Genomic DNA, 90,593 nt, shown 5'->3' on the forward strand with positions numbered 1-90,593 from the left:
GTCGGAAATAGCCAGCAGAAGGCAGAAGGCACTGGGTTAGGATTAGCGATCGCACAGAAAATTGTTCAAATGATGGGAGGGGAAATAAAAGTCGAAAGTATTCTCGGTCAAGGCAGCATTTTTTATCTCGATTTAGAGTTGACTGAATCATCTGAATATATTGAACAAACTTCGATTAATGATTCTATCCATTTAAAAGGCTTCAAAGGAAATAAAAATAAAATTCTTTTAGTAGATGATCGATTTGAAAATCGAGGTTTTCTGATAAATCTTTTAGAACCACTAGGTTTTCAAATCATGGAAGCTTGTAATGGAATAGAGGGTTTAGCTAAAGCTGCTGAGTTTTACCCCGATCTGATTATCACCGATTTAGTGATGCCAGTAATGGATGGATTTGAAATGTCGCGGCGCTTGCGACAATTACCAGAATTTAAAGATGTCATATTGATAGCATCCAGCGCCAGCGTATTTAACTTCGATCGGCAAAATAGCCACGAAGCAGGTTGTAACGAGTTCCTGTCAAAGCCTATCGAAGTAGACGAATTGCTGGAAGTATTAAAGAATTACTTGCAACTCGAATGGATTTACGACCAACCTGCTGATTTAGAGAACGAACAGCGGGAAGGTTTCACTAATTTGTTAAATGTTCCGAGTAGTGAGGTTGTGATACCACCATCAACAGAGCTGGTAGCGCTGTTTAATGCGGCTCGGATCGGCGATATTGAAGTTGTTGAACAGGAAGCCAATAGACTCAAGCAGGTAGACGGCAACTATCTACCTTTTGCGAATAAAATATTGCAATTTGCGAAAAACTTTGAAGAAAAAGAACTACTAGCTTTTGTAAAAAGACATTTAGGGGAATAAAATGATTAAACAAAACGATAATGTAATTTTAATTGTTGACGATAACCCGAATAACCTCAAACTTCTGTTCGATTTTTTGAAGGAGTCAGGATTCAAGGTTTTAGTTGCTAAGGATGGGGAAAGTGCTATTGAGAAGTTACAAGAAGTTTCGCCAAATATCATATTGTTAGATGTGATGATGCCGGGGATAGATGGGTTTGAAACCTGCTACCGCTTAAAAGCATCGGTGGCAACGAAAGATATCCCTGTGATTTTTATGACAGCTCTTACCGATCGCGTGGATAAGGTTAAAGGTCTGTCAATAGGGGCAGTAGATTATATCACCAAACCATTTCAGCAAGAGGAAGTCCTAGCCCGCGTGCAACTACACCTGAGACTGCGAAATTTGACCAAGACGCTGGAAGAGCAAAATGTGCTTCTCAAAGAGGAAATTGAAGCGCGAAAAGAGGCGGAAGCGGCCTTGCAGAAACTTACTTCGGAGTTAGAGGAACGGGTGGCTTCTCAAACGGCTGAACTTAGACAAGCCTACAACGAGCTTCAACAGGCTCAAGTTCAGTTGTTGGAAAGGGAAGAAAAATTAGGACATGATGCTTTTCACGACGCGCTAACGGGTTTGCCTAACCGCGCTTGGTTTATGAATCGGCTGCAACAGGCGATCGACTTGTCATACAGACGTGAAGATTATCTATATGCGGTGCTATTTATTGACCTAGATCGCTTTAAAGTAGTGAATGATAGCCTCGGACATTTGGTTGGGGATGAATTACTAAAAAGCATTGCTCGTCAACTGCAAGTTTGTTTACGCCATACAGATGCAGTTGCGCGGTTTGGAGGAGATGAATTTGTGATATTGCTGGAAGATATTAAAGATATTGATGAACCAAACAGGGTGGCTGAACGTATTCAAAATCAATTAAGGCAGCCATTTACTTTGAATGATTATGAAGTATTTACCGAGATCAGCATTGGAATTATCGTTAGCACAATGGGTTACGATCGCCCAGAAGACGTGCTCAGAGATGCCGATATCGCAATGTATTATGCTAAAGCTCAAGGCAGAGGGCGTTACGAAGTTTTTGATCCAGCGATGCAAACTGTTGCGATGACGCGCTTGCAGTTGGAAAACGACTTGAGAAGGGCGATCGCGCTACAAGAATTTTGCCTTCACTACCAGCCCATTGTCTCCCTTTCTACGGGGCAACTGAGTGGCTTTGAAGCTTTGGTGCGCTGGCATCACCCATCTGGCATCATCTACCCGCCTGCCGAGTTTATCCCTGTGGCTGAAGAAACTGGTTTGATCAATGAACTGGGGTGGTGGGTTTTGCAAGAAGCTTGTCACCAGATTAGTATTTGGCAGCAACAGTTTCCCCAAACACCTCCCTTGGCGATTAATGTCAATCTTTCCCCCGTGCAGCTAAAGCAAGTCAACCTACTCAATCGAATTGAGGAGATTTTGCAGCAGACTGGCTTTCCCAGCTACTGTCTAAAACTAGAGATTACTGAAAGCTGCATTTTAGAAACAGTATCCAGGGAAGAAAAGATGTTGAAGCAGCTAAAAGCTCTAGGCATTATGTTGTGTATCGATGACTTTGGCACGGGCTACTCTTCTTTAAGCCGCTTACACGAGTTTCCCATTGATACATTAAAGATTGACCGCTCTTTTGTGAGTCGCATTGGGGCAGACAACAGTGGCGTAGAAATTATCCAGACAATTGTGACGCTGGCTCGCAGCCGAGGTATGGATGTCGTGGCAGAAGGCATAGAAACGCCTACACAACTACAGAAACTGCGAGAGTTGGGGTGTGAGTTGGGTCAAGGATATTTATTTTCTAAGCCTGTAGACAGCTTCAAGGCAACCGAACTATTAGGCTTAAAAGTAGGGGTAGTAAGCTGGCCTCACATCTAGTTTTGTCGCAATAAATTTTATGAGTCTCTTGTGGGAAAAGCCCAAAAGCCTACTATCCTTATACCAATTTCCTAAAAGACTGCTACAGTTAGTAGGTGTACCTTTTGGTGACAGTTCAGGGTGCGGAATGTGGGTTTAAAGACCTGCGGAATGTGAGTTTGAGTCCCAGTTCAAACCTCGGTTTCTGGATATGATGGAATTCTCTCAAACGGCTAGATTCAAATCTGGATAATAACGAGACAAATCCATAACTCTTATAGACTTAATTACCGAACATTAATTTGTCGATCGACCTTTTTGATTTTTGCTGTACGATTGTCAAATCGCTCTCTGTGCAAATTCCGTGTAGCGGTTTGTCCCAAGAGTCAACGGGTAGTTGGGCCAGCAAGGCAAATTCAAAGATTGTGCCGATCGTAACTTTTGATTCCCACTCAGCTAAACTGAGCATTCTGTCGTAATAGCCACCGCCGTAGCCCAAGCGATAGCCGCGAACATCGCAGCCTACAGCGGGTACGAGGATTAAATCTACTTCTGAGTAATCTATTTTAGGAGCATCCGGCAGGGGTTCTAGTATCCCATAAGCTCCAGTATGTAAAGCATCTCCGGGCTCCCAGATGTGCCAGGATAGCTCTTTGCCGACACAGCGGGGAAATCCCCATTTGCGGGGAGTTACAAATACGGGACTTAAATCTGGTTCTTGGCGACAACTGAAGTAGGCGAGGATGGTTTTTGCTTCGGTGAATAGGGGCGAGTTTTGTAAGTGATTGCAGATGCTCGCGCTCTTTTGTCTCCATTCTTGTGCTGATAGGGATTTGCGAGTGTTGAGGAGCAATTTTCTTAATTCGGTTTTAGTTAATGAAGGTTCAGCAGTAGTCATATTTGCGATCGGATCTCTCGTTTGACTTCCAGTCCGACAGGGGTTGAAAACCTCTGTCTCACAGCGAAAGTCCTCTAAAAGAGGACTACAATTAATTGCATTTTCGTCACATTCTGTAGTCGGTTTTAACTGAGATCTTGCACCATTGTCAATTACTTGTTTAGGAACAGGCAAGATGCCTGTTCCACAAGAAAACTCACTCTTTGTGGAACAGGCATCTTGCCTGTTCTTGAGAATGGTGCAAGATGTGAGTTTTAACCGACTTTAGCTTTGAGGCAGGGGTTGAAACCCCTGCCGGAATGTCGGACTGTCGGAAAGCATCAACCAACGGGATTTGAGAGTACATCTTGTCTTACCACAGGACAAACGCTGAATAGCATTTCATTCTCCTGTTCTTCTATTTCAATTAACGATCGCCTCCCCAAAGATTGCAGCTCGTTGAATAACTCGGAGGGCGATAAATCGGCATTTTGTAGCAATTGCTCTATTGAAACTGGGCATTGCTTAATCAGGGTATGAAAAAAATAAGTTGAAAATCCCCAAGCTTTGTCAATACTGGTTTCTATGACTGACATATTTAGCCTTTCATACCCTAAACAGCAACCCCTCTTATTCCTACTGACTACTGACTAATGACTAATGACTTCTTTTACTGTACTTGAGAGCCGTGGGCGCGGGGGTCGGAGCTACTTGTTTTCACAGGCCCTGTGGGGGGAGTAAAATTAGAAACTTGACCGCCTGCTTGGACGTGTGGCAGAGGTTTTCCTGCAATTAAAGCTTCTAAGTTAGCTTCCATAATACTGCGCGGCATTTCGCCCATTGTTTCCGCAACGGGGCTGCCTTTATCGTTCAAATAGACAAAGTGCGGAATTCCGTCTACTCGATATTTTGTGATTTCTGGCAGCCATTTGTCATTGTCTACATTCAGCATCACAAAATTCATCGGTTCGGCGTATTTCTGTTTGATTTCGCTCAGATCTTTAGCCATTGCCTGACAGCTACCGCACCAATTAGCATAAAATTCCATGAGTGTCGGTTTGCCATTTACCAAAGCTGTTTCTAATGGCGTTGAAGCTTTTGCCATGTCGGTGAGACTGCTTGACGGCGTTTGGGTTTGCAGCCCGAAGAAGATCGATATTGAAAGGGCGATCGCGGTTAACACGATCAATAAGTTTCTGAGGCGCGTGGCGACTTTTGTTTCGGGATTTTTGGCGGCGGGGGCAACAGTTGACTTGGGGGAATTCTGGGTCATAAAATATATTGCAGTTTTATTTCTAGGTTTGTATTTTAAATAATAAATTCAGATTATACCACATTTTGAGATAATCATACCAATCTCATAAAAATTTTTGAAGAGGCCAGAATTAGGCCAAGTGCGCTAAAACATAAGATAACAAAGATTGTTTATAAATTACCGAGGACTTGCAGGGTGAAAAAACGGGTAACACTGACGTTTCCCCAACGATCGATCCAAATGCCTGTCACCTATCGACTGGCAAAGGATTTTAATGTTGCCGCCAACATTATCCGTGCTCAGGTGGCTCCCAATCAAGTGGGCAAACTGGTGCTAGAGTTATCAGGGGACATCGACCAACTAGAAGCGGCGATCGACTGGATGCGATCGCAAAACATCGGCGTTTCCCTAGCTAGCCGGGAAATACTCATAGACGAAGATATCTGCGTTCACTGCGGTTTGTGTACGGGGGTTTGCCCGACAGAAGCCTTGACCCTTGACCCAGAAAGCTTTAAACTAAGTTTTGCTCGATCGCGGTGTATCGTTTGCGAGCAGTGCATCCCTACTTGTCCGGTGCAAGCTATTTCTACTAACCTCTAAGCCCTGTACAAACTCATCGGGAGCATCATCTTTTTTTTGCCTGGTTCTCCTAATTGTGCCATTGGATGAAAAAAAACTCTTGGGTTTCCCTAACTCTACTTTTTGTTACTTATTTCACTTTTGGCTGGAAATTATCTGAGTTTGATGTTCCCCCGCACCTGACTTGGTTTCTAGCCATAGCTTCAATTATAGTGTTGGCTGCCGCCTTGTCGTTCCCGCTGAAAAACACAAAAGCCTTAATTATGGGGTTGTTTTCGAGTGATCTGGGTGCTTTTATTTCTATAACTTTAGGAGCTTTTGTGGCAGTGGTAGTTATTGCTTGGTTACACCTTTTTGCTACTTGTTTAGTCTTGATTTCAGCCGGAGCTTTGGCAAGACTCGATATTCAAATATCGGGTTGGAAAAATTGGCGGGCTTTTGCGGTATTAGCTACCATTTCTTTAACAGGTGTGGGGTTGGGCGGAGCGATCGAGTTTTGGTCAAGGACAGGCAGGCTCGTATTCTCTTAATGAGGAACGGGAAATTGACCCAACCAAATTCTATAACTCGCAACAGATATTTAGCCGAAAACTATCAGATCGCCCATCAATAAATACAGCTTATTTTTTTTCCATCCCCCACCCCGGATTAATTCCCCGTTCCGCGCCCTAATCATAGCAGTTTTCCAGCCTCGTGAGGTAAAGCTTCTCAATTGCCGATTCCCCGTTGCGCGTCACTAATTCCCAATTACTAATTACCAATTACCAATTACCGGCGAACCTGGAGTGGAACTAAAAACCCCTAGGGCAGTATTGAACTGTAGCGACTGTTGCTCAAAATGTTATTGCCAAGATCCGGCAAGTCCGGCAGCCAAAAACTCTATCGCAATAAAAAAGCAGCTTTTGAGAGCTGCTCGTCAGAATGCATGAGGTATTGTTTTTAGAATAGGGCAGGTTGAATTCGATCGGTGCTGGGTTACATTTTTTGATACCGGAAAATTGATGAGTGAATGGACGATCGTAAAATCGTCACATAGGAGGATAGCATTGATGCTAAATTTCCCGACAATCAAGTTAGCGTTTAACTGTCCTTGCGCCCTACAGCCCTTCAGCGGTGGGGCCCTTTTATTTTTAGGGAGAACTCAATAGCCGACTTTAACGCATTAGATGAGTCTGCCATTAGTTTTTTTATAAAATCTCCACATCGCCACATCCTCATAGTTATAAAAGTTACGCTTCACATCCACTCAAACCCGGTGGATTTCAAAATATTGGGTGGTTAAACGGACACACTGAGACAAAAATCAGTATTTTTACCGAAGTCATACCATTTTAGATTTTAGATTTTGGGAATGACTGATGAATCTGGTTGTTTGGAGCTTGTGTAGGGTTGCATTATTTTTGGGAACTAATACCCAAAGTCCTCAGAAACCTGTTATTTTGTCAGCAACCCAATTTCTCAATGTATCAATTGAGATCAGGCCCGGTTTCTGATTTGATAACTTTTTGGATTTCCTCCATCGCCCTAGTCGCCACTGCTTCAGGCCTTTCCCCCACACCAGCATAGACTCGGACATCTGCTTGAGTGTAGAAACGCTCTCGCTCTTTCAAAAGGCTTTGCAGCTTAGATTTGATCTCGCCCTCCTGCAGTAGGGGTCGAGCTGTGTCCGAACGCAGTCGATCGTACAATTGATCTACAGGCACATCCAGCCAAACTACTACACCGTAGTGCAAGTAACCCCAATTCATCGATCGGGCCACAATGCCGCCGCCCGTAGCCACGACCGAATTTTGATAAGCAGACAATTCGCCGAGCACTTTAGTTTCTAGTTCCCGAAAAGCCTCTTCCCCCTCTTGAGCGAAAATCTCAGCAATTGACTGATTAGCAACTCGAACAATTAGTTCATCAGTATCAAAAAAACGGTATTTTAATTTTCTTGCCAAAATCCGCCCTACCGTTGTTTTTCCTGCACCCATCATCCCGACGAGATAAATATTTACTCCCCTCAACCCATCCACGGCCAAATCCTCCGATATTTTTCTATTTTTTTAGGTTAATCGAGCCGCCACTGGGGCTATCCTCGTCATCAAACTCATCACCCTCATCCAATCCCCAATCATCCTCTGCTTCTGCAAGAGGATTTATTGGTGCTTCATCAGCGGGTTTAGGAATCTCCCCTCCCGGAGGAACCAGCACTCTATACTCCGCATCGTATACAGCCTCAGTTTGCCCCACCCCAGACTGGCTCGGATCTCGATAGCCGTAAGAATATACTGAGCCAGCCCAAGATTTGCTTTTCGGTTCCTGCTGAGCTTCGTAAGCCCTCGGATTTGCCCCTGGAACATCATTTACCTGCGGTCGATCAGGAAAATCGCGATCGTCCCCCCAATCGTCATCACCCCCTTGAGACCCGGATTTTGAGCCATCTGAGACCCAATCATCCTCATCGTCTGCCGCTGCATAAGTCCCCGGTTGAGCGTAATCCTTCGCCCCATCCGGGTTGGGAGTTTCTTGCAGAAAAGTCCGGGAACTGTAACCGGCCGGCGTACCGTAGTCTGTTCGGTAGGAACCAGCAGTCTGAGTTTGGCTATTTTCCCTATCCATATCCGGGTCAATTCCCTCTTTTCTAGGAGGGGGAGGTGGCGTGTAAGGTGTTCTTCTGTCCTCTGGGAAAGTATCGGGACGGCTGCGACTGGATCGGCCGGTGCGGTCTCTCGTTAGAGATAGGTAATTTGAAAAAGCCAGCAAACCAGAAATCAATAAAGATGTGAGAGCTCCCACCACCATGCTGAGAAGAATCCAGATAGATAAGGGCAAAGCAGGCGATCGAACTCCCAAAAACACCAGGGATAATGCCGGCTCCACATTTTGCAGGGCAAAAATAGTCAGCCCCACCACAATTACTAGCAAAAATACAGGTCGCATATTAAAAATATTGGTAATTGGTAATTGGTAATTGGTAATTGCTAATTTAAACTAACAAATCATCAATAACAAATAACAAACTGTCAACTGTCAACTGTCAACTGTCAACTAACTCCTTTCTTCTTCCTTCCAGCGTTTGAGAGGAACGCAATCAATCCCCAACTGGTCTAAAGCGCGAGCCACCACAAAGTCTACCAAATCTTCAATAGTTTGCGGATTGTGATACCAAGCAGGAATCGCTGGTACAATTCTAGCTCCAGCTTCCGCCAAGGTAGTCAAATTCCGCAGGTGAATCAAGCTAAAAGGCGTTTCGCGAGGCACGAGTACCAATTTTCTCCCTTCCTTGAGCTGAACGTCGGCCGCTCTTTCGAGCAAATCCGAACTCAAGCCAGCCGCCAATTTGCCCAGCGTACTCATGCTACAGGGAATAATCATCATCCCTTGGGTACGAAAGGAGCCACTAGCAATATTAGCACCGACATCTTGCCAAGGATGGCACCGAAGTTTACCCATTGTGGCTACTCCTGCTTTTTCCCGCCAGAATTCCTCTTGAAGCGTCGGCTCTGCGGGCATTCGGGTGTTCTGTTCGCTTTGCCAAACCATGTAAGTAGACTTGGAAGCGACCAGTTCAATAGCGCGATCGGCTTCCAACAAATATTTCAATGTTCGCACGGCATAAATCAGTCCCGATGCTCCAGTAACTCCTACAATTAGGGGGTAGTTATTCGTCATTAGTTATTTGTTAGTTGACGGTTGACTGTTGTTAGTAATTAGTTGTTATATCAAATCTGTTAGCATCGGAATTATTCATATATCTCTTCTCGATCTCTGCGTTAATCTGCGTCAATCCCTTGTCATCTGCGGTTAAGAAATTATCTTTTTAAAACCGCCGATACAGGCAGATTAACACAGATTAACGCAGATAAATTATATAAATTCCGGTTGCACCGTCCGTGATTGTTGAGTTTTGACTGGATTTGACGCCCGACGATGATACCGGATTGGATATTAGTCATTAATTATTTTTTGATGATTGCTGAGTATAGTTGGCAGCCCACTTCTTAATACTTAGTTGCTAGACAATGACAACTAAGTATTGAGAAAAGTTAACCGTCAACTCTGAACTGTCAACTGTCAACTGTCAACTGTCAACTGATTATTCATCATCATCAAAAGCTTGACTGCCGCCGCCAACTGCAACTAAATCAATTTGCTGGCGGTAGTAGTCAACACTCTTGACTTGAACTTCTACCCGATCGCCCAAACGGTACTGATTGCGGTTTTTGCGACCCACCAGAGTTTGCTGGCGCGATCGATATTCGTACCAGTCATCCTTCAGCGAAGAAACGTGTACCAGTCCTTCAACTCGCAGGATGTCGCTCTCCGGCGGCCGCACCTCAATTTCCACAAAGAAACCGTAAGACTGCACGCCTGTAATCAAACCCTGAAAAGTTTGACCGGTGCGCTCTTTCATCAATCCGGTTTTCTTCAATCCCTGCAAATCGCTTTCAGCGTCTTCAGCAACTCTTTCGCGTTCGGTTAGGTGTACTACTACCGATGCAAACTCCGTCTCAAATTCGTGGTGCAAATCTGGGGGGAGAACATTCCAAGTAATTTGACCGTGACAGGAGGAATGGTGCAAGTCAACTTTTTCCTTAGCCCTGGTAGTGCGGCTGCTGCGGCCTTGCTCGAACACCGCTTGCAACACCCGCAGTACCAGCAAATCGGCGTAGCGGGAAAGCGGCGAAGTGCAGCGCGTGTAACCCTCTGACAGCCCCAAACCGAAGTGTGGCTTGGGAGTTGTGCTGTAAACAGCGGGCTTCATGGTGTCTTCTAGCAGGTAGGTGAGAACTCTTTCGGACTTAAGGCCGGCAAACTGCTGGGTAAATCGCTGAAAGTCCAAGGGCAGAACTTCTTCTTCGCTTTCGAGATACAGTTCGCCTCCGAGGTTGTTGGAGAGTTTGATGAACTCTTGAATGTCTGCCGGGTCTGGCATCGGTTGGACGCGGTAAATTGCTGGGACTCCCAAGGCTTGCAGGTGGGCGGCGACAGCTTGGTTGGCGAGTACGACTAACTCGGAGACAGCCGACTGAGCGGGGGGAGCTGTTGCAAAAGCTCCTAATTCGCCTTCGTCGTCGAAGTGAGAGTTAGCATCGGGCAAATTTAGTTCAAAAGCTCCTCGCTTGAGCCTTGTCTGTCTGGCAGCCTGTGAGGCGGCACCGAGTTGATCTAGGAAAGGACGGAGGGCGGAGGATAAAGGGTGCTCTTCGGCATCGCCTGGTTCGAGAATTGCTTGAGCTTGCTCGTAGGTGAGGTGGTAGTCAATTTGAATGACGCTGGTTTGAATTTCGTATTCTAGGAGTTCTCCTGATTCGTCTAGGGTCAGCAGTATGCTGAAGGCCAGCCGTTCGGTGTCTGGCAGTAGAGAGCAGCGCTCGTTGAGGATTTCTGGCAGTACGGCGATGATTTTTTCTCCCAGATGGGCGGCGGTGCCTCGCTTGCGGGCTTCGCGGTCGATCGGGGTTTCTGGCTGCACGTACTCGGCGGCGTCGCTGATGTGGATTCCTATTTGCCAGCGGCCGGGCTTCAGGGTTTCGATCGACAAAGCGCGTTCTACTGGCGGATCGGAGAGGAACGATGTCGGATCGAACTCGTTTTCGGCTCCTCCCTCGGAGAGATTTTCCTTCTGGGCTTGAGGAGCATTGTTTTCGCTGTTGGTTGTTCCCGGTTCGTTTTTGCTGAAGCTAACAGTCAGAATGTTACGCAAATCTAGCCGTTTTTTGATGTCGGTTTTTTTGACTTTGCTGGGCAAATTTTCCGCTGCTTTGATGACGGCGGCGGGGAACGATCGCGGCAAGTCGTGTTTGCAGCATACGATGTCGAGGTCGTCAGCGGCTTCGGCGTCGGAACCGAGTATCTGTACTACTTTGCCGACTGGCCGATGGGTGCCGAGGGGGTAGCGTTTGACTTCGACGTGTACTAGGTGGTCGATCGCCTCTTGGAGATTGGTGCCATTTGCGAGCAAGTCTAGTTCAAACAACAGGCGATCGTCTAGGGGGATTGCTCTGTAGCTGACGCGGCCGGTGGGGGTGGCGGTTTGCTTGACTCGCGCGAGTACCGAGGGGTTGGCGCGTTCGAGGATGAGCATGACTTCGCCTTCGGGCGATCGGCGGCGGCTACCTTCTTTGATGATTTTGACTAAGACTCGATCGCCATTCCAAGCTGTCGAGAGGTGACTTTCCCGCACGTAAACGTCTTCTGAGCCTTCGGCGTCTTGAATTGCAAAGCAAAATCCTTTGCTCGAACAGCGCAGCTTTGCTTCTACTACGTCGTCTTCAGCTACTCGGCGATAGCGGCCTTTGTCTTTGACTAATATGCCAATTTTCTCTAGAGCTTCTAATGCAATTTGAAGTTTGAGTTGACTGGTGGCGTCGTTGCAGTCGAGTTTTTTCTCCAATGCTTTAGGAGCCACTAATTTGTCTTCTGTAAAATTTGCCAGCAGTGCAGCGATAGAAAATTCCATGTAGCGATCGATCCTCTTGTTTCCAGCAATTAGTCTAAATTTTGGCGAAATCAGCCGCACCCCCTCGGGCCCTCGCTGTGCCTGCTTCCCAACAAATGCGCGGGTTAATAGGTGGAGACGCGAGCACAGCCACCTTGTTTGATCGCGAGGTTTTTTTGAGATTCTCTCCCGACACCGGCTTCGTGCTAATTGTCTGCTGTCTGTCTTTAACTGACTGCTGACGGTGCAGACAACTGTCCCGCACGCTATTCCCCAATACAATTTTTTAGCGTTGGTTTGTTTGCTTTTAGGTCAGCAGCGCCGAGCACTTCGCGAATTAGAAAGCCCCTGTCGGTTCTTAAAAGATGGCTCGATACTGAAAGCGACGGCTTGAGTCGAGGATGAGCCGATGGAGGGATGGAGAGGGATAAAATTTGCATTTCTTCCTTCTGCCTTGTTCCTTCTGCCTTGTTCCTTCTTCCTTTTGAAGTGCCTCTTGCTTCTTGCTTTAGCAAAGAATTTACCGGATCTTTAAGGCAAAATTGCTAGTAGCTCGCTGCTGCGATGCCCCTGTTTTTTTGCACGCGATCTGTCCTTGCGGACTGAGGTGCAACGAGCGGGTCGGGAGCAATCTGTGCTGTAGAAAGTGCAAGGTACACAAAACCGGAGACTTTTACTACTTTTGCTTAGTTGCTGTGTCATCTCCTATAGGTAGAAATGACGCCCGGTGCTTGTTAGCTTAAACTGCCGGATGTGGGATGGGGTTTAGTGGCGTGAAAGGTTGCGCGGATGACTCACCTTTAATTTATTGTATGTTGAATATGTGCTTTCAGAAAATTGTTTTCTCAGGGCTGTACTACACTTAAGTCATAAGCCCCCTCTGGTTTCGGGGTCAAAAAATTATGTTTGCTGAATTTCGCGCCCTTTATCCCGCTGGACAGTTAATTTGTGAGTTGGTGACTGTTCATCACGGTAAGTTTGTTGTTCGCTGTCTGGTTCAGGTTGACGGCAAAACTCTTGCTACGGCTATGTCGGCTGCTGAGTCTGTTGAGGATGCGGAAGACCGCGCCCGGTTGCGAGCGATCGCTGTTCTTGGATTTACTGCGCCCGATCGTGCGATCGCGAGTGTTGATCCGGCTCCGGTTGCTCCGGTTGCTCCGGTTGCTTCGGTTGCTGCTGTTCCCCCTCCTGCTGCTGCTGTTCCCCCTCCTGCTGCTGCTGTTCCCCCTCCCCCTCCTGCTGCTGTTCCGGTTCCTGTTGGGCCGACAAGTGTTCCTCTTCCGGTTCTAGAAATGCCTGTTGCTGATAAATTGCCTGAAACAGATCAAAGCAATTTTGTCAAGACTGAAGCGAAATTAAATGAAGAGCCGATCGCACCTGTACCGGAACCGCTGCCTCCAAAGGTTGATCGGGCGGAGGCTACTGGGTTTGTACCAAAGCAGTTAGACTCGGACGCTTGGCTTTCTTCTAGCTACGGCGAACCACTTGAGGAACTGGAGGTGCCGACTTCTAGCCAAAGTGAAGTGTTACAGGGTGCGGCCGAAGTCAGGGGATTGCAACCGATCGCAGTGGGAATTCCCAGCGATGCGATCGAGGATAATTCTGATACGATCGCCGAAATAGACGCCATCCTCAAACGCCTGCAATGGAAGAAAAAACAGGAAAGCGACTGTCTGGAACAAAATTACGGCAAGTCGTCGCAGAGAGAGCTTTCTAGCGAACAGTTGGTAGATTTCCTAGAATATCTGGAAATCTACAGCAGAACTACTGAGGAAATCAAGCGGTTGGGCTGGACAGCCAACCAAGGAAAAGATTATCTCAAACAAGGTTATGGCAAAGAAGCGCGCCACTTCTTAAATCAAGTAGAATTGCTCGACTTTCTGCAATATCTCGAATCTTTGCCCTAGTAATTATGTAGGGTTTCTAGGTGTGATATCCTTTCCGGTTACACCGGAATGATGTTGACTGTTGACGGTTGACTGTTCACTGTCAACCGTCAACAGTCAACAGTTAACTCGAATTTACTATTCCGATGCTAACGGATTTGATATGACTGTTAAAAATTAAAAATCAAAAATGAAGAATATTTCCTCATTTTTGATTTTTAACTTTTTATTTAGACGACAGCGGCGATCGGGCGGCTGGCGGAAGGACGGCGATCGATCACTTGATCGACTAATCCGTAGTCCTTTGCTTCTTCAGCGGACATGAAGAAATCCCGTTCGGTATCTTCTTCAATGCGGGAAAGCGGCTGACCGGTATGGTTGGCAAGATGTTCGTTCAGGCGGCGTTTGTGGTACAAAATTTCTTTGGCCTGAATTTCAATATCGGTTGCTTGTCCTTGAGCTCCGCCTAGAGGTTGGTGGATCATAATCCGGGAGTGAGGCAAACTCATCCGCTTGCCTTTAGCGCCGGCACTCAATAGGAAAGCGCCCATGCTGGCGGCCAAACCGAGACAAATAGTGCAAATGTCGGGGCGGATGTGGTTCATCGTGTCAAAAATGCCCATACCTGCTGTTACCGAACCCCCTGGGGAGTTGATATAGAGGTAAATATCTTTCTCCGGGTCTTCGGCGTCTAAAAATAGCAATTGGGCAACGATCAGGTTAGCCAAGTCTGAGTCAACCTGTTGGCCCAAGAAGACGATGCGATCGCGCAGGAGTCGCGAGTAAATGTCAAAGGCGCGTTCGCCGCGACCGGATTGTTCTATAACTGTTGGGATCATTGACGCCTGCCTGCCTATTACGTATCTTTTTTTAATTTTAGCGATTAGGGCTCAGTTATAGTTAGCGATCGGTGGCGTGCGAACGAGAAATCGGCAAAATCCTTTAGCTGGGCGGGGTTGGGGCGGTAATTTGTGGAAGTTGTGGCGGGGGTGCGATCGGATTTCCGATCCAAGGGCGATCGATGTTGAGGAAGCGGACATCAATAAACGTTAAATGTTGTTATGTGGCGATCGTCTCATTGCGATAACTGAAATCGCTCGATCGCGGCTGACACTAGGAAAATAGTCTAGAAACTCATTTAGCCAATCACCAGCTTCGAGACAATCAAGCAGAGTTTTCATCGGGACGCGAGTGCCGATTAAGACAGGAGTTCCCCCTAGAATGTCGGGGTCGCTATAAATGATAGGTAGTGTAGAGGTTATATAAAAATCTTCGGGAGTCATGAATCTGATGACGGTGGGCGATCGTCCAATTCTACTAAAGCTACTTTTACACAGGCGCGAACAGCACTCCAATCACGTTCGGATAAATGCCCAATCAAAATCAGGTTGGCAGAAGGCGGTAAAGTAAGAATGAAACTGCGGAAAACAGATACAATTCTCAAACCTGCGGATGCCCAATCTTGCAGAGTATAGTCAGTAGAGCCAAGATTTGTTGTCTGGGTAGTGATTAACCCAACTATGAAATCAGGGCGGTTTCTATGATAAGTAGTAGAGGACAAAACCACAACAGGGCGACGTTTAACACCTGTGACACCAGGAAAATCTGCTGTTACTACATCACCAGGATTGAATTTCACTAATCCATCTCCTCACTCTCCGGGAAAAGTGTAGCTGCGTATTGCAAAGAAAAGGTTGTTACATCGAAACAATCTTCCTCACTCCAGGTATCACTTTGTTCGACGACAGCGACATTATGCTGTGATAACTCGTTGAGGATCAGAGTTGCCAAGCGTAACCGTTCCGTTGGTGACAAAGTGTGGACAACTTGAATATAGATTTCTTGAGCAGTAGTCGGCATAAAAAATCCTCCTGCCTTCAATTGTAACCTAAACAGGCGTCCCGATCGGAAGATAGCCCTTTTCTCATATCATTAGAAGAGGTATATCCACTACAGACGAAACTACTCAAATTTTAATCTGCCAACCTCGGCGGTACATTCCATACAAAATTAACCACCAAAATAATACCGCAGTCACGGCAAATGCTAGAGAACCATTCAGCGGCCCCGCCCACGGCACAAACCAGTTTTCATAAATCCAACTGTAAGTTGTTGGAGCATTTTCACCAGTACCGATATGAGTTTTCAACAGGATTCTGGCGACAATACCGGAAGCAACAAACAGGAAAATTGCATTCACTCCCATGATTTCAAACGGCCGCCCCCATTTCCAATTCCGCACTTCTGTTGTTTCGTAGCAAAATGCTAGCAATAGCAACGCCCAACCAGCAGTAAAAACTACATAGGAACTTGTCCAAAGTTGTTTGTTGATCGGAAATAAAAATCCCCACAAGTGGCCGATTACCACGCAACAGAGGCCACAGATTGCTAAGTTGATACTGGTGCGGGTTTTGATTTGCTGCACGCGCAGCCACTCTCCTGTAAAGTAGCCGATCAGGACTGTGACAACTGCGGGTAAAGTGCTCAACAGTCCTTCTGGATCGAAGGGGCCGCCTTTGTACAGGTGTTGGCTACCGAGAATTAGCCGATCGACATATCCCCCTAAATTTCCTTCTGGCGTGAGTTCGCCGGCAGTGTACCCCCCTACAGCAAATACGGTTAGTGCGCCCCAATAGCCCAAAAGCACGGCAACAGCGAGCAGTTTTTGATTGCGGGGGGAAAGGTTGAGAATGGCGATCGCAGTGATGAAATAAGCTAAGCCGATGCGCTGCAATACTCCCATGATGCGGATTTTACCGAAGTTTTCCACGGGGGCGTTGTTGAGAAGTACGTCAAGGGCGATCGAAGATGTATTTAGCAGCAATCCTAATATAAATAGAATCGCGGCGCGACGCGCAATTCGCCAGTAAATATTTGAATAAGGAAGAAGGGATAAGGAAGAAGGAAGAGGATTTTTGGCGGATTCTGATTTTTGCTTTGTTTGTGTAATTATTGAGGTTTCTCTTCCGGTTTTTGGATAATTTTGAATATATTTAGACAGCGAGAAAGACATCGCGCAGCCAACGATGAACAAGAAAAACGGAAATATTAAGTCTGTCGGGGTGCAGCCGTGCCATTCTGCGTGTTCTAGCGGTGGATACACCTGTTCCCAACTACCGGGGTTGTTGACTAGAATCATGGAGGCGATCGCAATTCCGCGAAAAACATCAAGGGATTTGAAGCGCATAAATTAAGTTATTTGTTCACTGTTCACTGTTCGCTGTTCACTGTTCACTATCATAGCGGATGCCCATTTCCTAATTCTTTTCGGCCCAATTTCCAATGCCCAATGCCCAATGCCCAATGCCCAATTACCCATTAGCTAAATTTCAATACCTTCCAGAGTCATAATGACTGCATTTTTCATCAACATATCGCAGCGTTCTGCATAAAAAGATGCTGCCTTATCATACTTATTGATTTGCAAAACGCGCAGAAACATTTGCCTTGCTTGCGCGAATTGCTGCTGGTAGTGAAAAAAAATCCCCTGTTCAAAATAAGTTTGAGTTTGTGCTTTTAGTTCGATCATGGCCGCCGAGTCGCCATCGTAAATTTCAAATACAGCAACAGGTGTTTGTTTTCCTTTGACTTGAACGCGATCGAGAAACCGGCACTTGTAATGTTGAGGATCGTCTATCCGGCAAAGGGTTTGGACGCTAGCTACAATAGCCACCCCATAAAGCTTTGTCAATCCTTCCACGCGGGAAGCTAAATTAACGGCATCAGAAATCACCGTACTTTCCATTCGTTCCGCTTCGCCAATCGTACCTAACATTAAAGTCCCCGTATGCAAACCAATCCCTATCGAAATAGGTTGATAGCCACTGTTTTGCCTGTGTCTGTTATAAATTTTAACTTGCTGCTGCATCTCAATTGCTGCTTGCACAGCATCTTCAGCCCTGTTAGGAAACAAAGCCATAATCCCGTCACCAATATATTTATCTATAAAACCGTTGTACTCGCGGATAACTGGGCCAACTCGGCTTAAGTAAGAGTTAAGAAATTCAAAGTTTTCTCGGGGAGACATACTTTCTGACAGACTTGTAAATGAGCGAATGTCGGCAAACATAATCGTCATTTCTGCTTGTACAGAGTCTCCTAGTCTGGCATCAACGATGCTTTCTCTTTTGAGAAACTTCAAAAATTCACGGGGTACAAAACGGGCTGATGCGGCTGCAATTTTTTCTAGTTCGCTTTTGCTGGATTCGATTTGATTGAGCGATCTAAATGCTCTCAGTGCGGTGACTACTGTGGTAAATAATTTTTTGTTAGTAAGTTCTGTTTTGGTTTTGTAATCATTGATATCGTAGCTGACAATTACTACATCTTCTGGTACTTGTCCGGGCTGTCCAGTGCGTAAAATAATCCGCACTACTTGATTATTTAAAATATCGCGGATGTATTTAACTACTTCCAAGCCTGCTTCTTCTGTTTCCATAACTACATCGAGTAAAATCAATGCTATGTCGTAGTTATTTTGGATAATTTCTTTAGCTTCTTTTCCTGAGTAAGCGCTGATAAAGGTTATACTTTTTCCTTCAAATTTAAAATCGTTTAACGCTAGTTTAGTAATATTGTGAATTTCTATTTCATCATCTACAATTAATATTTTCCAACTTTCTTCTAGCGGTTTTTGTTCCGCCTCGTCTTCCTCGGCAAATATTAATTCATCGTCGCCCGCCGCGATTAATTCGTCATCGCCCGCAGCCAACAGGTTTTTACTAGCTTCTGACATATATCGTTCTCCTATATAAAACTTATATCCATGTTGGCGGTCTAATAACTAATTGCTCATTTTAGCGGGAAATTCAATCATAAATCTTGTGCCTTTATTTACTTGACTTGTGCAGCTAATTGTGCCTTTTAGTTTTTGAGTAACAAGGTTATAAATAATGTGCAATCCCAATCCCGTGCCTCCCTGACCTCTTTTGGTGGTAAAAAACGGTTCAAAAATTTTACTGAGATTTTCTGGGTCAATTCCTTTGCCGTTATCGGCATATTCAAATATTAGCCGATCGCCCTCTAGTCTGAAATCAAAAGCCAGAACTCCTTCGTCTTCTCCATCGTAGGCGTGAAGTAGGGAATTCAACACCAGATTTGTCACAATTTGACACACTACGCCGGGGTAACTGTCCACTACAATATTTTCATCACACTTAATCTGTATTTTGTGCTTAGTTCTTCTTAGTTTGGCTGTTAAGGATGTCAAAATTTCCTCTAGATAGTTTTTAACATTAAACGTGCGTTTTAACTCGCTTGACTGATCCACAGCTACTTCTTTAAAACTGTGAATCAAGTCGGCTGCCCGCGTGAGGTTAGATAAGATCATATTACTGCTTTGCACGGCGGTATCCAGAAACTTTTCTAACTCGGAACGTTTTATTTGGCCGTTACTGTAAACCTCAAAAAACTTTGTGGCTTTTTCAGCAAGCAGGGAGGCGGCGGTGATGCCGATGCCGATGGGAGTATTGATTTCGTGGGCCACACCTGCAACCAACCCTCCGAGGGCAGCCATTTTTTCCGATTCTACCAGTTTATTTTGAGCCGATTTTAAGTCTTCTAAAGTTTGGGAGAGCTCGGAGGTACGCTGCTGTACTAAATTTTCGAGATTGTGATTGAATTGGTGCAAGTTGGCGTAAAGTTGGGCGTTTTCGATGGAGATAGAAATTTGAGAAGACAGGAGTTTTAATATTTCTAACCTGTCTGGTGTAAAAGCGCCTGTAGTCAGATTGTTTTCTAAATATAGAATGCCCGTGAGTTGGCCTTGATTAATTAACGGAGTGCAAAGAATTGATTTAGGCTGAACGGCTATTATATAGGGTGTGCGAGTAAATTGTCCTTCGCGGTTGGCATCGTTTAAAACTATACTTTCCTGGGTGCGGGCGACGTAATTCACAACTGCAACTGCCAGCAAAGTTACTTCTCGATCGTCGGCTACAAAATCTATCGGAATTGATTGCATGACAGCAACGCGATCGCCATCTACAGATCCTGATGCTTCAATCACCCATTGACCCTCTTTTTCTAGTATTAAAAAGCCTGTTTGCGCCCCCGCATTTTCAATAACAATTTTCATCATTTTTGCCAGCAGTTTGTCTAGAACTATTTCGCCTGCTAAGGTTTGCGATGCTTTAACTGCTGTGGTCAAGTCTAGCACGCCTGCACTGTCGTTCGTAGTGGAAGCGCTGCTGGTAGATTTGTGAGTTTCAATATTAGTTGAAATCGAGCTTGAAGTTAGCAAGTGCGAGTATTTCGATTCTAAATGCGCTGCTTTGGCTGTTGCTCCCCAGCGCTGATAGCAATAACGCGCTTCTGTCAAGTAAGTTTTAGAATTTTTTTCTCGTCCTATGGATAGATAAAATGCTCCTGCCAATTCTGCTGCTAGTGCTTGTATTTGTATGTATCCGTTTTCTTGGGCTCCTTCAATTGCGCGATCGTAATATTCCATGGCTCTCTCAACATTGCCCAAAACACGCGCTTTTTCTGCCGTAAGTAAGTCGCATTTGTGCTGAAGATTCATGGGCGCCGAAAGCGCTTTTTGTTGCAGTTTTTTCCGGTTACTGACAGCGTAAAAAATATGCTCTTCTTGTTCCTCATTTGTCGCAGATGGATAGGCTGCTAGGCGGGCTAGAGAATCGTAGAACTGGTATTCAGAAACATTAATAAAGCCTGCAACTCCGTCTAAATATACTTCGGCTTGCGCTGCATTTTCTAGCGCTGTAGCGGTATCTCCAAATAAATACGCTAGTATTAATTTTTGCAAATAAAAGTGCTGTAGTCCCACCCGATCGTTAGCTTTCAACAGCAGCGACAACAATTTTTCTTCGCTGTATGCTTCACCTAATACAAGATGTGAACTTTCCAATTGTCCCATCAATTTCAAAATAGTTTGCCGATATATTTGATTCCAAGTCAATACAGTTTCTTGCTTCAGTTGAAACAGCAAATGGTTGTAACTTACCATTTTCCGTTCCAGTTGTGGCAATTCTTGACCGATGAAATACAAAGACTGACAAATATTTACGGCTGCATATCCAACACATTCTAAATCCCCATTTTGTAGCGCGCTTTGATAGGCATCCTCTAATAGTGGCAAAGAGTCTTTAACGTGATGCTTGCCGTTCATCAAAATGAATGCTACTAAATTAAGCGTTTTGCTTTTGAATTCTAACGCATTTAATCTATCGCTCAAATTTAAAGCTAATTGACCGAAGCGATCGCCCGACTCAATATCTCTAACTATTCCTTTTAAAATTGCTCCGTAATTAGCATAACCGAAGGCAGAAAAAGTAGAGTTTCCGTAATTAATAGATAAATTAACTTGCTCGCACACAATCAGCGGCAGCAGCACAGGTTCAACTATAAATGTAGCTGACAACATACTGGAAAGCACGCGCATAGTTGCTAATTTGTGCGGATTTGTCATAATCGGCAAGTTAATTAAATCTTCTATTTTTTTGTCGGTTAAATAAGCTGCTGTTTTAGCCAGTGCTTGCTGAATGTGGAGGGGAATCGGCGATTCTGGAAAGTTGATTCCTAACATTTTTAGTGCTTCCCGACCAATTTTTACCGATTCTTGGAGTTGGGTTTGCATCGCACAAGCTATGATCCTGATTTCAAACACTTTGATTTTGTCTAGTTCATTTTTTGCGTGTTGCAGGACAATTCTCGCCCATTTTTCCATTGGTTCAAAGTCGGTATTGAGGTAAGCTGCTTCTGCTGCTGACTCGTAGAGTGCAAGAGTCAAGTCGTAGTCAGTTTGCCAACTTTCGGGGGGAAGCAGTTCAATACCTGCGGTTAAATATTTGAGGGCAAGTTCGTAAGCTGCACTTGCTTTTGCTTTGCGGCCTGCAATTAAATTTAATTGGCATAATTGAAATTGTTCTAATTGGCTGCTGATGATTCCTTTGGCAGAATTTAGTTGGTTGACGGTATCAAAAATATGCTCTTCTAATTGCTCTGGCGGTGCATTTTGTAGTAAAAAATTACCTATTTTTAGATGAATTTCTTGTTTTTGATAATCGGATATTAAAGCATAAGCTGCTTGCTGCACTCGCTCATGCAAAAATTTGTAAGTTGCGCTAGGGACATCAGCCACTGGTAGGGAAAATTTATCGGTAAAGTCTCTAGATATTGTGTCTGTTACTTCTGTGCTTGCTGCTAGTGCAATGGGAATTTTGTAGGCGTTATTCACGAGCAAAATCAGACCGGACTGAAGTGCCTCCCCGAGGTCTGTTGCTGCGGAAGCCAGAGGTTTTTCGGCGAGTGTCGAGAGAATTTTTAAATCAAATTTGTTCCCAATACAAGCGGCTAATTTAAGCAGTTCCTGGGTATTTTCTGAAAGTTTCTGAATGTTATCTATCATTAATTCTACAACATTGTCAGTTATTCCCATTTCTTGTATTTGTTCGATATCCCACTGCCACTCGCCTGTGATATGGCATTTTTTTACAATTTGCTCTGAGATGGGTTGCGCTAAGGCCGACAGGTTAGGTTCAGCTAGCTCGACCACATTACTCGAGGGTGAAAGTTTAAATTTAATTAAACTTTTTGAGTAAATAAATTTTATTAATTGAGTTAAAAAGAAGGGATTTCCAGCGGTTTTTCGCAACAGCAATTCTGCTAAACTTCGGGATTTTTCGGGGGCGCAGTTCAAAGTATCGGCAACAAATTGGTTGACGCTGCTTATATCTAAAGGCGAAAGGGCGATCGCCCTCACAGTACCGCCTGCTTTTTTAATTGCTTCGGCGGTCAGCATTAGGGGATGATTTGCATCTACTTCCTGCTCTCTATAAGCTCCAATTATTAATAAATATTGAGTTCCCAGGTCAGTGGCTAGCAGTTCTATTAACTTGAGAGATGCTGAATCGACCCACTGCAAGTCGTCCAAGAAAATTACTAGGGGGTGTTCTTTTTGAGCAAAGACGCGGATGAAGTTTTGAAATACTAAATTAAAGCGATTTTGAGACTCATTTGCTCCTAAATCTGGGACGGGGGGCTGCGGCCCGACAATCAGTTCTACTTCGGGAATAGCTTCAATAATTACTTGGCAGTTGCCGCCGAGTGCTTTTAAAATTTTTTCTTTCCAAAGATGGATTTCTGCGGCATTTTCTGTGAAAATTTGCCGCAACAAATCTTGAAAAGCTTGGAGCAAAAAAGCGTAGGGAATATCGCGCTTAAATTGCTCAAATTTGCTGTCAATAAAATACCCGTTTTCCCGCCGACTCGGCTTGTAAACTTCATATACTAACGACGATTTGCCCACACCTGCAGAACCAGAAATCAGCACGATTTCTGTATTACCCCGCCTCATCCGCTGGAAGATACTGAGAAGCATATTAACTTCTGCTTCTCGCCCGTAAAACTTTTGGGAAATTTGCAGGTGACTTGACTGATCTTGCTCGCCGAGGGTTATGTGGGAAATTTCGCCTGTAGTTTGCAGTTGAACGAGACAATTTTCCAAGTCGTACAAAAGTCCGAAAGCACTTTGATACCTGTCTTCGGCTGTTTTTGCTAAGAGTTTTATGACGATATCGGAAACGACTTGAGGAATCTCCTTGGTTCCTACTTGATTGATTCTGCCTTCGATGCTTCTGCTTCCTACTTTTTGCTTTCTGTTTTCACAAGGAGAAACTGGCGTTTTGGCAATATGGCAGTGTACTAATTCCATGGGATCGATCGCCTTAAAAGGCAATTCGCCACAAAGCATTTCATAAAAGGTGACGCCTAAAGAATAAAAATCGGTGCGGTAGTCGATCGCCCGATTCATGCGTCCCGTTTGTTCAGGAGACATATAGGCGAGAGTGCCTTCGAGTAAATGGGGATGGCTGGGGGCGGGGTTTTCGCCCGGTAGCAGGGAGGCGATCGCAAAATCAGCTATCTTGACATCTCCTGTCTCGATATTGACAATAATATTGCTGGGTTTAATATCCTTATGGATGATGTGGTGTTCGTGGAGTTGCCCAATAGTTTCTGCTAGTTTGATGCCAATATGCAGAAATTGTTGTAACTCTAGCTGGTTGTTGCTGAGAAACTCTTTTAGGGAAAGCCCACCAAAATCTTCTAAAACTAAAACAGGAAAGTGATTGTATGTTTCTATTTTGTAAAGCTTGACTATTCCGGGTAAATTCAAATTTTTAAGAATTTCGGATTCGTGCAGCAGTTGGGATATTTGCGCTGGGTTAGGGTATGGCGGCGTGAGAGTTTTGAGGATAACGGGTTTTTGTTCCTCAAGCTGCATCCCTCGATAAATAACTGTGTGAGGGTTTGTATAAAGTTCTTCATCAATGCGGTATCCAGGGATAAAAATCATGATATTTGGGGGTAATTTGAAATATCTGGTTATACAATTTTAAATGTTAGATTGGGAATGATTGATGACATAAGGTTTTGGATCAGACGTACAGTTGCATTCTTTTTTGCCACAAGTATTATTAAGTAAGTGGAAATACACATCGCGCTCTAGTGCGGTTTTTACGGCAGTAAACTGGCTACTATTATATAGCTGAGCTAAAACCATCCCTAAAGAGTTCTCCTCGATACTTTTTTTGTCGCTTATTTACTTATCTATATTTTAGTCTTCAAAAAATCAGAAGTCGCACTTTGCTATCCCGCCAGTGGCAAAATAAATGGGTGCTTGCAAATCAACAGCTAAAATCTAAAAAAATCATGCAGAATATAACTGCCTCAAATCCAGCTAATGCGACCGATCGCGCTTTTGGCACCGCAGACATTCAATTGCTGGTAGTGGATATAGACGGCACGATCGCAGGTTTGTCAAATACCATCCGAGAACCAGTCAAGCAGGCAATTTTGGCTGCCGAGTCGCGGGGAGTGAAAGTGGCCGTCGCTACGGGCAGGATGTACCGCTCAGCTTTGCGTTTTCACCGCGACATCGGCTCAACATTGCCACTGATTTGCTACCAGGGCGCGTGGATTCAAGATCACGCTACTCAAAAACGGCTGCGGCACTTGCCGCTGTCGAAACAAACTGCTCTGCAACTGTTAGATTATTTTGAAGAACCGCATTTGCGACCGCTGCTTTCGATCCATTTCTACATTGACGACCAACTTTACGTGCCGGAAATTACCGCAGCTACCCGAATTTATGCCGAAAGATCGGGCATTGAACCAATGGTGATTAAAGATTTGCGGCGAGATCTTCCGGGGGAACCGACGAAAGTTTTGGCATTGTGCGAGAATCCGGGGATACTCGACGGCTTGCTCAGCAGTATGCGGCAGCGCTACACGCCTGCGGAGCTTTATTTGACTCGATCCGTTGCTACTTTTTTTGAAGCTACGCATCCTTTGGCGAATAAGGGAGATGCCGTGCAGTATGTAGCGGAGGAACTTTTGGGTTTGCAGGCGGCGAACGTGATGGCGATCGGCGACAATTTTAATGATGTAGAAATGATTGCCTACGCGGGTGTGGGCGTGGCGATGGGCAATGCTCCTGATGGCGTGAAGGCTGCTGCTGATTGGGTGGCGCCGGATGTGGAGGAAGATGGGGTGGCGGCTGCGATCGAACAATTTGTTTTGGGCGATCGTTGATATTTGTAGCACCAATACCGCAGGGGCGAGTTTGCCAACATCTGGAAAAAATCTAGAGCGACCCGCCCCGACCCAGCGACAATTTATTATTATATAACTGTCTAGTTTTGACTTCTATGCAATCAAATTTTGACGATCTAAAAAGATCCACATTTTCGGATTTTTCCCGATCGAGTGGAGTCAATTACTTTTTTTGCAAGATCAGAATATTTATTTAACGAACCGCGAAGACGCTAAGAACGCGAATGAAGAATGGAAGAAAGCGGGGCGGGCTTACCGAGCTTCTGGATGTGAATTATAGATAATTTAAAACTCTTAAAAATGCCTTGCAACAGAAAAAGCACCGACGACTGGCCGTGTTTCGTCTCGGTGCTTCTTCTGGTTCGCTCCTCACACGTCCATCAATATAGCTGACTCACTAAATTGTGTCAATACTTTTTCCAAAAATTGTTTTTTGAGTCGGCGGCTTCCGGGGTGTCGGTGCGGTGGAGCGAGGCAAAACTTTTGCACTGCAAGGGTTTGACTCGATCGCCCAAGGGTGGCCTCGATCCGAAAAATTTTACTTCACTTCCTGCAGCCAGTCCAAAATCAGAGCGTTGACTTCACTGGGCCGCTCGTCGTGGGGACAGTGGCCTGTGTTGGGAATTGAAACAAATTTCACTGGTTTATCGTTAGCGGCCAATTGTTGATAAATCTGGCTGCCGGCGATGGGCGTCCAGGGGTCGTCTGCGCCCCAAAGTACCAATAACGGACGATCGACTTTGGGCAGCAATTCTGAGGGTTGAGGGCCTGGAGGGGCTGTGAGAATCGAGGCAAACACTTGTTGAGCTCCGGGCTCGCAGGAGGGGGCGTGCAGGAGTTCTACGAGTTCGTCAGTGATGGCTTCGCGGTTCCCGTAGACTTGGCGCAGGGTGTTGCGGATGCGGTGTTTTTGGCGGATGTTGTTGAACATAAAGGGGCCGATCAGGGGCGATCGAACTAATTTAGTAAAAGTCCCCATCACTACTCGCAGCGGGAAATTTAGTTCGTCCGGCCGGTGGTTGAGCCCGCCGGCACAGTTGATTAAGACTGCACCTGCTGATATTTCTGGATGGTTGGCGACTACCATCAAACTCAGCAAAGCGCCGATCGAATTCCCGACAAATACCGCCGGTTCCTGTACCAGATCCGCCCAGAAATCAGTCAGCAATTCTTCCCACAATTCCAGAGTGTAATCTAGGGCTGGTTTGGCGGAAGCACCGAATCCCAGCAAGTCCAGAGCAAATACGCGATAGCCGCCGGCTGCGAGTACGGGGATATTTTGCCGCCAATGTCCGATCGAAGCCCCAAATCCGTGAATCAAGATCAGAGGGCGGCCGGTTCCTTGGACGGTATATTGGATTTTGTGACCTTTCCAAGTCCAAATTAATTTTTCAAAGCTGGTTGCAGATACTAATTGTTGTGCAGTCACGGCTATTATGTAAAGTTTCGTTAACTACTTTCATCATAGCAGAAGTCAGTAGTCAGTAGTCATGAATTATTGGTTATTGGTTATTGGTTATTGGTTATGTGTTATTAGTTATTGGTTATTGGTTATTTGTTGTAATACCCAATGCCCAATGCCCCATGCCCCATGCCCCATGCCCCATGCCCATTTTTACTTTTTTCGTAGCAACCAATAAGTCATCATATCCCCCTTACCTTTTACCGGAATCACGCCTCGCCTCTCAAACAAATACTTATCTTTCAAAAGCTCATAAGTAACATCAGTAACTTGAATGCTGCCTGCAAAACCCGTAGCTTCCATCCTCGCCGCTACATTCACCGTATCTCCCCACAAATCATACGTAAACTTGCTCACACCAATCACTCCCGCAACAACAGGCCCGGAATTGATGCCAACGCGAATTGCCAGTTTTTCCCCTGTCTCGGCGCACAACTTTGCTATTTTTGCCTGCATTCCCAGGGCCATTTGGGCGATCGCCTCGGCGTGATCCTGTCTCGGCGTAGGCAATCCTCCGACTACCATGTAAGCATCGCCAATAGTCTTAATTTTCTCCACACCGTACTTTTCAGCTAACTGGTCGAAGTGCGAAAAAATTACGTTCAAGCGCTTTACCAACTCCGTGGGAGACATTCTAGCAGACAACTCAGTAAAGCCAACAATATCAGCAAATAAAACACTTACTTGGGCAAAACTGTCGGCGATCGTGCTTTGCTCTGCCTTCAAGCGTTCTGCGATTGGTTTTGGTAAAATATTTAACAGCAACTTCTCGCTTTGTTCTTGTTGAACTTTTAGCGCTTCTTGCGCTAATTTGCGATCGGTAATGTCAGAAACAGTACCCTCATAGTAGAGCAGCTCACCTTTTGAATCTCGGACAGCCCGAACATTTTCTGACACCCAAATCCGGCGTCCGTCTTTGCGACATACCATAGATTCAAATCCCGAAACGGCATTTTCAGTATCCATAGCAGCCACAAATTCGAGGCGGCGTTCTGGGTCAACGTACAGTTGCTGAGCAATATTGTTAATCTCGGACATCAGTTCTTCTGGCGAGTCGTAACCGTACAATTTTGCTAAAGCTGGATTAGCGCTGATATAACCTCCTGAAGGCGTGCTTTGAAAAATGCCTTCCATCGCATTTTCTACAATGCTGTGATATTTTTCTTGGGCAATACGCAGCAATTCTTCTGCTTGTTTGCGCTGAATTAAAGAACCTAATTGAGTGCCGACAGCATTAAAAACGTCTATAAATCGTGCGTCTTTCCCACCAGACGAAATTTTAAAGAAAACTAGCACTGCCAATACTTCATCGCCTACCAAAATCGGCACGCCAAAACCCGCTTTGAATCCGAGTTCTAGTGCTATCTGACTTCTGAGAAAATGGGGGTAGCCCTTGGAAATATCTTCTACCCATTCCGGTTGCTTGGATGCCCAAACTCGTCCCGGCAGCCCTATATTCCGGGCAAATGTCAGTTGTTGACTTTGGGTGCGGAACGATTCCATGCTGGGGTTGCTGGCATACCAGCCCCGGGCAGATTGCAGCACAGTTCCTTCTGCATCGGGAATCCAAGCTTCTCCTACATCCCATCCGATTGTTTCGCCAACTTGGTGCAGAATTACTTCTAAAGCTGAGTGAAAGTCTACAGCTTCGCCGATCGCCCGCGTCGTTTCCAGCAAAAACCGGATTGATTCTTCAGCCCGCTGCCGTTCTGCGATTTCTTCCTGCAATCTAGAATTGCGATCGTGCAGTTCCCTAGCTTGCAGTTGCAGTTGGGATTGCAGCAAACGAAGGGAAAGTTGGTTTTGGACGCGGGCTAAAACTTCTTCTACTTGAAACGGTTTAGTAATATAATCTACTCCTCCTACTTGAAAAGCTTTAACTTTTTCCAGCACGTCATCTAGTGCACTAATAAAAATTACCGGAATATCTTTAGTTTGTTGGCTTAACTTTAACTTCTCACAAACTTCATACCCGTTCATTTGCGGCATATTAATATCTAGTAAAATTAGATCGGGAGGAGATATTTGTGCCCCTTGCAAAGCCAAGTGTCCGTTAATAGCCTTCCTGACATGATACCCGTGACATGTCAGCATAGTCGATAAAAGTCGCAAATTATCCGGCATATCGTCAACGATCAGAATGTCTTTAGGAGTCGCTGGTAATGGATGGTCGTTCATCATAATATAATTGAGTTAAATCGATAATGATATCTATCCGAAAATTATCGACTAAATCTGTTAAAGCGTTAGCGAGATTTGCCTCAGTTTCGGGAATTTCCTCGATCAGTTCGAGGATGCGCTGGTCATCTACACAAAGTGCTGCTCGGTGCAACTCGACCACCCAGTCTGTGGGCATTACACTCAAATCCTCGGTGGTCAAACTTTTAAGTAGCGTCGGTGTTGAAAAAGAAGTAGATAAGTTTTCTTTTTCATAAATATAACGCAGGTTGAGGTGATGCGCTATCTTTTCAAAGAGTACCTCTTCCCGAAACGGTTTACATATCAAATCGTTACAACCGGCAGACAAAATTATTTGTCGCTGCTCGTCAAAAGCACTGGCAGTCAAGGCAATAATTATTGGTTCTTTACCTTCTAGAGTTTTCTTAATCTGTCTTGTCGCTTCATACCCATCCATCACAGGCATCAGCATATCCATTAATATCAAGTGCGGCTTCCAAGTTGAATGCAAAACAATTGCTTCTTGACCGTTAGTTGCTTCCCGGACTTCAAATCCCAGCGGTACCAGGAGCTTAAGCAGCAGTTGGCGATTTTCCGCTACATCTTCAACTATTAATATCCGATAAGTTTCTTGTCCGGCTTCTAAAGCAATAACTTGTTTAATCGGCGGTTTTTCTTGTTCATCACTTTCTGTTACTATGTTAACCCAGATATTAAAGCTGAAAACTGTGCCTTGGTCGAGTTTACTTTCAACAGCAATATCACCTCCCATAATTCGGACAAACTGTTGGCTGATCGGCAAGCCCAGACCTGTTCCCTGCATCGATTTTCTACCCGTTTCGGTTTGTACAAATGGCTTGAATAATGTGGAAATTTCCGAGGGAGAAATGCCTGGACCCGTGTCGGCAATTTCAAAATACAATTGGGATATATTTTCTTCTATGGCGTCTTTTTCACCGTGCCTACTGACGCGCAAAGTAACGGTTCCGTGTTGAGTAAATTTAATTGCATTGCCGAGTAGGTTAATTAAAACTTGCCGCAATTTAGCTTCGTCTGTTTGAATGTACTGCGGCAAATCATCGGCATTTTCAAAGATTAGGTGCAAACCTTTTGAGTTTGCTTTTAGTTGCAGCATTTCTTTGAGACTGTTGAGAAGGTTGTAGAGATTGAAGCGGCTGGGATTGATGGTAATTTGACCGGCTTCAATTTTGGACATTGACAAAACATCATTGATGAGTTCCAGCAAATGTTCGCCGCTGCGGTTAATAATTTCTATGTATTCTTTTTGTTCTTCCGTGATAGAACTGTTGCGGGCCATGACTTGGGAAAAACCGAGAATGGCGTTGAGAGGCGTGCGGAGTTCGTGGCTCATGGAAGCTAGAAATTGGCTTTTGGCGCGGTTGGCAACTTCGGCATTTTCTTTGGATTTAATCAGTTCCATCGACTGCCTTTGAGTGCGGGCGAGCAATTCCGCTTGCTGTAATGCTACTCCTAGCTGAGTACCTACATCAACTACAACGTTGATTTCAGCTTCGCTCCACTGCCGGGGAGCTGAATTTTGATAGGATGCTAGTAATCCCCAGAGCGTTTTTCCGCAGAAAATTGGCACAATAATGTAGGATTTAGCTTGAAATTTTTCTAGCAAATTGATGTAACAAATATCGAATCCTTGCTTGTAAATGTTTGGGACACAAAGGTAAGTTGTACCTCGGCTGTAGGGCCCGCCTTGGGTTTCTTGCAAATAGGTATCGCGTACTTCTTGTGAGGGGCTATCTAATCCTTTGACGACGCAACGGTCGCTGTCTAAAGCGCCTTCAGTAAGGTGAGAATCGAGTTCCTGTGCTTGGATGAAAGAAACCCACTTCTGGTCACGGGATTCGGCTACAAATTCGCCGCTCCAGTCTGGATTGAAACGGTAAATGGCGACTCGATCGCACTTCAGGGTTTGGCGCAATTCTCGGGTTGTGGCGTGAAAAATTTCCCGAATATCTAAAGTTTGCCGCATTCTTTCAATGATGCGGGCGATCGCTCTTTGTCGTAAAGCACTTTCTTGCAGTTCGGTTTCTGCTTGCTTGCGTTCGGTAATATCTACAGCCATTAAAGCAATGCCGATCGCTGTACCGTTATCGTCAATTAGCTGAGTATTATACCACTCGCAGATGATAATTCTGCCGTCTTTAGTCAGATTTTCGGTAGTGCCGCTGGATTTGGCATTCAAGTCATGATTGAAAATCTCAGATAATTGCGGGTGGTAGCTTTCAGGTACGATCAAATCGGAGGCGACTCGACCAATCGCTTCTTGCTCACTGTAGCCAAAAATAGCAACGGCGGCGGGATTCCAAGTGATAATTTCTAAATTGAGGTTTAACTCGATAATTGCGATCGGGGTTTGCTGCAATAAAAACGAGATTCTTTGCTGCGATGCTAGCAGTTTCTCTTCGGCTAATTTGCGGTCTGTGATGTCATTAGCAGTGCCGAGAAATTGTTTGGGTTTACCATCTGCTGTTCTGAGAAATACTGTATCCCAACTGTGCAGCCACCGCCATTCACCGTTTTTATGTTTCATGCGGTATTGACATTCAATGACATCACCGTCTTTGGCTTGATCTACTTTGTGGAGGTTTTCAAAAAACTTTGGCAAATCGTCGGAGTGGAGCAGCGTTGGCATCATTGCTGTACCCATATCTTGTATTTCTTGGGCGGTGTATCCAAGTATCGTCGAAATTTGTCGGTTGGTATAAACATTCCGCTGTTCAATTACATCGTAAACGTACAATAGGTTCGGGTTGGAATCGGCGATCGCTTGAATGAAGTGCTGGCTCTCTCTGAGTGCGGATTCTGTTTGTTTGCGAACGCTAATATCTCTGGCTACGATAATTACTGAATCAGGAGTAAGCGGAGAAACTTTAGCGTCTAGGCAAACTTCGCGCTCTCCGATTTTAAAGCTATATTCAACATTGAGGGTTTGCTTCGTTTTTAGAGCTTGTTTGATGGCATTTAATACTAAATCTGCTATAGGTTGCGGCAAGACTTCATGAGCGGTTTTGTTAATCATTTCGCTGGGAGGTTTCACCAAATTTGTTGATGCTGTCGGGGCAATTTTGATGCAGCGCCCTTCTGCATTTCTCACTAAAACTGTGTCAGTCATGGCGGCAAAAATCGCCCGCAATTCTGTTTCAGATTCTTGCAAAGCTTGCTCGGCGCGGACACGGGTGCGAATTTCTGCTTGCAGCACTTTATTTTGCCGATCGAGCTGCTGAATTCGGTTTTTTTCTCGTTCGATCAGTTTAGCTTGAGCGATAGCGAGCCCTACTTGAGCCGCCACAGCTTCTAATAAGTCAATTTCTTCGGAAGTCCATTCCCGGTAACGATCGCACTGGTGCAAACAGATAGCGCCGTTTGCCATGCCTTGGTAGGAAGTGCGAATTGCCAGCATCGATTTTAACCCAACCTTCTGGCAAATCGGTTGAACAGCTTGCAACAGAGGGTCTGAATAAACATTGTTGGAGGCGATCGCCAGATCTTGTATCATCATTTGTATGACGTGAGGATTGCCCCAAATTGGAACAGGTACGTTCCGAATAGATTCGCACTCCGGTTCGAGATACTCTGCCGCCAGAGGAATATCCACTTGGGGAGTAGTAACGTAAGTATGAATCAAACAGCGATTGACGCTGAATGCCAGACCGATTTGAGTTGCAGCTATTTGAAATATTTGTTCTGGCTGCAAGCTTGAGCGAATTTCTTGAGTTATTTTGGCAATCAGCAATTCTCGCTGAACTCGCCGTTCTAGAGCAGCTTTAGCTCCAGCCATTTCTATTTCTGCGTGCTTGCGATCGCTGATATCAAAAAGTACGCCATACCAAACAATATCGCCATGATCGCGCATTTCTGGCCGAGCATTAGATTGCAGCCATTTGAGTTTACCCGACGGTGTAACAATCCGCCATTCACAGGCAAAAGGTTCTAAAGTTTGGGCGCTACTAACAATTTGTTTTACCAGATATTCGTGGTCATCTGGGTGATTTTGATCGAAGCACAAGTCTGGATTATTTAATATTTCCTCACTCTCTAATTCGTAAATATCCCTACAAGCATAACTAATATATTCAAATTTGAAACTTCCATCACCCTTCTTGGTAAATTGATAAAGAACTCCCGGTATATTTACCGCCAATTTCTGCAACCGCGCTTTACTTTCCCGCAGTGATTTTTCTGTTTGCTTGCGAAATTCTACCTCTTGTTGCAGTTGGAAATTCTGCTGTTTTAATTGTTTTGATAGCTGTTGTATAGTCAATTGACTTTCGATCCGCACTAAAACTTCTTCCACTTGAAAAGGCTTAGTAATGTAGTCAACACCGCCGGCTTCAAAAGCTTTGACTTTGTGAAAAATTTCATCAAAAACACTCAAGAAAATAACCGGAATTTCCTTCATTTTCTCGTTGGATTTCAGCCTGGCACAGACTTCATATCCGTTCATTTTAGGCATGGCAATATCTAGCAAAATTAAGTCGGGGAGAACGGTTAAATTAGCATTAACAGCCATTTCTCCCGAAATTGCCCGCTGAACTTTATACCCTTCTTTCGTCAATATGTTTGAGATAAAACGCAGGTTGTGGGGCTGATCATCAATAATTAAAATGTGAATATTTCCTTTATCAAATATCATTATTTTGTCTGATTATTGTGAAGTTTTTAGTGCTAGCAGCAGATTGATGATTTAATAAATTTAACGATTCCTTCTGATCCTAATTATTTATTAAACCTTTTCAAACTCAGCAAATAGAGGATTAATTTTAGATATTAGCCCATTAACTAACGCACCTTCTATTTTTTAAACTTATTGGTTGTTTGTCTTAAGGTTTACCCTCAAATTAACCGTATTCAACCATAGATTATTGCCGAAACAAATTTCCTTATTTGATGTCCAAATTAAGTTGACAGAAAAACAATCCTCGCTTAGGCACTCCAGACCAAAGCAACCGGGTTTTTTAACTTTGTTCAAGGACTGCGACAAAGTATTTTCGCACAACCCGTTTGATGCGCCCAAAACAGTTTTTTGCTTGACTTTAGCATTAAAAATTCCAGGAGAATAACGCAAGTTTCTGGATATTCTGTTGCCACATTCCAAGGGTTTTAGCAGAGATACACACCTGGACATACCGCGAGGCGAAGAAACCGTTTTTTTACTCTTGTCGCTGCAACAAAGTCTGGCTGTGAAAAACCTCGGTTTTGACGCACCCGCCCATCAGTCTTAAGATATTTATAGGTAACTAAGAGTATATAGCAATCCTCAATCATTTGTTAATTTCTTACTCCCGATCGAGCGGGTTCGGGGAGGGTTGGGGTAGGGTAAAAAATTTACGACTCCTGAAAGAATTGGTATAGATCAATCCACCCGCACCCAAAGCCTACCATATAAACTATTTCCTCGGTCTTTTCTATGCTAGCAATTCCTTAAGTTTAGCAATATTTTCATTGCTGAAGTAAATCTTAATTTCTAGTTCTTGGTCAGCCTCCCATAACAGCAGCATATTATCTTCACCCAAGGCGATTTCTGGATTGTTCAATTCAAGTGTTTGATATTTAACTTCGGGAATTCCTACGCGAATTACCAGTTCCGCTTCCAACTGAGGATAGATGTACAATTGCTGTTGCAAGTTGTCAAGTTCTAGTTTGTCAACAGTGTTGTTACGTTGGACAGGAGAACCGCGTTTGTACCAATAGAGAGTATCTTCACGGATTTCGGGATTGACTATCACAAATGTTTCGTCAAAACGCTGGGGGTGCCAGTGAATTTCGCTCAGACCGCCGATTTGCGGAATCAGTCGCTCTACCCAGCTAATTTCTTTGCCGTTGAGGTTGCCCCACCACTCACTGATATTATGGAGATTGTCAGCATTTTCGGGGTGGCTGCTGCCGGACTGCCAGACTGTTTTTAGTTGTTGCATATACAGGTTCTCCAGCGACTTTAAATTTGAGATTGCAGGCTTTCAATTGGAGATTCATTCGTTATACAATAATTTTAATGGACTTACCAATTATTTACCACGAAGATTACGTTGCACCTCTGCCACCGGATCACCGCTTCCCGATGGCAAAATTTCGGATGCTTTACCAGATGCTGCTCGCGGACGGGGTAGCAGATGAATCGCAATTTCACGCTCCCGAACTTCCCCCTCAAGAATGGATTGAATTAGTCCACGACCACTCTTATGTTCAAGCTTACTGCAACGGGACGCTCGATAACAAAGCTACTCGGCGAATTGGTCTGCCTTGGAGTCGCGCCCTTGCTAATCGCACTTGCACTGCGGTTGCAGGAACTGTACTAACTGCCAAGCTCGCTTTAGACTATGGTTTGGCTTGCAATACTGCGGGCGGAACTCATCACGCCTTCCCTGCTTTTGGGTCGGGTTTTTGTATTTTTAATGATTTGGCGATCGCCTCTCGCGTCTTACAAAAAAATGGTTTAGTTCGCAAAGTTTTAATTGTCGATTTAGATGTCCACCAAGGAGACGGAACCGCCGTAATATTCCAAGATGACAGCAGCGTGTTTACTTTCTCAATGCACTGCGAAGTAAATTTTCCCGGCACTAAACAAAAGGGCGATTTAGATGTACCTTTGCCTGTGGGTATGGAGGACGACGAATATTTACAAACATTGGATAAATTCTTACCTGATTTGCTTTCAAATGTCAAGCCAGATTTAGTTTTGTACGATGCTGGAGTAGACCCTCATCACGGTGACAAACTGGGAAAGTTAGCTTTAACTGATACGGGCTTATTTCGCCGGGAAATGCAAGTTTTGATGGCGTGTTTGGCTGGCGGCTATCCCGTTGCCTGCGTGATTGGCGGGGGCTATTCCGATGACGCTAAGGGGTTAGTTTACCGGCATTCGCTGCTGCACCGAGCCGCCAGTCAAGCCTACAGGCAGTATCGACTTTGATCCAGAGCGGCGATACTTCCGAAATATGGCCGAAAAAACTGTCTCCCTCACCCAAACAACTAAAAATACTATTAGCGATCGCTCCTGCTTGCCAGATGGGTACAACTTGAGCTAAAAAGTTGTTAAACAAACAACGGTACTTATGTCCAAGGCCAGCGAGTCCAATCACCCCTATCCACTGCTGGTTGTCATTGTTAACTACCGAACCTCTAGTTTGACAATTGACTGCTTGCGCTCTCTAGCTAGTGAAGTGCAATCGCTGCCCGGTATGCGGGTCGCAGTTGCCGACAATGCTTCAGGCGATCGCTCAGTCGAAGAAATTGCCAGCGCGATCGCCTCAGAAGGCTGGAGCGAATGGGCATCCTTCGTTCCCCTAGACCGCAACGGCGGATTTGCCTTCGGCAACAACGCCCTGATCCGTCCCGCCCTCCAATCCACCAATCCCCCCCCTTACTTCCTGCTACTCAACCCAGACACCATTGTTCGCCCCGGTGCCTTAAAAGCCCTCGTCGATTTCATGGACTCCCACCCCGAAGCCGGCATCGCCGGCAGCCGCTTGGAAGACCCTGACGGCACGCCCCAGGAGTCAGCTTTTCGGTTTCACAACCTCTTGACTGAACTCGATTTTGGTTGGCGCACAGGCTTTATATCCAAGTTATTAGCCAACTGGGCCGCAGCGCCTCCCATTTCCCAAGAAACCTGTCAAACTGATTGGGTAGCTGGAGCCAGCATGATCGTCCGTCGCGAAGTATTTGAAAAGATTGGCTTGATGGATGAAGCTTATTTCATGTACTGCGAAGAAATGGACTTTTGCCTGCAAGCGAACAAAGCTGGCTGGAGTTGCTGGTACGTCCCCGAAAGTCGCGTTGTCCACTTAGTCGGCCAAAGCTCAGGCGTCACTGACACCAAAAAGCCCGCCAAGAGGCTGCCTACCTATTGGTTTGATTCCCGGCGTAGGTACTTTATCAAAAACTACGGCTTGGTTTACACAGCATTAACTGATGTATCCTGGGCTTCGGGTTTTGCAGCCTGGAGGGTGCGCCGCGTACTTCAAGGCAAACCCGATCGCGATCCACCACAATTACTGAAGGATTTTGTATTAAATAGTGTATTTTTTAAGGGTGGTAAGATTGAAAAATCCAAAAACTTTTAACGGGAGTTGGTAAATCCGTCAAAGCCAAATCAACCAGGTAAACCTAGGCAAGCAAAATATTTTATGATGCAGCCGACAAATTAGTATTCTTGATCGAGAAAACCGGATTGCTGCTTCCTCAAAAACCTGATTGATCCATTAATATCATCGGCATCTAGCAATAGAGTAAACAAAAAATAGTGTGAATTAGAGCTTATGGTCACTGAGCAAAACTTAATCACCAGTGAAAATCAAGTAGAAGACCCCGCCCTGGGACTGTGGCAGCAAATTAAAGAAGACTGGATTGCTCATGGTCGAGATTGGACAAAACCGGGATTTCGCGCCGTAGCAGTGCAGCGTTTTGGCGTCTGGAGAATGCAAATAGAACCGAAATTACTGCGAGCGCCTTTGAGCATTATTTATCGATCGCTCTACCGAAAAGTCCGCAATAGTTACGGGATAGACTTGCCTTACACTGTGAAACTTGGGCGGCGCGTGGTGATTGAACATCAAAACGCTATTATTATTCACGGATATTGTAAAATCGGCGACGACTGCATTATCCGCCAAGGTGTAACGTTGGGAAACCGCTATTTGGACAAGCCGCTAGAATCCCCTCAATTGGGCGATCGGGTTAACGTCGGTGCTGGTGCAAAAATCCTCGGAAAAGTAAACTTGGGAGACGACGTAAATATCGGTGCCAATGCTGTAGTTTTATCAGATATTCCCGCAGGCAAAACTGCTGTTGGTATTCCTGCCAAGATTCTTCAATCTACCAAAAACCAGGAAAATGCTTAGATCGACATTGCAAAAAATTATCCGCCATCTTGCCATGCGTTACGGCAAGTTCCCTGGTCTTTACGTCCAATTCTGTAACCCGGATTGCAAAGAATACACAGAATTTATCCGCCGCCACGGCAACTTGTACGCGCTCGGTGAAAATTGCAGCATCTGGCCAAATACCGTCTTTGGAGATCCAGCCTACATCCGCATCGGCAACAATGTTCACTTCTCATCTTGTACCCTGCTCGGCCACGACGGCTCGATCGCCATGCTTGACCGGGCTTACAACGTTAAACTAGAGGCCGTAGGCAAGATAGATATCCGGGACAACGTATTTATCGGCTTTAATGCGATCGTCCTTCGCAACGTCACTATTGGCCCAAATGCGATCGTCGCCGCCGGTGCCGTCGTCACCAAAGATGTCGCCGAGGGCGATATAGTGGCCGGTGTCCCCGCCAGACCGATCGGCCGCGTCGAAGACTTAGTGAAAAAATTGCAAGCCGAAACTCAAAGCCTGCCCTGGGCTGATTTGATTAACAGCCGGGAGGGCAGCTTCGACCCCGAAATTGAACCAGAGCTCGTAAAATTACGAGTGTCGCACTTCTACGGCAACACATCCACTCCAACTGCAGCGCAATTCCAGCAATCTCCCTTGTCAAGTTAGAGATTCTTCTTAAGATAAATTGCACAAATAGGCCGAATTGTCTACATCATCAAAACACTGCACAAACAATGGTTGAGTCAATCCCTAAGTCAATCATTTCTGCTACAGAAGCAGACTGGAGCCGCGAAAAATCTAGCAAGTGGTGGGAACCCAGTCGCCAACTGCTCAAATCTATCCGCAACTATCAAAAGTGGCAGAAACAGGGTGGAATTGCAGGATATATTTTATGCCGTTGGAACGTGATCCAGCATCGATTTTGGAGCGTCGTAACTGCAACAGACATCCCTTTAAACTGCCAAATACAAGGAGGATTGGTGCTGCCTCATCCTAATGGCATTGTCATTCATCCCAGTGCTTCCATTGGCCCTAACTGTCTGATTCTTCAACAGGTGACAATTGTTGCTGATGTCAAAATCGGCGGTCACGTCGATATCGGTGCAGGAGCGAAAATTATTCGCTCCGTAACGATCGGCGATCATGCTTTGATTGGTGCTAATGCTGTGGTGATTTGTGACGTGCCACCGGGTGCAACCGCAGTCGGAATTCCCGCAAAAATCATCGAAAAAAAGACCCCGAAAGTCTGAGAAAAATTATAGAAGTCGCAGAAAAATTATGAAATTAGCTGGAGTTTTATTAACATATAAAACGAACTACTCAGTAGTCGAATTTAAGAGGTAAAATTTGAAACAAATTGGATTAGTAGCGATCGGAAGAAATGAAGGGCAGCGCCTCCGCCAGTGCCTAGTCTCGGCCACAGACAAAGTTGCCCGCGTCGTCTATGTCGATTCCGGCTCAAGAGACGGTAGCCTAGAGTTAGCCCGATCGGAGCAGATACAGTAGAACTAGATTTATCTATACTCTTTACCGCAGCACGCGCCAGAAACGAAGGCTTTGCCCGCTTGCTGGAACTAGCACCAGCCATCGAATTTGTCCAATTTGTCGATGGCGACTGCGAAGTAGATAACTCGCAGCCCAACCAGAATTAGCAGCAGTCGGCTGCCGCACGAGACATTCCCCGCAGCCACAGCTTGCAGGATCAATTTTGATCGATAAACACTACTCAAACTAAAACAATAATTCAATGGATACACTCAAAAAGCCAGCGCACATTGCTATTTATCTGCATTGCCTGTTCAATGGGGGTATAGAGCGGGTAATGTTGAACTTAACCCGCAACTTTGTAGCTCGCGGTGTCAAGGTAGATTTGGTAATTAACTTTCCCGGTACTCTTTTCCTGTGGGACTTCCCCCCGTCGGTTAGGATTATCAACCTGGAAGCTGAAAAGATATTAACAAGAGTTCCTAAATTAGTGCGTTACCTGCGACAGGAACAACCGACAGCTTTAATGTCAGCAAATCATTTTGCTAACGAAGTAGCACTATTGAGTAAGCATTTTTCTGGCTTACCGACACGGGTGGTGGTATCAGAACACACGCATCTTTCCCAGGAAGTGGGAAATTCCTCTCCGTTAACCTTTAAGCATTGGTCGCCTCTGACAGCGCGACTTTTCTACCCCTGGGCCGACGGCATAGTAGCAGTTTCTCAAGGAGTAGCTGAAGACATAGCGACTATAACTGGCTTAGCTGCCGAGCGAATTCAGGTAATTAACAACCCCATAGAGACTGATGAAATCATAGAAAAAGGTAAAGAACCTTTAGACCACCCCTGGTTTAATTCCCCAGAATTGCCTGTAATTCTGGGAGTGGGGAGATTAGAAAAGCAAAAAAATTTTCCTAACTTAATTAATGCTTTTGCTAAAGTACGACAGGTGCGCTCGGCTCGGCTGATGATTTTAGGCGAGGGGTCAGAGCGGGAGCGACTGGAATATCTAATCCGCGAATTGGGCTTGGAAAATGACGTGGCAATGCCCGGTTTTGTAAGAAATCCTTTTGCATACATGGCACGCTCTACAGTATTTGTCTTGTCTTCATCTTGGGAAGGCCTGTCACTGGTACTGGGAGAAGTAATGGCTTTGGGAACCCCAATTGTTTCTACAAATTGCAAAAGCGGCCCGTATGAACTTTTAGACGGAGGCAAGTACGGCGAGCTAGTTCCAGTAGACGACACTGAAGCGCTAGCACAAGGTATTTTAAAAGTATTGTCCGGTCAAACAAAGCCTGCCGATCCAGCTTGGCTTGCCCAATTCAACCTGGAGGGTACTGCTCAAAAATATCTGGATATTCTGGGCATCACTGATTGCGGATTCCCCTCAGCATTTCCGGTAAAGTAACTACAATACTCCGAGGGCGGGTTTCACCAAAAATTTACAATTCAGACTAGCAATCTACATCAAACCGCCCCCAAAGAAATGGACAGAATTTGATTATGGGCAATTTCACTGGTGGCAGAAAGACAAAAATGTATGGCTGGCTCACCGATGGAGAGAGTAAATTGCGAAGAAATAACTTAAATTTAGTAGTTGTGACCGAGCCCCACTCAGAAGTATTGGTGTGGTTTAATGCACAATAAGCTACCAGTAGTTGAACACCGAAGACAGGAACTCGTTAGGATTTATTTTATAAAGATATTGTGAAGTTAGCCTGACAGTTACTAAAATATTAAAATAACAGCTCGCGAGTCGAATTTAAGAGGTAAGAGTTGAAACAAGTTGGATTAGTGGCTATCGGACGAAATGAAGGGCAGCGCCTCCGCCAATGCCTAGTCTCGGCCACCAATAAAGTTGCCCGCGTCGTGTATGTCGATTCCGGCTCAACAGACGGTAGCCTAGAGTTAGCCCGATCGATCGGAGCAGATACAGTAGAACTAGACTTATCTATACCGTTTACCGCAGCACGCGCCAGAAACGAAGGCTTTGCCCGCTTGCTGGAACTAGCGCCAGACCTCGAATTTGTCCAATTTGTGGACGGTGACTGCGAAGTAGTTGATGGATGGATCGATCGGGCTTACAGCGAACTCGCAGCCAAACCAGACGTAGCAGCAGTATGCGGGCGCAGGCGCGAACGATACCCCGAAGCAAGCATCTACAACCAATTGTGCGACATCGAGTGGGATACCCCCATCGGCGAAACCAAAGCCTGCGGTGGCGATTCCATGATGCGCGTCTCAGCATTTCACCAAGTCGAGGGTTTCAATCCCGCACTAATAGCGGGCGAAGAACCCGAACTGTGCTTGCGGCTGCGCCAAAAAGGTTGGAAAATCCTTCGATTAGATGCAGAAATGACCCTGCACGACGCGCAAATGACCAGTTTCGCTCAGTGGTGGAAACGCGCTCAAAGAGCGGGTCACGCCTACGCCGAGGGTTCCTGGATGCACGGAAGCGAACCAGAGCGCCATTGGGTCAAAGAAACCCGCAGCACCTGGTTTTGGGGCTTAGTCTTGCCAGCCTTAGCCTTGGCAATGACATTGCCGACAAAAGGCTGGAGCTTGTTACTATTGAGTGGCTACCCCTTAGCAACCTCTCGCACCTATAACTATTATATAAAGCATCGGGAGCTCACAACTAAAGAGGCAGCCATCTACGCTTTGTCATGTGTATTAGCCAAATTTCCCCAGCTACAAGGTCAAATCCAGTTTCACCAGCGCCGATTGCTGGGGCAGCAGAGCAAGCTAATCGAATACAAAACCACTAACTCTATTAATTCAGCCAGCTAGAATGACAGCTAACGTCCCAGAAAGTACACCCCTAAGTAGCCAACAAATGAGTAATAAAAGATTAAAAGTTTTACTAATTGTAGAACAGTGCAACCCTGACTGGGCATCAGTACCGTTGGTGGGCTACAATTTTTTTCAACAAATAAACAATTTAGTTGATGCAACCCTGGTTACCCATATTAGAAATAAACCAGCCATTGAAAAACACCCAGAATATGAAAAAACCATCTACCTTGAAGAAGGAAAGTTAGCCAAGCAATATTATAAAATAGTCGAAAAGCTTACCGCAACCGGGCGAATAAATTGGCCAATGTATCATGCCTTGAATTACCCCCTTTATGAACAATTCAATCAGCAAGTATATCAAAAATTCAAAGGAAAAATCCTCAACGGCGATTATGACATAGTTCATGCAATTACCCCCATGATGCCCCGCTATCCTTTTAAGGTAGTCAGTGTATGCCAGCAGACTCCTTTTATTCTAGGGCCGGTGAATGGAGGCATTCCCTTTCCTCCAGGTTTTCAAAAAACGGCCAGACAAGAATTTGTTCAGTTCAACTTTTTGAGAGCAGTTGGTAGAGCATTAATTCCAGGTTATGCAGAAACTTACCAAAAAGCCCACAAAATTTTAGCAGGTTCACAATATACTTTAAATATGCTAAAAGATTTGTTTGCAATCCCTGACCAAAGAATTGATTTGTTTTACGAAAATGGGATTTCGGAGGAATTTTTAAATCAGAAAAATATCCTTAATAAAGATGTTAGCACGATCAATCTGCTTTTTGTGGGTCGATTAGTTCCTTACAAATGCGCGGATATTGTCATTGAGTCTATTGGCCAATTAGACCCGGAAATTCAAAGTAAAATCCGCTTAAGCATAGTAGGAGACGGCTCAGAAAGAAACAACTTGGAAAACAGAGTGAAGGAGCTTAATTTAGGCGAAATAGTCAGCTTTGCCGGATGGGTTAATCAACAAGAAACTCTGGATTATTACAGAAAAGCAGATATTTTTTGTTTCCCTTCGATCCGAGAGTTTGGCGGCGCAGTAGTAATGGAAGCTATGGCTTGCGGTCTCCCCTGCATAGTGGCTAATAACGGCGGTATTGGTGAATACGTGAATGAAGAAACTGGTTTTAAGATCGAGCCGATTTCTAGAGAGTATCTCACCCAAGAATTGACAAGTAAAATTAAGCTGTTAGTCGAAGACGATCGGCTGCGGGAAAGTATGTCAGCTAAGGCTATCGAACAAGCCAGAGAATTTGCGTGGGAAAACAAAGCCATAAAAATAGTCGAGATTTACGAAAAAATGCTATATGAAAAAAGTGTTAGTGCATCGACATACTAGAGCGATATTGTTGAGTTAAAAATGAGAAAGCAGGTAAGAAATGAAGGCAAAAATTGGATACTTTATTCCAAAATTTCCCGGACAAACACACATCTTTTTGTAGCGGGAGCGACAATTTTTGGCAGAACTTGGAATTGAAACAGATTTAGTATCAACTCAACCGCCCCCCAGAGCGATCGCTTCTCACGTATGGGCAGAAGAAGCTCAAAAAAATACTGTTTATCTATTTCCCTTTGCTGCGAAAGATTTTATTAACTCATTCCTAGAGGTGCTCAAAGCTGGTCCGGCTGCATGGTGGCAGTGCCTCGCAGTTATTGCCAAAGCGAGTGACACATCCTTATCTCAAAAGGTTCGGCTATTGGCATTGGTTTTTGTTGCTGGCAAACTAGCAGGGTTAGCAAGAACAAAAGGTTGGTCGCACATCCACGTTCATTCCTGTGCCAATGCCGCCAGTATAGCGATGTTCGCCTCATTACTCTCAAAAGTATCGTATAGCCTGACGCTGCACGGCCCGCTAACTGACTACGGCCCTAACCAAGAACAGAAATGGCACTTTTCTGCCTTTGCAATACTCATTACTAAAAAGCTTTATGACGAAGTGAACAAATGCCTTGCGGGTCATCTTCCTCAAAAGGTTGAAATAGCTCCTATGGGGTTGCCCTCTCGGGTGTCCAAAGAAAAACACCATACTCCGCATGGAATGGAAGTGATGCTTGGCACATTTTTAGTTGCGGACGTCTCCACAGATGTAAAGGTCATGCGGATTTGATTGCTGCGATAGATATACTTAGAAAACGAGGATTTAATGTTGAGCTGCAAATTGCTGGAGAAGACAAACAGGGTGGCAGTGGCTACCGCCTGGAGTTAGAAAAGCTGATCGAACAGCTTGGCTTGAAAAGTTGTGTTAGCCTTCTCGTGGCGGTGTCTGAAAATACCGTCAATGAGTCCCTAGAAAAAGCACAGGTATTTGTCCTTGCCCGTTGGCACGAACCTCTAGGTGTCGCCATCATGGAAGCGATGGCAATGGAGATGCCTGTAGTAGTTACAGGATCAGGAGGAGTAAAGGAGCTTATAGATGACGGGATTGATGGGCTACTTGTAGAACCTGAAGCCCCCGAGCAATTAGCAGACGCGATCGCCAATATACTCCAAAATCCAGAACTTGCTTTGAGCATCAGTCAGGAATCCCGGAAAAAAATCATGGCCAAATTTAGCCACGGCCGCCGTGCAGAAACTTTAGCTCAGTGCTTGGAAAAACTTGGAATAACTAACCCGTCTTAGTTATTCCAAAGAATAAATTTCATCTCAGAGTGCATAAATCCAGTGGAACCCAAAACAAGTTATGCGAATTTTAATTGTTGCTCAGAATGCCTCAACTAAATTCGGCGGCGAGTCATTGCTGCCGATCAACTACTTCCGGATACTTCGAGGGCGCCAAATAGAGACATGGTTAGTGGCGCACGCCCGCACCCAGGCAGAACTCACAGCACTGTTTCCAGAAGAGTGTGATCGAATGCACTTTGTACCCGACACTTGGCTGCACCGGCTGCTTAACAATTGCGGGGGATTTATCTCTGCAAGAGTGAATGAATTTACTTTTGGGCTGCTCACTCACCTGTACACCCAAGTGCTACAGCGTCGTATTGTCCGCCGGCTCGTGAGCGAACACCAGATTGATGTTGTACACGAACCGACACCAGTCTCGGCAACAATTCCTTCGTTGATGTTCGGATTGGGGGTGCCGGTAGTTATCGGGCCGATGAACACGTCGGTTAAATTTCCTCTGGCTTTTGGCTCGCGCCAAAATCCTACCATTGATATTTTAATCGCGATCGGTCACCAGTGCGTCGATTTTTTCAATCGTCTTTTTCCAGGTAAAATCAAAGCCGAGACGCTGTTAGTGGCAAACGATCGCACGAAGCAGGCACTTGCATCTGGGGTGCAGGGTAAAATTATGGAACTTGTGGAAAACGGCGTGGATTTCTCGGTGTGGCGAGCGGACTCTAGCTTATCAAGAGCAGCGACCGGGCCGGTTCATTTTATTTTTTTAGGCCGACTGATCGACTGGAAAGCTGTAGACTTGCTGCTAGAAGCCTTCGCGCCCGTCGCTGCTCAAACCGATGCAGTCTTGGAAATCATCGGTGATGGGCAAATCCGAGGGGAACTCGAAGCTCAAACAGCTCGTTTAGGCATCGACAGCAGCGTTGTATTTAGTGGCTGGCTGTCTCAGGAGGAGTGTGCTCTCAAAATGCAACAAGCTGATGCAATGGTTTTCCCCAGTTTGCGGGAACCAGGGGGGGCAGTGGTGATGGAGGCAATGGCAGTGGGCTTGCCCGTCATAGCAACGAACTGGGGCGGCCCTGCAGATTATCTGAATTCCACTTGCGGTATTTTAGTAGAACCGACTTCTAAAGAAGGATTTGTCAAGGGACTGACAGATGCGATGCTCAAGCTCGCTCATTCACCAGAATTGCGGCAGAGTATGGGTTCTGCGGGACGGGAACGAGTCCGGCAGCATTTTGATTGGGAACGCAAAGTCGATCGAATACTTGAAATTTATCAACAAACGATCGACCATTGCCCCAAGCATTAGGTAGCCGACCATTAAAGCATAAAGCAGCAGCTTTCAAGTTGAAAGCTGCTGCTTGGGGGTGCTAAAAAAGTATGTGGCGGCCCAAAGACCCCCCTCTACATCCTAGCGATCTAAAAACGGGTTAACCCGTTTGTTTGGTTAACCCGCGAGCTTGGAAACATGCAGTTCAATTAGTTTTGCACTACCAGCTTAACGTTGGCATTTTGCAAACCGCGCTGCTTGACTGCTGCCAAGGTCTTGTTAACTGCGTACTTCTGGTTGATGGAGTTGATTAACTCAGTTTGATTGTGCTTTTTGGCGACGCCCCAGAGGTCGGCAATCAGGTCAAAAGAACCATCGCTATTGCGAGACCAACCCAGGTCATATTCGCCTTCGAGAATCGCTACGATGTCGGAGCGAACGCGCTGACCATTATAGCCACGAACATCAGCTTCTGACTTGACTGAAATGCCCAAGTCGCGCAGGGAAGCTTTCAGGATTTCGGCATCGGTGATTTTGGTACGCAGTGTGCTAAAGTGAGACATTGGATTTCCTCCTAATACAACTGAGAGAGAAACAACAACGGTCTGGATTTAACGGTGCCGCTTGGCGGCTCTTGAATCGAACTGCTAGCTGTTGCTAGCCTTTGCTCCTGTTTGGACCAGGAGAAAGCTTTTAGAATTCCATTCGCTGGTATTCAGCGACGGAAGACGCAGCGGGCCGTGCACGCTGTCTAGCCCAATCTCGCAGGGCGGTGACCTGTTCGGTCATTGTTTTAGACAGTGGCATTGTGGATTTAATGGCCGCGATGATGTCTAGCTGCGTAAACTCTCGATCTTGAGCGAAGGCTTCGTACATTGCGGCTACTAGCGCTTGCTCAATCTCTGCACCTGAAAAGCCCTCGGAAACATTGGAAAGTTGCTCTAAATCGAAGCGAGTAATTTCCCGACGGCGCTTTGACAGGTGAATCTTAAATATATCTTGGCGTTCTTCTTTGGTAGGCAGATCAACAAAGAAGAGTTCGTCGAATCGGCCTTTCCTCAAGAATTCTCCCGGCAACCGCTCGATTCGGTTGGCTGTTGCCATTACGAAGACTGGGGAAGTCTTTTCTTGCATCCAAGTGAGGAAGGAACCGAAAATCCGGCTGGAGGTGCCTCCGTCTGAGTCTGCCGAACCAGTGCCTCCTGCAAAGGCTTTGTCTAGTTCGTCGATGAACAGGAGGGCTGGAGAGATGGATTCTGCGGTTTTGAGGGCATTGCGGAGGTTTGCTTCCGATCGACCCACCATCGAACCGTCGTAGACTCTACCCATATCTAGCCTCAGCAGGGGCAGTCCCCAGAGGCGGGAGGTTGTCTTAGCAATCAGCGATTTTCCGCATCCCGGTACGCCGAGAATTAACATCCCTTTTGGTTGGGGCAGACCGTATTCTCTCGCCCTTTCGGTAAAGGCGTTGGAACGCTGTCTCAGCCACCGCTTCAGCTCTTCTAAACCGCCTACTGCATCCAGGGTTTCGTCTTCTTCAATGAACTCTAGAATGCCGTTGCGCCGAATTAATTGCTTTTTCTCCGAAAGAACTATATCTACTTCTTCTTCTGTGAGGCGCCCAGTCGAAACTTGAGCTTTGCGATAAACTTTTTCAGCTTCGTCCTTGGTCAATCCCAAGGCTGCTTTTAAAAGTTTTTCTCGCCCTTCTGTGGTAATGCGTCGCGATTTCGTTTGCTCCAACTGACCAGACAATACTTGGTTTAGTTCCTTCATGTCTGGCAACGCGAAGTCTAATACCACTACTTCCTTTTCTAGCTCTATCGGAATTTGCTGCAAAGGAGACATCAGTATAATTGTCTTTTGCGTTCCTTTGAAGTTGGCGATCGCATCGCGCAACCACCTCGTTACCGGAGGAGAATCTATAAAAGGATGCAAATCTTTGAAAATGTAGATGCTAGCGTTAGTGTTGGGTTCTCGCTGCCTGATCACCCATTCAATTGCTGCCTCTGGCGAGACGGTGTTGTGTTGGGTGGTGGTGCGGGGTTGACCATACTCCACAATGCCGTGAGTTACAGTCCAGATAAATACTCGTCGCTGTGGTTTCGCTTGAGCTATTGTCGAAATTGCTTGCTCACACCGCTCTTCCTCGGATGTCACGAGGTAGATCAGAGGATATTGAGCTTGGATTAGAATACTGATCTCTTCTTGCATAGTCCTCGACCCACTAGAGACGGTGCTATCTTTGCTGAATCTCAATGCTGCCCTTCGCCCTCTTACTGAAAATTTCAGTTTTAGCTTTTTGGGGAAGCAAGGCATTCTTAGCAGGGAACCAATTCTTCCTCTCCCGGTTTGGCCGTGCTGGCACTGACGCCCGACACCTGCTTTAGTGGAAGATCCTGTTCAGCCAATACACTCGGCTGACTTGTTACGGATGCCAGTTCTCCATCTCGCATTACTACTGAACTCGTGCATTCTGGACAGTTGTATACCCGATGGGTTTGTCCGTAGGAGGCTTCTACTTCGTCAACCAGTTCGGGATTTCCTAGGTAGAAGACAATTGCCCTTTCTGCAATTGATGACATCGGTTCAGTTTCGACTGCGGCTCGGATTTTGAGCTGGCGATGCAGTTCTGGTGGAAGATACAATGTAACTTTTTGCTTTTCTTGCATATGACAGTGAATTGACTTACCCGGGTATGTATATCAGATTAGCCGCTTAATTCTTTGCTGTCAAGCCTCTATGCAGCTTTAGCGTCATCTTGTAATATTTCGTTACATTTTAGGTAAATCTGGGCCTTTTAACAACGAAAAAGTTAGGGGTGTAGCTGATGAGGCAGAGGTGCAGCGGCAGGTAGGGGTAGCGTCAAGGACGATCAACCCACTATAAATATGAACAATAGATATATAGGAGTAAGGCCAACAAATCCTTTGAGTGGCCATCTGGGGTAAGGTGCGCCATCAGCACTCAGCCCGCTCATGAGTGGTGAAGAATACCCCTAAAGGCTTGAAATGTCATAGGGGGCGATCGGTAATATATACTTGGATGCGGACCTGCTAACCTGAAATTTTTAATTTTAGATATCAAAGAACTGACTGATGGATTTAGACCAACAGATTCAAGCATTGATCGAAAAAGCTCCGCCCGACGGTTCGACGCCACAAATCTTAAAGGCGATCGCCCCGGCCCTGGTGTTAATTGCCCAACAGCTACAGCACCTCGAATACTCGATCCTGCAAACGGTAGACCAAAGTTGGGCGATCGTGGTTTTGAGCAATCTCAAGCAACCGGGACGGGAGAAGAGGGTGATTTATGCTTGGAATAGTCTTAAAGATGCGTCGCAGGCTGCGGCGGCTGGGGGCGATCGCCTCAGACCGGTGCTTTTGCCTGTCACTCACATTTTATTTCAGATGATAGCTCTGGAAGGTCTTGACAGCATTGTTTTTTTTGAAAGTCCCGGCAATCAGGAAGTCGGGACGGAAATCCCTCGCGAGCAAGTACAGAGTTTAATTAACGTTTACTTGCAACAGTATCGATCGGCTCCACCGCCCGATATTGCCTAAACCATTCAAGTTTCTATTAATTGGTAACAGGGCATTAGGCATTGGGAATTACCCATTACCAATTCCCCATTACCAATAAAGTGTAACTTTTTAACCTCTAATAAAGTCTACTCAAAACGTATTCAGCCAAATCAATCAAAGCTTGACGGGACTCTGAATGGGGCAGCGCAGCTAAGTATTCGACGGCTTTCTGCGCGTGATTTGTGGCTAGTTGTCGCGATCGCTCTATGCCTTTAGAATCTTCTACCAGTGCCAGGGCCTGCTCTAGATCTCCTTCTTGGGCAAATTCGCGTTCTATGAGAACTTCCAAGTAAGGCTTTTCTTCTAGGGCAAATAGTGCTGGTGCTGTCAGATTACCGCTTCTGAGATCCGAGCCTGCAGGTTTCCCCAAAGTTTCCGTTGAAGCGGTGAAATCTAATATATCATCTACTATTTGGAATGCCAAACCAATGTTCCGACCGTAGTTGTACAAATCGTCTGCTATTTCCGCTGAAACCTCGCTCAAACAGCCCGCTGCTTTGGAACTGTTGGCAATTAAAGACGCTGTTTTGTAATAACTTTTTTCGAGGTACGCTTCGATCGACAAGCTAGTGTCAAATCCATTGAGTCCCTGTTGAATTTCCCCCTCAGCTAAATCCATAATCACTTCTGAAAGCAGTTTGACTACTGGCAGGTTGTCGAGATTGGCCAAATGCCAGGAAGATTGAGCAAACAGAAAATCTCCCGCCAATACTGCCACTCGGTTGTTAAACCGACTGTGAACCGTCGGCACTCCCCGCCGCAGATCCGACTCGTCCACCACATCGTCGTGCACGAGACTAGCTGTGTGGATCATTTCCGTGATTTCAGCGAGGCGGCGGTGTTTTTCCGTGATTTCCCGATCGGGCATAGTCGCCTTGGCCATCAACAGAACGATTGCGGGTCTCACTCGTTTTCCCTTTGTGCCGAATAAGTATTCTGCAGCCGCGTACAAGATGGGATGACGGGCACCCACTAACTGTTTTAAGTTTTCTGTCAACAGTCGCAGGTCTTCTTCAACCGAGGAAAATAGGAGAGTGCTAGAGATCATGGATACGCCGACTCAAGCCGTAAAGTAACAAAATTTTACATATCATATCTTTATTTTAAGGTAATTCTCTGCAATAGAAAAGAAAAATCTAGGTGATCGGCAGTTATTTGTCATCTACCACCCGATGGTAGTCACCCGTCTGCCAGAGGCGAGTCGCCGGCTGTCAGAGGGGTTGCCCCTATTGTATCGAATTGTTAAGGACACTGCCAAAAAATCTCTAAATCCCAGAAACCCTGTGTTATTATGGGTATTAAGGATTTAAACAATTCTATACATTAAGTACAGCCAGACTGGCAGGTAGCTTTTAGGTGCCTGTAAAAGTTTCGTAGAGCCAGCCTTGTTAGTCGATCGCAGCCAAAATTTCTGGTACAGATTTTTAGTTCCTCGCGGCTAAAAGTTATCAGAAGTTAAGATTAGCGCATCTTATGTGCACGGTAGCTCAAAGCAGCTAAAGTGGATGGTTTTAGGCTGTTTAAGCATCTGTAAAGCAGTAAATCATTATTGATGACCGGGAACGCCTAAATGTTCCCGCAGGCTTGATATGGAAAAACAGCCTTCAGAACCAAGGCATGGTCTTGCGTGCTGACTTAATGTAGTAGGTCTTGAACTTGTCCTGCTCCTCCTCGTCCTTGACTTTTGGTTCTAATTATGATTTATCGCGATATTCCTCTAATTATTCCCATTCTGGCCGCCGGCTATGTAATGACTATTTATGTACTGCTGATGTTGGCCCAACGCAGCGCTAAAATCACTCGATTGGGCGAGTAGTGCACTGCTGGGCAGCCGAAGTCGGCAGCAGCGCCGTCGCTTCACCCTTGAGAATTCGGAATACTCAATAATAACCCTGCCTTGAATGCTTGCGCGCAAAGGCAGGGTTATTATTTACAATTGCGGACACCATGATTTTCTTGGCTGCTAGTTACTGCAACACGTAGCTACAGTTATCGATGTTCAATGCCCACAGCCTCTGAGCCAGGATATTATATTTAGTAGCAGCTTGTATCGCTCACAGCAAGTTTCATCTCAGGGAAACCCGGCCAATGTTCCGAGAAAGCTATTAAAGTGCTCTCAAAAATGCTGAGCTGGAAGTTGTCGGTTATTGTGCCAAAAATCGCAATATTCCTATTTTTTAGGGCAAGAACTTACAGAAATAAAACGCGAATTTTCTGAATCTAGTAACCTGCTTGCTCAACAGAAGGAATCCATAAACTTGCACTGCAACCCAATATTTCATCAAAGGGTGCTTAAATGGCTGATTCAGGCAGATAGTCTCTGGCATTTATTCACAGCTTCCCAAGAAGAGAATTTGCTAGAGAGAGCCACAAAAATAATTTTTAATTTTCAAGAAACTTCTCGCTCTAACTGTAGACAAAAAATAATTGCTTATATTAATGGTCGATTAAAACTCTATGAATTTTTGATTAAAATAGCTAAATTACAGAGTATAATTTGTCAGAAATTCTCAATCTCCACAGCCTAAATTGTTGTCTGAGCCAGACGAACTCAAACAAGTTCCTATAAATATGATGCACAATGGTTGACAAGCGATAAAGAATTGCCGAGTTTTAAAAGTAGAGGTGAGAGCAGAAAATCAGAGCCAGTTCGTCAGTGGCAACTGAATTACCTGGGAATTTTACCACGAATATTTGATCGGTTCTTTACCACAAAACCCGCCGACGAAGGCAGCGGGTGGGGACGGGAGATTTTTTTAAAAAAGTGTGGAAAAACATTCGGGTAAAATAGAAGTAACATCAGTTATCGCTCAAAGGACGTGTATGGTGTTAATTCCGATCGCCCTTTAGCGCGAGCGCACTAAAAATCATACCAATGCGCGACTAAAAATGCAACTTTAGACCGATGTCAAACCTGGATTGCGGTTAGCGTACCGCGACTGTAAAATCTGAAATCTAAAATGGTATTAAGTGCCGGTTCCGCCTGCATCTATCCCCCTTGATTTGCCCATGTCAACAACAGTTTCTGATACCCAAAGATTGCTAGAACAGGCGATCGACCCCAAACCGCCGGTGCTACCTCCAGACACACCCTTGAAAGTCGCAATTGCTGCCATGACTGAGGCGAGTGCCAGTTGTATTTTAATCGCGTTTGAGCAGCAATTGCTCGGAATTTTTACAGAGCGCGATGTTGTGAAAATAACGGCTAGCGAAATACCGCTAGCAGGGGTAGCAATTTCTGAGGTGATGACTGAAAACCCGCTCGCCATTTCCCTCGATCAAGCGGGGAATATCTTCAAGGTATTGAGCATATTGCGATCGAAAAGAATCCGTCATTTACCCCTCCTAGACGAAGGTGGCAACTTGCTAGGCGCTATCACCTGCGAAAGCATCCGTCAAATCCTCAAACCGGCAGACTTGCTGAAAATGTGGCGCGCCGAAGAAATTATGACTACACAATTAATAGTTACCTCAAGCAGCGCCTCAGTTTTAGAAGTCGCAAAACAGATGAGAACCCAGCGGAAAAGCTGCATAGTCATTTGCACTGACAGCGATAACAAAAATCAGAAACCTGTGGGCATAATTACAGAACGCGACATTGTTAAATTCCAAGCTTCTGGACTAGATTTCGCACGTACTCCCGTCACCGCCGCCATGAGTTTCCCGCTGATACAGTTGCAGGTAAAAGCCACCTTGTGGCAGGCTCACCAGTTAATGCAGCAGCACGGCATCCGGCGCTTGGTGGTGGTGGACGAAGAAGGATATTTAGCCGGAATTGTGACTGAAATTAGCCTGCTGCAGGCCTTAGATCCGGTAGAAATGCACGCAAATGTCGAGCTTTTGCAGGAAACAGTTGCCGACAAAATTCAGGAGTTGAACAAAATGAACGAAGAATTGCAAAAAGAAGCATTGCGGAGAACAGAAGTCGAGGAAAGATTGCGAATTTTAAATGATAATTTGGAAGAACAAATCAAACAGCGAACTTTAGAATTAATTAATGCCAACAGTCAGTTAAAAAAGGAAATACAAGACCGCACCACCGCTGAAGCTGAAGTTCGCCGCCTCAACACCGAACTCGAACAGCGAGTTCTAGACCGCACGGTTCAACTAGCAGCCAGTAACGAAGAATTGCAGCAACAAATTAGCAGTAGAAAATTGCTAGAAGAAAAATTGCACTTTTCTGAAAGGAAAGTCCGCGCCGTTTTTGAAGCGATGACCGACATCGTTCTCGTGCTAGACAGTCAGCGGAACATAGAAGTTTTGCCAACGAATGTGGCAGCGGCTTCTGAGCCTGATTGTGATATAGTCAGCTTGACTATAGAACATTTTTTTGAGGATAACAACCCGGATGATTGGTGGCTGTTAGTTCAGCAAGTGTTAGAAACACAACAAACTCTCAATTTTGACTACAGCTTAACAGTTTGTGCTCGCGAAATTTGGTTTTCCGCTTGCATTTCTCTGTTCTCAAAAGATGCAGTCATTTGGGTAGCCCGCAACATCAACGCCCGCAAAATAGCCGAGTCAGCGCTGTGCCAAAAAAATGCAGAATTATCTCATGCTTTAGAAGAACTGAAGCGGACTCAAAAAGAACTCATTCAATCAGAAAAAATGGCAGCCCTCGGACAGTTAATTGCCGGAGTTGCTCATGAAATCAATTCTCCTTTAGGGGCGATTCGCTCTTCTGTGCAGAACATTGCCGACTTCTGGACCGAACAATTGCAGCAGTTGCCGATATTTTTTCAACAACTATCCCCGGAACGGCGACAGGATTTCTTTGCTTTGCTACACAAGTCCAGTCAAGAAACAGATACATTATCTAGTAAAGAAAAACGTCAGTTAAAGAAACTTTTGCAGGGGCAATTAGAATCAGAAAACATTGACGACGCCGCCAGTCTTGCCTGTACTTTATTAGATATCGGCATCGGCAATAATGTAGAACCTTTTTTACCTTTGTTGAAAGACAGCCAAAGTCGAAATATTGTACAAACTGCCTACCAATTTGCTACGGTACAAAAAAGCACTAAAAATATTGCTACTGCTACAGATAGGGCAGCAAAAATCGTTTTTGCTTTGAAAAGCTACTCTCGTTACGACCAGTCAGGTTCCAAAGTAATCGCTAATATTACCGAGGGTATTGATACTGTTTTAACGCTTTACCACTACCAAATCAAACACGGTGTGGAAGTAGTCAGAAACTATGGTACTAATTTGCCTCCTGTGCTATGCTATCCTGATGAACTCAATCAAGTTTGGACAAATTTGGTTCACAATGCTTTACAAGCGATGGGCAACAAAGGAGTGTTAAAAATTGATGTCAAACACCAAGCGGACGTAATATCAGTCAGTATTACCGACAGTGGCCCCGGCATTCCCCCAGAAATTATGCCGAGAATTTTTGAGCCGTTTTTCACAACTAAACCTCCAGGGGAAGGCAGTGGTTTGGGATTAGATATAGTTCAAAAAATTCTCGAAAAACACCAAGGTGAACTGCAAGTAGAAAGCGTGCCTGGTCAAACAAAATTTACTATATCCTTGCCTCTAGAAATTCCTTGATAGCAATTTAAGAAAGAGGGGAAAGCCCAAGTTTTAAAAATTAATAGAAGTAAAGTTTTATGCCTAAACCAGTAATTCTGTGCGTTGACGATGAAGTTGTGGTATTAAATAGTTTAAAAATTCAACTTAAAAAAGAATTTGGGGATGCTTACCTCTATGAAGTAGCAGAAAATGCAGATGAAGCTCTGGAAATTATGGATGAAATTCAAGAAGAAGAGGAAAGTGATATTTTGGTCATAGTATCTGACTGGTTAATGCCAGGGATTAAAGGAGATGAATTTTTAATTCGGGTTCACCAAAAATATCCTAAAATTGTGAAAGTCATGCTGACCGGACAAGCCGACGAAGTAGCAATAGCACGGGTGAAAGAGCAAGCAAACTTGCACCGCTGTTTGTACAAGCCGTGGGATCGTAAAGAATTAGTAGAAACTATAAAATCGGGTTTGGCAAAAAATGAACAATAAACCTGTGATTATTTGTGTGGATGATGAACCGATAATTCTTGAAAGTTTGAAAATTGAGTTAAAAAAAACCCTGGGGGAAGAACACTTATTAGAAACCGCTGAAGGCGGCGAAGATGCTTTAGAGTTAATTGAGGAATTGCTGGCAGAGGGCTGCGAAATCGTAGCAGTGATTTCCGACTATCTGATGCCGAATATCAAAGGGGACGAATTGCTGAAGCAGATTCACAGAATGTCGCCAAAAACTATCAAAATTATGCTGACGGGACAAGCAGACCTAGAAGCAGTGGCGAATACTATTAAATATGCTAAATTGTACCGCTACATATCGAAGCCTTGGCAGTCCGAAGATTTGAAGTTGACGGTAAAAGAAGCGATCAACAGTTATTTTAGGGAGAAGCAATTAGCGGAAAAAAATGCTCAACTCCAAAAGCTGAATCAAGAATTGGAAACTTTAGTTGAGAAGCGGACTGCACAACTGCGCTTGTCTGAGGAAAAGTTTGCTAAAGCTTTTCGTTCTTCTCCCAACGCGATTGCTATTACTAGACTTAATGACGGTCGTTATTTAGAAATTAATGAGGCTTTTTGCCAGACAATCGGTTATTCAGCCGCAGAAATCCTCGATCGCACGGCGCTTGATTTGAATCTTTGGGAAAATATACAAGCCCGCACCGAGTTGTTTAAAATGTTAGATGAAAAACAAATTATTCTCAACTACGAATTTGATTTTCGCACTAAAACCGGGGAACTCAGAACCGGGCTGCTGTCAGCAGAAATCATTGACATTCATGGCGAAACTTGCGTGATTTCTGTGATTCAAGATATTAGCGATCGCAAATTAGCCGAAGAAAAACTCCGAGCTGTAGCGGCTTCTTTAGCAGCAGCCCAAAGAATCGCCCGTGTCGGTAATTGGGAATGCGATTTCTCTGCCAACACAACTACTTGGTCGGAAGAGTTATCTCGGATTTTTGGGCTCGATCCAACCCAACCTGCGCCAACACTAACTGAGTTTTCGCAATACGTGCATCCGGACGATCGACAAAAGTGGCAAACAACGATCGACACTGCTATTGCTAGCGGGCAATCTTACAGTTTGGAATATCGAATTCTGCGACCGGAAGCGAAAATTGCTGCCGATAATTCCCCGTCCCAAATAAGTGAAGCAGGCTTCATCCGCTACATCGAAGCCAGAGGAGAAGTAGTTGTCAACCAACAAGGTAAAGTGACAAAACTATTTACAACTTTGATGGACATTACTCCACGCAAGCTGGCAGAAATAGGCCTTGCAGAGAACGAAGAAAAATACCGTCATTTAGTTGAAACTTCCCAAGATATTATCTGGTCTTGCAATGCTGAAGGACACATTACTTTTGTGAACCAAGCAGTTAAACAAATCTACGGTTATGAGCCTGAAGAAATGCTAGGATGTACTTTTAGCGATTTCTTGGCCCCAGGAGAAATAGACTGGAAATGGGAACTTCAGCAGCGCTTGCTGACGGGAAAAACTGTGTTTCAGTACGAAAATATAGTATTAGGAAAAGACGGCAGGAAGATTGATGTAAATACCAAGGCGATCGCGCGCATGGACGCTGAAGGAAACATCATCGGCACCACAGGCACTGCTAGCGATATTACCGAACGCAAACAAGCTGAAATAGTCCTGCAAAAAGCCAAAGAAGAAGCCGACAGAGCGAACAGGGCAAAAAGCGAATTTCTCTCGAATATGAGCCACGAATTGCGAACTCCCCTCAACGCAATTCTCGGTTTCAGCCAACTGCTAGCCCGCGACCCAGACCTCGGTGCCGACCAACAGCAATACTTAGGAATTATTACCCAGAGCGGAGAACATTTACTCGTTCTGATCAACAATATTCTGCAAATGTCAAAAATTGAAGTCGGGCTGGTGACACTTAATAACAGCACCTTCGACTTGCACAAAATGCTAAAAAATACTGAAAATATGCTGAAACTGCAAGCCGAAAAAAAAGGGTTGCAGTTAATTTTTGATTGCCCCCCCGATCTACCTCAATATATAGAAAGTGACGAAAGCAAGTTGCGACAAGTATTGATAAATGTCGTCGGCAATGCTATTAAATTTACTGCGGAAGGGGGTGTTAATTTGAGACTCAAACATGAGCTGATAAAAAATAAAAATAACCCTGAGATTTCGCCAAGTTATAATTGCTATTTGCTATTTGAAGTGGAAGACACAGGATTAGGAATTTCTGCGGAAGAAATGGAGGATTTGTTTAAACCTTTCGCGCAAACAGAAAGCGGGAAAAAAGCTCAAGAAGGAACCGGTTTAGGCTTGCCCATCAGCAAGCAGTTCGTTCAGTTAATGGGAGGGAAGATGACGGTAACAAGCACCCTCGGCCGCGGCAGTATTTTTAGATTTGATGTTAAAGTTTCGCTCCCTAATGCAGTGGAAATTCAGGTAGCTCAAACAGCTCGCCGAGTGGTGGGTCTCGAACCCGGACAGCCAGAATACCGGATTTTAGCTGTTGACGATCGCCTCGAAAGCCGCTTGCTGTTGGTCAGAATGCTGACATCCCTTGGCTTTGCGGTGCGGGACGCTGAAAATGGCGTTCAAGCTGTGGAAATGTGGTCGAGTTGGGAACCTCATTTGATTTGGATGGATATGCGGATGCCGGTGATGGACGGTTACGAAGCTACTAAACAGATTAAAGCGCATTTGAAAGGTCAAGCAACGGTGATTATTGCTCTGACTGCAAGTGCTTTTGATGAGGAGCGATCGCTGATTTTGTCTGCTGGTTGCGATGATTTTGTAGCGAAGCCTTTTCGGGAGCAAGTGATTCTGGAAAAGATGGCTAAGTATCTGGGAGTTCGCTATGTTTATGATCGAGAAGCTTCGCTAAGTTCTGATGCTGCGGTGTCCGCCGAGGTTTCCACGGCAACTGAAACGGCTGATTTGGCTTTTACGCTCAATACTTCATTTTTGGAAGGTATGCCTGCTGAATGGGTTGATAAATTGTATTCTGCGGCGGATGCGGTTGATAACGAGGAGATTTTTCGGCTGTTGTCGATTCCTCCTATTAATGCGAGTTTCCGCAGCGCGATCGCCGATTTGGCGAATAACTTCCGATGTGATCGGATTATTGATTTGATTGAGGAGTTTAGAAATTGTTGAAGGATGAAAAAAGAAAGGATAGGGGCAGGTTCAGGATTATGGATGATGTAGGTCGCTCGCCTATTTGTAAACTCGCCTGCGGGCGATCGGCTAATTTACTTGTAGCCAAGCTCCACACCCTGGTAATCATCAGTCATTTTCAATTATTTAATCTCAAATCTCATATCTCAAATTTTCACTAGGATAAGTTCTGTAAATATAAAAGGAGTTCATTGAGGAGAAAGTGCTATAATTAGCATTTAACCAGTTTTCATAATTTCAACAATTCTTAAATTAACAAAAAATAGCGATCAATGACCCAAAATCAAATAGAAGAAAATAAAGGCAACATATTAATTGTTGACGATACTCCAGAAAATTTGCAAGTTTTATCAGCAACGCTGGCCGATCGGGGCTACAAAGTCCGCGGCGTAATTAACGGAAAAATGGCAATCAGAGCCGCGCGCTCTGGTTCTCCCGATTTAATTTTGCTCGACATCAAAATGCCGGAAATGGACGGCTACGAAGTCTGCACACAGCTCAAGGAAGATCCTAAGACATCAGAAATTCCCGTTATTTTTATCAGCGCTTTAGATGAAGTATTGGACAAAGTAACCGCCTTTCAAGTTGGAGGAGTAGATTATGTCACAAAACCGTTTCATGTAGCAGAAGTTTTAGCGCGAATCGAGCACCAACTGACTATCCAGAGACTGAAAAAACAATTGCTCAATCGCAATAAAGAACTGCAAGAAGAAATAATAGAACGCAAAAAAGCCGAAGAAGCAGCGGCCGCTGCATCGCTCGCAAAAAGTCAATTCGTTGCCAACATGAGCCACGAATTGCGGACTCCCCTGAACGCCATCCTGGGTTTTACCCAAGTCATGAGTCGCGACTCTTTGCTCAGCCACGAAAATCTCGAAAATCTCCGAATTATTAACCGCAGCGGTCAACATTTGCTGGAACTAATTAACGATGTTTTAGACTTGTCGAAAATAGAAGCAGGAATAATTGGCTTAGATGAACGCAGCTTTGACCTTTATCAACTCCTCGACACTCTCGAAGAAATGTTTCAAATTAAAGCTGAAACAAAAAAAATGCAACTGAGATTTTTCGTCCAGGCAAATGTTCCCCAATATATAAAAACTGACGAAAATAAGCTGCGCGTCTGCTTAATTAACCTGCTGGGAAATGCCATGAAATTTACTCCCGACGGGGGCCGTATTTGGCTGCGCGTGAGCGTGGAAAGCAACCAGCCACCACCTGCAGAATCGGCAAGTCATCCTAACTCTACCTCAGTCGAACCGTTGTTAATTTTGTTTGAAGTTGAAGACACGGGAATTGGCATAGCAACAGCAGAAATTGATACTTTATTTGATGCTTTCGTGCAAACACAAGCGGGGAGAAAAGCGGCTGATGGTACGGGCTTGGGTTTGACAATTACTAAAAAATACGTGCAAATAATGGGTGGGGATATTTGGGTAAAAAGTGTTTTAGGTGAGGGAACCAGTTTTAAATTTAATATCAGAGTATTTGCCGCTATTTCGTCTGAAATAACAGTGGCGACATTGCAGCGGGTGATCGGACTAGAAGCAGATCAACCGGTTTATCGGATTTTAGCAGTTGACGATAATCAAGAAAATCGGCTGCTGCTGGTTAAAATGTTGCAACCAATTGGTTTTGAAGTCCGAGAAGCGGAAAATGGCTACCAAGCGGTTGAACTTTGGGAAAGTTGGCAGCCTCATTTAATTTGGCTGGATACGCGAATGCCAGTAATGGACGGTTTTGAAGCTGTCCGACAAATTAGAGCTAAAGAGAAACAAACTCAGTGGCGAACTGTAATTATTGCTCTGACTGCTAGCACTTTTGAGGAAAAAAAAGGCGAAATTATCACCGCAGGTTGCGACGATTTTGTGCGGAAACCTTTTCAAGAACAAATGCTCTTTGATAAGATGGCTTGCTACTTGGGAGTCCGCTATCTTTATCAAGAGTTGCCCCGGCTCCCAGTCGGGGCTTTACGGCGTTATTGTGTGAACGAAAAACCCGATTCATTTTTCGGAGCGCTACTGGCTCAGATGCCTCAAAGCTGGGTGCGGGAACTCTACGACGCAGCTAATGATGTTAATGAAGAGCTGGCGATTCAACTTGTCGATCGCATCTGGGAAAGTCATCCAACTTTAGCTGAGGCTTTAAAAGATTTGCTTGCCGATTACCGACTCGACAAGATAATGGATTTAACTCAATCGAGTTTAAAATAAATGGATAATAGCGAAATTAAAGTATTGGTTGTTGATGACCAACCAAGCAATCTGCGGTTCTTATCCAAACTGCTAACATCCCAGGGGTATCAAGTTTACCGAGCTATTTGCGGTCAACTGGCGTTGAATGTTGCGCTCAGCCATTGCCCGGATTTAATTTTACTCGACATTAGAATGCCGGAAATGAACGGTTATGAAGTTTGTCGGAGACTGAAAGCGACACCTGAAACCGAACAAATTCCGGTGATATTTTTAAGCGTATTAGATGAAATGAACGATAAGTTACAAGCTTTTAGAGTAGGAGGCGCTGACTATATTACTAAACCATTTCAAGTAGAAGAAGTTTTAGCGCGCATCGACAAGCAAGTCCGCTTGCAAAAACTTCAACAGCAATTAAAAGAACAAAATTATCAACTGCAACAGTCACAGTCGCTGCTTTCTAGCATATTAAATAGTTCATTAGACTGTGTGGTGGCTTATTCTGCTGTCCGCAACAGTGAGGGAAATATTGTAGATTTCCAGTGGCTCTTGATCAACCCTGCCGCTGAAAAATTTTATGGTCTGCTATTAAATGACATAGTTGGCAAGAATTTGTTAGCCAAAGTTTCCAAAGTTAGCAATAACGGGTTATTTGATTTGTATGTTTCTGTAGTAGAAACAGGAGAAACTGTAGACCAAGAATTTTATTACGAACAGGAGCGAGATACTATTGTTTGGCTGCACATTGTGGCTGTGAAATTAAACGATGGTCTGGCAGTAACATTTCGTAACATTACCGAGCGCAAACGAGCAGAAATTGCCCTACGAGACAGCGAAGAACGCTTCCGCGCGATATTCGAGCAAGCGGCAGTCGGCATAGCTAAAACCGCGCTTTGCGGTAAATTTATACGGGTAAATCCCGGCTTTTGTCAAATTGTCCGCTATGCACAATCCGAATTATTACAGCAAAATTGGGAGGCAATTACTCACCCAGATGACAGAGAAGCTGACAGAGAATACCTGCGCTCACTGTTATCCGGGAAGATTCAAACTTTTTCTGTGGAAAAGCGTTTGCTATGCAAAGATGAGGAAGTCCGCTGGGCAAATGTTACTGTTTCGGCAATGCGCGATGTCAAGGGGACGCTGCAGTATTTGATTTGTGCGATCGAGGATATTTCCGAACGCAAACTGGTACAAGAATTGCTGCAAGCGAGTTTAGACACTCAAACCCGCTACGCTCAAGAATTAACTCGTTCTAATGCCGAACTAGAACAGTTTGCTTACGTCGCTTCTCACGATTTGCAAGCGCCTTTGAGCACGATTGCCGGCTACGCTCAACTCTTAGAAAAACGCTTTCCCAACCAACTTGATGCCCAAGGGAATAAATTTATCCGCAATATTGTTAATTCTTGCGAGCGGATGCAGGCGCTAATTGATGACTTGCTGGAGTATTCGCGGGTCGGTCGCAGTCAGAAACCTTTTGAGATGATAGATTGCAATCGGGTTTTTGAGGATGCTTGTGCTAATTTGCATTTGGCCATCCGCGAGAATCAAGCTTCAGTTACTAGGGGGAACTTGCCAAGGGTAAAAGGTGACAGTTTTCAACTGCTGCAACTGTTTCAAAATTTAATTGGTAACGCCATTAAGTACCGCAGCAGTGAAGCGCCAGTGGTGCAGGTGGACGCTTTGCGTCAGGGGGATAGCTGGGTGTTTTCAGTGCAGGATAATGGTATTGGGATTGCCTCACAGTACCATCCGCGAATTTTTCAGATTTTTCAGCGCTTGCACACCCAAAAACAGTATTCGGGAACTGGTATCGGTTTAGCTATTTGTCAAAGAATTGTCGATCGGCACGGCGGCAGCATTTGGGTAGAATCAGAACCCAATCGAGGCTCGACTTTTTATTTTTCTATTCCTATATCAAAGTGAAGTCAGCAGTCCGCCTGAAGCATTCACCACTCCTTTACTTAAGCTTTTAATATCTTTATCTTTTCTTTACAAAAAGGCTGATAAAGTGTAGCATATTCACTGATGACATCGAGCTAAAAATCTATCAATATAAATCTATTAGCTCTATCCTTATACAACTTATACATCAGCGGTGCGCGCAAGACTTGTTAATTTTTTTCGACTGTATCCAGAGCATCTTGCTTTGGGATGCAATAGTTTCCCTAGTAGTTCGTGGAGAAGGATTTGTGATGTGTTTGCTGTTTGTCGGTTCTCGGACAGACTGCCAAGTGAAACAAGCATGATTCGCAAACCTTTGCAAATTGAGAAAAACGGTAAATTGCTGCAACACAATGTCAGTGTTCTTAGCCAGATTTACCGGATGATGGTAAGAGATGCTTTGCAGCTACTCCGACACGGCTCAAAGTCGCGCAACCTCACAAAAGACGTTCGTAGTGAGGCAAAGCGGTGAATTATAAAAAGAAAAAATTTACTCTTTTAATAGCAAACGATGACGAGGATACGCGCTTTTTGATGGAGGAAGCACTGCGAGAAGTTCGGTTAGCAATTACGAGCGAATTTGTGGAAAATGGAGAACAAGTGCTAGACTACTTGTACCGTCGTGGTCAATATCTTGGTAGCAGCAATTGGCACCAGCCAGACTTGATACTTTTGGATCTGAATATGCCGAGGCTGGACGGACGAGAAACATTAACTTTGATCAGAGCGGACCCCCATTTGCAACAAATTCCGGTTGTAATGCTCACAACTTCCCACCGCAGAGGAGATATCTTGCTTTGCTACCGCTTGGGAGCCAATTCTTTCATATCCAAACCAGTCACTTTTGAAGGATTGCTTGAAGTAATGAAGACTTTATGTGAGTATTGGTTTGAAATCGTTTCACTCCCGCCGGATATGTAAACTTTAATTGAGCGTTAAATCGATAGTTTGAGTGTATAGTGAATTTGATAAGCCGAAATATTTGCCGATCGCAAGCAAGTATCGCTCTCAAAACAAAAAAGTTGCCTTCGACCCGCTCCGAACGCTATAGTTGTGTTAACACGTAACCACTGTCTGAAAATTTTGTTGGTTGAGGATGACCTCGGAGATCCGACAATGATCGAAGACCTTCTAGGGTCATTCAGCGAGTCTCTATTTCTTCTCCAAACTGTTAAGTCTCTGGAGATAGGAGTTGGGCGTCTGGAAGTAGACAAGTTTGACGCCGTACTATTAGATTTGTCAGTGTCAGATAGCTTGAGGGGAAGCGAGGCGATCGCAGTTTTGAAAGGGCGATGGCCCACATTGCCAATTGTGGTGCTGACAGATATCAGCGATGAAAATATAGCCCGGTCGGTATTGCGCTGGGGCGCTCAAGATTGTTTGGTAAAGGGAAGATTTCACAGAACTCTGCTGGTGCGGGCAATCCATTACGCGATCGAACGCCAGCAAATCGAAGAACAATTGCGGCAGCAGGCTCTTCGAGAGCGGCTGTTGGGCAAAATGATAGAACATATTCGATCGTCAATAGATCCGGCAAGCATTCTCCAAAGTACCGTTGCAGAAGTGCGCCAATTTCTCCAAACAGACCGCGTTTTAATTTATCGCTGTCAGGATTGGGTGTCTCAATTGGACGGGGAAGAGCAAAAAGGTGCGATCGTCGCCGGTGACGGTTTGCCAGAAGGTTATATTGAAAACCAAAATATTAGTGCTGCTTTAGCGGTGTCATGCTTTGTTTTAGTCGAATCCCAGTCGGTACAAGCAATAGCAGATGTCAACACTGCCCCCTTGGCTGGCAGTTGCAAAGAATTGCTGGCAGATTGTGAAATTGCAGCAGTTATCAGCGTGCCAATTTGGCAATCAGGCGACTGGGAAACGGCCAAAGAAACACAAGAAGCCACTGTTTGGGAAGTCGAGAAAAATCAAGATGCAGCAGAAAATTATATCTGGCAGCAGGCGAGTGGCAACCCGCAGGCGCAGGATAAAAATTTGCCGGATTCGATCGCAGAAAATGGCAATAGTTTGTGGGGAATGCTGACAGCCTACAATTGCAGCGGTGTCAGGGAATGGCAGCAGTGGGAAATAGATTTTTTACAGCACTTGGCAAATCAAGTGGCGATCGCGATCGAACAATCTCAACTTTACCGCAAGCTAGCAATAGCCAATCAAAAATTGCAGCAACTGGCAACTACTGACGGACTGACTGGCATTGCCAATCGCCGCCAGTTTGATCGGGTTTTGAACTTAGAGTGGCGCAGATTGGCAAGAGAGAAACTGTCGCTGTCTTTAATTATGTTGGACATCGACTTTTTTAAACTTTACAACGAGTTTTATGGACACCTCGGCGGGGACGATTGTTTGCGCCAAGTTGCCGGGGCGATCGCCATCGCCACCAAGCGGGCTGGGGATTTGACTGCCCGCTACGGTGGCGAAGAATTTGCCCTCGTGCTGCCCAACACTAGCGCTGAAGGGGCAAACGCTGTCGCCCGGAAAATTTGCGACGGCATCGCCAGCTTGAAACTGCCCCACGCGCGATCGTCGATCGGCCCCTACGTTACCCTCAGTTGCGGCATTGCGACAGCGATTCCTTCTGCCCAGGAATCTCCCCACACCCTAATTCGCAGCGCTGACAGCGCCCTTTTTCAAGCCAAAACCGAAGGCAAAAATCGCATTTGTCACGCCAGCAGTAACTCGGAATCTTCTCCGATTTTTATGTAATAATTCAAGGTAATTAGTAAATTATAATTAGTAATATCGTGTTTAATTTTTTACTCATAATTCATAACTCATAACTCATATTGTTGACCTTTGCATTGGAATAATAATTTTCCGATGGCAGTGCGAGCGGGATGCGATCGAGTGACCCGGAGCTAAGATAATGCTCTCTTGCAGGGTATAATTCCGATGTTACGGTATTTGATCTTACTGAGATGTTGCACCCTTCTCAATTACTTTTTTAGGAACAGGCTTTTCGGCCTGTGAAGCGAGAAAATTCACTCTTTGTGGAACAGGCCGGAAAGCCTGTTATTGAGAATGGTGCAAGATGTGATATATTACCCATTTACGCTTCCCAATTTCCAACTACCAATTGCTAATTTATTGCCCCAAATTTGAATTTCTACCTGTTAAATTCGGCCGCACTGGAATTTCAATCACAAACTCTGCTCCCTCGCCCGGTGTCGAAATACAGCTCAATCTGCCGCCGTGGCGATCGACGATAATTGAGTGAGAAATCGACAATCCCAAACCCGTACCCTTGCCCACAGGTTTAGTCGTGAAAAACGGGTCAAACAGCCTCGATCGCACGGACTCCGGTATCCCTCGCCCGTTGTCCGCAATCGATACTGCTACGAAGCCCGCACCAGCCTGATAACTGCGAATAGCGATCGTGCTTGGATGTCGATCGCACTCCTCGATCGAACGCTGCTTGTCCCGTTCTTCCAAAGCATCGATCGCATTAATTAAAATATTCATAAATACCTGATTCAACTCGCCAGGAAAACATTCAATTTGTGGCAAGAGTTGGTAATCTTTAACTATCTGAATTTCTCCATAACTGCTGTGAGATTTTAACCGATTTTGCAAAATCATCAAAGTGCTATCAATTCCCTCGTGAATGTTAACCAACTTCCCAGCGGACTCGTCCAATCGGGAAAAGTTACGCAACGATTTCACGATCTCGACAATTCGCTCGGTTCCTACTTGCATCGAATTAAACAATTTCGGGAAATCCTCAGCAATATAATCCAAGTCTATGTGATTAATTTTATCCAAGACTTGGGCTGGAGGATTAGGACAGTAATGCTGGTAAACTTTAATCAATTCCAGCAAATCTAAAGTGTAATTGCGAGCCGGATTGAGATTGCCGTGAATAAAGCTAACAGGGTTATTAATTTCGTGAGCAACACCAGCAACTAACTGACCCAAGCTCACCATTTTTTCATTTTGAACGAGCTGAGCTTGAGTCGTTCGGAGTTTGTTAATAGCTGCTTCTAACTCTAACGCTTTTGAACGTTCTCGCGCTTCCGATTCCTGCAAAGCTGACTCGGCTTGTTTGCGATCGGCAATTTCACTTTGTGCTTGCTCAAACAGCATTGATTGCTGGATTGCGATCGCCAACTGCACGCTAATTTGTTTGAGACACTCGACCTCAATTTCCAGCCAGTGACGGGGGCCCGCGCACTCGTGAGCAATCAATAGCCCCCACAACTTCTCGCCTTGCAAAACTGGCACTACCAAATTAGCTCGCACCTGAAATTGACTTAATAAATTAATGTAACACTCGGAAAGATCAGCTTGGTAAATATCATCGACAGCTAGAGGGCGACCGTTTTCGTAAGCAGAAGCCGAGCTGTCTTCCAAGCATGGATCTTTAATAGTTATTCCCTGAATAGGTAGCCAATTTTCGCCTACAGACTCGACAGTTATAAAACCGCTCCAATCGGGATTAAACTGATAAATCACTGTCCGGTCTGTTTGTAAAAATTGCCGTACTTCAGCAACAGTTTTTGTCAAAATTTCTTCTAAATTGAGAGAAGAGCGAATGCGTTCCAGCATTCCTACCACCAGGCGTTCTCGCTTTAATTGCTGGCGCAATATAGCCTCGGCAAGTTTGCGAGTGCTAATATCTTCAATCACACCAATTACATAGCTAGGTTCCCCAAACCCCTCCCGCACTAAAGATACAGTCATATTAGTCCAAACAAATGAACCATCTTTGCGAATAAAGCGTTTTTCAAGGGAATAATTAAAAATTTCCCCAGCTAACAGTCTGTCGCGCGACTCGACATCGGCTGCTACATCTTCGGGGTGAGAAATATCCCCAACATTTCGTGATTTCAGCTCAAATTCTGAGTATCCGACAATATTGCAAAACCCTTGATTTGCATTCAAGAATTGACCGTCTGGCCACACTTTAACAATGCCAATTGCCGCTTGTTCAAATACAGCGCGAAATCGCTGTTCGCTTTCTTGTAAAGCAATTTCTGCTTTTTTGCGATGGCTAATGTCCATTGCCGTGCCAAACAGCCGCACCACCTGATCCAACTCATTTTTAATAGCTTGTCCTTTACAGTTGACGTGCCTGATTTCTCCTGATGAAAAATAGATGCGGTGGTCGATATCGTAAGCTGTTCCTTCAGTCACTGCGTTTTGTACAACTTGTGAAAACCTTTCTTTGTCATCGGGATGAATTTGCTCTAAAAGTTCTTCCATTGTGGGCGGCCGATTCAATTCTCGCCCGTAAACTCGAAACAGTTCTTCCGACCAAGTAATAATTCCTGCCTCCATATCGAATTCCCAATTGCCGATGCGGGCTATTTTTTGCGCTGCTTGCAACTGTTCGGCAAGTTGTTGCAAAGATGCGATCAACTGAGTTTTTTCGGCTTCGGCTGCAACGCGGGCACTGATATCTTTGTGAGTGCCTGTTATCCGCAACGGCGCACCCCATTCGTCGTACTCGACTACCTTGCCCATCGCCAAAATCCACTGCCAATTGCCCGCTTTGTTGAGCATCCGAAATTCAAATTCATAGATATCAGTCTCACCTTCCAAATAAGCATTTAAACATTCCATTACCTTCACTCGGTCTTCGGGATGCACCAAACTTTCCCAACCTTTGAGGTTATTTTCAATTTCGGTTTCTGCATAGCCTAGCATTGATTTCCAATAAAAGTCGAAATAAGTTTCGCCAGTAGCTATATTCCAATCCCACAGCCCCAAAGAGCTGCCTGAAACCGCCAACTGCAATCGCTCTTGACTGAGTTTTAATGCCGATTCGGTGCGTTTTATTTCTGTGAGGTCGGCAATTATGGCTATCATTCCTATCGGTTGACTAGCGCTATCTTTAATGCAGTTAGCTCGCAAGAAAGTTTCTATAATATTGCCATTTTTACTCTTAATTTCAATTTCACTTTCCCAAGAAAAACCTTTCCGCAGCACCCTAAATAACTTTCTCAAATCTTGAGATTTGGGGTACATTACTGCTGGACCACCGGCATTATTTAGTTCTTCAACTGTATAGCCGTAGCGCTGAATAAATGCTTGATTGTGATAAACGGAATAACCGTCCAAATCTGCGATCGCGATCGCATCACTAGCGCTGTCTACAGCTTGAGTTACCAGGCACAGAGTCATTTCGGCTTGTTTGCGATCGGTAATATCAAAAATCGCTCTGTCGAGCCACAAAACAAGCCCTTCTAGATTGTAAGTTGGCCTACCTCTTTCCGACATCCACCGCACCGTCCCGTCATCGCGAACAATCCGGTATTCTAGATTGTACGGCTGTTTCGACTCTACTGCTGCGCTGATTTGTCGATCGACCATTTCCTTGTCTGCCTCGTGGACAATGCTGGCAAAACTCAAGCCGTTGTTGCCAATAAAATCCCCAGCAGGATACCCGCTAATGACCTCAATTTCATCACTAATAAATACCATCGTCCACTCAGCATCATACAAGCTGCGGCAGATAGCGCCGGGGATATTCTCAACGAGCGATCGAAATCTAGCTTCACTCTCCCGCAAAGCTGCCTCTGCCTGTTTTAAATCAGTAATATCCAGCACCATGCCTTCCCAAACTATATCCCCTTCCTGCCCTATTTCTGTGGGACAATCAACTCGTTCCGGTCTCGACGCACCGCCTTGCATCCACTTAAGTTTTCCTGACGGTACAATGGTGCGCCATTCCTGCTGCCATGGCTGCATATTTGCCACAGAAACAGCAATAGATTCTTCAAATTTTTGACGGTCATCTGGATGAATAAAATCAAAAAGTAATTGAGCATTCTGCTGAATAGTTTCTGGTTCCAATTCATATAAATCGCGGCTGCCAGACGAAATATAAGGAAAACTTTTTTTGCCGTCGGTTGAGAGACGAAATTGATAAATTATTCCCGGTAAATTGGCAGCAAGTTGCCGCAGTCTAGCTTCGCTTTCTTGCTGCGCTAATTGTTTGCGCCTATCCTCAGTGATATCTCGAATTATCCCGACGAGAATTTTACTGCCATCAGTATTTTCAAAGACAGTTTTTTTAGTAGACAGAATGTGCTTTGTACCGTTGACATCCGTAAATATTTCCTCACTCTCGTTTTCTTTCCCCGTCCTAAACACTTGTTGGTCAGTATGCCAAAAAATCTCAGCTTCTTGTTTTGGGAAAAAGTCATAATCCGATTTGCCCAGCAGTTCCTCGCGCTGCTTCCCGATCAGCTTGCAAAAAGCATCATTTAACAGTATCCAGCGGTGCTGTTCATCCTTGACAAAAAGTGGGTCGGCAACTGCATCGATTGTATAATTCAAAAACTTTTTACTAGCTTCTAGTTCGGAAAGTGCCAAAATCTTATCTGTAATATCATTGATAGTTCCTGTAGTCCCCTGCGCCTCGCCGTTACCGCCAAAAATAAAAAATTCTTGCACTTCTACCCACCGAATTTTTCCATTTTTGGTAACATATCGACTTTGGTAACAACAGGATATTTGTTGATTTGGTCTCCGACCTCTAAACGAATTTAAATATTGGTGTTGATCCTCAGAATGAATGTAACTCAAACAGGAAGTTCCTAAGCTTTCATCAACGGTAAATCCGGTAATTTCCGTCCAAGCCGGATTGAGAAAAGTCCAATTGCCAGCCGTATTTGTTTCAAAAACGACTTCTTTGATATTGCCAACAACCTGCTGGTATTTTTCTTGACTTTTTTGCCATTCTGCTTGCCGTTTCTGGCGGGCGATCGCGCACCTAAGCGTCCGCACCAGCAGCCGGCTGTCTACCTGTCTTTTCACCAGATAATCTTGGGCGCCGGCGGCAATTAACTCGACAGCCAGTTCTTCGTCATCGGCCGCTGTCAGAATGACGATCGGAGTATTTATACCGCAATCTTGAAGTCGGAAAAAAGTATTAAATTTTAGGCTGTCAGGAAGTGAAAGATCTAATAAAATTACATCAAAAATTTTGTCGCTTAAAATTTCTATAGCTTCCCGGAGGCGGACTACATTTGTGACATCAATTGATTGTCCTAGTTGGGAGTCAGACAGCAGTTCTTGAATAAGTTCTGCATCTTCGGCACAATCTTCTACTAAAAGAATTTTTAAACCAGGCGTTAAAGTTGACTCAAACACAGATGTCATACCATTTTATATTTTATATTTGAGATTGGAGATTTGGAATGACTGATGACTATCGCAGTTTGCTTCTTGCGTAGACTGGCATTTTTTTTTACTGCTATCCTTTTGCTATTTTTTAGTAATTATAAAATCTCAGCAGCGGATGCAGCTACCTAGCTGATGATTGCGGAACTTGAACCACACGCTTGAGAGTGGGCTGTGTGCTTGCAGACCCCGCAGATTTATTTATAGAATTGAGTTGTTCGCTGCAAGCTTTCCGCCTCGCCCCAAACCTAGTGGGCCAAAACTATCATACTCTTACCAATATTGCAACTCAACTCTATTTTAATTTACAACCTTTGGCAGGGGAATAGCAAGAGGCAAGTCAAAAGAGCGCGGAGTAATCAGAATTTCCATTGCTGATAGCCTTTGAAACTTTAGATTTTAAATAGCGATTTAAAGCTTGCCTAAAGTGGCATTATTTTTTCAAAATGGTATTACTACTAAGCTACGAGAATTACCGTTGATTTACAAAATACGAGCTGAGATTGTGTTCGGTTAATGACCCGCAATTAGCCCCTATTTGTATTGAGAAATGCAAGTCATCTCTTGATGACGAAGCAAGACTTGCATTGCTTACTACAAACCTAATTACAACTTAATTACGGTTGTCTACCCGGACACAATTTAATTCAGTTGAGTCGAGCAATTTTTTTGCGGTTTGGGCAGCACAACTGTAAACACGCTGCCTTGACCGACATTGCTGCTAATAGCAATCTCACCGTTAAAAGGTTTTAAAAGTTCAATACAAGTATAAAGTCCTAGGCCAGTGCCTGTCGGTTCCCCTTCGGTTTTTTCCTCGCCTTTAGGCGGCTTGGATGTGTAAAAAGGGTCAAAAAGTTTTGGCAAATCTTCAGATGATATGCCGCATCCCGTATCTGCAATATCCATGTATATGTTCGAGTCGTCTTGCCGAGTCACGATAGTTATTTCTCTGCTTTTCTTTTCCCACATAGCATCCATTGCATTATTAATTAAATTATAAAATACTTGAGAAATATAGGAATAAATTAAGGGAATACTAGCAATTTCTTCGTCATAAAAGTATTTTTTTCTAATCTTATTTTTAAAATACAGGTTGCCTTCCAATAGCTGAATTTCTCGCTGCACTAAATCATTGATATTCACCGGGTGCAAATCTTGCTTTTGCTCGTTTCGGCTTTTCATCATCAGAGTATCCATGATCTGATTGATTTTTGTGACAGCTTGAAAAATATACTTAGTATAATTAAACAGAGAGTCTTCTTGAATTTGTGTGGCTTTTGTTTCAATCAAATCGACGCTAGTCTGGATCACTTGCAGGGGACTTTTGAGGTTGTGAACCATGCCCTGAGTCAAACGTCCGATGATGGCTGTTTTTTCCTGGTTTATTAATTGCTTGGTTTTTTGTTCAACAAGTCTTTCCAGGTTTTGGTTGAGGTGGGCAAGTTCGAGGTTTTTTTCTTCGAGTTTTTTTTGCAAGCTGCGGATTGTCAAGTGGGTTTGAATCCGGCTCAAAACTTCTTCGTGCTGGAAAGGCTTAGTGATGTAGTCAACTGCTCCTGTCTGAAAGCCTTTTACTTTATCAGGCGTATCGGAAAGGGCGCTCATGAAGATGATGGGAATATCTTGCGTTGAAGGGTCTGCTTTCAAACGTCGGCAAGTTTCAAAACCGTCAATTCCTGGCATCATGATATCCAAAAGAATCAAGTCTGGATGGATGTAGTCAATTTGCTCGATCGCACTTTCGCCGTCTAGAGCCACTAATACTTTAAACCCGTAATTCCTTAACAACTCGAAAAGTACGTCAAGATTTGTTTGGTTGTCATCGACAATTAGTATGATGCTTCTTTCGGAATTCTTATCGTTCATATTCAAGGGAAACATTCAAATTTTTGATTTTTGAGTTGTGGGTTGTGACGTTCAATCGGATTCAATGAATTTTCTGCGGCTCTAGAAACTCGGTTGATTCCTAGATGCTTCTATTTGCAATAACCCTTTGAGGAGCCGGCTGCGAGTCCGGGCCGCCCAAGCAAATTAAGTTGTCGCTTCGCGGGAAGCCAGAACACCTGATTGAGAATCGTACTCTGGGCGCGAGATTTAACAGATTTTGAGTTGTCTGTTAGCTACCGTCAATTTTAGGACAAATGTTGCTTCAAAAAATCTCGAATTTGCTTGAGCTGAAATCCTTTAGCAAGTTGGCGCAGGTGATGAACGAAAGGCACTAATGTCGGGTCAGAATGTTCGAGTTTAGCAGTTTCTTCCAGAATAGCTTCAATATCGCCCATTGCAGCCAATCTTAACAACGCCAAGACTGACTCTGAGGCAGGAGACACCATCGTTGAGTCAGCAGCAGCAATCTCAAAAGATGCTTTTGCAGTTTGATCTGTGCGCTTTTTGGTTTGTGATCCTTCTTCGTAAACCCATTCTAGTCTCAAATGCAGGCGCAATAATTCTAAAAGCTCGTTAGTTTGAATCGGCTTGGTGAGAAAATTATCGCAACCTGCTAGTATGCTCTCTTGCTTGGTAGTCTCGTAAACGTTAGCGGACAAAGCAAGGATAACCGTATCTTTTAATTCCGGCAACTGTCGCAGCCGCCTGGTAGCTTCCCAACCGTTCATTACGGGCATCAGCAAATCCATTAAAATTATATCCGGTAGAAATTCCTGTGCTTTGTGCAAGCAGTCTTCGCCGTCTGTAGCTTCTGCAATTTCAAAGCCTAAATGAAAAAGCAGCCTGTGCAACATGGCGCGATTTACTTCGTGATCGTCCACTATTAGCACTTTCCGCTGGGAGCCGATAAAACCTACAAGCCGCCTTTTTTGTTGCCGGGAGGGGAGTTCCGAACAGTGGGCGACTGCTGGCAAGTCTAGATCCAACCAAAATATGCTGCCTTTGCCGGAGGTACTTTGGACGCGAATTTGGCTGCCCATCATTTTGACTAATTTTTGGCTGATGGAAAGTCCCAGCCCAGTACCTTCGACGAAATTGTTATGATCGCCCACTTGATGAAAAGGCAAAAATATTTCTTCTAATTTATTCTGCCCGATGCCAATGCCGGTATCTTCGATTTGAAAGCGAATTTTAGGCGTAGGGGCACGGCCGATATTTTCTGCTGTTGTCACCTCGCGCGCTTCTGTTGTTCCTAGCGGCTGGCTCGACATTTGCTGGGCGTCTAAATTCGCGGTCACATTGAGCGTTTGAGTGGCAATCTCCGCTGTCAAACCAGCATTTTCGCAGTTCGTTTGAGGATAATTATCGGGGAAATTTTCTGCATAACCGACTTTGAATGTAACGCTGCCGCTGTTCGTAAACTTAACGGCATTGCTGAGCAAATTAATCAAAACTTGACGCAACCTTTTTTCGTCTGCCAAAATGCCGTCTGGAAGCGCTGAAACCTGCTCGTAATTAAAGGCAATTCCTTTTTGAGCAGAGCGCATCTTGAACAAATCAATAATACTTTTAACAAAACTGGAAAAATGCACGTTTGTCAGCGACAGCTCCATTTTACTAGCTTCGATTTTTGAGAGGTCTAAGACATCATTAATCAGCATCAGCAGGTGATTGCCGCACTGGTGAATGTTGTTAAGACTTTCCTGCTGATCTGCGGTAAAGTTTTTATCGACTTTGAGCAGTTGAATGTATCCCAAAATCCCGTTCAAAGGCGTCCGCAATTCGTGGCTCATGTTGGCGAGAAAGTCGCTTTTAGCGCGGTTGGCGGATTCGGCGGCTTCTTTAGCTAATTGCAGGGCGGCTTCTGCAAGTTTGCGATCGGCAATTTCGGTTTGTGCTTGTTCAAATAGCACCGATTGCTGAATGGCGATCGCCAACTGCACCCCCAATTGTTTTAGGCACTCTCCCTCCAATTGCTGCCAGGGACGCGGGCCCGTGCAGTGGTGAGCAATTAACAGCCCCCACAAGTTTTCGCCTTGCAAAATCGGCACTACCAGATTCGCTCTCACATCGAGCCGGGTCAACAAAGCCAAGTGGCAGTCTGCCAGGCCGGCATTGTGAACATCTTCTATGGATCTAACTCTACCGTCTTGGTAAAGAGGAACGTAGGCTGCCCCGAAACAGGGGTCATAAATTTCCATTCCTACAATTGGTAGGAAATTTTCGGCAACCGACTCGACAGCGATAAATCCGCTCCAATCTGGATTGAACTGGTAAATAATAGTGCGATCTACTTGCAAAAAGTGCCGCACTTCTTCGACACTTTTGGTAAGAATTTCTTCTAGATTTAGAGAAGATCTAATGCGTTCCAGCATGGCTACTGCCAACTGTTCGCGCTTTAACTTTTGGCGCAATATCAGCTCTGATTCTTTGCGTTTGGTGATGTCGGTAATTACTCCTATTAAGCCGATGTAATTTCCACTAACATCTTGAATAGTGTCGGCTCGCACCAGAGCAGTTACTGCTTCACCGCTCTTAGTTTGCAGCGCAACTTCACCACACCAAGAACGACCTTGGCGAAGGCTTTTATAGATTTGTTTGTAATTTTTATGCCGGACATAAAGCGCGGTCATATCGCCAATATCATTGAGTTCTTCCACCGTGTAGCCGTAGCGCTGAATGAAGGCTTGATTGTGGTAAATAGACCGCCCTTTCAAGTCGGCGATCACGATCGCGTCGCTGGTACTTTCCACGGCTTGAGTGACCTGCAGTAAAGCTAATTCTGCTGCTTTGCGATCGCTAATATCCGTCATCGAACCCACCATCCGCAGAGGGTTTCCGGCTTCGTCCCACACTGCTTGAGCGCGGGCGAGCACCCACTTATAGCTACCGTCTTTACACTGCAAGCGGTATTCGGCGGCGTAATTGGGGGTTTGGCGATCGAGATAACCTTGGATCGCTGCTTGCACTCGTGAACGATCGTCTGGATGGATGCGCTCGATCCATGCGCTGTTGGTGCTTTCGATTTCGCCGTCTGTGTAACCGATAATTTCTTGCCAGCGGGCCGATCGAAAAGCTTCATTTGTTTGAAGATTCAGATCCCAAATTCCGTCTTGATTGCCTTTGAGAACTAACTGCCAGCGTTCTTCACTTTTACGCAATTCTTCTTCGGCTTGTTTGCGCTGAATATGATCGCCCAACTGCGTCGCTACAGCCTTGACCAACTCTACTATACGCGGTTCCATAATCGAGCGGTCGCGCTTGCAGAATACTAAAACTGCCAGCACCTTTGAGCTAGCGTGAATTGGCACTCCGAAACAAGCTTTCAATCCGACTGATGCCGCCATCTGCGATCGGGCAAAAAGATGATTTTTAGCTAGAGAAATATCTTCAATCCATTCTACATTTCTGGTTGACCAAATCCGTCCAGGGACTGCCACTCCGGCGGCGAATCTAATTTTTCTACTTTCGCGGCCGAACGTATCTAAATCGCGATCGCTAGCGTACCAAGTTTCGCTGTGTTCCAAAAAAGTACCGTTAGCACTCGGTATCCAAGCTTCCGCAAAATTCCAGCCGATCGCATTGCACAGCAACCGCAGGATATCTGGAAGGGCGCTGTGAAAATCTGCCGACTGACTAATGGCTTGAGTTGCTGCCAGCAACAGCTTTATTTCATCTTCTGCTTGCTTGCTTTCTGTAATATCAGTTCCCGTGCCGAGAATTTGTTTTAACTTACCATCTGCTGTTTTTGCAAATACAGTATCTCGGCTGACAATCCAGCGCCAAAAACCATCCTTGTGCCTAATTCTGTATTCAATTTCAAAGATATCCCCTTCCGCACCAGTTTCGACTTGCTGTAAATAATCAGGTATTTTGATTGAATCTTCCGGGTGCATTAAAGTTGACATCATCCACGGCCCGATTGCCTGAATCTCCTCTACTGTATAGCCGAGAATGCGGTATATAGAAGCGTTTGCATAGATATTTTTTTGTTCTATTAAGTCATAAACATACAACATATTAGGACTTGCTTCAGCAATTTGTTGAGCGAACCGCTGGCTTTCTCGCAGTGCTGCTTCTGTTTTTTTTCTTTGGGAAATATCGCGAACAATGCAAATGATTTCCCCGTCGGGCAGCATTGTCAGCGAGACATCTATAGGGACTTCCGAGCGGTCGCGACGGCATCCTACTGCTTCGGTGCTGTAAGAACCTTTCTGCACTAAAGTCGGCAGGACTTCTTGCTCGAACCTTTGCAGTTCTGCACCTTGGTAGAATGTTTTCCAACTTTTACCTAAGATTTCTTCGAGAGAGTCGTAACCGTAGATTTTTACTCGGGCTGCGTTGCAATAAATCACCTCTTTGTCGGCACTGAATATGGCGATACCTTCGGAAGCTTGGGCCATGGCTGCTGCTTGCCTCTGGAGGACTGACTCGGAGCGTTTGCGTTGAGTGATATCGCGGACTATCGCGATAATTTCGTCCTCGGTGCAGAAGACAATTCTCGCTTCAAAATCGTACAGTTCACCATTAACTGGCATTTGATATTCTACGACTTGAATCTCGCCAGTGTCGATCGCTTGTTGATTGCCGGACAAGATTTTTTCAGCAAAAGCAGGCGGTAAAATGTCTTGTGCTTTTTTGCCAATTAGTGCTTTTTGTGGTAGGATATTCTCGAAATCTTTGGCAGGTTTGAAGTCTACAAAAGTGCCGTCTGCCAGACAGCGAAATATCATGTCTGGTATCGCATTTAAAAGAGCGCGGTTGGTGGCTTCGCTCTTACGCAATTCAGCTTCAGCTTGCTTGCTAAATGTAACGTCGCGAGCCACTGCATAAATCAAACCTTCTTCTGCAAACGGCGATGCTGTCCACGACAGCCATTTATAAGTACCATCTTGGCAAAGATAGCGGTTTTCTAAGCTAATAACGGGGTGGCTTTTTTTAAGTTTTTCTAATTCCGCTACAGTAATTTCTAGGTCTTCTGGATGGACGAATTCTATCAAAGGTTTGGCTAAGATTTCATCACTGCTATAACCTAATACATTTGACCAAGCGGGGTTTAAGCGTTTGAAATAGCCATCAAAACCTGCAATGCAAAGTAAATCCAGGGAGAGATTAAAAAATCGATCGCGGTCTTGCTGGGTTTGTTTTAATTCGGTAACATCCATCACCAAACCGTCCCAAACTATATCCCCGTTGGCTTGCTTTTCTGGCTTCGACGCGCCTTGCAGCCATTTCACTCGATCTCCCATAACTTGTCGCCACTGGTGTTGCCAAGCTTGCTGAGTCGCCGCTGAAGTTGCGATCGAGCGCTGCAAGTCGGAGATGTCGTCGGGGTGAACTGTTGCAAAAGCCAACGTGGCATTTTCTTCTATTTGTTCTGGTTTTAAATTGTAGAGCTGCCAACTGCCAGAAGAAACGTAAGTAAAAGATGTTTTACCATTTGCATAAAGCCGATATTGATAAATCATTCCCGGCACGTTGTCGGTCATTATTTGAAATCGAGCTTCGCTTTCCTGTAACGCAATTTGCTGGCGTTTGTAGTCAGTCACATCTCGCATTGTCCCGACCAACATTTTACGACCATCGCCGTTGTTAAAAACTGTTTTCTTGGTAGAAATAATGCGTTCTTTTCCGCCGCCATCGGTAAAATTTTCTTCTGTTTCCTGAGAAAGACTTCTTTGCAATACTTGCTCGTCTTGTTGCCAAAAAAAAGCGGCTTGTGCTGGCGGTAAAAAATCGTATCCTGACTTGCCAATCAGTTCGGATCGCCTTTTTCCTATCAAATTGCAAAAAGCATCGTTTAATACGATCCATCTGTGCTGCTCATCTTTAACAAAAATCGGGTCAGGAGTAGAATTAATCGTGTGATTTAAAAACTCTTCTGATGCTTTTAATTGAGCTTCGTAACGGTAGCGATCGCTCACATCCAAGACTACTTTAATCAGGTGGTCGATCGAGCCGTCTAGGGCGCGAATACAGCGCAGGGAAACTCTAGTATAAACTATTTTTCCGTCTTTTCTGCGCCACCTTTGGTCTAAAACATAGCCTTCACTCTCCCCTGCCAAAATTTTATTTAACTGCTCTAAACTTGCCTGCAAGTCTTCAGGAAAACCCCACATCTCCCAATTTTCGTGCAAAAAATCTTGGCGATCGTATCCCAGCAAATCGCACAAAGCATCGTTTACTTCTAACCACTCGTATTTTTCTGGTGCTGAGGGGAAACTTGGAGGAGCAAGAATGGCAATTCCGACGAGAGAATTCTCGACTACAGAGCGATATTTTTCTTCACTTTTTCGCAAAGCTTCTTGGTTGTGCTGTCGCTCGACTGCGTAACGAAGCGATCTAATTAACACTTCGCTGTCGATTTTTCGCTTGACTAGATAATCTTGAGCTCCGGCTTGGATTGACTGCACGGCAAGCTCTTCATCGTTGCGGGCAGTCAGTACGACAATCGGAGTATTTAGGCTATATTCTTGTATTTTGACAATTGTATTTAAGTCTTGGCTATCGGGCAGCGAAAGATCTAGTAAAATCACATCAAAATGTTCGCTGACCAAAAGTTGCTGCGCTTTGCTGAGACGGTCTGTACAACTTACTGAGAGCCTTTGGGGTTCGGCTCTACTGACATTTGTTTCTAATAATAATTCTTCGATCAGATCGGCTTCTGCTTGATTGTCTTCGACCAGAAGAACTTTAAAGCCGTTTCGCTTTGCGGGTGGGCTCAAAACTGATATCATATACCTTGTTTTTTGTCATAAGGCAGTCGAGCTAACTATTATAACATATAAATAATTCCCTCGCTCCAAATCCCGCCGCTCCAAGTTAAAAACTCTGTGGTTCAATAATTACAATCCACTCTATGCGACTGTTTTTTGGCTCTAAGTAGATCCACGCAATCAGATCCCAAAATTTTACGGTTTTTAGGCTCTCGGCTTCAGGAAAAAACTAAGCTGCTGGGTGTTGTGTTTTTTTGGGCTAGCACCCCTGTCACTCGATTTTAGATTTTAGATTTTAGATTTAGTCCACAGATGAATCGGGGAGGTTGAACCTTAGTCTAAAATTTTTGCCGACTCACGACTCCTGTCGGAAAGTAAGTATCCGTTTTTGGACGGGGTCAGCCGATCGCGCGATCGAACCCCAGCCTTTGTTGTCCTTCAATTTCGCTAGCAACAGCCTCCAAGCGATATCCCCGCACCAATGAGCGCTCAACGCCAAAAAAGCGGTGGGAACTATCCTCGCTATTCATATTTTTACCACTTCTTTTATAATACCTTACATAAACTCATTACTGCGATTTCTTTACTTTTTGCAATCAAATAAAAAATCTCCACAGGCCTTGCTATTTAGCCAAAAAGTGATAATCTTGAAATAGAGGCAATCGAAAACTCGGTTGATACAGCCTAGGAAAAAATTTGAGAAATTTTGTAACAAAATTACAATTTTCAATTAACTGTCTTTTGTTTACTGTCCTTTGACCGAAATGAGCAGAAGTTGAGAGGAAAAAAGCAATGCTCGACAATTTAGCAATTGAACAAAAACCCGGTTTAATCCCCAAAGAAAAAGCCTTAGTATTGTTGTTTGATGAAGTCGGCATCGCCGACATCCCATTAGTAGGCGGTAAAAATGCTTCTTTGGGCGAAATGATTCAACAGTTAACCGCCCAAGGAGTCAGAGTTCCCAGCGGATTTGCAACTACAGCACACGCTTATAGGTACTTCATCCAGTCAGCGGGTTTAGAAGCTAAATTGCGCGAAATTTTTGCCGATTTAGACGTAGAAGATCTGCAGAACCTGCGACAAAAAGGCAAGCAAGCGCGGGCACTGATTCTCGACACACCATTTCCGCGAGAACTCCAAGCCGCGATCGCGGATGCTTACGAAAAATTGTGCGATCGCTACGGCGACAGTACAGACGTAGCAGTCCGTTCCTCCGCCACCGCCGAAGACTTACCCGACGCCAGTTTCGCGGGACAGCAAGAAACCTACCTCAACGTCCAAGCTTGCGCTGGCGTGCTCGAATGCTGTCACAAATGCTTTGCTTCCATATTCACCGATCGCGCGATTTCCTACCGCCAACAGCGGGGTTTCGACCACTTTGAAGTCGCCCTATCAGTCGGTGTCCAAAAAATGGTGCGATCGGACTTAGCATCCTCCGGCGTCATGTTCAGCATCGACACCGAAACCGGATTCAAAAACGCCGTATTAGTCACCGCCGCCTACGGATTAGGCGAAAACGTCGTCCAAGGTACCGTCAACCCCGACGAATACTTCGTCTTTAAGCCTACATTAAAACAAGGTTTTCTGCCGATTTTAGACAAACGACTCGGCAGCAAAACACTCAAAATGGTGTACGATATCGGCGGTTCTAAATACACCAAAAACGTCTCCGTGATCGCAGCAGAAAAAAATAAATTTGCCATCCAAGATGATGAAATTCTGCAACTAGCAAAATGGGCCGTATTGATCGAAGAGCACTACTCTAAAGTGCGCGGAACTTATACCCCGATGGACATTGAGTGGGCAAAAGACGGCAATACGGGCGAATTGTTTATTGTGCAAGCGCGACCCGAAACAGTACAATCTCAAAAGTCGGCTAAAATTTTGCGAAACTACAAATTGCAAGGTAGCAGTGCAGTTTTAGCAAAAGGACGCGCCGTTGGCGAATCAATCGGACAAGGCAAAGCCCGCGTAATTTTAGATGTTCACAGAATCGCTGAATTTCAATCAGGAGAAGTTTTAGTTACCAACAAAACAGACCCGGATTGGGAACCGATTATGAAAAAAGCAAGTGCGATCGTCACCAATTCCGGTGGCCGCACTTGTCACGCCGCCATCATCGCCAGGGAAATGGGAATTCCCGCCATTGTCGGCACCGGCGACGCCACCCAAATCTTGAAAAACCATCAAGAAATCACTGTTTCTTGTTCGGAAGGAGACGAAGGCAAAGTTTATGCCGGTTTGCTTCCTTTTGAAATTCAAGAAACTGCGATCGAGAATTTACCCCGTACCCGCACTCAAATTTTAATGAATGTTGGGAATCCAGAAGAAGCCTTTGGTTTATCAGCAATTCCTTGCGACGGCGTAGGCTTAGCGCGGCTAGAATTCATCATTGCCAATCACATTAAAGCACACCCGCTAGCACTGATTCACTTTGACGAATTAGTGGATGAATCAGTCAAGGAAGAAATTGCCGAACTCACAGCACTTTACCAACACAAACCCGATTTCTTCACCGACAAACTAGCCCACGGAATTGCCACAATTGCCGCCGCATTTTATCCAAATCCAGTTATCGTGCGGATGAGCGACTTCAAGAGCAACGAATATGCTAATCTTTTGGGAGGGCGGCAGTTTGAACCCAAGGAAGAAAATCCGATGATCGGGTGGCGCGGCGCCTCTCGCTATTACGACCCAAATTACCGCGAAGCTTACGCTTTGGAATGCCAAGCATTAAAGCGAGTTCGCGACGAAATGGGCTTGACAAATGTGATTCCGATGATTCCATTTTGTCGCACCCCCGATGAAGGGCGAAAAGTGTTAGCTGAGATGGCAAAACACGGTTTAGTTAAGGGCGAGAACGGCTTGCAAGTGTATGTGATGTGCGAATTGCCCAGCAATGTCATATTTGCTGACGAATTTGCCCAAGTTTTTGACGGATTCTCGATCGGCTCTAACGATTTAACTCAGCTAACATTAGGATTAGACCGGGATTCTGCTTTAGTCGCGCACATTTTTGACGAACGGAATGAAGCTGTCAAGCGCATGGTAGCAATTGCCATTAAAGCCGCCAAGAAGTACGATCGCAAGATTGGGATTTGCGGTCAAGCGCCCAGCGATTATCCTGAGTTTGCTCGTTTCTTGGTTGAGTTGGGAATTGATTCGATTAGTTTGAATCCCGATTCGGTTTTGAAGACTTTGTTAGATGTTGCTAAGGTGGAAGGTGCGGGCTCGTTGATGGATTTAGCGGGGGATGTTGCTAAGGTTTAACCGTTTTGGTTTTTGAGAGCAGCCAGTTTCTCAAAAAGTTTGTGGGATGGGCGTCCCGCCCGTCCCACAATAACAATTAAAATTGTAAGTTATTTAATTCGCCTTCCTCAGCCGCCAGCTAACGGTTAACACACGGGCGGCCTAGTTTGAGACTTGAGCGGGAACTTTTCTTATTTAAAACCGTCTTGTCGGGGAGGATTTTTTGTTGCCGATCGCCTAAATTAAAACAAATATTCTCCACATAAGCTCTGAAAATGTGCTAACTGCTCTCCTGATTATTTTCATAGGTTTAGCTCCGTCACTGCTGTCTTTGTGGGTGATGCGCTCTGCCCAGAGCCAAGCCCGCGACAGAATTGCAGCGGCCAGACTTGCGGTAGCGAATAGAGCCATGCGAACTCAACTACCAACTGCCGATCGCACCTACATACAAAGCCTCGCTTATTCGATCGGCGATATCACTTGCGAGTATAACGCCCGCTCTAATTACATTCGCTGCGCTGTCAATCCTTCTGGGCCCTGTCAAGATTGTCGGTACTACCAAGCCAGAACTCTTGACGTACAGGAGCAAAAGATATAGCTTGTATTGGTGCTTGTATCTACGCCTATTTGCGGATGTAGTAATCAATGAGTTAATATGTACTTACGTGTAAGGATTATTGTTGAAGCTTGTTTTGGACGACCCACGCCCAAACTCAGCAATTAAAACCTAATCGAGCATTATTGCTTGGTTACAGTTGCCATAACACGCGAATTGCGATCGGCGTTTTTTTAGTTGAGGATTTACCATCAGAAACAAAGTTTAGATGATAAATTTTGGTTGGGCTGCGAGAAATCTAGAAATAAATTGGGTTTCTAGTCTCCTGCTCGTAACTCCTGCAGTTAAGAAAATTAGCCAACAAAAATCGTAAGTAGCTGAGGGGCCAATCTCCCAATCAGTTTCTCCAAAACATCATGAAAAATTCTGCACGCAACATTGTCCCGAGCATTTATCTTAAACAGAAACCCGCTCGAAGACTCGCTTGTTGATAGTTTGAGAAGTTGCTTGTGGGCGGCACTAATCTGTTTTTGCGATCCTAGCAAAACAGTCTCAAACCTAGATTGCTATCTCCAGACTGCAAGTCATGAATTTTTAAGACGCTTCGTCGATACAGGGTATGCCGATTTCAATTGAATCTCATATGTTGCACCATTTTCAAGAATAGGCTTTCTGGCCTGTTCCACAAAGAGTGAATTTTCTTATGGGCTGGGCAGGAGAACCCCCCCATAGAAGGATTATTGAGAATGGTAAAAGCTCTCAGTTGAATGACACTTCGGGCACGGCCGCCATAATTATGTGACGGCTATCACTCCCTAATTAATGTCTGGTTGCTATTGTGAACAGGGCTTGCACACCAAAAGCAAAGAAACCGAGTTTTTTACCGGGAGCGAGGGCTGCAAAGAAGTCTTTTCGTCCCTCAAACCAGGTTTATACGTCTAGAAATAGTGAATTTTCTCTGCAAATAAAGTGCATTAGACGATGTACAGAAAACCTCATTAAGTAAATTTTTGAGAACTGGTGTTATTATCTACTGCGCGATGTAAGAGATAAGCGTGTAACAGATACACTCGCTAACAGAAAAGAAAAAAGTCGAAGGCAAAATATCACCCGATAGAGAGATTATGGGGATTTAAACCCCAAATCCTCAGCGCTTCTGCCGGCGATATTGGCAATGCTATTAAATATCAAGATAGCAGGGCTTTGTGCTGAATAAAATTCGCTTTTTGCTCTCGCTCCAAGTCAAGCTGCACCGCCTCTTATTCTGCAATTAAACCTTTTCAAGAGGTGATAATGATCATCGGGAAATGGGTACATCATCTACAATTCGTGAGCCAATTTGACCATGCAAAGCATCTGCAACAAACCAATTTTTGTCACCCCCAAAATAGGTGACTCTACCGCAAGGATTGCGGGCGCAAAATCCAGAACAACCGCAACTTATAATCAGAAAAAAAACATAAAACAAGTAAAAACAGAGGAGTGTTTCCTGTCCCAGAAACTGCGTGGCGACAGGGGAATTGGGCATCCCCACAGAGAATTTTTGCGAGCCACCGAGTCTCTGGGCGTCCAGACTCTAAAAAATGTACTGTTCCTCGATGCCAGAGTAGAGAACTGCGACAGCTTGGCAAGAGGAGCAACAGCCGATACAGAGGTATTTGTATTGGACTCGACGCGGGATGGAGTCGAGCAAATTACTAGAATTTTGACCCATTACAGCGATTTAGACAGCCTTCAGATAGTTTCTCACGGTCGAGAAGCTCTGGTGCAGCTAGGGTCGATCGAACTCTGCAGCGACAACTTAGAAACTTACAGCCATTTGTTACAGCAGTGGGGAAAAGCCCTCAGCGAGAGAGGAGGTATTTTGTTATTCGGGTGCAGCGTCGCAGCGGGGGAAAGTGGCGAGGCCTTCGTGCGGCGGCTGAGCTTGATAGTCGGTGCAGATATTGCAGCTTCCGACAACTTGACGGGGAGTGCGACACTCGGCGGCGACTGGGAATTAAAATTTGCGACCGGGGAAATAAAAGCGAGAATCGCCATTGAAAAAGAAGTGCTCGCAGCCTACCCTTACGCCCTCGGCACATTAGTTAACGAAACTTTCAAAAACTCCACAGTTAGGGGGCCTTGGATTTACGGGGGAAACGACGGGGCACTGTTCGATCCCAGCAGCGGGGTTCCAGCAGCCGAGCAACTTATCCCCGGCATTACCGGAGGCACAGTATCCGGCGTACTTCCGGCTTTGGGCGGTTCGACTCCCGGCGATGGCGCTCTGCTATTAACTCCAGCAGTCAACCTTCGGGAAGCCTTCGTTATCTACAACAACCCCATTCCTTCAACCGACGGTCTCAGAGTCCAGTTTGATTTTTATTCTTACGGTTCAAGCCAGCAATTTGAGCCTCCGCAACCCTTTATTAGCCCTCAGCCAGGGGACGGTCTGGGTTTCTTCTTGATTGACGGCACTGTTAGCCCAACCAGGACTGGGGGTTATGGCGGTTCTCTGGCTTACGCTCCACGAACGGGTATACCCGGTATTGAGGGAGGTTATTTAGGCATTGGGCTTGACGAGTTTGGCAATTTTTCAACATCCACAGAAGGGCGCTCCGGCCCTGAGCCACCTCCGATTCCCGGCTCCTCTATTGGTTCTTTCAGACCTGATTCAGTAACTGTTAGAGGAAATCAAGCAGAAGGTTATAAGTTTTTAACAAATGCGATCGTTCCCTTCGGCATCGATAACATTCCTACGAGTATTGACTTTAGTGGCCCTGAACCAGGCAGCAGTTTTAACTTCAGCAATACGTTCACGAGCGATCGCAATTTAGCCAAAAGATCCGTTCAAATTACGCTGAATCCATCTAACGATCCGGTGAATCCGTCTCGCCTCACCGTTGCCTTCGATCAAAATTTCGACGACATCTACGAAACTACATTAATTGACATCCGCAACTTGGTCACCGAAAACGGCCCAGTACCGCCAATTTTCAAATTTGGTTTTGGCAGTTCCACAGGAGGCGCCAACAACATTCACGAACTTCAAAACGTGGTAGTTGAAACTATCAATCCTCCGAGTATCGCCGCTGAGGTTGCCACTATCAAGACCGGTCCGCAGTTCGTCAAATCCGAAGGCAGCATTACCTACACGATTACTACAGTAAACAAGGGGCCAGCGCCTGCCACAAATGTTCTGATTCAAGACGAAATACCTTTAGAACTGCTGCGTCCGGGCGGATTGCCGCCGATTCTCAGTGCCTCCAACAACGGCACTTACGTGAACCAAACCAAGGCAGTCACCTGGCCGTTAATTCCGGTTCTCAATGCCGGCGAGACTGTGACTTACACCCTGACAATTGATTTGCCGCCCGGTTTAACCAGCGGTAGCAGTTTTGCCAACGTTGCATTCAGCACTAGCTCGACTTTCGACCCCGACCTCAGCAACAACAGCGGTGTACTTGCGCCAGGGCAAATCGAGGGGCCTGGTGTAGTGTCTACCACAGTTGTCGATACAGTCGCGGATTTAGTTACTACCAAAAGTGGCCCTGTGACTACTTCGGCCGGGTCAAGCGTCGCCTACACATTGACTACCACTAACATAGGCCCAGACCCGGCTGCCGATGTGACCATCACTGACAGCATTATTCCGGGTTTAACAGGAGTCAGCGTATCGGACGGCGGGACTTACGACCCAGTTTCGGGCATTGTCACCTTTCCAGCACTGACGGCGCTGGCAAATTCGGCTACTGCGACCCGCACCATCAGTTTCATTGCCCCAGCCACCCGTACCGACATCAGCAACACTGCCCGGAGTAGCGCGGCGACTTTCGATCCGATCGCCACTAACAACAACGGCTCGACAACCAACAAAGACGGCACACCCACTAACTCTACGGTTACGACCAGTATTGCGCCCAACGCGGATCTGGCAACCACGAAAACCGGCTCTACGAGTGCTACGGCCAGTAGCTTGGTCAGCTATACGATCACCACAGTCAACTTAGGGCCGAGTCCTGCCGAAGCTGTAACCATCACGGACAGCATAGTTCCTGGGTTAACCGGAGTCACGGCATCTAACGGCGGCGTTTACGATCCAGTAACCGGCATTGTCACCTTCGCGCCCGTGGCAATTGCCAACGCGGAGACAGTCACCCGGACGATCGGCTTCACAGTACCGCCCAGCCTAACTTCCATAAGCAACACGGCAAGAAGTACCTCCATCACTCCCGACTCCACTCCGGCCAACAACAACGGTACAAACCCCACCGCCACCGTCATTACCTCGATCGATGCTGTGGCCGATGTTGTCACCCAAAAAACGGCTCCGGCCAGCATCAACGCGGGCGACACTCTCACTTATACAATTACTACTACCAACAACGGGCCGAGTCCTGCGGCCAACGTAGTCATCACCGACAGCTTGATTCCCGGCTTAACGGGAGTCACCGTGTCCGATGGCGGAACCTACAATCCTGCCACAGGGACGATCGAGTTCCCAGCGATCGCGACTTTAGCCAGCGGCACCAACCAGAGCCGCACCATCAGCTTTGTACCGCCGCCTACCCTGACAAGCATCACCAATATTGTATTGAGTCGATCGGATACTCCAGACCCGGACTTAACAAACAACAACGGCTCGACAGTCGCAGTGCCCGGTGAGGCGGGGGGGCAAGTCATTACCTCGATCGATGCTGTGGCCGATGTTGTCACCCAAAAAACGGCTCCGGCCAGCATCAAGGTGGGCGACACGCTACTTTATACAATTACTACTACCAACAACGGGCCGAGTCCTGCGACCAACGTAGTCATCACCGACAGCCTGATTCCCGGCTTAAGTAATGTCAACGTGTTCGATGGCGGAACCTACAACCCAACCACAGGGACGATCGAGTTCCCAGCGATCGCGACTTTAGCCAGCGGCAGCAGCGTCACCCGCCGCCTAATTTTTGTACCGCCGCCTACCCTGACGAGCATCACCAACATTGTATTAAGTCGATCGGACACTTTTGACCCGGACTTAACAAACAACAACGGCTCGACAGTCGCAGTGCCCGGTGAGGCGGGGGGTCAAGTCATTACCTCGATCGATCCTGTGGCAGACCTGGTTACGTCCAAGAGCGGTCTCACATCTGCTCCTGCTGGTAGTTCCGTGACTTATACTATAACTACCGCGAACAATGGGCCAAATGCTGCTGAAAACGTAGTGATTACAGACAGCATCATTCCCGGTTTAACAGGAGTTAGCGCATCCGATAACGGCACTTACGACCCCGTGACAGGGGTTGTCACCTTCCCAACAATTCCCAGTTTGACTAGCGGCAGCAACATCAACCGCGAGGTAACATTAGTCGTTCCAGCGACGGGTGCTATTAGCAATACTTCCCAGAGTCGATCGACCACTTTTGACCCCAAACCCAGCAATAACAACGGTTCGGAGTCCAGAGCCACTGTCACCACCGCTATTATTAGCGCGCAGCCCACACCCAACAAACTTCCATCAGCCTACAGCAGCAACGCTGCGCTAGCACCCAACAGCGTGGTCCAAATTAGCGGGCTCGGAGGCAGAGACTCAGACGGCACAGTGGTTACATTCAGCATCAGCACCCTGCCACCGACAAATCAAGGCGTCCTGTTCTTGGGCGACCCCGCAACGGAGGGAGTCGCCGTCACGGCTGGTCAAACCCTGACAGCCGAGCAAATGACGCAGTTATTCTTCCAGTCGGCCGGCAATTTCACAGGAGCTAATTTTACCTACAGCAGCAACGACAATCTCGGTGGCAGCAGTCCTGCCGCCACAGTTTCTCTGGTGTCGCTGGCGTTCAACTACCCGCCGGTACCCACAAACTTCAGCAAGACCCTGGCGCCAAACAGCACCGTCAACCTCACAGGGCTGACGGCAAAAGACCCCGACGACTCGATCGAATTCTTCACTATCAACACCCTGCCAGCGGCAAATCAAGGCGTTCTGTTCTTGGGCGACCCCAGCCAGGGAATCCGGGTCACGGCAGGCCAAAGACTGAGCACAACTCAAATCAGCCAGTTATTCTTCCAAGCAACCAGCGGATTTGCAGCCACCAACTTTACCTACAGCGCCACAGACCGCCGCGGCGCCATCAGTCCAGCCGCCGCTACAGCCTCCCTGCTAGCACTATTACCTCCCACCGACCAGCCACCGGTCGCCAACAACTCCAGCGTCGCTTTGTTGCTGGAAACAACAGTGAACATCCCCGGACTCGGAGGAACCGACCCAGACGGGACGGTGGTTTCCTTTACCGTAAACACCTTGCCACCCGCCAGTGAGGGCACGCTGTTCTTGGGTGATCCCAGCCAGGGAGTGCGGGTCACGGCTGGTCAAACCCTAACAACCGAGCAAATTACCCAGTTGTTCTTCCAGGCGTCCGGCAATTTCACAGGGGCAAACTTCACCTACAGCGCTACAGATAACCTCGGCGCCACCAGTGCGGCAGTCGCCACTGTCTCTCTCATTCCCCTTAAGGAATCGATACCGACGCCAACTCCAACACCCACAACACCGGCGCCAACTCCAACACCCACAACACCGGCGCCAACTCCAACACCCACAGCCGAACCAACTCCAACACCCACAGCCGAACCAACTCCAACACCCACAGCCGAACCAACTCCAACACCAACAACACCGACGCCAACTCCAACACCCACAGCGGAACCAGCCCCGACGCCCATACCCGCGCCCACACCCACACCAGCGCCCACACCCACACCAACACCGGCGCCAACTCCAACACCCACAGCGGAACCAGCCCCGACGCCCATACCCGCGCCCACACCCACACCAACACCACCAACACCAGCGCCAACACCAGCCCCGGAACCAGCGCCAGAACCAACCCCCATCTTCAACCCAGTACCCGAACCGGATACCAGTTGCGGTTGCGCCCCCCTGCAAGGGCCACCTCCGATCGCATTTACCCCCCCCCAACCTTCCCCCATACTCAACTTCGACTCCAACGCCGCACAACTCATCGACATCCAAAACACCAGCATCGGAACTTCCGGAAACGATTCCTTAACAGGAAACGAAACCAACCAACTGTTTCTCTCCTTTGGTGGCGACGACACAGTATTAGGTGAAGGCGGCAGCGATATCGTTTAC

General features: G+C 45.5%; 58 protein-coding genes (1 of these 58 only partly in view). 32 read left to right on the top strand and 26 right to left on the bottom strand.

Annotated features, from left to right (window positions below; genetic code table 11):
• Together NDI35_RS09765 and NDI35_RS09770 are read left to right on the top strand one after the other, a co-directional pair.
• On the top strand, nucleotides 1-864 hold the final stretch of the coding sequence (locus NDI35_RS09765) for a hybrid sensor histidine kinase/response regulator (RefSeq protein WP_445312561.1). It extends 1,935 nt beyond the left edge of the window; only the last 864 of its 2,799 coding nucleotides appear in the window; the start codon falls outside the window, past its left edge; the stop codon is at nucleotides 862-864.
• 1 nt (nucleotide 865) lies between these two features.
• Entirely contained in the window at nucleotides 866-2,770 is a 1,905-nt protein-coding gene (locus NDI35_RS09770; RefSeq protein WP_445312562.1) for a two-component system response regulator, read from the top strand.
• 262 nt (nucleotides 2,771-3,032) lie between these two features.
• Here the strand turns inward: NDI35_RS09770 and NDI35_RS09775 are convergent, their stop codons facing one another.
• From NDI35_RS09775 to NDI35_RS09785, 3 genes are all read right to left on the bottom strand, one after another.
• Nucleotides 3,033-3,647: a 5-formyltetrahydrofolate cyclo-ligase gene (locus NDI35_RS09775; RefSeq protein WP_445312563.1), complete on the bottom strand. Its 615-nt coding sequence runs from the start codon at nucleotides 3,645-3,647 to the stop codon at nucleotides 3,033-3,035.
• Nucleotides 3,648-3,967: 320 nt separating this feature from the next.
• Nucleotides 3,968-4,222, bottom strand: coding sequence for a hypothetical protein (locus tag NDI35_RS09780; RefSeq protein ID WP_445312564.1), 255 nt, complete (start codon nucleotides 4,220-4,222; stop codon nucleotides 3,968-3,970).
• 74 nt (nucleotides 4,223-4,296) lie between these two features.
• Complete coding sequence (locus NDI35_RS09785) at nucleotides 4,297-4,899, bottom strand: thioredoxin family protein (RefSeq protein ID WP_445312565.1); 603 nt, start codon at nucleotides 4,897-4,899, stop codon at nucleotides 4,297-4,299.
• 177 nt (nucleotides 4,900-5,076) lie between these two features.
• Here NDI35_RS09785 and NDI35_RS09790 point away from each other — a divergent pair, with 177 nt between their 5' ends.
• Both NDI35_RS09790 and NDI35_RS09795 read left to right on the top strand, forming a co-directional pair.
• Complete coding sequence (locus tag NDI35_RS09790) at nucleotides 5,077-5,481, top strand: NIL domain-containing protein (RefSeq protein WP_006635751.1); 405 nt, start codon at nucleotides 5,077-5,079, stop codon at nucleotides 5,479-5,481.
• A 65-nt stretch (nucleotides 5,482-5,546) separates the two neighbouring features.
• Entirely contained in the window at nucleotides 5,547-5,990 is a 444-nt protein-coding gene (locus NDI35_RS09795) for a hypothetical protein (protein WP_445312566.1), read from the top strand.
• A gap of 936 nt (nucleotides 5,991-6,926) precedes the next feature.
• Here NDI35_RS09795 and NDI35_RS09800 read toward each other — a convergent pair.
• From NDI35_RS09800 to NDI35_RS09815, 4 genes are all read right to left on the bottom strand, one after another.
• On the bottom strand, nucleotides 6,927-7,478 hold the full coding sequence (locus NDI35_RS09800) for a shikimate kinase (RefSeq protein ID WP_445312567.1): 552 nt from the start codon (nucleotides 7,476-7,478) through the stop codon (nucleotides 6,927-6,929).
• Between the two features lie 22 nt (nucleotides 7,479-7,500).
• Nucleotides 7,501-8,385 carry a LapA family protein gene (locus tag NDI35_RS09805; RefSeq protein WP_445312568.1) on the bottom strand — a complete coding sequence of 295 codons (885 nt, stop codon included), beginning with the start codon at nucleotides 8,383-8,385 and terminating at the stop codon, nucleotides 7,501-7,503.
• 108 nt (nucleotides 8,386-8,493) lie between these two features.
• Nucleotides 8,494-9,117 (bottom strand): flavin prenyltransferase UbiX, encoded by a 624-nt coding sequence (locus NDI35_RS09810; RefSeq protein ID WP_445312569.1) that lies wholly within the window; start codon nucleotides 9,115-9,117, stop codon nucleotides 8,494-8,496.
• Between the two features lie 424 nt (nucleotides 9,118-9,541).
• Entirely contained in the window at nucleotides 9,542-11,908 is a 2,367-nt protein-coding gene (locus NDI35_RS09815) for a ribonuclease R family protein (RefSeq protein ID WP_445312570.1), read from the bottom strand.
• An 881-nt stretch (nucleotides 11,909-12,789) separates the two neighbouring features.
• Here NDI35_RS09815 and NDI35_RS09820 point away from each other — a divergent pair.
• Entirely contained in the window at nucleotides 12,790-13,794 is a 1,005-nt protein-coding gene (locus NDI35_RS09820; RefSeq protein WP_445312571.1) for a slr1353 family protein, read from the top strand.
• 209 nt (nucleotides 13,795-14,003) lie between these two features.
• Here NDI35_RS09820 and clpP read toward each other — a convergent pair whose 3' ends face one another.
• The gene (gene clpP / locus NDI35_RS09825) at nucleotides 14,004-14,612 is read right to left on the bottom strand and encodes an ATP-dependent Clp endopeptidase proteolytic subunit ClpP (RefSeq protein ID WP_006635758.1); all 609 of its coding nucleotides are present in this window, start codon (nucleotides 14,610-14,612) and stop codon (nucleotides 14,004-14,006) included.
• A gap of 76 nt (nucleotides 14,613-14,688) precedes the next feature.
• Between clpP and NDI35_RS09830 the strand changes: the two genes are divergently transcribed.
• Nucleotides 14,689-14,826 carry a hypothetical protein gene (locus NDI35_RS09830; RefSeq protein WP_445312572.1) on the top strand — a complete coding sequence of 46 codons (138 nt, stop codon included), beginning with the start codon at nucleotides 14,689-14,691 and terminating at the stop codon, nucleotides 14,824-14,826.
• On the opposite strand, the gene NDI35_RS09835 is transcribed toward NDI35_RS09830, so the two are convergent.
• The 6 genes from NDI35_RS09835 to NDI35_RS09860 all read right to left on the bottom strand — a co-directional run bounded on the left by NDI35_RS09835 (nucleotide 14,823) and on the right by NDI35_RS09860 (nucleotide 24,085).
• Nucleotides 14,823-15,056 carry a DUF433 domain-containing protein gene (locus tag NDI35_RS09835; RefSeq protein ID WP_445312573.1) on the bottom strand — a complete coding sequence of 78 codons (234 nt, stop codon included), beginning with the start codon at nucleotides 15,054-15,056 and terminating at the stop codon, nucleotides 14,823-14,825. The genes NDI35_RS09830 and NDI35_RS09835 overlap by 4 nt on opposite strands.
• Nucleotides 15,053-15,412, bottom strand: coding sequence for a type II toxin-antitoxin system PemK/MazF family toxin (locus NDI35_RS09840; RefSeq protein WP_333288938.1), 360 nt, complete (start codon nucleotides 15,410-15,412; stop codon nucleotides 15,053-15,055). The genes NDI35_RS09835 and NDI35_RS09840 overlap by 4 nt, the downstream gene beginning before the upstream one ends.
• Nucleotides 15,412-15,633 (bottom strand): hypothetical protein, encoded by a 222-nt coding sequence (locus NDI35_RS09845; RefSeq protein WP_190741010.1) that lies wholly within the window; start codon nucleotides 15,631-15,633, stop codon nucleotides 15,412-15,414. The genes NDI35_RS09840 and NDI35_RS09845 overlap by 1 nt, the downstream gene beginning before the upstream one ends.
• 106 nt (nucleotides 15,634-15,739) lie before the next feature.
• Nucleotides 15,740-16,960 (bottom strand): acyltransferase family protein, encoded by a 1,221-nt coding sequence (locus NDI35_RS09850; RefSeq protein WP_445312574.1) that lies wholly within the window; start codon nucleotides 16,958-16,960, stop codon nucleotides 15,740-15,742.
• Nucleotides 16,961-17,095: 135 nt separating this feature from the next.
• Nucleotides 17,096-18,508, bottom strand: a complete 1,413-nt coding sequence (locus NDI35_RS09855; protein WP_445312575.1) for an adenylate/guanylate cyclase domain-containing protein — start codon at nucleotides 18,506-18,508, stop codon at nucleotides 17,096-17,098.
• 48 nt (nucleotides 18,509-18,556) lie between these two features.
• Nucleotides 18,557-24,085, bottom strand: a complete 5,529-nt coding sequence (locus NDI35_RS09860; RefSeq protein ID WP_445312576.1) for a trifunctional serine/threonine-protein kinase/ATP-binding protein/sensor histidine kinase — start codon at nucleotides 24,083-24,085, stop codon at nucleotides 18,557-18,559.
• Nucleotides 24,086-24,441: 356 nt separating this feature from the next.
• Here NDI35_RS09860 and NDI35_RS09865 point away from each other — a divergent pair, with 356 nt between their 5' ends.
• On the top strand, nucleotides 24,442-25,323 hold the full coding sequence (locus NDI35_RS09865) for a Cof-type HAD-IIB family hydrolase (RefSeq protein ID WP_445312577.1): 882 nt from the start codon (nucleotides 24,442-24,444) through the stop codon (nucleotides 25,321-25,323).
• Nucleotides 25,324-25,882: 559 nt separating this feature from the next.
• Here the strand turns inward: NDI35_RS09865 and NDI35_RS09870 are convergent.
• The 4 genes from NDI35_RS09870 to NDI35_RS09885 all read right to left on the bottom strand — a co-directional run bounded on the left by NDI35_RS09870 (nucleotide 25,883) and on the right by NDI35_RS09885 (nucleotide 34,935).
• Nucleotides 25,883-26,773 (bottom strand): alpha/beta fold hydrolase, encoded by an 891-nt coding sequence (locus tag NDI35_RS09870; protein WP_445312578.1) that lies wholly within the window; start codon nucleotides 26,771-26,773, stop codon nucleotides 25,883-25,885.
• Between the two features lie 186 nt (nucleotides 26,774-26,959).
• Nucleotides 26,960-28,987 carry an adenylate/guanylate cyclase domain-containing protein gene (locus NDI35_RS09875; RefSeq protein WP_445312579.1) on the bottom strand — a complete coding sequence of 676 codons (2,028 nt, stop codon included), beginning with the start codon at nucleotides 28,985-28,987 and terminating at the stop codon, nucleotides 26,960-26,962.
• Complete coding sequence (locus NDI35_RS09880; RefSeq protein ID WP_445312580.1) at nucleotides 28,953-33,653, bottom strand: response regulator; 4,701 nt, start codon at nucleotides 33,651-33,653, stop codon at nucleotides 28,953-28,955. Before NDI35_RS09880 ends, NDI35_RS09875 begins: the two co-directional genes overlap by 35 nt.
• A 772-nt stretch (nucleotides 33,654-34,425) precedes the next feature.
• A complete protein-coding gene (locus NDI35_RS09885) occupies nucleotides 34,426-34,935 on the bottom strand; it encodes a hypothetical protein (protein WP_445312581.1) in 510 nt (169 codons plus the stop codon).
• 77 nt (nucleotides 34,936-35,012) lie between these two features.
• Here NDI35_RS09885 and NDI35_RS09890 point away from each other — a divergent pair, with 77 nt between their 5' ends.
• The 12 genes from NDI35_RS09890 (at nucleotide 35,013) to NDI35_RS09945 (ending at nucleotide 46,059) form a co-directional block, all read left to right on the top strand.
• A complete protein-coding gene (locus NDI35_RS09890) occupies nucleotides 35,013-35,930 on the top strand; it encodes a histone deacetylase family protein (RefSeq protein ID WP_333174539.1) in 918 nt (305 codons plus the stop codon).
• 142 nt (nucleotides 35,931-36,072) lie between these two features.
• A complete protein-coding gene (locus tag NDI35_RS09895; protein ID WP_445312582.1) occupies nucleotides 36,073-37,083 on the top strand; it encodes a glycosyltransferase family 2 protein in 1,011 nt (336 codons plus the stop codon).
• 195 nt (nucleotides 37,084-37,278) lie between these two features.
• Nucleotides 37,279-37,860 carry a serine O-acetyltransferase gene (locus tag NDI35_RS09900; protein WP_445312583.1) on the top strand — a complete coding sequence of 194 codons (582 nt, stop codon included), beginning with the start codon at nucleotides 37,279-37,281 and terminating at the stop codon, nucleotides 37,858-37,860.
• Nucleotides 37,853-38,509 (top strand): acyltransferase, encoded by a 657-nt coding sequence (locus tag NDI35_RS09905; RefSeq protein ID WP_445312584.1) that lies wholly within the window; start codon nucleotides 37,853-37,855, stop codon nucleotides 38,507-38,509. Before NDI35_RS09900 ends, NDI35_RS09905 begins: the two co-directional genes overlap by 8 nt.
• Nucleotides 38,510-38,577: 68 nt before the next feature.
• Nucleotides 38,578-39,093, top strand: coding sequence for a serine O-acetyltransferase (locus NDI35_RS09910; RefSeq protein ID WP_445312585.1), 516 nt, complete (start codon nucleotides 38,578-38,580; stop codon nucleotides 39,091-39,093).
• A gap of 97 nt (nucleotides 39,094-39,190) precedes the next feature.
• Entirely contained in the window at nucleotides 39,191-39,349 is a 159-nt protein-coding gene (locus NDI35_RS09915; RefSeq protein WP_445312586.1) for a hypothetical protein, read from the top strand.
• A 241-nt stretch (nucleotides 39,350-39,590) separates the two neighbouring features.
• Nucleotides 39,591-40,739, top strand: a complete 1,149-nt coding sequence (locus tag NDI35_RS09920) for a glycosyltransferase (RefSeq protein WP_445312587.1) — start codon at nucleotides 39,591-39,593, stop codon at nucleotides 40,737-40,739.
• A 368-nt stretch (nucleotides 40,740-41,107) separates the two neighbouring features.
• On the top strand, nucleotides 41,108-42,121 hold the full coding sequence (locus NDI35_RS09925) for a glycosyltransferase family 2 protein (RefSeq protein ID WP_445312588.1): 1,014 nt from the start codon (nucleotides 41,108-41,110) through the stop codon (nucleotides 42,119-42,121).
• Nucleotides 42,122-42,167: 46 nt separating this feature from the next.
• Nucleotides 42,168-43,466, top strand: coding sequence for a glycosyltransferase family 4 protein (locus tag NDI35_RS09930; protein ID WP_445312589.1), 1,299 nt, complete (start codon nucleotides 42,168-42,170; stop codon nucleotides 43,464-43,466).
• A 118-nt stretch (nucleotides 43,467-43,584) separates the two neighbouring features.
• On the top strand, nucleotides 43,585-44,235 hold the full coding sequence (locus tag NDI35_RS09935) for a hypothetical protein (RefSeq protein ID WP_445312590.1): 651 nt from the start codon (nucleotides 43,585-43,587) through the stop codon (nucleotides 44,233-44,235).
• Nucleotides 44,187-44,747 (top strand): glycosyltransferase family 4 protein, encoded by a 561-nt coding sequence (locus tag NDI35_RS09940; RefSeq protein ID WP_445312615.1) that lies wholly within the window; start codon nucleotides 44,187-44,189, stop codon nucleotides 44,745-44,747. The genes NDI35_RS09935 and NDI35_RS09940 overlap by 49 nt, the downstream gene beginning before the upstream one ends.
• A 61-nt stretch (nucleotides 44,748-44,808) precedes the next feature.
• Entirely contained in the window at nucleotides 44,809-46,059 is a 1,251-nt protein-coding gene (locus NDI35_RS09945; protein ID WP_445312591.1) for a glycosyltransferase family 4 protein, read from the top strand.
• A 170-nt stretch (nucleotides 46,060-46,229) separates the two neighbouring features.
• Here the strand turns inward: NDI35_RS09945 and NDI35_RS09950 are convergent, their stop codons facing one another.
• From NDI35_RS09950 to NDI35_RS09960, 3 genes are all read right to left on the bottom strand, one after another.
• Entirely contained in the window at nucleotides 46,230-46,583 is a 354-nt protein-coding gene (locus NDI35_RS09950; protein ID WP_006635781.1) for a DUF1257 domain-containing protein, read from the bottom strand.
• A 130-nt stretch (nucleotides 46,584-46,713) separates the two neighbouring features.
• Nucleotides 46,714-48,234, bottom strand: a complete 1,521-nt coding sequence (gene ycf46, locus NDI35_RS09955; protein WP_445312592.1) for a stress-responsive protein Ycf46 — start codon at nucleotides 48,232-48,234, stop codon at nucleotides 46,714-46,716.
• A 107-nt stretch (nucleotides 48,235-48,341) separates the two neighbouring features.
• A complete protein-coding gene (locus NDI35_RS09960; RefSeq protein ID WP_445312593.1) occupies nucleotides 48,342-48,692 on the bottom strand; it encodes a slr0373 family blue light stress response protein in 351 nt (116 codons plus the stop codon).
• 426 nt (nucleotides 48,693-49,118) lie between these two features.
• Between NDI35_RS09960 and NDI35_RS09965 the strand changes: the two genes are divergently transcribed.
• Nucleotides 49,119-49,583 (top strand): hypothetical protein, encoded by a 465-nt coding sequence (locus tag NDI35_RS09965; RefSeq protein WP_445312594.1) that lies wholly within the window; start codon nucleotides 49,119-49,121, stop codon nucleotides 49,581-49,583.
• Between the two features lie 97 nt (nucleotides 49,584-49,680).
• Here NDI35_RS09965 and sds read toward each other — a convergent pair whose 3' ends face one another.
• Nucleotides 49,681-50,652, bottom strand: coding sequence for a solanesyl diphosphate synthase (sds, locus tag NDI35_RS09970; protein ID WP_445312595.1), 972 nt, complete (start codon nucleotides 50,650-50,652; stop codon nucleotides 49,681-49,683).
• A 1,961-nt stretch (nucleotides 50,653-52,613) separates the two neighbouring features.
• Here sds and NDI35_RS09975 point away from each other — a divergent pair.
• The 8 genes from NDI35_RS09975 (at nucleotide 52,614) to NDI35_RS10010 (ending at nucleotide 65,641) form a co-directional block, all read left to right on the top strand.
• On the top strand, nucleotides 52,614-55,157 hold the full coding sequence (locus tag NDI35_RS09975) for a CBS domain-containing protein (protein ID WP_445312596.1): 2,544 nt from the start codon (nucleotides 52,614-52,616) through the stop codon (nucleotides 55,155-55,157).
• 59 nt (nucleotides 55,158-55,216) lie between these two features.
• The gene (locus NDI35_RS09980) at nucleotides 55,217-55,621 is read left to right on the top strand and encodes a response regulator (protein WP_445312597.1); all 405 of its coding nucleotides are present in this window, start codon (nucleotides 55,217-55,219) and stop codon (nucleotides 55,619-55,621) included.
• Nucleotides 55,611-58,766 carry a PAS domain S-box protein gene (locus NDI35_RS09985; RefSeq protein WP_445312598.1) on the top strand — a complete coding sequence of 1,052 codons (3,156 nt, stop codon included), beginning with the start codon at nucleotides 55,611-55,613 and terminating at the stop codon, nucleotides 58,764-58,766. Before NDI35_RS09980 ends, NDI35_RS09985 begins: the two co-directional genes overlap by 11 nt.
• Before the next feature lie 293 nt (nucleotides 58,767-59,059).
• A complete protein-coding gene (locus NDI35_RS09990; protein ID WP_445312599.1) occupies nucleotides 59,060-61,000 on the top strand; it encodes a response regulator in 1,941 nt (646 codons plus the stop codon).
• Nucleotides 61,001-62,908, top strand: a complete 1,908-nt coding sequence (locus tag NDI35_RS09995) for a PAS domain S-box protein (RefSeq protein WP_445312600.1) — start codon at nucleotides 61,001-61,003, stop codon at nucleotides 62,906-62,908.
• Nucleotides 62,909-63,227: 319 nt separating this feature from the next.
• The gene (locus tag NDI35_RS10000) at nucleotides 63,228-63,398 is read left to right on the top strand and encodes a hypothetical protein (protein WP_445312601.1); all 171 of its coding nucleotides are present in this window, start codon (nucleotides 63,228-63,230) and stop codon (nucleotides 63,396-63,398) included.
• Nucleotides 63,395-63,847 (top strand): response regulator, encoded by a 453-nt coding sequence (locus tag NDI35_RS10005; protein WP_445312602.1) that lies wholly within the window; start codon nucleotides 63,395-63,397, stop codon nucleotides 63,845-63,847. The genes NDI35_RS10000 and NDI35_RS10005 overlap by 4 nt, the downstream gene beginning before the upstream one ends.
• 132 nt (nucleotides 63,848-63,979) lie before the next feature.
• The gene (locus NDI35_RS10010) at nucleotides 63,980-65,641 is read left to right on the top strand and encodes a diguanylate cyclase domain-containing protein (protein ID WP_445312603.1); all 1,662 of its coding nucleotides are present in this window, start codon (nucleotides 63,980-63,982) and stop codon (nucleotides 65,639-65,641) included.
• A 378-nt stretch (nucleotides 65,642-66,019) separates the two neighbouring features.
• On the opposite strand, the gene NDI35_RS10015 is transcribed toward NDI35_RS10010, so the two are convergent.
• On the bottom strand, nucleotides 66,020-71,041 hold the full coding sequence (locus NDI35_RS10015; protein ID WP_445312604.1) for a PAS domain S-box protein: 5,022 nt from the start codon (nucleotides 71,039-71,041) through the stop codon (nucleotides 66,020-66,022).
• 197 nt (nucleotides 71,042-71,238) lie between these two features.
• Between NDI35_RS10015 and NDI35_RS10020 the strand changes: the two genes are divergently transcribed.
• Complete coding sequence (locus tag NDI35_RS10020; RefSeq protein WP_445312605.1) at nucleotides 71,239-71,391, top strand: hypothetical protein; 153 nt, start codon at nucleotides 71,239-71,241, stop codon at nucleotides 71,389-71,391.
• Nucleotides 71,392-71,704: 313 nt separating this feature from the next.
• On the opposite strand, the gene NDI35_RS10025 is transcribed toward NDI35_RS10020, so the two are convergent.
• The 3 genes from NDI35_RS10025 to NDI35_RS10035 form a co-directional block, all read right to left on the bottom strand.
• A complete protein-coding gene (locus NDI35_RS10025) occupies nucleotides 71,705-72,943 on the bottom strand; it encodes a hybrid sensor histidine kinase/response regulator (protein ID WP_445312606.1) in 1,239 nt (412 codons plus the stop codon).
• Between the two features lie 251 nt (nucleotides 72,944-73,194).
• Nucleotides 73,195-79,686, bottom strand: coding sequence for a PAS domain S-box protein (locus NDI35_RS10030; protein WP_445312607.1), 6,492 nt, complete (start codon nucleotides 79,684-79,686; stop codon nucleotides 73,195-73,197).
• Nucleotides 79,687-80,063: 377 nt separating this feature from the next.
• On the bottom strand, nucleotides 80,064-80,195 hold the full coding sequence (locus NDI35_RS10035; RefSeq protein WP_445312608.1) for a hypothetical protein: 132 nt from the start codon (nucleotides 80,193-80,195) through the stop codon (nucleotides 80,064-80,066).
• Nucleotides 80,196-80,457: 262 nt separating this feature from the next.
• On the opposite strand from NDI35_RS10035, the gene ppsA reads away from it, so the two are divergent.
• The 3 genes from ppsA to NDI35_RS10050 form a co-directional block, all read left to right on the top strand.
• Nucleotides 80,458-82,935 carry a phosphoenolpyruvate synthase gene (gene ppsA, locus NDI35_RS10040; RefSeq protein WP_445312609.1) on the top strand — a complete coding sequence of 826 codons (2,478 nt, stop codon included), beginning with the start codon at nucleotides 80,458-80,460 and terminating at the stop codon, nucleotides 82,933-82,935.
• Nucleotides 82,936-83,191: 256 nt separating this feature from the next.
• The gene (locus NDI35_RS10045) at nucleotides 83,192-83,512 is read left to right on the top strand and encodes a DUF6464 family protein (protein ID WP_445312610.1); all 321 of its coding nucleotides are present in this window, start codon (nucleotides 83,192-83,194) and stop codon (nucleotides 83,510-83,512) included.
• 1,303 nt (nucleotides 83,513-84,815) lie between these two features.
• Nucleotides 84,816-90,593, top strand: a 5,778-nt coding sequence (locus NDI35_RS10050; RefSeq protein WP_445312611.1) for a DUF4347 domain-containing protein, incomplete at its 3' end; no start/stop codon positions are given.

This window comes from Microcoleus vaginatus FACHB-2002 (genome assembly GCF_040004035.1).
GTDB classification, from domain to species: domain Bacteria; phylum Cyanobacteriota; class Cyanobacteriia; order Cyanobacteriales; family Microcoleaceae; genus Microcoleus; species Microcoleus vaginatus_C.

What these genes read in the sequence shown, in the direction of transcription:
- NDI35_RS09930 (WP_445312589.1), top strand. Translation starts at nt 42,168, where the DNA reads ATGAGTAATAAAAGATTAAAAGTTTTACTAATTGTAGAACAGTGCAAC.
- NDI35_RS09815 (WP_445312570.1), bottom strand. Translation starts at nt 11,908, where the DNA reads ATGGAATTTTCTATCGCTGCACTGCTGGCAAATTTTACAGAAGACAAA.
- NDI35_RS09910 (WP_445312585.1), top strand. Translation starts at nt 38,578, where the DNA reads ATGGTTGAGTCAATCCCTAAGTCAATCATTTCTGCTACAGAAGCAGAC.
- NDI35_RS09810 (WP_445312569.1), bottom strand. Translation starts at nt 9,117, where the DNA reads ATGACGAATAACTACCCCCTAATTGTAGGAGTTACTGGAGCATCGGGA.
- NDI35_RS09960 (WP_445312593.1), bottom strand. Translation starts at nt 48,692, where the DNA reads ATGCAAGAAAAGCAAAAAGTTACATTGTATCTTCCACCAGAACTGCAT.
- NDI35_RS09885 (WP_445312581.1), bottom strand. Translation starts at nt 34,935, where the DNA reads ATGCAACAACTAAAAACAGTCTGGCAGTCCGGCAGCAGCCACCCCGAA.
- NDI35_RS09820 (WP_445312571.1), top strand. Translation starts at nt 12,790, where the DNA reads ATGTTTGCTGAATTTCGCGCCCTTTATCCCGCTGGACAGTTAATTTGT.
- NDI35_RS10015 (WP_445312604.1), bottom strand. Translation starts at nt 71,041, where the DNA reads ATGACATCTGTGTTTGAGTCAACTTTAACGCCTGGTTTAAAAATTCTT.
- ycf46 (WP_445312592.1), bottom strand. Translation starts at nt 48,234, where the DNA reads ATGCAAGAAGAGATCAGTATTCTAATCCAAGCTCAATATCCTCTGATC.
- clpP (WP_006635758.1), bottom strand. Translation starts at nt 14,612, where the DNA reads ATGATCCCAACAGTTATAGAACAATCCGGTCGCGGCGAACGCGCCTTT.
- NDI35_RS09895 (WP_445312582.1), top strand. Translation starts at nt 36,073, where the DNA reads ATGTCCAAGGCCAGCGAGTCCAATCACCCCTATCCACTGCTGGTTGTC.
- NDI35_RS09780 (WP_445312564.1), bottom strand. Translation starts at nt 4,222, where the DNA reads ATGTCAGTCATAGAAACCAGTATTGACAAAGCTTGGGGATTTTCAACT.
- NDI35_RS09965 (WP_445312594.1), top strand. Translation starts at nt 49,119, where the DNA reads ATGGATTTAGACCAACAGATTCAAGCATTGATCGAAAAAGCTCCGCCC.
- NDI35_RS09905 (WP_445312584.1), top strand. Translation starts at nt 37,853, where the DNA reads ATGCTTAGATCGACATTGCAAAAAATTATCCGCCATCTTGCCATGCGT.
- NDI35_RS09855 (WP_445312575.1), bottom strand. Translation starts at nt 18,508, where the DNA reads ATGTCAGAAGCTAGTAAAAACCTGTTGGCTGCGGGCGATGACGAATTA.
- NDI35_RS10025 (WP_445312606.1), bottom strand. Translation starts at nt 72,943, where the DNA reads ATGTTTCCCTTGAATATGAACGATAAGAATTCCGAAAGAAGCATCATA.
- NDI35_RS09990 (WP_445312599.1), top strand. Translation starts at nt 59,060, where the DNA reads ATGACCCAAAATCAAATAGAAGAAAATAAAGGCAACATATTAATTGTT.
- NDI35_RS09875 (WP_445312579.1), bottom strand. Translation starts at nt 28,987, where the DNA reads ATGATGAACGACCATCCATTACCAGCGACTCCTAAAGACATTCTGATC.
- NDI35_RS09890 (WP_333174539.1), top strand. Translation starts at nt 35,013, where the DNA reads ATGGACTTACCAATTATTTACCACGAAGATTACGTTGCACCTCTGCCA.
- NDI35_RS09945 (WP_445312591.1), top strand. Translation starts at nt 44,809, where the DNA reads ATGCGAATTTTAATTGTTGCTCAGAATGCCTCAACTAAATTCGGCGGC.
- NDI35_RS09900 (WP_445312583.1), top strand. Translation starts at nt 37,279, where the DNA reads ATGGTCACTGAGCAAAACTTAATCACCAGTGAAAATCAAGTAGAAGAC.
- NDI35_RS10035 (WP_445312608.1), bottom strand. Translation starts at nt 80,195, where the DNA reads ATGAATAGCGAGGATAGTTCCCACCGCTTTTTTGGCGTTGAGCGCTCA.
- NDI35_RS09795 (WP_445312566.1), top strand. Translation starts at nt 5,547, where the DNA reads ATGAAAAAAAACTCTTGGGTTTCCCTAACTCTACTTTTTGTTACTTAT.
- NDI35_RS09775 (WP_445312563.1), bottom strand. Translation starts at nt 3,647, where the DNA reads ATGACTACTGCTGAACCTTCATTAACTAAAACCGAATTAAGAAAATTG.
- NDI35_RS09980 (WP_445312597.1), top strand. Translation starts at nt 55,217, where the DNA reads ATGCCTAAACCAGTAATTCTGTGCGTTGACGATGAAGTTGTGGTATTA.
- NDI35_RS09785 (WP_445312565.1), bottom strand. Translation starts at nt 4,899, where the DNA reads ATGACCCAGAATTCCCCCAAGTCAACTGTTGCCCCCGCCGCCAAAAAT.
- sds (WP_445312595.1), bottom strand. Translation starts at nt 50,652, where the DNA reads ATGATCTCTAGCACTCTCCTATTTTCCTCGGTTGAAGAAGACCTGCGA.
- NDI35_RS09950 (WP_006635781.1), bottom strand. Translation starts at nt 46,583, where the DNA reads ATGTCTCACTTTAGCACACTGCGTACCAAAATCACCGATGCCGAAATC.
- NDI35_RS09835 (WP_445312573.1), bottom strand. Translation starts at nt 15,056, where the DNA reads ATGACTCCCGAAGATTTTTATATAACCTCTACACTACCTATCATTTAT.
- NDI35_RS09770 (WP_445312562.1), top strand. Translation starts at nt 866, where the DNA reads ATGATTAAACAAAACGATAATGTAATTTTAATTGTTGACGATAACCCG.
- NDI35_RS10000 (WP_445312601.1), top strand. Translation starts at nt 63,228, where the DNA reads ATGATTCGCAAACCTTTGCAAATTGAGAAAAACGGTAAATTGCTGCAA.
- NDI35_RS09850 (WP_445312574.1), bottom strand. Translation starts at nt 16,960, where the DNA reads ATGCGCTTCAAATCCCTTGATGTTTTTCGCGGAATTGCGATCGCCTCC.
- NDI35_RS09995 (WP_445312600.1), top strand. Translation starts at nt 61,001, where the DNA reads ATGGATAATAGCGAAATTAAAGTATTGGTTGTTGATGACCAACCAAGC.
- NDI35_RS09880 (WP_445312580.1), bottom strand. Translation starts at nt 33,653, where the DNA reads ATGATATTTGATAAAGGAAATATTCACATTTTAATTATTGATGATCAG.
- NDI35_RS09975 (WP_445312596.1), top strand. Translation starts at nt 52,614, where the DNA reads ATGTCAACAACAGTTTCTGATACCCAAAGATTGCTAGAACAGGCGATC.
- NDI35_RS09805 (WP_445312568.1), bottom strand. Translation starts at nt 8,385, where the DNA reads ATGCGACCTGTATTTTTGCTAGTAATTGTGGTGGGGCTGACTATTTTT.
- NDI35_RS09860 (WP_445312576.1), bottom strand. Translation starts at nt 24,085, where the DNA reads ATGATTTTTATCCCTGGATACCGCATTGATGAAGAACTTTATACAAAC.
- NDI35_RS09865 (WP_445312577.1), top strand. Translation starts at nt 24,442, where the DNA reads ATGCAGAATATAACTGCCTCAAATCCAGCTAATGCGACCGATCGCGCT.
- ppsA (WP_445312609.1), top strand. Translation starts at nt 80,458, where the DNA reads ATGCTCGACAATTTAGCAATTGAACAAAAACCCGGTTTAATCCCCAAA.
- NDI35_RS10030 (WP_445312607.1), bottom strand. Translation starts at nt 79,686, where the DNA reads ATGATATCAGTTTTGAGCCCACCCGCAAAGCGAAACGGCTTTAAAGTT.
- NDI35_RS09920 (WP_445312587.1), top strand. Translation starts at nt 39,591, where the DNA reads ATGGATACACTCAAAAAGCCAGCGCACATTGCTATTTATCTGCATTGC.
- NDI35_RS09845 (WP_190741010.1), bottom strand. Translation starts at nt 15,633, where the DNA reads ATGCCGACTACTGCTCAAGAAATCTATATTCAAGTTGTCCACACTTTG.
- NDI35_RS09985 (WP_445312598.1), top strand. Translation starts at nt 55,611, where the DNA reads ATGAACAATAAACCTGTGATTATTTGTGTGGATGATGAACCGATAATT.